Annotated in this window: 94 protein-coding genes and 2 pseudogenes (2 of these 96 cut by a window edge); 61 read left to right on the top strand and 35 right to left on the bottom strand. The window is 58.6% G+C overall.

Going from position 1 to position 115,343, the window contains the following annotated elements; all coding sequences use genetic code 11:
- From RS75_RS14025 to RS75_RS25665, 7 genes are all read left to right on the top strand, one after another.
- Positions 1 to 1,233: the 3' portion of an ABC transporter substrate-binding protein gene (locus tag RS75_RS14025; RefSeq protein WP_045021425.1), read on the top strand. Its footprint begins 855 nt before the window's first position; 1,233 of the gene's 2,088 nt are visible here — the last part of the coding sequence; its start codon lies beyond the left edge, outside the window; its stop codon occupies positions 1,231 to 1,233.
- 87 nt (positions 1,234 to 1,320) lie between these two features.
- Positions 1,321 to 2,328 (top strand): ABC transporter permease, encoded by a 1,008-nt coding sequence (locus RS75_RS14020; RefSeq protein WP_045021422.1) that lies wholly within the window; start codon positions 1,321 to 1,323, stop codon positions 2,326 to 2,328.
- Between the two features lies 1 nt (position 2,329).
- Positions 2,330 to 3,466: an ABC transporter permease gene (locus RS75_RS14015; RefSeq protein WP_045021420.1), complete on the top strand. Its 1,137-nt coding sequence runs from the start codon at positions 2,330 to 2,332 to the stop codon at positions 3,464 to 3,466.
- Between the two features lie 12 nt (positions 3,467 to 3,478).
- Positions 3,479 to 5,146 (top strand): ABC transporter ATP-binding protein, encoded by a 1,668-nt coding sequence (locus RS75_RS14010; RefSeq protein ID WP_045021416.1) that lies wholly within the window; start codon positions 3,479 to 3,481, stop codon positions 5,144 to 5,146.
- A gap of 22 nt (positions 5,147 to 5,168) precedes the next feature.
- Complete coding sequence (gene melA / locus RS75_RS14005; RefSeq protein WP_045021768.1) at positions 5,169 to 6,542, top strand: alpha-glucosidase/alpha-galactosidase; 1,374 nt, start codon at positions 5,169 to 5,171, stop codon at positions 6,540 to 6,542.
- A gap of 212 nt (positions 6,543 to 6,754) precedes the next feature.
- Positions 6,755 to 7,354, top strand: a complete 600-nt coding sequence (locus RS75_RS14000) for a hypothetical protein (RefSeq protein ID WP_045021413.1) — start codon at positions 6,755 to 6,757, stop codon at positions 7,352 to 7,354.
- Positions 7,355 to 7,569: 215 nt separating this feature from the next.
- Positions 7,570 to 7,716, top strand: coding sequence for a DUF1127 domain-containing protein (locus RS75_RS25665; protein ID WP_006312411.1), 147 nt, complete (start codon positions 7,570 to 7,572; stop codon positions 7,714 to 7,716).
- 439 nt (positions 7,717 to 8,155) lie between these two features.
- Here the strand turns inward: RS75_RS25665 and RS75_RS13995 are convergent, their stop codons facing one another.
- On the bottom strand, positions 8,156 to 8,599 hold the full coding sequence (locus RS75_RS13995) for a response regulator (protein WP_045021410.1): 444 nt from the start codon (positions 8,597 to 8,599) through the stop codon (positions 8,156 to 8,158).
- Positions 8,600 to 8,976: 377 nt separating this feature from the next.
- On the opposite strand from RS75_RS13995, the gene ftsZ reads away from it, so the two are divergent.
- The 3 genes from ftsZ (at position 8,977) to RS75_RS13980 (ending at position 11,912) form a co-directional block, all read left to right on the top strand.
- The gene (gene ftsZ, locus RS75_RS13990; protein WP_045021408.1) at positions 8,977 to 9,939 is read left to right on the top strand and encodes a cell division protein FtsZ; all 963 of its coding nucleotides are present in this window, start codon (positions 8,977 to 8,979) and stop codon (positions 9,937 to 9,939) included.
- A 199-nt stretch (positions 9,940 to 10,138) separates the two neighbouring features.
- A complete protein-coding gene (locus RS75_RS13985; protein ID WP_045021405.1) occupies positions 10,139 to 10,837 on the top strand; it encodes a GntR family transcriptional regulator in 699 nt (232 codons plus the stop codon).
- 109 nt (positions 10,838 to 10,946) lie between these two features.
- Positions 10,947 to 11,912, top strand: coding sequence for a dihydrodipicolinate synthase family protein (locus RS75_RS13980; RefSeq protein ID WP_045021402.1), 966 nt, complete (start codon positions 10,947 to 10,949; stop codon positions 11,910 to 11,912).
- Between the two features lie 65 nt (positions 11,913 to 11,977).
- On the opposite strand, the gene RS75_RS13975 is transcribed toward RS75_RS13980, so the two are convergent.
- Positions 11,978 to 13,015: an Ldh family oxidoreductase gene (locus RS75_RS13975; RefSeq protein ID WP_045021400.1), complete on the bottom strand. Its 1,038-nt coding sequence runs from the start codon at positions 13,013 to 13,015 to the stop codon at positions 11,978 to 11,980.
- 419 nt (positions 13,016 to 13,434) lie between these two features.
- On the opposite strand from RS75_RS13975, the gene RS75_RS13970 reads away from it, so the two are divergent.
- The 7 genes from RS75_RS13970 (at position 13,435) to RS75_RS13940 (ending at position 20,422) form a co-directional block, all read left to right on the top strand.
- The gene (locus tag RS75_RS13970) at positions 13,435 to 14,241 is read left to right on the top strand and encodes an ABC transporter substrate-binding protein (protein ID WP_045021398.1); all 807 of its coding nucleotides are present in this window, start codon (positions 13,435 to 13,437) and stop codon (positions 14,239 to 14,241) included.
- Positions 14,242 to 14,311: 70 nt separating this feature from the next.
- Entirely contained in the window at positions 14,312 to 14,977 is a 666-nt protein-coding gene (locus tag RS75_RS13965; RefSeq protein WP_045021397.1) for an amino acid ABC transporter permease, read from the top strand.
- A gap of 12 nt (positions 14,978 to 14,989) precedes the next feature.
- Positions 14,990 to 15,643 carry an amino acid ABC transporter permease gene (locus RS75_RS13960; RefSeq protein ID WP_045021396.1) on the top strand — a complete coding sequence of 218 codons (654 nt, stop codon included), beginning with the start codon at positions 14,990 to 14,992 and terminating at the stop codon, positions 15,641 to 15,643.
- Positions 15,636 to 16,358, top strand: a complete 723-nt coding sequence (locus RS75_RS13955; RefSeq protein ID WP_045021395.1) for an amino acid ABC transporter ATP-binding protein — start codon at positions 15,636 to 15,638, stop codon at positions 16,356 to 16,358. Before RS75_RS13960 ends, RS75_RS13955 begins: the two co-directional genes overlap by 8 nt.
- Positions 16,358 to 17,599 (top strand): NAD(P)/FAD-dependent oxidoreductase, encoded by a 1,242-nt coding sequence (locus RS75_RS13950; RefSeq protein ID WP_045021394.1) that lies wholly within the window; start codon positions 16,358 to 16,360, stop codon positions 17,597 to 17,599. Before RS75_RS13955 ends, RS75_RS13950 begins: the two co-directional genes overlap by 1 nt.
- A gap of 12 nt (positions 17,600 to 17,611) precedes the next feature.
- A complete protein-coding gene (gene lhpI / locus RS75_RS13945) occupies positions 17,612 to 19,321 on the top strand; it encodes a cis-3-hydroxy-L-proline dehydratase (protein WP_045021393.1) in 1,710 nt (569 codons plus the stop codon).
- 72 nt (positions 19,322 to 19,393) lie between these two features.
- Positions 19,394 to 20,422: a trans-3-hydroxy-L-proline dehydratase gene (locus RS75_RS13940; RefSeq protein ID WP_045021392.1), complete on the top strand. Its 1,029-nt coding sequence runs from the start codon at positions 19,394 to 19,396 to the stop codon at positions 20,420 to 20,422.
- 126 nt (positions 20,423 to 20,548) lie between these two features.
- Here RS75_RS13940 and RS75_RS13935 read toward each other — a convergent pair whose 3' ends face one another.
- The gene (locus RS75_RS13935) at positions 20,549 to 21,571 is read right to left on the bottom strand and encodes a LacI family DNA-binding transcriptional regulator (protein ID WP_045021391.1); all 1,023 of its coding nucleotides are present in this window, start codon (positions 21,569 to 21,571) and stop codon (positions 20,549 to 20,551) included.
- A gap of 157 nt (positions 21,572 to 21,728) precedes the next feature.
- Complete coding sequence (locus RS75_RS13930) at positions 21,729 to 22,049, bottom strand: hypothetical protein (RefSeq protein ID WP_045021390.1); 321 nt, start codon at positions 22,047 to 22,049, stop codon at positions 21,729 to 21,731.
- 295 nt (positions 22,050 to 22,344) lie between these two features.
- Here RS75_RS13930 and RS75_RS13925 point away from each other — a divergent pair, with 295 nt between their 5' ends.
- The 15 genes and pseudogenes from RS75_RS13925 to RS75_RS26665 all read left to right on the top strand — a co-directional run.
- Entirely contained in the window at positions 22,345 to 23,148 is an 804-nt protein-coding gene (locus RS75_RS13925; protein ID WP_045021389.1) for a transporter substrate-binding domain-containing protein, read from the top strand.
- A gap of 68 nt (positions 23,149 to 23,216) precedes the next feature.
- Positions 23,217 to 23,921: an amino acid ABC transporter permease gene (locus RS75_RS13920; RefSeq protein WP_045021388.1), complete on the top strand. Its 705-nt coding sequence runs from the start codon at positions 23,217 to 23,219 to the stop codon at positions 23,919 to 23,921.
- Positions 23,918 to 24,577 carry an amino acid ABC transporter permease gene (locus RS75_RS13915; RefSeq protein WP_045021387.1) on the top strand — a complete coding sequence of 220 codons (660 nt, stop codon included), beginning with the start codon at positions 23,918 to 23,920 and terminating at the stop codon, positions 24,575 to 24,577. Before RS75_RS13920 ends, RS75_RS13915 begins: the two co-directional genes overlap by 4 nt.
- Positions 24,558 to 25,289 carry an amino acid ABC transporter ATP-binding protein gene (locus RS75_RS13910; protein WP_045021386.1) on the top strand — a complete coding sequence of 244 codons (732 nt, stop codon included), beginning with the start codon at positions 24,558 to 24,560 and terminating at the stop codon, positions 25,287 to 25,289. The genes RS75_RS13915 and RS75_RS13910 overlap by 20 nt, the downstream gene beginning before the upstream one ends.
- Before the next feature lie 23 nt (positions 25,290 to 25,312).
- Positions 25,313 to 26,248 carry a 2-hydroxyacid dehydrogenase gene (locus RS75_RS13905; RefSeq protein ID WP_045021385.1) on the top strand — a complete coding sequence of 312 codons (936 nt, stop codon included), beginning with the start codon at positions 25,313 to 25,315 and terminating at the stop codon, positions 26,246 to 26,248.
- Positions 26,249 to 26,437: 189 nt separating this feature from the next.
- A complete protein-coding gene (locus RS75_RS13900) occupies positions 26,438 to 28,657 on the top strand; it encodes a putative bifunctional diguanylate cyclase/phosphodiesterase (RefSeq protein ID WP_407691542.1) in 2,220 nt (739 codons plus the stop codon).
- 456 nt (positions 28,658 to 29,113) lie between these two features.
- Positions 29,114 to 30,169, top strand: coding sequence for a porin (locus RS75_RS13895; protein ID WP_045021384.1), 1,056 nt, complete (start codon positions 29,114 to 29,116; stop codon positions 30,167 to 30,169).
- A gap of 372 nt (positions 30,170 to 30,541) precedes the next feature.
- A complete protein-coding gene (locus tag RS75_RS13890) occupies positions 30,542 to 31,477 on the top strand; it encodes a LysR family transcriptional regulator (protein WP_045021382.1) in 936 nt (311 codons plus the stop codon).
- Between the two features lie 112 nt (positions 31,478 to 31,589).
- On the top strand, positions 31,590 to 32,069 hold the full coding sequence (locus tag RS75_RS13885) for a formate dehydrogenase subunit gamma (RefSeq protein ID WP_045021380.1): 480 nt from the start codon (positions 31,590 to 31,592) through the stop codon (positions 32,067 to 32,069).
- Positions 32,066 to 33,622 carry a formate dehydrogenase beta subunit gene (locus RS75_RS13880; protein WP_045021378.1) on the top strand — a complete coding sequence of 519 codons (1,557 nt, stop codon included), beginning with the start codon at positions 32,066 to 32,068 and terminating at the stop codon, positions 33,620 to 33,622. Before RS75_RS13885 ends, RS75_RS13880 begins: the two co-directional genes overlap by 4 nt.
- Positions 33,623 to 33,626: 4 nt before the next feature.
- A complete protein-coding gene (gene fdhF, locus RS75_RS13875) occupies positions 33,627 to 36,509 on the top strand; it encodes a formate dehydrogenase subunit alpha (RefSeq protein ID WP_045021376.1) in 2,883 nt (960 codons plus the stop codon).
- A gap of 72 nt (positions 36,510 to 36,581) precedes the next feature.
- Positions 36,582 to 36,920, top strand: coding sequence for a formate dehydrogenase subunit delta (locus RS75_RS13870; protein ID WP_045021374.1), 339 nt, complete (start codon positions 36,582 to 36,584; stop codon positions 36,918 to 36,920).
- Between the two features lie 132 nt (positions 36,921 to 37,052).
- Complete coding sequence (locus RS75_RS13865) at positions 37,053 to 38,705, top strand: OFA family MFS transporter (protein ID WP_045021372.1); 1,653 nt, start codon at positions 37,053 to 37,055, stop codon at positions 38,703 to 38,705.
- A gap of 127 nt (positions 38,706 to 38,832) precedes the next feature.
- On the top strand, positions 38,833 to 39,252 hold the full coding sequence (locus tag RS75_RS13860) for a transposase (RefSeq protein WP_324607184.1): 420 nt from the start codon (positions 38,833 to 38,835) through the stop codon (positions 39,250 to 39,252).
- Positions 39,231 to 39,644: pseudogene (locus RS75_RS26665) on the top strand (transposase); the annotation flags it as partial. The gene RS75_RS13860 and the pseudogene RS75_RS26665, both read left to right, overlap by 22 nt.
- Here RS75_RS26665 and RS75_RS13850 read toward each other — a convergent pair.
- The 3 genes from RS75_RS13850 to RS75_RS13840 all read right to left on the bottom strand — a co-directional run bounded on the left by RS75_RS13850 (position 39,641) and on the right by RS75_RS13840 (position 42,496).
- Positions 39,641 to 40,087, bottom strand: coding sequence for a GNAT family N-acetyltransferase (locus RS75_RS13850; protein WP_045021365.1), 447 nt, complete (start codon positions 40,085 to 40,087; stop codon positions 39,641 to 39,643). The pseudogene RS75_RS26665 and the gene RS75_RS13850 overlap by 4 nt on opposite strands.
- 169 nt (positions 40,088 to 40,256) lie before the next feature.
- Positions 40,257 to 41,303, bottom strand: coding sequence for a sensor histidine kinase (locus RS75_RS26660; protein ID WP_456153982.1), 1,047 nt, complete (start codon positions 41,301 to 41,303; stop codon positions 40,257 to 40,259).
- 530 nt (positions 41,304 to 41,833) lie between these two features.
- The gene (locus RS75_RS13840; RefSeq protein ID WP_045021361.1) at positions 41,834 to 42,496 is read right to left on the bottom strand and encodes a response regulator transcription factor; all 663 of its coding nucleotides are present in this window, start codon (positions 42,494 to 42,496) and stop codon (positions 41,834 to 41,836) included.
- Positions 42,497 to 42,631: 135 nt separating this feature from the next.
- Between RS75_RS13840 and RS75_RS13835 the strand changes: the two genes are divergently transcribed.
- Positions 42,632 to 43,180, top strand: coding sequence for a hypothetical protein (locus RS75_RS13835; protein ID WP_045021359.1), 549 nt, complete (start codon positions 42,632 to 42,634; stop codon positions 43,178 to 43,180).
- Positions 43,181 to 43,261: 81 nt separating this feature from the next.
- Here RS75_RS13835 and RS75_RS13830 read toward each other — a convergent pair whose 3' ends face one another.
- The 4 genes from RS75_RS13830 to RS75_RS13815 all read right to left on the bottom strand — a co-directional run bounded on the left by RS75_RS13830 (position 43,262) and on the right by RS75_RS13815 (position 45,917).
- Positions 43,262 to 43,768, bottom strand: a complete 507-nt coding sequence (locus RS75_RS13830) for a DUF992 domain-containing protein (protein ID WP_045021357.1) — start codon at positions 43,766 to 43,768, stop codon at positions 43,262 to 43,264.
- Positions 43,765 to 44,112, bottom strand: a complete 348-nt coding sequence (locus RS75_RS13825; protein ID WP_084686900.1) for a BON domain-containing protein — start codon at positions 44,110 to 44,112, stop codon at positions 43,765 to 43,767. The genes RS75_RS13830 and RS75_RS13825 overlap by 4 nt, the downstream gene beginning before the upstream one ends.
- A 7-nt stretch (positions 44,113 to 44,119) precedes the next feature.
- Positions 44,120 to 44,299, bottom strand: coding sequence for a CsbD family protein (locus tag RS75_RS13820; RefSeq protein WP_045021355.1), 180 nt, complete (start codon positions 44,297 to 44,299; stop codon positions 44,120 to 44,122).
- A 139-nt stretch (positions 44,300 to 44,438) separates the two neighbouring features.
- Positions 44,439 to 45,917, bottom strand: coding sequence for a PAS domain S-box protein (locus tag RS75_RS13815; RefSeq protein ID WP_045021354.1), 1,479 nt, complete (start codon positions 45,915 to 45,917; stop codon positions 44,439 to 44,441).
- A 185-nt stretch (positions 45,918 to 46,102) separates the two neighbouring features.
- Between RS75_RS13815 and RS75_RS13810 the strand changes: the two genes are divergently transcribed.
- From RS75_RS13810 to RS75_RS13795, 4 genes are all read left to right on the top strand, one after another.
- Complete coding sequence (locus RS75_RS13810) at positions 46,103 to 47,092, top strand: Bug family tripartite tricarboxylate transporter substrate binding protein (RefSeq protein ID WP_045021352.1); 990 nt, start codon at positions 46,103 to 46,105, stop codon at positions 47,090 to 47,092.
- A gap of 427 nt (positions 47,093 to 47,519) precedes the next feature.
- The gene (locus RS75_RS13805) at positions 47,520 to 49,310 is read left to right on the top strand and encodes an ABC transporter ATP-binding protein (protein ID WP_045021349.1); all 1,791 of its coding nucleotides are present in this window, start codon (positions 47,520 to 47,522) and stop codon (positions 49,308 to 49,310) included.
- Positions 49,311 to 49,735: 425 nt separating this feature from the next.
- Positions 49,736 to 52,501, top strand: coding sequence for an autotransporter family protein (locus tag RS75_RS13800; protein WP_045021346.1), 2,766 nt, complete (start codon positions 49,736 to 49,738; stop codon positions 52,499 to 52,501).
- A 188-nt stretch (positions 52,502 to 52,689) separates the two neighbouring features.
- Positions 52,690 to 53,502 (top strand): DUF2865 domain-containing protein, encoded by an 813-nt coding sequence (locus RS75_RS13795; RefSeq protein ID WP_160297193.1) that lies wholly within the window; start codon positions 52,690 to 52,692, stop codon positions 53,500 to 53,502.
- A 57-nt stretch (positions 53,503 to 53,559) separates the two neighbouring features.
- Here RS75_RS13795 and RS75_RS13790 read toward each other — a convergent pair whose 3' ends face one another.
- Both RS75_RS13790 and RS75_RS25655 read right to left on the bottom strand, forming a co-directional pair.
- Positions 53,560 to 55,155 (bottom strand): EAL domain-containing protein, encoded by a 1,596-nt coding sequence (locus RS75_RS13790; RefSeq protein WP_045021343.1) that lies wholly within the window; start codon positions 55,153 to 55,155, stop codon positions 53,560 to 53,562.
- Positions 55,156 to 55,443: 288 nt separating this feature from the next.
- Positions 55,444 to 55,725, bottom strand: coding sequence for an SH3 domain-containing protein (locus RS75_RS25655; protein ID WP_234704278.1), 282 nt, complete (start codon positions 55,723 to 55,725; stop codon positions 55,444 to 55,446).
- Positions 55,726 to 56,274: 549 nt separating this feature from the next.
- On the opposite strand from RS75_RS25655, the gene RS75_RS13785 reads away from it, so the two are divergent.
- Positions 56,275 to 58,218, top strand: a complete 1,944-nt coding sequence (locus tag RS75_RS13785; RefSeq protein WP_045021340.1) for a methyl-accepting chemotaxis protein — start codon at positions 56,275 to 56,277, stop codon at positions 58,216 to 58,218.
- A 191-nt stretch (positions 58,219 to 58,409) separates the two neighbouring features.
- On the opposite strand, the gene RS75_RS13780 is transcribed toward RS75_RS13785, so the two are convergent.
- Positions 58,410 to 60,425 carry a hypothetical protein gene (locus tag RS75_RS13780; protein WP_045021337.1) on the bottom strand — a complete coding sequence of 672 codons (2,016 nt, stop codon included), beginning with the start codon at positions 60,423 to 60,425 and terminating at the stop codon, positions 58,410 to 58,412.
- Positions 60,426 to 60,615: 190 nt separating this feature from the next.
- Here RS75_RS13780 and RS75_RS13775 point away from each other — a divergent pair, with 190 nt between their 5' ends.
- Positions 60,616 to 61,047 (top strand): GNAT family N-acetyltransferase, encoded by a 432-nt coding sequence (locus tag RS75_RS13775; RefSeq protein ID WP_084686894.1) that lies wholly within the window; start codon positions 60,616 to 60,618, stop codon positions 61,045 to 61,047.
- A 46-nt stretch (positions 61,048 to 61,093) separates the two neighbouring features.
- Here the strand turns inward: RS75_RS13775 and RS75_RS27100 are convergent, their stop codons facing one another.
- Positions 61,094 to 61,474: a hypothetical protein gene (locus RS75_RS27100; RefSeq protein ID WP_045021335.1), complete on the bottom strand. Its 381-nt coding sequence runs from the start codon at positions 61,472 to 61,474 to the stop codon at positions 61,094 to 61,096.
- A gap of 23 nt (positions 61,475 to 61,497) precedes the next feature.
- Here RS75_RS27100 and RS75_RS13765 point away from each other — a divergent pair, with 23 nt between their 5' ends.
- Together RS75_RS13765 and RS75_RS25650 are read left to right on the top strand one after the other, a co-directional pair.
- The gene (locus tag RS75_RS13765; protein WP_052679692.1) at positions 61,498 to 62,562 is read left to right on the top strand and encodes an alpha/beta fold hydrolase; all 1,065 of its coding nucleotides are present in this window, start codon (positions 61,498 to 61,500) and stop codon (positions 62,560 to 62,562) included.
- Positions 62,563 to 62,819 (top strand): annotated as a pseudogene (locus tag RS75_RS25650) (aspartate-semialdehyde dehydrogenase).
- Positions 62,820 to 62,980: 161 nt separating this feature from the next.
- Here the strand turns inward: RS75_RS25650 and RS75_RS13760 are convergent.
- The 15 genes from RS75_RS13760 to RS75_RS13690 form a co-directional block, all read right to left on the bottom strand.
- On the bottom strand, positions 62,981 to 64,138 hold the full coding sequence (locus RS75_RS13760; RefSeq protein ID WP_045021332.1) for an esterase: 1,158 nt from the start codon (positions 64,136 to 64,138) through the stop codon (positions 62,981 to 62,983).
- A gap of 600 nt (positions 64,139 to 64,738) precedes the next feature.
- Complete coding sequence (locus tag RS75_RS13755; RefSeq protein ID WP_045021330.1) at positions 64,739 to 66,280, bottom strand: aldehyde dehydrogenase family protein; 1,542 nt, start codon at positions 66,278 to 66,280, stop codon at positions 64,739 to 64,741.
- A gap of 11 nt (positions 66,281 to 66,291) precedes the next feature.
- Positions 66,292 to 67,179, bottom strand: coding sequence for an NAD(P)-dependent oxidoreductase (locus RS75_RS13750; protein WP_045021329.1), 888 nt, complete (start codon positions 67,177 to 67,179; stop codon positions 66,292 to 66,294).
- A 135-nt stretch (positions 67,180 to 67,314) separates the two neighbouring features.
- Positions 67,315 to 68,226 (bottom strand): LysR family transcriptional regulator, encoded by a 912-nt coding sequence (locus tag RS75_RS13745; protein ID WP_045021328.1) that lies wholly within the window; start codon positions 68,224 to 68,226, stop codon positions 67,315 to 67,317.
- 63 nt (positions 68,227 to 68,289) lie between these two features.
- The gene (locus RS75_RS13740; protein WP_045021327.1) at positions 68,290 to 69,447 is read right to left on the bottom strand and encodes a M20 aminoacylase family protein; all 1,158 of its coding nucleotides are present in this window, start codon (positions 69,445 to 69,447) and stop codon (positions 68,290 to 68,292) included.
- 60 nt (positions 69,448 to 69,507) lie between these two features.
- Positions 69,508 to 70,026, bottom strand: a complete 519-nt coding sequence (locus RS75_RS13735; protein ID WP_045021326.1) for a hypothetical protein — start codon at positions 70,024 to 70,026, stop codon at positions 69,508 to 69,510.
- The gene (locus RS75_RS13730; RefSeq protein ID WP_045021325.1) at positions 70,023 to 70,856 is read right to left on the bottom strand and encodes a DUF3100 domain-containing protein; all 834 of its coding nucleotides are present in this window, start codon (positions 70,854 to 70,856) and stop codon (positions 70,023 to 70,025) included. The genes RS75_RS13735 and RS75_RS13730 overlap by 4 nt, the downstream gene beginning before the upstream one ends.
- A 230-nt stretch (positions 70,857 to 71,086) precedes the next feature.
- A complete protein-coding gene (locus RS75_RS13725) occupies positions 71,087 to 72,286 on the bottom strand; it encodes an amidohydrolase family protein (protein WP_045021324.1) in 1,200 nt (399 codons plus the stop codon).
- 36 nt (positions 72,287 to 72,322) lie between these two features.
- On the bottom strand, positions 72,323 to 73,288 hold the full coding sequence (locus RS75_RS13720; RefSeq protein WP_045021323.1) for an ABC transporter ATP-binding protein: 966 nt from the start codon (positions 73,286 to 73,288) through the stop codon (positions 72,323 to 72,325).
- Positions 73,285 to 74,268, bottom strand: a complete 984-nt coding sequence (locus RS75_RS13715) for an ABC transporter ATP-binding protein (RefSeq protein ID WP_045021322.1) — start codon at positions 74,266 to 74,268, stop codon at positions 73,285 to 73,287. Before RS75_RS13715 ends, RS75_RS13720 begins: the two co-directional genes overlap by 4 nt.
- Entirely contained in the window at positions 74,265 to 75,758 is a 1,494-nt protein-coding gene (locus tag RS75_RS13710) for an amidohydrolase family protein (protein WP_045021757.1), read from the bottom strand. The genes RS75_RS13715 and RS75_RS13710 overlap by 4 nt, the downstream gene beginning before the upstream one ends.
- The gene (locus tag RS75_RS13705; RefSeq protein ID WP_045021321.1) at positions 75,758 to 76,951 is read right to left on the bottom strand and encodes an amidohydrolase family protein; all 1,194 of its coding nucleotides are present in this window, start codon (positions 76,949 to 76,951) and stop codon (positions 75,758 to 75,760) included. Before RS75_RS13705 ends, RS75_RS13710 begins: the two co-directional genes overlap by 1 nt.
- A 9-nt stretch (positions 76,952 to 76,960) precedes the next feature.
- Positions 76,961 to 77,914 carry an ABC transporter permease gene (locus RS75_RS13700; RefSeq protein ID WP_045021320.1) on the bottom strand — a complete coding sequence of 318 codons (954 nt, stop codon included), beginning with the start codon at positions 77,912 to 77,914 and terminating at the stop codon, positions 76,961 to 76,963.
- A gap of 13 nt (positions 77,915 to 77,927) precedes the next feature.
- Positions 77,928 to 78,893 (bottom strand): ABC transporter permease, encoded by a 966-nt coding sequence (locus RS75_RS13695; protein ID WP_045021319.1) that lies wholly within the window; start codon positions 78,891 to 78,893, stop codon positions 77,928 to 77,930.
- Between the two features lie 70 nt (positions 78,894 to 78,963).
- Complete coding sequence (locus RS75_RS13690) at positions 78,964 to 80,520, bottom strand: ABC transporter substrate-binding protein (protein WP_045021317.1); 1,557 nt, start codon at positions 80,518 to 80,520, stop codon at positions 78,964 to 78,966.
- Positions 80,521 to 80,759: 239 nt separating this feature from the next.
- On the opposite strand from RS75_RS13690, the gene RS75_RS13685 reads away from it, so the two are divergent.
- From RS75_RS13685 to RS75_RS13675, 3 genes are read left to right on the top strand one after another with little or no spacing between them, the layout of a single operon-like run.
- On the top strand, positions 80,760 to 81,449 hold the full coding sequence (locus tag RS75_RS13685; protein ID WP_045021314.1) for a GntR family transcriptional regulator: 690 nt from the start codon (positions 80,760 to 80,762) through the stop codon (positions 81,447 to 81,449).
- A gap of 8 nt (positions 81,450 to 81,457) precedes the next feature.
- Positions 81,458 to 83,023, top strand: coding sequence for a gamma-glutamyltransferase family protein (locus RS75_RS13680; protein ID WP_234704275.1), 1,566 nt, complete (start codon positions 81,458 to 81,460; stop codon positions 83,021 to 83,023).
- 8 nt (positions 83,024 to 83,031) lie between these two features.
- The gene (locus RS75_RS13675; protein ID WP_045021312.1) at positions 83,032 to 84,267 is read left to right on the top strand and encodes an amidohydrolase family protein; all 1,236 of its coding nucleotides are present in this window, start codon (positions 83,032 to 83,034) and stop codon (positions 84,265 to 84,267) included.
- Positions 84,268 to 84,342: 75 nt separating this feature from the next.
- Here the strand turns inward: RS75_RS13675 and RS75_RS13670 are convergent, their stop codons facing one another.
- Positions 84,343 to 85,707, bottom strand: a complete 1,365-nt coding sequence (locus RS75_RS13670; protein WP_045021310.1) for an MFS transporter — start codon at positions 85,705 to 85,707, stop codon at positions 84,343 to 84,345.
- Between the two features lie 98 nt (positions 85,708 to 85,805).
- On the opposite strand from RS75_RS13670, the gene RS75_RS13665 reads away from it, so the two are divergent.
- Positions 85,806 to 86,672, top strand: coding sequence for a LysR family transcriptional regulator (locus RS75_RS13665; protein WP_045021308.1), 867 nt, complete (start codon positions 85,806 to 85,808; stop codon positions 86,670 to 86,672).
- 74 nt (positions 86,673 to 86,746) lie between these two features.
- Here RS75_RS13665 and RS75_RS13660 read toward each other — a convergent pair whose 3' ends face one another.
- The gene (locus RS75_RS13660) at positions 86,747 to 87,475 is read right to left on the bottom strand and encodes a DeoR/GlpR family DNA-binding transcription regulator (protein WP_045021307.1); all 729 of its coding nucleotides are present in this window, start codon (positions 87,473 to 87,475) and stop codon (positions 86,747 to 86,749) included.
- Positions 87,476 to 87,814: 339 nt separating this feature from the next.
- Here RS75_RS13660 and RS75_RS13655 point away from each other — a divergent pair, with 339 nt between their 5' ends.
- The 7 genes from RS75_RS13655 (at position 87,815) to RS75_RS13625 (ending at position 96,924) form a co-directional block, all read left to right on the top strand.
- Entirely contained in the window at positions 87,815 to 88,861 is a 1,047-nt protein-coding gene (locus RS75_RS13655) for an autoinducer 2 ABC transporter substrate-binding protein (protein ID WP_045021305.1), read from the top strand.
- A gap of 72 nt (positions 88,862 to 88,933) precedes the next feature.
- Positions 88,934 to 90,433, top strand: coding sequence for a sugar ABC transporter ATP-binding protein (locus RS75_RS13650; RefSeq protein WP_045021303.1), 1,500 nt, complete (start codon positions 88,934 to 88,936; stop codon positions 90,431 to 90,433).
- A gap of 13 nt (positions 90,434 to 90,446) precedes the next feature.
- Complete coding sequence (locus RS75_RS13645; RefSeq protein WP_045021301.1) at positions 90,447 to 91,424, top strand: ABC transporter permease; 978 nt, start codon at positions 90,447 to 90,449, stop codon at positions 91,422 to 91,424.
- 14 nt (positions 91,425 to 91,438) lie between these two features.
- On the top strand, positions 91,439 to 92,437 hold the full coding sequence (locus tag RS75_RS13640; protein WP_045021300.1) for an ABC transporter permease: 999 nt from the start codon (positions 91,439 to 91,441) through the stop codon (positions 92,435 to 92,437).
- A 162-nt stretch (positions 92,438 to 92,599) separates the two neighbouring features.
- A complete protein-coding gene (rbsK, locus tag RS75_RS13635; protein ID WP_045021298.1) occupies positions 92,600 to 93,538 on the top strand; it encodes a ribokinase in 939 nt (312 codons plus the stop codon).
- Positions 93,539 to 93,556: 18 nt separating this feature from the next.
- The gene (deoC, locus tag RS75_RS13630; RefSeq protein ID WP_045021296.1) at positions 93,557 to 94,516 is read left to right on the top strand and encodes a deoxyribose-phosphate aldolase; all 960 of its coding nucleotides are present in this window, start codon (positions 93,557 to 93,559) and stop codon (positions 94,514 to 94,516) included.
- An 11-nt stretch (positions 94,517 to 94,527) separates the two neighbouring features.
- Positions 94,528 to 96,924, top strand: a complete 2,397-nt coding sequence (locus RS75_RS13625; protein ID WP_045021294.1) for an aldehyde dehydrogenase family protein — start codon at positions 94,528 to 94,530, stop codon at positions 96,922 to 96,924.
- A gap of 161 nt (positions 96,925 to 97,085) precedes the next feature.
- Here RS75_RS13625 and RS75_RS13620 read toward each other — a convergent pair whose 3' ends face one another.
- On the bottom strand, positions 97,086 to 97,610 hold the full coding sequence (locus RS75_RS13620; RefSeq protein WP_084686892.1) for a GNAT family N-acetyltransferase: 525 nt from the start codon (positions 97,608 to 97,610) through the stop codon (positions 97,086 to 97,088).
- A 292-nt stretch (positions 97,611 to 97,902) separates the two neighbouring features.
- Between RS75_RS13620 and RS75_RS13615 the strand changes: the two genes are divergently transcribed.
- Positions 97,903 to 98,862, top strand: a complete 960-nt coding sequence (locus RS75_RS13615; protein ID WP_200893638.1) for an NmrA/HSCARG family protein — start codon at positions 97,903 to 97,905, stop codon at positions 98,860 to 98,862.
- On the opposite strand, the gene RS75_RS13610 is transcribed toward RS75_RS13615, so the two are convergent.
- Both RS75_RS13610 and RS75_RS13605 read right to left on the bottom strand, forming a co-directional pair.
- Positions 98,853 to 99,794 (bottom strand): LysR family transcriptional regulator, encoded by a 942-nt coding sequence (locus RS75_RS13610; RefSeq protein ID WP_045021289.1) that lies wholly within the window; start codon positions 99,792 to 99,794, stop codon positions 98,853 to 98,855. The two genes, RS75_RS13615 and RS75_RS13610, sit on opposite strands and share 10 nt — an antisense overlap.
- Before the next feature lie 69 nt (positions 99,795 to 99,863).
- Positions 99,864 to 100,541 carry a methyltransferase family protein gene (locus tag RS75_RS13605; RefSeq protein WP_045021750.1) on the bottom strand — a complete coding sequence of 226 codons (678 nt, stop codon included), beginning with the start codon at positions 100,539 to 100,541 and terminating at the stop codon, positions 99,864 to 99,866.
- Positions 100,542 to 100,938: 397 nt separating this feature from the next.
- On the opposite strand from RS75_RS13605, the gene RS75_RS13600 reads away from it, so the two are divergent.
- From RS75_RS13600 to RS75_RS13565, 8 genes are all read left to right on the top strand, one after another.
- Positions 100,939 to 102,339 (top strand): MBOAT family O-acyltransferase, encoded by a 1,401-nt coding sequence (locus RS75_RS13600; RefSeq protein ID WP_234704274.1) that lies wholly within the window; start codon positions 100,939 to 100,941, stop codon positions 102,337 to 102,339.
- Positions 102,340 to 102,396: 57 nt separating this feature from the next.
- The gene (locus RS75_RS13595) at positions 102,397 to 103,422 is read left to right on the top strand and encodes an alginate O-acetyltransferase AlgX-related protein (protein ID WP_160297192.1); all 1,026 of its coding nucleotides are present in this window, start codon (positions 102,397 to 102,399) and stop codon (positions 103,420 to 103,422) included.
- A 321-nt stretch (positions 103,423 to 103,743) separates the two neighbouring features.
- The gene (locus RS75_RS13590) at positions 103,744 to 105,216 is read left to right on the top strand and encodes a glycosyltransferase (protein WP_234704277.1); all 1,473 of its coding nucleotides are present in this window, start codon (positions 103,744 to 103,746) and stop codon (positions 105,214 to 105,216) included.
- A gap of 18 nt (positions 105,217 to 105,234) precedes the next feature.
- The gene (locus RS75_RS13585; protein ID WP_052679691.1) at positions 105,235 to 106,320 is read left to right on the top strand and encodes a PilZ domain-containing protein; all 1,086 of its coding nucleotides are present in this window, start codon (positions 105,235 to 105,237) and stop codon (positions 106,318 to 106,320) included.
- Between the two features lie 181 nt (positions 106,321 to 106,501).
- Positions 106,502 to 110,338, top strand: coding sequence for a right-handed parallel beta-helix repeat-containing protein (locus RS75_RS25115; protein WP_160297191.1), 3,837 nt, complete (start codon positions 106,502 to 106,504; stop codon positions 110,336 to 110,338).
- Entirely contained in the window at positions 110,338 to 111,492 is a 1,155-nt protein-coding gene (locus RS75_RS13575; protein ID WP_045021281.1) for an alginate lyase family protein, read from the top strand. The genes RS75_RS25115 and RS75_RS13575 overlap by 1 nt, the downstream gene beginning before the upstream one ends.
- Before the next feature lie 65 nt (positions 111,493 to 111,557).
- Complete coding sequence (locus tag RS75_RS13570; protein WP_160297190.1) at positions 111,558 to 114,446, top strand: tetratricopeptide repeat protein; 2,889 nt, start codon at positions 111,558 to 111,560, stop codon at positions 114,444 to 114,446.
- On the top strand, positions 114,427 to 115,343 hold the 5' portion of the coding sequence (locus tag RS75_RS13565) for an alginate O-acetyltransferase (protein ID WP_045021277.1). 472 nt of this gene lie beyond the right edge of the window; 917 of the gene's 1,389 nt are visible here — the first part of the coding sequence; the start codon lies at positions 114,427 to 114,429; its stop codon lies beyond the right edge, outside the window. Before RS75_RS13570 ends, RS75_RS13565 begins: the two co-directional genes overlap by 20 nt.

Genomic DNA, 115,343 nt, shown 5'->3' with positions numbered 1-115,343 from the left:
AACATGCCTGTCATGGGCGCCTGGGTGCCGGTGGAATACCGTCCTGACGACATCATCGTGCTCAGGCGCAATCCCTATTACTGGAAAGTCGACGAGAAGGGCCAGCAGCTGCCCTACCTCAACGAACTTCATTACAAGCTTTCCACCTGGGCCGATCGCGATGTGCAGGCCGTGGCGGGATCGGGCGATTTCTCCAATCTCGAGCAGCCGGAAAACTTCGTCGCATCGCTCAAACGCGCCGCCGATCCGAATGCTCCGGCACGTCTTGCCTTCGGGCCGCGCCTGATCGGTTATAATCTGCAGATGAACTTTTCCGCCAATGGCTGGGGCAACCCGGACGAGCGCGGACAGGCCATTCGTGAACTGAACCGCAACGAGGTGTTCCGCAAGGCCGTGACCTCCGCCATCGACCGCAAGGCGATCGGCGATTCACTCGTCAAAGGTCCGTTCACGGCGATCTATCCCGGTGGGGTTTCCTCCGGCACCAGCTTCTATGACCGCAATTCCACGGTCTATTACCCCTTCGACCTTGAAGTCGCCAAGGCCGCACTTGCGGAAATCGGCCTGAAGGACACCGATGGCGACGGTTTCCTGAACTTCCCGAAGGAGACGCTTGGCGGCCGTAATGTCGAGATCATTCTTCTGGTCAACAATGGCTACACGACGGACAAGAGCCTTGCGGAAGGCCTCGTCGGACAGATGGCGAAACTCGGCCTGCGCCTCGTCATCAACAGCCTCGATTCCAATCAGCGCGATGCGGCGCATTATGGCGGTCAGTTCGACTGGCTGGTGCGGCGCAATTCCACTGAGCTGTCGTCGGTGGTGCAAAACACCGAGCAACTGGCGCCCGTTGGTCCGCGTACCAGCTGGAACCACCGCGCGCCGGAAGGCAAGGAACTGGATTTGATGCCGTTCGAAAAGGAGATGGCCGATCTCGTGCGCAAGTTCATTTCCTCGCAGGATAATGCCGAGCGTGCGGAACTGATGAAGCAATATCAGAAGGTCTATACGCAGAACCTCTACACGATTGGCCTCACCGAATATCCGGGCGCGCTGATCGTCAACAAGCGCTTCTCCAACGTGCCGCAGGGAACGCCGATCTTCATGTTCAACTGGGCCGAAGACGCCATCATCCGCGAACGCCTGTGGGTCGCGGCCGACAAGCAGGGCAAGTACGAACTTTATCCCCAGCAGCTTCCCGGCAAGCCCGGCGAGGGCGGCCCGATCAACTAGAACTCCTCCCGGAGAAAACCCGGTACCGGTCGCGCGTGAAGCGCGGCCGGAGACACACGGCTCGCCCAAACGGAGGAAAACCGCTCGATGCTGAGATTTCTGACGATACGCATAGGCTCCGCCATTCCGGTGCTGTTGATCCTGAGCGTGGTGACATTCGCCATCATCCAGGCACCGCCCGGCGACTATGCCGACTACATCCGTTCGCAACTGATGAACCAGGGCGGCGCGTCGTTCGAGCAGGCGGAAGCGCAGGCGCGGGCCTACCGTATCGAACACGGTCTCGATAAGCCGCTCGTCGTACAATATTTCAACTGGATCGGCGGCATCGTCACACGCGGCGATTTCGGCTACAGCTTCTATTACAACAAGCCGGTCGCCGATGTGGTTGGTGAACGCCTGCCACGCACCATTGCACTGGCGCTGGTCTGCCACATCCTCGCATCGCTTCTCGGCATCGGTTTCGGCATCTGGGCCGCCACCAGACAATATTCCTGGATCGACAACCTCCTTTCGACCGTCGCGTTTCTCGGTATGACCATTCCACGCTTTCTGATGGCGTTGATTCTCGTCTACCTGATGGTGTTTCATTTCGACGTGTCGGAAATCGGCAGTTTTTTCTCACCGCAATATGGCGGCGCGCCTTGGTCATGGGGGAAATTCGTCGATCTCGTCAGTCATGTCTGGCCGGTGGTCGCCATCGCCGTCTTCGGCGGGCTTGCCTATAATATGCGGGTCATGCGCGGCAATCTTCTGGATACGCTGAACGCTCAATATGTTGAGACGGCGCGGGCCAAGGGCCTTTCTGAAGGCGCCGTCATCCTGCGCCATGCCGTGCCGAACGCCGTGCATCCGCTCGTCATGTATCAGGGTGTCGTGCTGCCCTATATGCTGAGCGGCGAGATCGAAACCGCGATCATCTTCGCGCTTCCGACCGTCGGTCCCGCCATTGTCGGGTCCATGGCGGTGGGCGATGTCTATGTCACCGCAACCTTCATGATGGTGCTCGCCGCCACGCTCATCATCGGCAATATCGTCGCCGACATGCTGCTCGCCATGCTCGACCCGCGTGTGCGCGAATTCGGGAGGGCTTGAGATGGTGGCAGTTGACGAACTCAAGAATGAAACGGCCGTCGCACCGAAGCCCGAGCGTGGCGTTCAAGGCAATGAGAGCTATCTCGCACTCGTATGGCGGCGTCTGAGACGCTCGTTCACCGGCATGGTGGGGCTGGTGCTTGTGGTGCTTTTGATTACGATCTCCGTCTTCGCCGATTTTTTCGCGCCGATGAACCCGCTTGAAACCCATGACAGTTTCTCGCCGCCGCAGGTGGTGCATTTCTCCGACAGGGACGGCAATATCAGCCTTTTGCCTCGGGTCTACGCTACGGCGGAAACGGACGAACTCGATCCGGTAACGTTCCAACCCATTGTCGGTCCCGACTATGACAACCCCGTCCATCTCGGCTTTTTCGTAAAAGGCGCAGAATACCGGGTGCTCGGTCTCATTCCGGCAAACCGTCATTTCTTCGGCTCCACCGATGGTCAGCCGGTGCATTTTCTCGGCACCGACAAGTTCGGGCGTGACGTGCTGTCGCGCGCTATTTACGGCTCACGCATCTCGCTTGCCATCGCGCTCAGCGTCGTGACCATCGTTACCGTTATCGGCACCAGCGTCGGGTTGATATCAGGATATTTCGGCGGTCCTCTGGATGCCTGGGTGCAGCGTTTCGTCGAAGTCGTTCTGGCCTTCCCGCAATTGCCGCTCTATCTCGCGCTGACCTCGCTCATCCCGGTCACTGCGCCAACCACGGTCTTTCTCGTGTTCGTCGTCGGTGTCATGTCGGCGCTCGGCTGGGCGCAGATGTCGCGTGAGGTGCGCGGCAAGACGCTGGCGCTGGCGCGGATCGATTATGTCCGCGCGGCAATTGCCGTGGGGGCTACGGACCGGCGCATCATCTTCCAGCATATCCTGCCGAATGTGATGAGCCACGTCATCGTCGCCGTCACCCTGCATATCCCAAGCGTTGTGCTGCTCGAATCCTTCCTCGGTTTCCTCGGTTTCGCGGTCAAACCGCCGCTGATTTCCTGGGGGCTGATGTTGCAGGATACGGCCACCTATTCCGTCATCGGTTCCTATCCGTGGATTCTCGCCCCGGTCGGTTTCGTGCTGGTCACCGTTTTCGCCTTCAACGCGCTGGGCGATGGCCTTCGCGATGCTGTCGATCCCTATTGAGAGGAGCGTAACATGGTTGCTGCACAAAAGAACGCCTACGCGCCCGCCATCCGCTTCGATGCCGATGATCGAAACGACGACGCCATCATCGACGCGCGCAACATCGCCGTGACCTTCAAGGTGGAACACGGCACGGTGGAGGCGGTGAAGGACATCTCCTTCCAGCTTTACCGGGGGGAGACGATCGCCATCGTCGGCGAATCCGGCTCGGGAAAATCCGTCACGGCCCGCACAATCATGGGGCTCTTGACGAAGCGGGCGTCGGTTTCGAAATCCGCGATCGTGCGTTTCAACGGCGACGACATCCTGAAGTTTTCAAGCCGCCAGCGGCGTGCGCTGCGCGGCAACCGCATCTCGATGATCTTTCAGGAGCCAATGAGTTCGCTGAACCCGATCTATACGATCGGCAGCCAGATCGTCGAGGCGATCCGCGTTCACTCGAAACTGAGCAGGAAGCAGGCCGAGGCGAGAGCGCTCGATCTTTTGCGGCAGGTGCAGATACCCGAGCCGGAGGCGCGGCTGAAGCAATATCCGCATCAGCTTTCCGGCGGCCAGCGGCAGCGCGTGATGATCGCCATGGCGCTCTCCAACGATCCGGACGTGCTGATCGCGGATGAACCGACCACCGCACTCGATGTCACGGTGCAGGCGCAGATTCTCAACCTCATTCGCGACCTTCAGAAAAAGCGCGGCATGGCCGTGGTGCTTATCACCCATGACCTGACGATCGTGAAGCAGTTTTCCGATTACGTCTACGTCATGCAGCATGGCGAAATGCGCGAGCACAACACCACGCAACGGCTGTTCGAAGCGCCTAACGATCCCTACACGAAAAAGCTGCTTGCCTCCGAGCCGCATGGCACGGCCAGACCGCTGCCGGAAAATTCCGGCGTCCTTCTGACGGCAAGTGGTGTGCGCGTCTCCTTCATGATGCGGTACGGCGGGTTGTTCAAACCGGAGCTGAAGGAACTCATCGCCGTCGACAGTCTGGGGCTCACCCTCAATCGGCATGAGACGCTGGGGCTCGTCGGCGAATCCGGTTCCGGCAAGACGACGTTCGGGCAATCCCTGCTGCGGCTGAACGAGCCGGTGGCAGGTGACATCATGTTTGATGGCGAGAAGGTCAACGGCCGCTCCCGCGCCGAAATGCGGCCTTTGCGGTCACGCATGCAGGTCGTCTTTCAGGATCCCTTCGCCTCGCTCAATCCCCGCATGACCATCGGCCAGATCATCGAGGAAGGGCTGGTCATCAACAGGCTCGGCACAAACAAAGCCGAAAGGCTGGAGCGGGTGCGCGACGCGCTGGAGGCGGCGGGCATGCCCGGCAACATCCTCTCGCGTTTCCCGCATGAGTTCTCCGGCGGCCAGCGCCAGCGCATCGCCATTGCGCGTGCGGTCGCACTGGAGCCGGAATTCATTCTGCTCGATGAGCCGACTTCGGCGCTCGACCTTTCCGTTCAGGCGCAGATCATCGACCTGTTGCGCAAGCTGCAGGACGAGCGGGGCTTAAGCTACCTGTTCATCTCGCACGACCTGAAGGTCGTCCGCGCGCTCTGCCACCGCGTCATCGTCATGCAGCGCGGCAGGATCGTGGAAGAAGGCCCCGTCGAGGACGTGCTGACCCGTCCGAAAACCGAATACACCCAGCGGCTCGTCCGGGCCGCCTTTGAAATCGCATGAATGCCAAATGCCGGAGGTAGAAATGGCAAGAGATCCCAAGATCACATTTATCGGCGCAGGTTCCACGGTGTTCATGAAGAACATCATCGGTGACGTGCTGCAACGTCCGGCCCTTTCAGGCGCCAACATCGCGCTGATGGACATCAACCGCGAAAGGCTGGAAGAAAGTGCCATCGTCGTCAACAAGCTGATTTCGACGCTGGGGGTGAAGGCGAAAGCCGAGACCTTCACCGACCAGAAAAAGGCGCTTGCCGGTGCCGATTTCGTCGTCGTCGCCTTCCAGATCGGCGGATATGAGCCCTGTACGGTCACCGATTTCGAAGTGCCGCGCAAATACGGCCTGCGCCAGACCATCGCCGATACGCTGGGTGTCGGTGGCATCATGCGGGGCCTGCGCACCGTGCCGCATCTGTGGAAAATCTGCGAGGATATTCTGGCCGTCTGCCCCAACGCGATCATGCTGCAATATGTCAACCCGATGGCGATCAACACCTGGGCGATTGCTGAAAAATACCCGACGATCCGTCAGGTCGGGCTCTGCCATTCGGTGCAGGGCACGGCCATGGAACTCGCTCACGATCTCGATATTCCCTATGAAGAAATCCGCTATCGTTCGGCCGGTATCAACCACATGGCGTTCTTCCTGGAGTTCGAACACCGCCAGCCTGATGGCAGCTACAAGAACCTCTATCCCGATCTGGTGCGCGGCTATCGCGAAGGCCGCGCCCCGAAGCCCGGCTGGAACCCCCGCTGCCCCAACAAGGTGCGGTACGAGATGCTAACGCGGCTCGGTTATTTCGTTACCGAAAGTTCCGAGCATTTCGCCGAATACACGCCCTATTTCATCAAGGAGGGTCGCGAGGACCTGATCGAGAAGTTCGGCATTCCACTCGATGAATATCCCAAGCGCTGCATCGAGCAGATCGAGCGCTGGAAGGGGCAGGCGGCGGCCTATCGTTCGGCCGATAAGATAGAGGTCAAACAATCCAAGGAATATGCCTCCTCCATCATCAATTCGGTCTGGACCGGCGAACCCTCGGTGATCTACGGCAACCAGCGCAACAATGGCTGCATCACCTCGCTGCCGGCCGACTGCGCGGCAGAAGTACCTTGCCTTGTCGACCATAACGGCGTGCAGCCGACCTTCATCGGCGAATTGCCGCCGCAACTGACGGCGTTGATGCGCACCAACATCAATGTGCAGGAACTGACGGTGCGGGCGCTGATGACCGAAAACCGCGAACACATCTTCCACGCCGCGATGATGGATCCGCATACGGCGGCGGAACTCGATCTCGACCAGATCTGGTCTCTCGTGGACGATCTTCTCGTCGCGCATCGCGACTGGCTGCCGGAATGGACGCAGGTGGAGGTGAAGCGGGCGCGGGCGGTGTAAACCTGGTTCTGCCAGACTGCGACAGATAAAGGCCGTGGGTTTCATCCACGGCCTTTTTGGTGTCGCCTATATCGCCCATGTCCGCAGCGGAGGCCAGTTTGGGGTCCATTTCCGAATGTGTTAAATTAATTGTGTTCGGTAAGGGTATGTTCGCCTTACACGAATACCCTTATTAGGACGGATCTAAGCGGCCATGTTCAGGAGTAACAAAAATGAATATCGCACGTCTGTCGTTGGCAGCCACGATCGCCCTGGTCGCGACGCCGTCTTTTTCTTCGGAAGATGTGGCCTCGGAAACGAGCGAGGCGATATTCGGTTTCGGCGGCGCCCTCACCACGCAAGACATGCTGAAAAGCGCGGCCCTCATTCCGGTGGACTATGAGAGAAACGCCATTCTGGGTGGCGGTTATCAGTTTTATCCCTATCGCATCGGCAATGTGAAACTGGGCGGCGAAATCGGGGTTGCTGTCAGGTTTGGCAAAGGCTTCACCGGCGAAGTCTGGGCGGGGCCGGTCGCGCGTTATGATGAGATCAGGCTTGGGGAGCGGCTGTTCGTTACGCCAGGCTTCACGGCAGGCTTGAGCCTTGTGACAGATGCGCAGCCGGGTCGTGAGCGGGCGGAGGAAATCAAGGATGACGGCAATGCCAATGTCCTGTTTTATCTCGGCCCGGAAATCAACGTGTCCTTCAGCGAGGAGTCCTCGACGGAATTCTTCTGGCGGCTGCACCACCGCTCAGGTGGTGGCAAGACGCTGGGCAATATGAAGGGTGCGACGAATGCCAATGTGTTCGGTGCCCGCTACAAGTTCTAGGGTCCGGGGCGCGTGAAGCTCCTGCGATCTGACTGAATTTGCGCCATGCTTTTTGTTTTCCTGGGAACCTCAGACGGCACCCTTGCATCCAGTGCATGGGTGTATTGCCTTATTCTGTCTGTTCATTGGGCACGGCAAGGTGCATATAAGGGGCATCGAAGGACGCCGGAACGAAAACGTTACTGACGTCGCCAACACCTTGAAAGGGTTATGTCATGAACGTTACACGCAGCTTCAACAACTGGCGCAAATATCGTCAGACCATCAACGAACTGGGCCGCATGAGCACCCGCGAACTGCATGATCTCGGCATCGACCGCAGCCAGATCACCAGCGTCGCCCGCGCCGCTGTCGGCAAATAATCAAGGCGATATCGTCGCTTTTGAATGCTTTAACGCCCGCTTTGCGGGCGTTTTTGTTTTTGGCGAACCGCAGACGCTTTCGTGTCTCCTCGGGACGGGCCCGGCATGAGGCGAGTGGACTTCTCGTATCGACGTTTCAGGTCGGAAAATTCGCCATGCGTTTGATGCATATCTGGGCTGCAAGCTTGTGCCTGTGAAATGCGCAGGAAGATGGTATCTTCCAATCATCGAAACGGATGTACCTCCTCCCACATCCTTTCGGTAATGCGGGCGATCCTACTCCTCCTCCCAAGGATTGCCCCGGGGACAGCGGTTTCCTCCTCCCATATCGCTGTTCATTTTTTCAAAAAGCCTGCCGCACCTCCTCCCGCGGCAGGCTTTTTTGTTTTCAGCACCAAGTCCTGCGTTCAGGCGTTTCGCTTTTCATTCAGAAAATGGCTCAGTCAAAAACCACCATGCCAATGGGGATTATGGCGCGCGTACCCGCAAGCCGCGCAAGTGCGTAGGCGAGGCATTGTTCCACGGCATCCTGCGGCACGGGTTTGGCAATCACACCGGCACCGATGCCGAGATTGAGGACGGCTTCCGGGTTTGCCGTCATGAAAATCACCACAACGCCATGATCCTGCGAAAGCCGCCGCCCGATCTCGGGGCCGGTCCGGCCATCGGCAAGATTGACGTCAACGAAGGCGATATCGGCGCGGCTGCCCATCGCCACTGCCTCGTCCAGCCGGTTGGCGATGCCGATGACATTCGCTTCCTCTTCCGCCTGCAGAATGGAATCCTCGATATCCATGGCGATGAGGAATTCGTCTTCCACGATCAGTACGCGCGGTTGTGCCGTGTGGAAACCCTGTTCGATTTGCAAGACGTCTGCGGTCATATACCTGCCTCCATTCCATGCGCTTTAGCGCGGCTGGCAAGCAAACACCTGTCGGCGCAACTCGTTCCAAAGTGAGATAAACATGGTGAATGGAGTGTAAACGACATGGCTTTTCGGCTATCACCTGTGGATAGCGAAGCAGTTGATTCGGTTTGGTTTTCATCCGGGGAAGGGGTCGGAGACAGTCGCCGCAGCGCATCTTTCGCCCTGGAGCACGAGCCTTTTGCCGTAACCGGCGGAAAGGCTCGCAGCAAATTCAAAGCGTTACAGCGTCCTTCATCCGCCAGGAAGGAAGCGCCGGAACGTCGCCGATCATTCGAGTGCCGCGGTCAAAAAAACGGCGCGAGACCCTATGAGTTTAGAAAGAGAATAAAACGATGACCCAGTCTCCGCGCGCTCCGATCGCCCGCAACACGCCCAATATCGCCGTCATCGGCGTTGGCGGCGGTGGCGGCAACGCAATCAACAACATGATCGCCGAAGGCATCAGCGGTGTTGATTTCATCGCGGCCAATACCGATGCGCAGGCGCTGAAGAAAACCAACGCACCGAGGCTCGTACAGCTCAGCTCCGAACTGACCGGTGGGCTGGGAGCGGGGGCGGATCCGGAAGTCGGCCGGCAGGCGGCGATCGATTCGCTCGATGAGATCATGGATCACCTGAACGGTTACGACATGTGCTTCATCACCGCCGGCATGGGTGGCGGTACCGGCACGGGCGCTGCACCCGTCATCGCGGAAGCCTGCCGAGCGAAGAATATCTTGACCGTTGGCGTCGTCACGCTGCCGTTCAGCTTCGAGGGTACACGCCGCATGCGCGCTGCCGAATACGGTTTCGCGAACCTGCTCAACACCGCCGATACCGTCATCGTCATTCCCAACCAGAACCTTTTGCGCATTGCGGATCTAGGCACCACCTTCGAAAACGCCCTGAAGACGGCCGATAAGGTTCTGTCGCTTGGCGTGCGCTGCATCACCGATCTCGTCCTGCGCGAAGGACTGGTCAATCTCGATTTCGCCGATGTGCGTTACGTCATGAAGAATGGCGGGCGCGCGCTTATGGGCACGGCGCAGGCCAAGGGTGCAAAACGCGCCTCGGAGGCGGCAGCGGCGGCCATCGCCAACCCACTGCTCGGCGAACCGTCGCTGAAGGATGCGCGCGGTGCGCTGGTTGCCATCTCGGGCGGTAACGATCTGACGCTGTACGAGATCGACGAGGCGATGACGCTGGTGCGCGAGGCGGTCAGCGAGGAGACCGACGTGGTGATGGGGGCCTCCTTCGATCCGACGCTGGATGGCGCATTCAAGATCTCGGTCGTGGCCACCGGACTGCGCAACTGAGACCCAGTCCTCAGGTCGGCGCTGTTTAAAGCGCCTACGCCACAAATTGAATGATTGAAGCCGTCGCGGGTAATTTTCGCGACGGCTTTTTGTTGTTTTTGAACAATTATTCCGCCATTCGAAGTAGCAGTGCCGCGACGCGGCGTTGATAACAAAAAAATATAATAGTACTCTTTATGTCGACAAGAGGGATTTGGTTATGACGGATATAATTGCTTCTGCCGAGCGTAAGCGTGGCTCCGGCGTGAAGATGGTCTACGATCTGCTGCGCGACGAGATTCTCGATCTGGTCCTGCCGCCCGGCAGTCCCATCGACGAAGTGCAGCTTGCCGAACGGTTCAAGATGTCACGCACGCCCATTCGCGAAGCGCTGGTGCGACTTTCGGGTGAGGGGCTGATCGATACGTTGCCGAACCGTTCGACCATGGTATCGAACATCGATTTCCTCAACATGCATACCTATTTCGATGCATTGGTGCTGATGTACCGGGTCACGACGCAATTGGCTGCCCAATATCACCGCCCGGAAGATCTGGCGGAAATCCGCGCCCATCAGGCGGAATTCGCCGCTGCTGTGGAAGCGCAGGATGCGCTTGCGATGATCTCCACCAATGCCGCACTCCACCTTTCCATCGCGGAAGCCGGACGAAACCCCTATTTCACCACCCTGTTCAAGCGCCTGCTGGATGAGGGGCGGCGCATTTTGCGGCTCTATTACCAGTCCTATGACGACCGCCTGCCGAAACGTTTTGTCGATGATCATGACGAGATGATTGCGGCGATTGCCGCGCGTGACACCGGCCTTTCCGAAAAACTGGCCCGCGAGCACGCCGAACAGATCGTGCAGCAGGTGCAGAAATTGCTGGTGCGCAACGAGCGCCTGGAAATAAATCTGTAGCTTGCCGAATTCTTGTCGACAAATAAAATACAAGATTGTAATGTCTTTGTCGAAAGGGTGGCGCGGACGTGCGTCCATTCCCGAAAAACATGTCCCTTAGGAGCTAGTAATGACGGCCAGCATTTTTTCCGGCGTGATCCCCGCGTTGATGACCCCCTGCAAGGATGATCGCACACCCGATTTCGATGCACTTGTCCGCAAGGGCAAGGAACTGATCGCCGATGGCATGTCGGCTGTTGTTTATTGCGGTTCCATGGGTGACTGGCCGCTCCTGACGGACGAGCAGCGCATGGAAGGCGTGGAGCGCCTGGTGAAGGCTGGTATTCCGGTCATCGTCGGCACCGGTGCGGTCAATACGGCTTCCGCCGTTGCGCATGCCGCCCATGCCCAGAAGGTTGGCGCAAAGGGCTTGATGGTCATTCCCCGCGTTCTCTCGCGCGGTTCGGTCATTGCCGCCCAGAAGGCGCATTTCAAGGCCATCCTCGCGGCTGCTCCCGAAACTCCTGCTGTTATCTACAACAGCCCCTATTACGGTTTCGCCACCCGCGCCGATCTCTTTTTCGCCCTGCGGGCCGAGCACAAGAACCTTGTCGGCTTCAAGGAGTTTGGCGGCCCGGCGGATATGCGTTACGCCGCTGAAAACATCACCAGCCGCGATGACGAAGTTACCTTGATGATCGGCGTCGATACCGCCGTTTTCCACGGCTTCGTCAATTGCGGCGCAACCGGCGCCATCACCGGCATCGGCAATGTTCTGCCGAAGGAAGTTATCCACCTTTGCAAGCTGTCGCAGGCCGCCGCCAAGGGCGATGCGGATGCCAGGCACCGTGCTCTGGAACTGGAGCAGGCGCTGGCCGTGCTTTCCTCCTTCGATGAAGGCCCGGATCTGGTTCTCTATTTCAAGCACATGATGGTGCTGAAGGGCGACAGAGAATACACGCTGCACTTCAACGAGACCGATGTATTGAGTGACAGCCAGCGCGGTTATGTCGAGACGCAGTTCAAGCTGTTCAACAGCTGGTACGCCGATTGGAGCAAGCTCCCGGGCGCGGTGCAGGCCTGCAAGGCTGCGTGATTATCCTCTGAAATGAATTAAGGCCCACATTTGTGGGCCTTTCTTATTTCCACAATCAGACGCGGTCAGGAGATCGCGTCCAGCCCCTTTTCCAGCAGCCGGTCGAGTCCGGTGATTTCGGCGGCGGTCAAGGTGATGCCTTCGTTTTCGGATTTGGCGCGGGCGGTGAAGCGGCGGCCGGAGGGCAGGCGGGCGCCCTGGCCGATGATGGCGTCGAACAGGATTTCAGCCCGCTGGAAGGGATCGCCGGGGCGGCCCTTGGCGAAGGCTTCCGGGGAAAACGCAACTATCAGCTCCCCATGGAACGGTGCAAGCGTCGTGGTGCCGAGATAATCCAGCACCTCGGGGCTGGTGAGGTCGCCGATCATGATACCCGCGAGAAGCTCGATCATCGTGCCGATGGCCGAACCCTTGTGGCCGCCGAAGGGAAGCATGGCACCGGCAAGCGCAGCCTCCGGGTCGGTCGTCGGGTTGCCGTCGGCATCCATTGCCCAGCCTTCGGGCAAGGATTTCCCCGCACGCCGGTGCAGTTCTATCTCGCCGCGCGCCGCAACAGATGTCGCGAAATCAAAAACATATGGGGAAGTGTCCTTGCGAGGCCAGCCGAAGGCGAAGGGGTTGGTGCCGAGCAGCGGCTTGCTGCCGCCCGTTGGGGCGACCGTGGAATAGCTCGGACACATGACGAGCCCGGCAAGGCCGTTTGCGGTCAGCCCTTCGACTTCTGGCCAAAGCGCCGAGAAATGCGTGCAATCATTGATGACGAGCGCGGCGATGCCCGAGCGTTTCGCCCGCTCCACCAGAACCGGCAGGCCTAGCTCGAAGGCGGGGTTGGCAAAACCACCGTTGGCGTTGACTTTCACAATGGCTGTGCCGTCGTCCTCGGCTACTGCCGGTATCGCGTCGGGTTTCACCTTGCCCGCTTTGACGGTGCGCAGGGCGCCTTCAATGCGATAGATGCCGTGCGACTTGCAGGCGTCCCGTTCGCCGGCAACAATAACGCGCGCAAGCGCTCCAGCCTGCACGGCATTCAGCCCCGCCTTGCGGAAAATCGCCTCGACCCGTTCCAGAAGCCCGTCGATTGTCAGGGTGGTGGTGTCGCTCATCATAGTCCTCCGATATCAGGCCTGCACATTTTGAATACATAAAGTATACAAAGGTCAGTCTATTGCAACTCGTCTTTTCGGCATCTTGCCTGAAGTGAGCGTCGGTCCATATCCCGTCATTTCATTCTTGCAGGGTGACGGCAGGGCGGGCGCAAGCGCTACGAAATCAGGCAAAGATCAATCCGCCGGCACCGCTTCCGACAGCTGCCTGGTAACGGCGACGGCAAGAGCGGGTAAAATAGATCGACCCTTAATATCAGGCAGTTGATCTGCAGAGCTTACGTATCGCAACAATCCGGTTCGCAAATGCAAAAAATTCTTTTTGTATACTAGTTGTATTTTTAGGTTGATTTATAGCTCCCATGGGGAAATAGTGACCGCGCCTTCAACGGCAGAGCAATTCTGGGAGCAAATCAACAATGAAAAAATCGATCATCGTCGCCGGCCTGCTGGCCGCCGCTTTTGCTATCACTCCGGCCAAGGCCGACAAGCTTGACGACGTCATTTCGTCCGGCACGCTGCGTTGCGCCGTCGTGCTCGATTTCCCGCCCATGGGCGCGCGTGATGACGCCAACAATCCGATCGGCTTCGATGTCGATTATTGCAACGATCTCGCCAAGGCGCTCGGCGTCACGGCTGAAATCGTCGAGACGCCTTTCCCCGAGCGCATTCCGGCGCTGATGTCCGGCCGCGTCGATGTCGGTGTCGCTTCCACCTCCGATACGCTGGAACGCGCCAAGACGGTCGGCATGACGGTGCCTTACTTCGCCTTCGAAATGGCTGTCACCGCCAACGACAAGTCCGGCGTCAAGTCCTTCGAGGACATGAAGGGCAAGACAGTCGGTGCGACCGCCGGTACGTTCGAAGCCATAGCACTCGAAAAGACGGTCAAGGAGTGGGGTGTGGGCGAATTCCGTCCCTACCAGACGCAGGCCGATGTGTTCCTCGCGCTCAGCCAGGGTCAGATCGACGCCACCGTGTCCACCTCGACCGTTGCGCAGGCCAACGTCAAGACCGGCAAATTCGCCGGCATCTCGGTGGTCGGCAAGGCGCCCTATGACATCGACTATGTCGCGCTCTTCACCAACCGTGACGAATACGGCTTCATCAACTACCTGAACCTCTTCATCAACCAGCAGGTTCGCACCGGTCGTTACGCCGAACTCTATGAGAAATGGGTTGGCGGCGAAGTTCCCTCGCTTACCGTCAACGGCGTTTATCGCTGATCAGGATTTTTCGTAAACGGCGCGGTCGACATGACCGCGCCGTTGATCGTTTCTGAAAGGTGAGAGCGTTATGTTCAACTACACATTCCACTGGAATCAGGCACTGAAGGCTTTGCCGCAGCTGCTGGACGGTGCGGTGGTGACGCTGCAGATCGCCATTCTGTCGATGGTGATCGGTCTTTCCTTCGCTATCGTACTGACGCTGTTCCGGCTCTCCGGCAACCGCATTCTCAGTGCTTTCGCCGCCGTCTGGGTGGAGATCGCGCGCAACACACCGGCGCTGTTCCAGATTTACATGGCCCATTTCGGCCTAGGCAATTTCGGCATCCACCTCAGCCCCTTTACGGCGCTTCTGGCCGGCATCGCCTTCAATAATGCCGGTTATCTGGCGGAGAATTTTCGCGGTGCGCTGAAGGCCATTCCGGACACGCAGACGCGGTCCGGCCGTTCGCTCGGCATGACGTCGATGCAGACCTTCCGTCTCATCATTATGCCGCAGATGCTGCGCGTCGCCTTTCTGCCCGCCACAAACCAGATGGTCTGGGCGATCCTGATGACCTCGCTCGGAGTCACGGTCGGCATGAATACGGATCTTGCCGGCGTCACGCAGGCCTTGAACGCCCGTTCGTTCCGCACCTTCGAATTTTTTGCGCTCGCCGCGGTCATCTATTACGTGATCGCCAAAATCGTCACCCTCGCCGCCAGAATGCTGGCCTGGCGTCTGTTCCGTTACTGAGAGAGGTGCGCCATGTTTGAAACCGCTCTCACCTGGAGTGATCTCGCCTTCCTTGCCAAGGGTGCGGGGATGACGCTTGCCGTCACCGCCGTCGCCGTTACGGCAGGCACCCTCATGGGGATCATCTTCGGCGTCATCCGCTTTCAGTTCGGGGCATACTGGTCCCTGCCGCTGACCTTTGTGCTGGATATTTTCCGCTCCGTGCCGCTGCTCATCCAATTGGTGCTTGGCAACGCCTTCCAGTCGATCGCCAAGCTCGGCTGGCCGCCCTTCACGACTTCCTGCGTGGTGCTGTCGCTCTATACGGCGGCCTATTGCACGGAGATCGTTCGCGGCGGCATTGGCGCCGTTCCGTCCAATACCCGCCGCGCCTGCCGGTCGCTGGGCATGACCTGGTCGCAGGACATGCGCTACATCGTGCTGCCACTCGCCACCCGCGTGTCGTTGCCTTCGTGGATTGGCCTGACGCTCGGCGTCATGAAGGATTCCGCGCTGGTGCTGTGGCTCGGCCTCATCGAGCTTCTGCGCGCCTCGCAGATCCTCGTCACCCGCCTGCAGGAACCGCTGACCATTCTCATGATCTGCGGCGCCATCTACTTCCTTATCAGCTTCCCCATCGCCCGTTTCGGCGGGTATCTCGAAAGACGGTGGTCCCCCAATGATTGAGATCGAAAACGTCCGCAAATCCTTCGGCCCGCTGGAGGTTCTGAAAGGGATCAACCTGACCGTCAATAACGGTGAGGTCGTCACCATCATCGGCGGTTCCGGCTCCGGCAAGTCGACGTTACTCACCTGCATCAATGGCCTTGAGCCGATCGACAGCGGCAGGATCGTCATTGACGGCACCGAGGTGCACGCCAAATCGACCGACCTCAACAAGCTGCGCCGCAAGGTCGGCATCGTCTTCCAGCAATGGAACGCCTTTCCGCATCTGACGGTGCTGGAAAACGTCATGCTGGCGCCACGCAAGGTGCTCGGCATTTCGAAAGAGCAGGCCGAGGAAATCGCGGTAAAGCAACTGACCCATGTGGGGCTTGCCGAAAAGCTGAAGGTCTATCCCAACCGGATGTCCGGCGGCCAGCAGCAGCGCATGGCGATTGCGCGTGCGCTTGCCATGTCGCCGCAATACATGCTGTTCGACGAAGTTACCTCCGCGCTCGACCCGATGCTGGTGGGCGAGGTGCTGGACACGCTGAAGATGCTGGCCGACGAGGGCATGACGATGATCTGCGTCACCCATGAAATGGCCTTCGCCCGTGATGTGTCGAACCGCGTCGCCTTCTTCCATCAGGGCGTGATGGCGGAAATCGGCACGCCGGATCAGCTTTTCGGTGCGCCGCAGCATGCCGAAACGCAGAAATTCCTGTCGAGCGTGCGGTAATGCCAGCAAACGATGTCATCGTCATAGGGGCCGGCGTTGTCGGCCTTTCGGCGGCAATCGCCGCGCAGACGCGCGGTCTTTCGGTCACGGTCATCGATCGCGAAGGTCCGGCGGCAGGTGCGTCCGCAGGTAATGCCGGTGCCTTCGCTTTCACCGATATCCTGCCGCTCGCATCGCCGGGCATTCTCTGGAAGGCGCCGAAGTGGCTTCTCGATCCGCTCGGTCCCCTCAGCGTGCCGCCGGCCTATGCGCTGAAGATCGCGCCGTGGATGTTCCGTTTCTGGCGGGCCTGCGCCGCCTCCAGGGTGGAGCATTCCACCGCTGCCCAGACAGCGCTGATGGATCTTTCGAAATCCGAGCTGGAACCGTTCCTCAAAAAGACCGATACGATCACCATGCTGCGCAAGGAGGGCAACCTTCAGGTCTATGAAAGCGAGGCGGAATTCGAAAGCTCGCTTGCCGGCTGGAAGGTGCGCGAGCGGCACGGCATCGAGTTCCGGCATCTCAACGCCGAGCAGATGGCCGATATACAGCCCGGCATCGCGCCGCGGTTCACCTGCGGCACGTTTACACCCGGCTGGCATTCCATTGCCGATCCGAAGCTTTATACGCTGACCCTTGCCGAGCATTTCCGCACCATCGGTGGTCGTATGGAGCGCCTCGATATCGCCGCGCTCAGACCGCTGGAAGATGGCATCGAGGTGGTGAGTTATGACGGGCGAACCCGCAAGGCCGGCAGGGTCGTGCTGGCGGCGGGTGCTTTTTCGCATCGCATCGCCCGTTCGCTAGGGGAAAAAATTCCTCTGGAAACGGAACGGGGGTATAATACCACGCTGCCGTCCGGCGCCTTCGATCTGCGCACGCAGGTGACCTTCGGTGGTCATGGTTTCGTCGTCACGCGGCTTTCCACCGGCATTCGCGTCGGCGGCGCGGTGGAACTGGGTGGGCTTGAACTGCCGCCAAATTTCGCGCGCTCGGAGGCGCTTCTGGCCAAGGCGGCGAGCTTCCTGCCGGGCTTGAAAACCGAAGGCGGCAAGCAATGGATGGGTTTCCGCCCGTCGCTGCCGGACAGTCTGCCGGCGATTGGCGCGGCACGGCACACGGCGCGGGTGGTCTACGCTTTTGGCCATGGCCATCTGGGGCTGACGCAATCGGTGGGTACGGCCCGCATCGTCGCCGATCTTCTGACGGGGCAAAAACCCGTCATCGATACAAGGGCATTTTCGCCGCAACGTTTCTGACGGGGATTTTCAATGTCTTCTTCCGTTTCGACAACAACAGTTCCTCAGGCGTGCAGCATCCTGCCCGGCGCGGCTGAAGGCGTGGTGATCGCCACCACTGAGGCGCTGAGTTTCTGGGGCGGCGTCGATCCCGCCACCGGCAAGGTGATCGACGTTCATCACCCGCTGCACGGCGTCTGTCTGACCGGCGGCGTGCTGTTCATGCCGTCGAGCCGCGGCTCCTGCACCGGTTCGGGCGTGTTGCTCGATCTTGTCCTGACGGGCCGCGCGCCCTCGGCGCTGGTTTTCTGCGAGGCCGAGGACGTGCTGACGCTCGGCGCGCTGATCGCTGCGGAAATGTTCGGCAGGCCTTTGCCGGTGCTGCGCCTCGACGCGGAGAACTTTGCTCGATTTTCCCAAGCCGCACATGTCCGTCTCAATGAGAAGACCATCGAGGCCGATGGCGTTTCCCTCGTAATCGCGCCGCCGGCGACGGCGCATCTCGATCTCAAGGATGACGATCGGGCAATGCTCGAAGGCCGCGACGGCGTTGCCGTGCAGCAGGCGATGCACATCATCGTCGCCATGGCCGCCCAGCAGGGGGCGTCAGCCCTTGTCGATGTCACGCAGGGCCATATTGACGGCTGCATCTATGCCAGCCCCGCCAATCTCACTTTCGCGGAAAAAATGGCGGAGATGGGCGCAAGCGTGCGTGTGCCGACGACGATGAACGCCATTTCTGTGGACAAGGCAAACTGGCGCGCGCAAGGCGTGCCGGAGGATTTCGGCGATCCGGCCGCAAGGCTGGCGGACGCTTATGTGCGCATGGGCTGTCGGCCCACATTCACCTGTTCGCCTTACCTGCTCGACAGTGCACCGCAGGCCGGCGATATGATTGCCTGGGCGGAATCGAATGCGGTGATCTTCGCCAATACGGTTCTCGGCGCGCGCACCGCGAAGCATCCGGATTTTCTCGATCTTTGCATTGCCTTGACGGGCAGGGCGCCGCTTTCCGGCGTCTATCTGGAGGAAAACCGCCGCCCGCAGCGCATCGTTGATGTCGCTTTGCCTGAGGGTATAGATGATGCCTTCTGGCCGCTCGTCGGTTATCTGGCTGGCAAGGCTGCACCCGAGTGCATTCCGCTCCTGCGCGGTCTAGGCGCTGCCAGTCCTTCGCGGGATGATCTGAAAGCACTATGCGCCGCTTTCGGCACCACCTCCGCAGTACCCATGCTGCATATCGAGGGTGTGACCCCGGAAGCCGGGCTTGCGCCTGTGAAAACAGCCGAGACCGTCACCATTTCGCTTGCCGATATGGCCGCCGGCTGGTCGCTTCTGAATGAGGGGCCGGAGGATGTGCAACTCGTCGCCATCGGCAGCCCGCATGCCTCGCTGGAGGAGTGCCGCGCGCTCGCGATTACCTTCGCCGGCCGCAGGCGTCATGCGGATGTCGCCGTCATCGTCACTGCGGGACAGCAGGTCATCGACGCTGCGGACCGGGATGGCACCCTGCAAGGCCTGTATGATAGCGGCGTGCAGGTGCTGCCGGATCTCTGCTGGTGTTCGATTTCCGAGCCGGCCTTTCCGACAAAGACCCACACCCTGATGACCAATTCCGGCAAATACGCCCATTACGGCCCGGGCCTCAGCGGCCGCGCGGTGCGCTTCGGCAGCCTTGCCGACTGCGTTGAAAGCGCGCTGACCGGCCGTGCCATCTCCCGTCTTCCCTCCTGGCTCTGTTAGAGCGCGTCCAGGCGCTTTCTATCCCTGGTTTTTCGACGCATGTTTACTGGAAATTCTCTAGAGGAGCTTTGAATGCGCAGTATCAAGACCATTCACGTCATTTCCGCCCACGCGGAGGGTGAGGTGGGGGATGTGATCGTCGGTGGCGTCAGGCCTCCGCCAGGCGAGACGATCTGGGAGCAGAGCCGTTTCATCGCCCGCGATGAGACCCTGCGCAATTTCATGCTGAATGAGCCGCGCGGCGGCGTGTTCCGTCACGTCAACCTTCTGGTGCCGCCGAAACATCCGGACGCGGACGCCGCCTTCATCATCATGGAGCCGGAAGACACGCCACCCATGTCCGGCTCCAACTCCATCTGCGTGTCCACCGTGCTACTGGATGGTGGCATCGTTCCGATGCGGGAGCCGGAAACGCATATGCTGCTGGAAGCGCCGGGCGGGTTGGTGAAGGTGCGTGCCGAATGCAGCAATGGCAAGGCCGAGCGGATTTTCGTGCAGAATCTGCCGAGCTTTGCCGCACGGCTGGATGCCGAACTCGAGGTCGAAGGTCTTGGCGTTCTCAAGATCGATACGGCCTATGGCGGAGACAGCTTCGTCATTGTCGATGCCGAAGCGATGGGCTTTAGCCTGAAGCCGGAAGAAGCGCATGACATCGCCCGCCTCGGCGTGCGTATCACCAATGCCGCCAACAAGGCTTTGGGTTTCGAGCATCCCGAAAACCCGGACTGGCGGCATTTTTCCTTCTGCCTGTTCGCTGGCAAGGTGGAGCGCACCACCGAAGGTTTACGGGCAGGGGCGGCCGTGGCCATCCAGCCGGGCAAAGTGGACCGTTCGCCGACCGGCACCGCACTTTCAGCCCGCATGGCGGTGCTGCATGCGCGTGGTGAGATGAAGGAAGGCGAGTCGCTGACCGCCGTATCGCTCATCGGTTCAACCTTCACCGGCCGCATTCTAGGAACAACAACGGTCGGCGATCGCCCGGCCATCCTGCCGGAAATTTCCGGCCGCGGCTGGATCACGGGCATTCACCAGCACATGCTCGATCCTTCCGATCCATGGCCGGAAGGGTATCGCCTGACGGATACATGGGGTGCGCGATAAAGCGCAAGAAATCTCGTATGAGCTGGGCAGTTTGATATGCCCATACGTTGCCACTCGTTTCTTCTCCCTGCCGGGGAGAAGGCGAAAGGTGCACCCGCTCGCCAATAGCGTATGCCGTACCTGCCGCTAATCACCCGCCCGCTTCGTCGTCTCCCTGACGATCAACTCAAATCCCACATCCACGCGCGCACCTTCGGGAACGGCAGCGCCTTTTTCCGCTTCCAATATGGAAAGCAGCAATTCGCCCGCTTTGCGGCCAATCATCTGGGCGTCGACCCGGATCGTCGAAATCGCCGGATAACATTGCCTGCCTATGTCGAAGTCACCAAAACCGAGGATGGAAATGCGTTCGGGAACATTGATGCCTCGTCGATGGCACTCCATCAGCGCACCGACGGCGGAAATATCGGAGACTGCGAAAATCGCCTCGACATCCGGTTCCCTCGCCAGCAGCGAGCCGAGCGTTTTTGCCCCGTGATCGTAAGATACGGGGGCGCTGCCTTCGCGGATGATGAGGTTGTCGGCAATGCCGGCTTCGCGTAGCGCGGCACCAAAACCGAGGAGGCGGCTTTCGCCGCGCCAGTCCTTCACATCGCCATCAGCGCGGGAACCGAGCGCACCGATTCTGCTATATCCAAGTGATATCAAATATTTGGCGGCGTTTCTTCCCACTTCGTAGTTGGAAAAGCCAACGGCGTGGTCGATGGGATGCTCGGGAACGTCCCAGATTTCCACGATCGGGATGCCGGCGCGCATCAAAACTTCGCTCGCCATCTTGGTATGTACGGTTCCAGCTACCACTATGGCGTCAGGGCGGCGCTCCATCATGGTGCGGATGACGCGTTCCTCTTCCTGCAGATCATACATCGTATAGCCGATCAGCAATTGGTAGTCGGCGGCCCGGAGCGCATTGGCGAGCCCTTGCGCGCTGTCGGCGAAGTTGGAGTTGGTGAGCGTCGGCAGGATGGCGGTGATGAAATTGGTACGACGGGAGGAAAGCGAACCGGCGATCCGGTCCGGCACATATCCCAGTTGCTCGATGGCTTTCATCACCTTCCGGCGCGTGTCTTCAGACACCAGCGCCGGATCGGCCAGCACCCGCGAGACGGTCATCTTGGAGACGCCCGCGAGTTTGGAGACGTCGCTCATGGTTGCTTTTTTTGACGTGACTAACGCTGCGGCCAAGGGCGTGCGCTCCACCAAAGCATGTCTCCCTGAATTCGAACCAGTTCAGGACAAGACATACACGAAGATATCAAGGGAAAGCACGCCGCATGATCACCGATCAGTGCGGCGTGCACCGGATTTATGCGATGCGGCTATAGACGAGGTGATAAAAGCGCCCGTCGCACATGCTCATCATCTCGTCCGTCAGCGCCCGGCCTTCCAGCCTGACCGGCGAAACCAGCGCTTCTTCGACGGCTTCCATGGAGGGATAGTCGATTTCCTGTACCATGATGATCGCTGCTGCGTCCGGGTCTGTGCGCTCGGTGCGCATCACCCGCACGGCCTGCGCGTTGGGCATACGCCTCCAGACCGGCAGAAGTTTCTCCTCCACGATCCGGAAAAACTCCTCCTCCCGGCCGGGATGGATCTTGCCTTCAAAAATTGCCGAGCGCGTATACATGGTTTCCTCCCGAATGAATGCCTGATGCAACAGATCTGTAGATCGGACTTGCAATGATACCGATAACATGCATTATTGATCATGCCAAGAACGTGAACTGGTATCGACAAGAGGAAAATCGATAACCGGCGAAAATTGTTGAATTTCATCGGAAATTCCAACGATTTTTGACTTTTGCGTCTCCTTGGGAGGAGTTTTTTATAAACCGCGTCAAAATGTTATCGAGAACATTTTTCGGTTTTGGCAAGGCCGCTGTTCCCGTTCGGGCAGCCACTAAAAGGTTGGAGGAGAGACCATGAGCATTTCCAGATTTTTGAAGAACATGACCGTTGCGGTCGGTGTTGCCGCCGCTACACTTGCTGCGTCAACTTCGGCCTATGCCGTTTCACTCAGCGAGATCACCGCACGCGGCAAGGTCAAGATCGGTGTCCTTACCGGTGCGCCGCCAATGGGCATGGTGGATGAGAAGGGCAATCCTTCCGGATACGACGTGGATGTTGCAAATCTGATCGGCTCTTACCTGTCGCTGCCGGTCGAACTTGTGCCGCTGACGCCGCCTGCGCGTATTCCGGCCCTTCAGACCGGCAAGGTCGATTTCCTCGTTGCGACGCTTGCGCCAACCGGCGAGCGCGCCAAGACGGTCATGTTCACGCAGCCCTACAGCGCGTTCAACATGGACATCATTTCCGGCAAGGACCAGAAGTTCGAAAATCTGGAGAGCCTGAAAGGCAAGCGCGTTTCGGTCAATCGCGGTTCATCGCAGGAAACCGCGCTGCGCAAGGCCAATATCGAAGGTCTCGAAATCGTCGTCTACGAGGATGATTCTACCAGCGCGCAGGCTCTGCTTGCCGGTCAGGTGGATGCCGTAGCGCTGCCGTCCACGGTTGGCGAGGCGATCATCAAGCAGCGCCCGGAAGCCGGTCTGCAGGTTGGTTTCACCTTCTTCCAGCAGGGCAACTCCATGGCGACGAAGCTTGAGGATCTCGAGCTGCGTCAATGGCTGAACACCTCCATCTATCTCATGAAGATGTCGGGCGATCTCGACCGTATCTCGGTGAAGTGGACCGGTCGTCCGCTGCCGCAATTGCCTAGCTTCTGATTGAGCCTTTCAACGCGTCCGCCGGAACAAAAGCTCCGGCGGGCCGGGAAATGTCAACGGAGTGACGCATGTCCTATACATTCCAATTCGGCGCGCTCGCCCAATATCAGAACGAGATTCTGAACGGCATATGGCTGACGATCAAACTGTCGGTCCTCTCCATCGTGCTCGGCTGCGCTTTCGGTATTCTTCTCGCCTCGCTGCGCTCCATCAATGGCGGCATCGTCCGCATCATGGTGGATGCCTATGTGGAGGTGATCCGCAACACGCCGTTCCTGGTGCAGCTTTTCATCGTCTATTTCGGTCTGCCGGGTCTCGGCTTTCGGGTGGGGGCGGAGACTGCAGCGCTGATCGGCATGACGATCAATCTTGCCGCCTATTCCACGGAAATCATCCGCGCCGGCATCGAGGCGGTGCACAAGTCGCAGATCGAGGCGGGTGAAGCTTTGGGTTTCACCAAGTACCAGATCTACCGTCACGTCATCATCGTGCCGGCCATTGCCAAGGTTTACCCCTCGCTTTGCAGCCAGTTCGTGCTGATGATGCTGGCATCGAGCATATGCTCGGCCATTTCCACGCATGAGCTTGCGGCCGCCGCAGCCTTCGTGGAATCGCAGACCTATCGCTCCTTCGAGGTCTATATCGTCGTCACGCTTATCTACCTTGCGCTGGCGCTCAGCCTGCGGCTCATTCTTGCCCTCGTCGGCATGTGGCTGTTCGGCCGCCGTGTGGCCCGCAAGACGATGACCGCTTTGCCGGAGGTGCAGTCATGACTCTTCGAACATTTGGCTGGAACGAGTTCGGTTTCCTGTTGAGCGCCCTGCAATGGACCGTACTTCTGACGATCATCGCGCTCATCGGCGGCGGTATTGTTGGTTTCCTTATCGCGCTTGGCCGCACCTCCAATCTGAAGGCGCTGCGCATCGCGGCCGGCACCTATATTCAGGTCATCCAGGGCATTCCGGTGCTGATGATCCTGTTCCTGTCCTATTACGGCCTCAGCCTTGCCGGACTGGAACTGCCACCGCTGATCGCTGCCGGTGCGTCCATGACGATCTATACATCAGGTTACCTCGCCGAAATCTGGCGTGGCTGCATCCAGGCGGTGCCGAAGCAGCAATGGGAAGCGTCGGAATCGCTGGCTCTGACCCGTGCGCAGCAATATCGCTACGTCATCCTGCCGCAGGCGATCCGCATTTCCCTGCCGCCGACCGTCGGCTTTGCCGTTCAGGTCGTCAAGAATACGTCCATCGCATCGATCATCGGTTTCGTCGAACTGGCGAGAGCGGGGCAGCTTATCAACAATGCCACGTTCCAGCCGTTCCGCGTCTTCGTCGCGGTGGCCGTGCTTTATTTCATCGTCTGCTACCCGTTGTCCCAGCTGTCGCGTTGGCTGGAAAGGAGGCTTCATGCCGGAAGTAATCGTTGAAAACGTTCACAAGAGCTTTGGCGCTCTGGAAGTCCTGAAAGGCGTGTCGCTGTCGGTCGGTCGCGGAGAAGTCTTCGCGCTCATCGGCCGGTCGGGTTCGGGCAAGAGCACGCTGCTGCGCTGCATGAACGGACTGGAAAAGATCAATTCTGGCCGTATCGAGATCGCCGGTCATACGCTTGGCGAAGATGCCAGGGCGTTGCGCAAGCTGCGCACCGATGTCGGCATCGTTTTCCAGAGCTACAATCTTTTCCCGCATCTGACGGTCGGTGAAAACATCATGCTCGCCCCGCGTATCGTCAAGGACGTGGCGAAATCGGAAACGAAGGACATTGCCCGCGAGGTTCTGCAACTTGTCGGCCTGTCGGAGAAGTACGATTCCTATCCCGACCAGCTTTCCGGTGGTCAGCAGCAGCGCGTTGCAATCGCCCGTTCGCTCGCCATGCGGCCGAAGGTGATGCTGTTTGACGAGGTGACCTCTGCGCTCGATCCCGAACTGACGGAAGAGGTGCTGACGGTTATGGAAAACCTCGCCAAAGGCGGCATGACCATGATCCTCGTCACCCATGAAATGGCCTTTGCGCGACGCGTGGCAACTGAAACCATCTTCATGCACAAGGGTAAGATCTGGGAGCAGGGCCGCTCAGCGGAACTTTTCGCCAATCCGCAAACGCCGGAACTCCGGCAATTCGTCAAGGCCGATGTGAGATAAGCCACCGGCGCAAAGGAAATCCCATGACAACCGAAATTTTGCAACTGTGCCCGCTGATCCCGGCACTGGAAGAAGAACTCGCGCAGCGCTTTACCGTGCATCGCCTGTTCGAGGCTACAGATAAAGTCGCGCTCCTTGCCGAGAAGGGAGCGCCAATCCGTGGCGTCGTCACCGGAGGCCATATCGGCCTGCCGGCAGATATCGGTGCGGCGCTGCCCAAGCTTGAAATCGTCGCCATCAATGGCGTCGGTTTCGACAAGGTCGATCTGGCCGAAGCCAAACGGCGCGGTTTCCGCGTCTCCAACACGCCGGATGTGCTGACAGCCGATGTCGCCGATCTGGCGCTCGGCCTTGTTCTGGCGCAGGCACGCAAGCTGCCGCAGGCGGACCAGCATGTGCGCACGGGCCAATGGCTGAAGGGCGATATGGGGCTTTCCACCCGGGTTGCCGGCCGCCGTTACGGCATTTTCGGCCTTGGCCGCATCGGTCAGGCGATCGCCAAACGACTTGAAGGTTTCGATGCGCGCATTTCCTACACCGCCAGAAATCGCCGTGATGTTCCCTACGACTATTTCGACAGCATCGAGGCGCTGGCTGCCAATTGCGACGTGCTGATCATCGCTGCCGCCGCCACTGCCGAAACACGCCATATCGTCAATGCGGATGTTCTGAGCGCCCTCGGGCCGCAGGGCGTGCTCGTCAATGTGGCGCGCGGTTCGCTGGTGGACGAAAAGGCACTGGTCGAGGCTCTTGCCAGCGGCAGGATCGGCGGCGCAGCACTTGATGTCTTCGAAGATGAACCGCGTGTGCCGGAAGCGCTTTTCGCTTTCGACAATGTCACGCTCGCCCCACATGTCGGCAGCGGCACGCACCAGACACGGCGGGCCATGGCCGATCTCGTTCTCGCCAATCTCGATGCGCATTTCGCTGGCAAGAACTTGCCGACGCCGGTGGCATGACAAACCCTATATGATGCAATAGAGGCGGACGGCGTCCGTGTTTTCCGGTGCCGTCCCCTTCGCACTATCCGGCCGCTTGTCGACGCGGCGGTAAAAGGCTGTATACTCAGCAATCTTCCCGTTGTTCACATTTATATAATACGTATAGTCCTACTATTCTGCCTTCTTATGCAGTAATGAGGCGGATAGGTGCGTTCCAAAGGCCCGAAGACATCCTTGCAGAACCGGTCGCCGAGAACGAAACCCGGCGAGGCTGTCGTGTCATCCGTCATTCCCATAACGGGCGAAAACGCTCACCCGTCCTACCGGCATACGCTTCTGGAAGCGATGATCGACCATGTGCCGGATTTCATCTATGCCAAGGATCTGGAAGGCCGTTTCCTCTTCGCCAACCGCGCCATCGTCGCCGAAAACGGTTTCGACACCGTCGAGGAACTGATCGGCCTTACCGACTCCGATATTCACGGCGATGCGGCGCACCTTGCCGGCATTCCGGAGACAGAGGCACGCGTGATGCGCACCGGAGAGCCGGATCTCGGTTATGAAGAGCGCGCCATGCGCGGTGATATCGACCGCTGGCTGATGATGTCGCGTGTGCCGCTGAAGGACAAGGCCGGCAACATTATCGGTGTGGTCGGCGCCTCGCGGGATATAACTCAGAAAAAGGCCTCGGAGAGACTGCTTCAGGCGCAGGCGCGCATTCTTGAAATGATTGTGGCAGCGGCGCGTATCGAGGATTTTCTCGTGGAGTTTGTCAAGGCCATCGAAAATCTCGCCACCGGGCTTGCCTGCGCTGTTCGTGTGTTCGATGCGGCGGCGGGCGAACCCTCGGTCTATACCTCGCCGGCGCTCGCGCAGCATGCGGAGCTGGCAGCACTAGTTTCCAGCGTCAGCGATCCCGAGGACCTCACCCCTCCGAGAGATCATATTGCCTTCAGTTTCGACATTCCGGCCAGCGAAGGCAAGGCGCACGGCTTTGTCTGGTGCATGCTGGCGGGCCGTGAGCCGGATGCGGCGCTTTTTGAGTTTATCGGCGCTGCGGCGCGTATGGCGGGTCTCGCGATCGACCGCAAACGGGCAACGGAACATATCGCCTTTCTCGCCGATCACGACATGCTGACCCGGCTGCCCAACCGCCGTTTTCTGGATACGAGGCTGCCGGAAATACTGGCGGCGGCGGGCAAACACAGGCGGAAGGTTGGCATCGGCTTTCTCGATCTCGATAATTTCAAGCAGATCAACGACACGCTGGGCCACAGCATCGGCGATGCGTTGCTGTCGCAAACGGCCGAGCGCATCGCGCGCAGCCTCGGGCGAAACGATCTTGTGCTGCGGGTGGGCGGCGATGAATTCGTCATCATTCTGGAGAACCAGAAGGATGATTTCGAAAACCGCCTGCAGCGCATCCGGGCGGCGGTCTCGCAGCCGTTGCGTCTCGGCAATTACGACATCAAGGTCACATGCAGCATCGGCATGGCCTTTTTCCCGGAGCACGGGGAAACGACGGCGGAAATCGTCGCCGCTGCCGATCTTGCCATGTATGAGGCCAAACATAATGGGCGCAATGGCATCGCCACCTTCACGCCGCGCATGGCGGATGACCTGAGGAAAAAGTTCACCCGTATCGAGGAACTGCGCAAGGCGGTGGCGAAGGACGAGCTGGTGCTGCATTTCCAGCCGCAGGTGGATCTTCTCACCGGGCGCATCAGCGGCGTCGAGGCGCTGGTGCGCTGGCAGCATCCGGCGGAGGGCCTGCTGGGTCCTGCGGAATTCATCGGGCTTGCCGAAGAGACCGGCCTCATCGTGGAACTGGGGGAAAACATTCTGAAAAAAGCCTGCCGTCAGGCGCAGGCGTGGGTTGCCGCTGGCCTGTCCCCCGTCAAAATGGCGGTCAATATTTCGCCGAGGCAGTTCCAGAGCGGGCTTGTGGAGCAGATCAAGTCGGTGCTGAAGGAAACCGGTCTTGCGCCATCCCTGCTGGAAATCGAAATCACCGAGACCCTTATCATCCAGGATGTGGAAACATCCGTGCGGATCATGCAGGCCATCAAGGAGATGGGCGTCAGCCTGGCGCTGGACGATTTCGGCATTGGTTATTCCTGTCTCGGCATGCTCAAGACCTTCCCCTTGTCGTGCCTGAAGATAGACCGGTCGTTCCTCACCCACCTGCCGGAAAAAACCAAGGACAGCGCCATTGTCTCCATCATGATCCAGCTTGCGGGATCTCTGGGTATCGATGTCGTCGCCGAGGGTGTGGAAACCCGTGAGCAGGCGGCATTTTTGCGCGCCGCCGGTTGTCCCTATGGACAGGGTTATTATTTCAGCCGTCCGGTGCAGGCGGAACTGATCGAGGGCATGCTGGCGAACATGACGGCATTCCCCACCGGTTTGTCCAGCGATATGCAATAGGCCCCGCCCTGGCGGGCCCGCTATGCGTCGGACCGGCCGGGCTGAACTGGCGGTGCCATCGCTCTCCTTCGCATCCATTCTTGCAATGAAGGCCCGACTGGCTTGATTGCCCCAAACGAAAGCTGACGCATTCTCGATCCTTTGCCGGGTCGAGCATGAGTAATATCGTGTTTTCAAATTTAATGTATTTGTTATTTATGTAATTATAAATAAGTAATAAATTTGGTAATTTCGAAATAAAATACAGAAGTACTGTATATTAAACTGTTAATTTATTGCATTTATACCACAAGATTTTATTGTGTACTTTTGTTGTATTTGTATTTGTTCGATTTGAATTGCGAGACTCCATTACTTTCTGTCATTTGCTGAATCAGCGCAGAGAGGCGGGCGGCAGGGAAAAGACCACCCTCAGTTTTGCGCATTCGTTGAAAAATTTTTGACTGGAGATTAAAAATGAACATCAAGAGCCTTCTCGTCGGCTCCGCTGCCGCTCTCGCAGCAGTATCCGGCGCCAACGCTGCCGACGCTATCGTCGCTGCCGAGCCGGAAGCCATGGAATATGTTCGCGTCTGCGACGCCTTCGGCACCGGCTTCTTCTACATCCCCGGCACCGAAACCTGCCTGAAGTTTCAGGGCTACGTCCGTTTCCAGACCGAGTTCGGCCGTGACAAGGCTGGCAAGTCTGACTGGGATTCGTTCACACGCGCCCAGTTCGAAGTTGACACCCGCACCGACACCGAGCTCGGCGCTCTGCGTGGCTTCATCGGCTTTCGTGGTAACGCTGACACGGGCTCTGCCGCTGCATCGACCACTTCTGGTTCGAGCGACAAGGGTTCAGCAGTTTTTGTTGATCAGGCCTTCATCGAAATCGCTGGCCTTAAGGTCGGTAAGTTCCTGAGCTGGTGGGACGATGGTCTCTCTGGCGAAACGGACGATGTTGCCACCAACGCTCTGTTTAACTCCATTCGTTACACCTATGACGCGGGTTCTTTCTGGGCAGGCGTTTCGGTTGACGAACTCGAAGGCATCGCGGTCAGCACCTTCAACAAGAACAACAACACCAGCAACAATGTTGGCGTCGTTGTTGGCGCTGGCGCGAAGCTCGATAGCGTCTCTCTGCAGCTCATCGGTGGTTACGACACTGATCGCGAAAACGGCTCTGTTCGCCTGATCGCAACGGCTGGTGTTGGTCCTGGCACGCTTGGCCTGTCCGGTGTTTGGGCTTCCGGCGCAAACGCTTACTACAATGCTTCCGAGTGGGCAGTTGCCGCTGAATACGCCATCAAGGCAACCGACAAGCTGAAGATCACCCCCGGCTTCCAGTACTACGGCAGCTACGGTCTCGTTTCGTTCGACGAATTCTCGAACAACGATGCCTGGAAGGCTGGTCTGACCGTTGATTACAAGATCACGGACGGCCTCACTGCCAAAGTTGCTGCAAACTACCTCGACGTAGACACCAAGCCTGAAGCTTGGACCGGTTTCGTCCGCCTGCAGCGTTCGTTCTGATAGCCGACATAAAAAGCATAAACCGGGTTAGACAACTCAGATCCACCCCGTTCTCGAACGGGTGAGTAACTAGCTCCAGTCAAAGTTCCTGACATACGTCAGGTTTGCTCCCCGGACCCTCCAGACCGGGGAGTTTTTGTTTCGGACGAAAGATCGAGCATGTTTTTGTCAACAATGTCATTGCGGGCATCTACAAGCGTGTGATGCGTCTACCGTCTTCGAGGTCATGGTTGCCATGTCGAGCGCGAAGCGCCGGAACCGGCGGCAAGCTTCCTGTGCGTTCACTTCGCAGGGTTTGCGACAAAGCCCGCCTCGCTCTAGTGTCCGCTTTCGCACCGGTCCGCAGAATGGTCGTGTGCCATGGGAGGCAGGATGATCGATAAGCTGGAGTTTTTCATAGCGCTCGCGCGTGCGGAGCATTTCGGGCGCGCCGCGGAGGAGTGCGGAATTTCGCAGCCGACGCTGTCCGCAGCTATCCGGCAGTTGGAAGATCAGCTGGGCGTCGTGCTTGTCGTCCGCGCGGCACGATATCAGGGACTGACGCCGGAGGGACAGCGGGTTCTCGAATGGGCAAGGCGCATCGTTGCCGATACACGCACTATGCGGGAGGAAATGCGGGCTGCGCGCAAGGGTCTTGCCGGACACATCCGGCTTGCTGTCATTCCCACTGCTCTCGCCATGGTGCCACGACTGACCGAACCGTTTCAGGCGCGTCACCCAGCCGTCACCTTCTCCGTCACCTCCCGGACTTCATTGCAGGTCCTCAGCCAGATCGAAAATCTCGAAATCGACGCGGGAATCACCTATCTCGACAACGAACCTCTGGGACGGGTAACGACGGTTCCGCTTTATTCGGAGCGATATCACCTCATTGCGGCAGCCGGCACGCCGCTTGCCGATCAAGAGAGCGTGACCTGGAAGCAGGTTTCCGGTCTTCGGCTTTGTCTATTGACTTCCGACATGCAAAACCGCCGAATTATCAACAAGCACATGGCGGAAGCCGGTGTCGAGGCGAAGCCCACGCTTGAATCCAATTCGATGATCGTGCTGTTTTCGCATATCCGCACGGGGCAGTGGGCCTCGATCATGCCGCGTAACATCGCGGAATCGTTTGGCTTTCCAAAACAGATCCGAATGATCCCCATTGTCGAGCCGGATGCCGAGCATCTTGTCGGCCTGATTGCCACCTATCGTGAGCCCCATACGCCGCTCGTATCCGCGCTGTTGCATGAGGCGCGATTGCGTGCAGCAGCCTCTGCTTTTGATAGAAATTTCCTATCGACTGACGGAAAGACGATATTGACCTGATCCTGGTCCGCTAGCCATTCTTTCACCATCAGGCAGCGTGGTGCACCGGGACAGGATGTGGAGGTCCCCCGGTCCAGATACCCGCCACCTGTCGGTTTGGGAGGACTGGCTCATGAATATTCGTGCTGTCGCCGTGGACGAGGCGACGCGTTTGCAGGCTATCATCGATGACTGTCTGCATCTGGAAGGGCCAATGCTGCCTATCCTGCATAGGGTGCAGGAAGAATTCGGCTATGTGCCGGAAAGCGCAAAGCAGGTCATCGCCCTGGCGCTGAACGTATCCCGTGCGGAAGTGCATGGTGTCGTCAGCTTTTATCCCGATTTCCGCGATCATCCTGCTGGGCGTCATGTGTTGAAGCTCTGTCGGGCCGAGGCTTGCCAGTCGATGGGCTGCGAGCCTCTTGCCGAAACCATCAAGGAAAAACTCGGCGTCGATTGGCACCAGACGGCAGCCGATGGTTCGGTGACGCTTGAGCCGGTCTTCTGTCTCGGGCTCTGCGCCCAGGCACCCGCTCTGATGCTGGATGGTGAAGTTCACGCCAGAGTGGATGAACACTGTCTTGGCGACATTCTGGCGGAGGTGCGCCGATGAGCGTGACCGTTTTCGTCCCTTGCGATTCCGCAGCCCTTGCCGTTGGCGCAGATCGCGTCGCGGATGCTATCCAACGCGAGGCCACATCCCGGAATCTCGATATTCGCCTTGTCCGCAACGGTTCGCGTGGGATGCTTTGGCTAGAAGTACTCATCGAGGTCAGTACCGGTCATGGCCGGATTGCCTATGGCCCAGTCAAAGCCGCAGATGTGTCCGGCCTGTTCGACGCGGATTTTTTGGATGGTGGCGATCATCCGCTCTGTCTCGGGCTGACCGAGGAAATCCCGTTCCTGAAAAACCAGACGCGTCTGACCTTCGCGCGCTGCGGCGTGACCGATCCGCTTTCTCTGGAAGACTACCGCGCCTATCAGGGCATGAAGGGGCTGGAAAAGGCGGTTTCGATGCCACCTGCCGAGATCGTCAAACAGGTCACCGATAGCGGGCTTCGCGGACGCGGTGGCGCCGGTTTCCCGACTGGTATCAAGTGGAAAACCGTGGCGGATGCCGCCGCTGATCAGAAATACATCGTCTGTAATGCGGATGAGGGCGACAGCGGCACCTTTGCCGATCGCATGATCATGGAAGGCGATCCCTTCGTGCTGATCGAGGGCATGGCCATTGCCGGTCTTGCGGTTGGGGCAACGAAGGGCTTCATCTACACCCGCTCCGAATATCCCCATGCGATCAGAACGATGGAAAAAGCCATAGACGTCGCCCGGCGAGAAGGGGTGATCGGCGCGTCTGTGCTCGGCTCGGGCCATGCGTTCGATCTCGAGGTGCGCATGGGTGCCGGAGCCTATGTGTGTGGCGAAGAAACCTCGCTGCTCAACAGCCTTGAAGGCAAGCGCGGCACGGTGCGCGCCAAGCCACCGCTTCCCGCCCTGCAAGGCTTGTTTGGAAAGCCGACGGTGGTCAACAATGTCATATCGCTGGCTTCGATCCCGGTGATCATGGATCGCGGCGCGGCCTTTTACCGGGATTTCGGCATTGGCCGCTCGCACGGCACGATCCCGATCCAGCTTGCCGGAAACATAAGGCATGGTGGGCTTTACGAGACCGCTTTCGGGCTGCCGCTCGGGCAATTGGTCAACGAGATCGGCGGCGGCACCATTACGGGCCGCCCTGTCAAGGCGGTTCAGGTCGGCGGCCCACTGGGCGCTTATTTTCCCGTGTCGCTGTTCGATACGCTGTTCGACTATGAGGCATTTACCGCCGCAGGCGGCCTGATCGGTCATGCGGGGATCGTCGCCTTTGACGACACTGCCGATATGCTGCGTCAGGCACGTTTTGCCCTTGAGTTCTGTGCGGTGGAAAGTTGCGGAAAGTGCACGCCATGCCGGATCGGCTCGACACGCGGCGTTGAAACGGTCGACAAGATTTCCCGTGGAATAGAGACCGAGCGAAACACGGCGCTGCTGGAGGATCTCTGCGAAACGATGAAGTTCGGTTCGCTCTGCGCGCTTGGCGGTTTTACGCCCTATCCCGTCATGAGCGCACTCCGGCATTTCCCTGAGGATTTTGCACCCATCCCACGTGTCGAAGCAGCGGAGTAAGACCATGGCCCTTGTATCTGAATTCGACTACGGAACGCCGAAGTCCACCTCGACCGAGATGGTCACGCTGACGATCGACGGCCGCGAGATCACCGTGCCGGCGGGAACCTCCATCATGCGTGCTTCGAGGGAAGCGGGCATCGATGTTCCCAAACTCTGCGCCACCGACATGGTCGATGCCTTCGGTTCCTGTCGCCTCTGTCTTATCGAGGTGGAGGGCCGCAACGGCACCCCTGCCTCCTGCACCACGCCGGTCGCTTCCGGCCTTGTCGTCCACACCCAGACGGAGCGCCTGAAGCAGATCCGCAAGGGCGTGATGGAACTTTATATCTCCGACCACCCGCTCGACTGTCTCACCTGCGCCGCGAATGGCGATTGCGAGTTGCAGGATATGGCGGGCGCGGTCGGCCTGCGCGATGTGCGTTACGGTTACGACGGCGACAACCATGTGAAGGCCCGTGCCGGCGATGGCGGCCTTAACGCCAACTGGATGCCCAAGGACGAGAGCAACCCGTATTTCACCTATGATCCGTCGAAATGCATTGTCTGTTCCCGCTGCGTGCGCGCCTGCGAAGAAGTGCAGGGAACGTTTGCGCTGACCATTGAAGGGCGCGGCTTCGAAAGTCGTGTTTCGCCGGGTGCGCATGAGGCGTTTCTGGATTCTGAGTGCGTTTCCTGTGGTGCCTGTGTGCAGGCCTGTCCGACGGCGACGCTGACTGAAAAATCGGTGATCGAAATCGGCCAGCCTGAACATTCGCTGGTTACCACCTGTGCCTATTGCGGTGTCGGCTGCTCGTTCAAGGCGGAGATGCGCGGCGAAGAACTGGTCCGTATGGTGCCGTGGAAAGACGGTCAGGCAAACCGCGGGCATTCCTGCGTCAAGGGCCGCTTCGCTTATGGTTATGCCAGCCACCGCGACCGCATTCTCAATCCGATGGTCCGCGAAAAGATCAGCGATCCATGGCGCGAAGTGACGTGGGACGAGGCATTTTCCCATGTCGCCTCCGAATTCCAGCGCATTCAGGGCCAGTATGGCCGCGAATCCATCGGCGGCATCACCTCGTCCCGCTGCACCAATGAAGAGACGTTTCTGGTCCAGAAGCTCATTCGCGCCGGTTTCGGCAACAACAACGTCGATACCTGCGCCCGCGTCTGTCATTCGCCGACGGGTTACGGGTTGGGGCAGGCGTTCGGCACCTCTGCCGGAACGCAGAATTTCGACTCCGTCGAACATTCGGATGTTGTCCTCGTCATCGGCGCCAACCCGACGGACGGGCACCCGGTGTTCGGCTCACGCCTGAAGAAGCGCCTGCGTCAGGGTGCCAAGCTGATCGTCATCGATCCGCGCCGCATCGATCTCGTTCGCACGCCGCATGTGGAGGCGTCGTTCCATTTGCCGCTGAAGCCTGGAACGAATGTTGCGGTGCTGACAGCCCTTGCCCATGTCATCGTCACCGAAGGATTGTTCGACGAAGCCTTTATCCGCGAGCGTTGCGACTGGTCGGAATTTGAGGACTGGGCAGCCTTCGTGGCGGAACCGCAGCATGGCCCGGAGGAAACCGAAATCTTTACCGGCGTTCCCGCCGAGGAGCTGCGTGGTGCCGCCAGACTCTTTGCCAAGGGCGGCAATGGCGCGATCTATTACGGGCTTGGTGTCACCGAACATAGCCAGGGTTCCACCACGGTCATGGCGATTGCAAATCTGGCCATGGCGACCGGCAACATCGGCCGGCCGGGTGTGGGCGTCAATCCACTGCGCGGCCAGAACAATGTGCAGGGTTCCTGCGACATGGGGTCTTTCCCGCACGAGCTTCCCGGCTATCGCCATATTTCTGACGATGCCACCCGGGAAATATTCGAAAAGCTCTGGGGCGTTACCCTCAACAACGAGCCCGGACTGCGCATCCCCAACATGCTGGATGCAGCCGTCGATGGCAGTTTCAAGGGCATCTACATTCAGGGCGAAGACATTCTCCAATCGGACCCTGACACCAAGCATGTTTCAGCCGGCCTTGCCGCGATGGAATGTGTTGTCGTGCACGACCTGTTCCTGAACGAGACGGCGAATTACGCGCATGTCTTCCTGCCTGGTTCCACCTTCCTCGAAAAGGACGGAACCTTCACCAACGCTGAACGCCGCATCAATCGCGTGCGCAAGGTCATGTCGCCGAAGAACGGCTATTCGGATTGGGAGGTCACCCAGAAGCTGGCGCAGGCCATGGGGCTGAGCTGGAACTATACGCATCCGTCGCAGATCATGGACGAAATTGCCGCCACGACGCCGAGCTTTGCCGGCGTTTCCTATGACTATCTGGAGAGCAGAGGCTCGGTGCAGTGGCCCTGCAACGAAAAATTCCCCGAAGGCTCGCCGATCATGCATGTGGACGGGTTCGTGCGCGGCAAGGGCAAGTTCATCCGTACCGAATATGTGGCGACGGACGAGCGCACCGGTCCGCGCTTTCCGCTTCTGCTCACTACCGGCCGCATTCTGTCGCAGTACAATGTCGGCGCGCAGACACGACGCACCGAAAACGTCGTCTGGCATGAGGAGGATCGTCTTGAAATCCATCCACACGATGCCGAGCAGCGCGGCGTCAAGAATGGCGACTGGATCAAGCTCGCCAGCCGTTCCGGCGACACGACGCTGCGGGCGCTGATCACCGATCGCGTTGCGCCGGGGGTGGTCTACACCACCTTCCACCATCCGGGTACGCAGGCAAACGTCATTACCACCGACTACTCCGACTGGGCGACCAACTGTCCGGAATACAAGGTTACTGCGGTTCAGGTATCGCCCTCGAACGGGCCGACCGAATGGCAGGAGGAATATGATGCGCTGGGCCGCCGTTCGCGGCGGATCGCAGGCAAGCTCGAGGCGGCCGAATAATCGGGGCCGGGGCGATCCCGGCCTTTTTGAAAACGTGAACGTCGTCCGTCAGGCGGCGCGGGGAAAACAGCCATGTTGCTTAATCACACCGACGAAAAACTGGTGAGAATGGCGAACCAGATCGCGACTTTTTTCCTCTCCCAGCCGGAGGATATCCGCGTAGAGGGTGTCGCCACCCACATTAACAAATTCTGGGAACCCCGTATGCGCAAACGGTTTTTCGAGATAGTGAATGCCGGTGCCGGAGACTTTCTGCCGCTGGTGCTTGCAGCAGCGCTCAAGATCAAGAGACCCGGGGTGCCCGCCGCCGATGCGGTCGGGCTTGGCGAGGATGCCAAGGGAACGCCGGAGGGCAAGGGTGCCGCTGCCGGCGAGTCCCTTTCCGAACCGAGCATTCCCGAAACCACGTAAAAGCAGGCGGTAAAACGCCGCGAACAGGTATCGCCGGGTGGGGGACATCCGGCGGTCTAGGTGACGCCCGGTCAATGCGGCCAATGGGGGCGTATCATGGTTGTCCAGACATTCACGAGGGAGGTAGTGTCGATGGCAGTAGCAGAGGTATCGGCGGGACGAACGGCGCAGGCCGGGCTTCTGGACCGCGAACGCATCATAGCAAAACCGGGCTTCAACCGCTGGCTGGTGCCGCCTGCGGCATTGGCCATTCACCTGTGCATTGGCATGGCCTATGGCTTCAGCGTCTTCTGGCTGCCGCTGTCCAAGGCGCTGCCGGCGACGGATCCCAGTTGCGCCAGCCTCACCCTTGTCGGGGCGCTGTTCACCACTGAGTGTAACTGGCGTGTGGCCGATCTCGGCTGGATCTATACCCTGTTCTTCGTATTGCTCGGATGCTCGGCGGCGATCTGGGGCGGCTGGCTGGAAAGGGTGGGGCCGCGCAAGGCCGGCTTCGTTTCCGCCTGCTGCTGGTGCGGCGGCATTCTGGTTGCAGCCCTTGGCGTGATGACGCACCAGCTCTGGCTGATGTGGGTCGGAGCAGGTGTCATCGGCGGCGTTGGTCTTGGCCTCGGTTACATCTCGCCGGTCTCGACATTGATCAAATGGTTTCCTGACCGTCGCGGCATGGCGACCGGTATGGCCATCATGGGTTTTGGCGGCGGTGCGATGATCGGCGCGCCACTTGCCAATCTCCTGATGAATACCTTCAAGACGGAGATTTCCGTCGGCGTCTGGCAGACATTCGTCGTCATGGCGCTGATCTATTTCGTCTTCATGATGGCGGGCGCCTTCGGTTATCGCATTCCACCGGCGGGCTGGCGTCCGGAAGGCTGGACGGCCCCGGCGGCCAAAAGTGCCATGATCACCAACCGCCATGTTCATCTGCGCGATGCGCACAAGACGAAGCAGTTCTGGCTCATCTGGGCGGTCCTGTGCCTCAACGTGTCAGCGGGTATTGGCGTGATCGGCATGGCATCGCCAATGCTGCAGGAAATTTTCGCCGGTTCGCTGATCGGGCTGCCCGGTGTGGGCTTTGCCGAGCTGGATGTCGGCCAGAAAGGCCAGATCGCCGCCATTGCGGCGGGTTTTACCGGTCTGCTTTCGCTGTTCAACATCGGTGGCCGCTTCTTCTGGGCGTCGATGTCCGACAAAATCGGCCGCAAGAATACCTATTTCTGTTTCTTCGTTCTCGGCATCATTCTCTATGCGCTGGCCCCCACGCTGGCGACGATGGGTTCCAAGGCGTTCTTCGTTCTGGCACTAGGTATCATCCTGTCAATGTATGGCGGTGGTTTCGCAACCATTCCCGCCTATCTTGCCGATATCTTCGGCACGCAGTTCGTCGGCGCAATCCATGGTCGTCTGCTGACGGCCTGGGCAACGGCGGGCATTGCCGGGCCGGTGGTTGTCAACTACATCCGCGAAGCACAGATCGCGGCCGGTGTCGCGCCGGGGCCGGCGCTCTATACCAGCACGATGTATATATTGGCGGGCATGCTGGCGATTGGCCTTATCGCCAACGCGCTGGTGCGGCCGCTGCCTGAGAAATGGTTCATGCCGGATGCGGAAGTGGCTGCACTGCAGGCCAAGACCGCCGCCGCCAATGCCGGGCCCACCGGTTCCTTCGGCATTGGCAGGGGCGGCCTCGATGCCAAGGCCGTGCTGGCCTGGGCCGCAGTTGGCATACCGCTTCTCTGGGGCGTGTGGGTGACGGTTAAAAGCAGCCTCGTGTTGTTTGGCTGAGTGCGACAGCCATCAGATCGTCCGGGCAGCCCTGTGGCTGCCCGGATTTGTTTTCAGGCCTAGGCGGTGTGGACGGATTGCCGCATGTTTAATTTCTGCGATTCCCAAATCAGTATTTGAATGATTCATGGGTTGCCGGTTTCAGAGGAGATCGGCGATGCTGACGGAGATGACAGAAGCGGACTGGGCGGTCGCACTTGAGGTTTTCCGCGCCTCGCTTCCGCGGCGGGGCGACAAGGGTCGAGATGACCGGCTGTTTTTGGAAGCCCTGCACTATTTCTCCGTCAACAATATCACCTGGCGCGGTCTGCCGGAGCGCTATGGACATTGGAACAGTGTCTGGAAGCGCTTTTCCCGATTGAGCAAGGCGGGTGTTTTTGAGATTTTCTTCGAGCACCTTGCCAGCCTGAGCACGTCGGCCGATCTGGTTCAGATGTTCGACAGCACCGTGGTGCGCGCGCATGTTTCGGCAGCAGGAGCAAAAGGGGGCAATATGGCCAAGCGCTTGGCCGCTCGCGAGGCGGCTTCTCGACCAAAATCCACCTGAAGACCGATTTCGACGGACATCCCATCGCCTTTGATCTGACCGGGGGCGAGAAAGGTGACGCTCCGCACTTTCCAATCCTGCTCGGCCTTGGCCCCGATGTAGATCCCCGCGCCGCCATGGGCGACAAGGGCTATGACAGCAAGGCTAACCGGCAGGCCGCAAGAAGGCGGGGTGCGGTTCCCGTCATTCCTTATCGTTCAACGGCAGAATCAAAGCCGACGTTCTTTCCCAAAGCGCTCTACAAAGGTCGCGCCCGCATCGAGCAAGCAGTCGGAAAACTCAAGCGCTTCAAGCGCGTCGCGCTACGATGCGAGAAGACCAAACAAAATTTCTCCTCCATCGTCGCAATCGCCGCAGGCTTCATCTTGATCAAATCCGTCCACACTGCCTAGAGTGACAGGCAGGCATTCTCGAAGGGCAAGCCGCCATCGTCAGTCGACCTACGCGAGACTTCGAGGAAACCGAGCGAACGGTAAAACCGCATCGCCTGTTCATTGGCGGTATAGACTTCAAGCGACAATTCACCCTTGAGATCAAGCGCGTGGGCGATAAGCCTGCGCCCGATACCCTTGCCCTGTTGTGCGGGTGCGACGAACAGGCCTCCGATGAAACTGTCCAGCAGACTGATGAAGCCTACAGCGTCACCGGCAAGCTCCGCGACGAAAGTCTCCGAGAGAGGCAGATAGGTATCTTCGATCAGTCTTTGCTGCTCGCGCAAACGCTGCGTGCCGATAAAGGGATGTGCCAGCAGCGAGGCATCGAGCCAGATGTGTGACAGGTTTTGCGTATCCGCTGCCGCGTCAAACGGCCGGATGTTGATAGATCTGATATTCATGGAAATTCCGCAGAATTAGATATGCCAAAAGGTCAGCTCCTTTTCAGAGCCGGCTGAAACCGTGATGGGCGGTCAGATTTTTAACCTCTGCGCATAAATCTCCCTGCTTCGAAGCCTTTATTTATAGCGGCTGCGCAGCAGCGTCAACAAATGGAAAGGTGGGCTTTCCTCAAGTTCCCGCCGGCAGGGTCAGCGAACACACCAGTCCGCCATTTCCGCCGCGCTCCAGCCTGATGCTGCCGCCATGAAGCTCGACAAGCTCCTTGACGATGGTAAGACCGAAGCCGTCACCCGGAACGGTCTCGTCCATGCGTCTGCCCGGCTGGAAAGCCTCCGAAATACGATCGTCCTCAATGCCGGGTCCATCGTCCGAGATCACGATCGACACATCCCGCCCGGTCTTTCTGGCGGAAATACGAACCGTGCTTTTTGCCCATTTGAATGCATTGTCGATGATATTGCCAACGATCTCGTCCATATCCTCGGGCGTGACCTGCGATAGCAACTCGGGGTCTGCATCGACTGTTGCGGCAATCTCCCGGTCGGCGTGAATGCGGGACATGATCTCCACGATATCGTCGATCCTCGGTTTGACTGCGGTCACCGTGGCTGTGCCGCCTGCGGCGGTCTTGCGGGCTCTTGCAAGATGGTGGCGGATACGTTGGTCGATCCTGTCCACCAGCGCACGCATTTCGCGATCCGGATCGTTGGTTTCGTTGAGCGCAAGGTGGAGGCTTGTCACAGGGGTTTTCAGACCATGGGCGAGATTTGCGAAATGCAGACGTGTTTCCGCAAGCCTCTCGCTATTCTGCTCCACCAGACGGTTGATCTCGCCCGAGGCGGGGCGCAGTTCATCGACATCAGCCTCCGGCAACCTGTCGAGTGTCCCCGCCGAAATCGAGGAAATATCGGCGGGGAGTTGCCGCAGTGGTCGCAGACCATATCTGACCTGCAGGAAAATGCCGCCGACGAGGCTCGCGCCCAGCAGGGTCATGGCGGGNAGACGTGTTTCCGCAAGCCTCTCGCTATTCTGCTCCACCAGACGGTTGATCTCGCCCGAGGCGGGGCGCAGTTCATCGACATCAGCCCCCGGCACCCTGTCGAGTGCCCCCGCCGAAATCGAGGAAATATCGGCGGTGAGTTGCCGCAGTGGTCGCAGACCATATCTGACCTGCAGGAAAATGCCGCCGACGAGGCTCGCGCCCAGCAGGGTCATGGCGGGTATCAACCACAACAGCGCGCTACGGGCGGGCGCAACCAGCGCGAGTTGCGGCGCAGTGGCGGTGATTTCGACGAGGCGCTGTCCGACCATGGTTTGAATGGATCGGAGATAGAGCTCCTCACCGTGAAAATCGGCATTGGCGCCGGGGCGAGGTCCGTGGCCCATCATTTTGCGCCATTCGAACGGGAAGGGCGGGTTGGCTATGGTTTGTCCCGCGAGCGACCGAGAGGCGATTGCCAGACCCTCGCCGGTAATCTGCCAGTACCAGCCGGAGCCGCGCCTGTCGAATGGCGGGCCGTCCAGCGCGGCGTTGAGTGTCACACCGCCGCTTTCGTTGCTGGAGAGCGCGCTCCGCAATCCCTCAATCTGTGTATCGAGCCGTTGGTCGATCTGTTCACGTACCACGCCGGCAACGATGAGGTAGAGTATGATCGAGGCGACGATCACGGTCGCGGTGACGAAAACCACGGAAAAAACCGTGAGGCGGCGCGAGATTGAGGAACCCGGAATGGCCAAAAACTCCCTCATGGCTCTGCCTTCAGCATGTAACCGCGCCCGCGAACGGTCTCTATATGCCCGGCGCCGATCTTGCGCCGCAGGCGGGCAATGATCACTTCGATGGAATTGGAATCCACTTCCGCATCGCCCTCATAGACGCGTTCGGTGAGTTCGCGGCGGTCGACCACCACTTCCTTGCGCAGGATGAGGCACGAGAGGACCCGCCACTCCAGCGCGGTCAGCTTCAACGGCAAGCCGTCCTGTTCGAAGGTACCGAGCTGTGCATCGAAGATGAGCGAACCGCAGGTGATGGCGGAGGCGGCATGGCCGGTGGCGCGGCGAACGAGCGCACGCAGCCGCAGCACCAGTTCTTCTACCTTGAACGGCTTGGTGAGAAAATCGTCTGCCCCCGCTTTGAAGCTCGCCACCTTGTCCGGCCATCCATCACGCGCGGTCAAAACGAGCACGGGCAGGTTCCGCTGCGCCGCCCGCCATGATTTCAGAACCGATACGCCATCGATTTTCGGTAATCCAAGATCGAGAATGGCCACGTCGTAAAGTTCGGTAAGCCCGGCATGTTCGGCATCCTCGCCATTCTGCGCGATATCGACGACAAAATTTTCCGCCCGCAGGCTGGCTGCGATGCGCCGGGAAAGATCGGTATCGTCTTCGACGAGAAGTATGCGCATGGTCCTGCCGTTTCGGTTTGGTGGGCGATGTTTTAAGTAGGCCCGGAAGGCTTAACTCAACCTGAACCACGAGGTTCAGGCTGCTGGTGGTTCCTGCCGGGTAAAACGGCCCTGTCAATCAAACAGGAGACCAACATGTCCCACTCTGAAGAGAATAACGAAATCGCAGCACCGAAGGCCACTTCTGAAACTCCCGTGCCGCCGCATCGTAAACATCGCCGTAAAACCGCCGCGTTCGCCTTTGCAGCCGTTGCCATGCTGGCCGTTGGGGCCGCTGCCGGAGCTGGCGCAGTGAAGCTGACACGGCCGACGCCTGAGATGGCGCCGATGACGCCCGTTGCCATTTCCACCGTCAAGGAAGGAAATCTTGTGACCCTGAAGGGCAAGGTCGCCGAGATTTTCGGCAACAAGTTCATCGTTCAGGATGATAGCGGCCGCGCACTCATCGATACCGGCCCCGAGGGCGATAATGGGAAGGTCGTGACTGTCGATGAGGCGGTCAGCGTTCAGGGACGTTTCGACAGGGGTGTCCTTCGGGCAAGTTATGTCGTCCGTCAGGATGGCAGTATCGAGGCTATTGGACCGGCAGGCCGCCCGCCGCATAATGGGCCTAAAGAAGATATGATGCGCGGGCCCAAGGGTGACGGCCCTATGGACGAGATGATGCCTCACCCCAAACCCTGATATCTGGGCTTGATCTGCGCCAGACGGCGCGGTCTCGAAGACGATAACCGTCCCGAGCCCGCGCCGCCGGTTTTTACTGGTTTAGCCTGCACGCTTCAGCTGCAGATGCGAGACACCTGCGGCGATGTTGACGCCGGTGCCGACTTCCGCACTGATCGGCTGAAGCGCGAAGTTCTTGGCATTGCCGCCGATCAGTGCATTGGCGCCGACGCCCACGCCGACCGAGGCGCCTGCGGAGGCACCGACATAGTTGCCGCTCAACGCACCGTCACCCACGCGGCTGGCCGCGGTGTTCAGCACGATCCAGCTCATATAGGTCTTGCCGGTTACGCCGACGTCGATACCGAGCTTGCCGATCGTGCCGGTATAACGCTCGGTCTTGCCGGAGCGCTGGCGAAACTCGCAGGCCACGCTCTTGTTGGAACCGACCACAAGGCCGATGCCCCCGGCAATTTCGCACGACAGGGTGCCGACGCGTTCCTTCTGCGCGGTTTCCATGGGGCGCTTTGCATTGTGCTTCGTTTCGGCTGAAGCAATCGGGGCAAGGGCCAGGGTTGCAATCGCGGTTGCGAGAATGAATGTCTTCATTGTTTGTCACTCCTGTTGTTATTCGCAAGATGGATGTGCCGGGAGGGCGCATCCAGATAGATGCAGGGACGCTGCCGTATCGCCAGATCGGCGATGATGGGCCGCGACGCGAAACATTCTGCGATGATGACTGCACGTTCGAAGGCAGAGAGTGTTTCCACCTCGCCGGAGAGCACGATGCGGCCTTCCACGGAGGTGACGGAGATCGAGCTTTTTTCCTGCCCGTCCGCATAAGCGATCACGGCTTGCAACGCGGCGCACAGGCTGACCTCCTGGGGATTGCAGCTTGCCACCGGGTTTGCATCGCACGAGAGCATCATCGTGAAACCTCCTGCCTTGAACATTGGTGGTTCACTTGAGAACTTTGTTGACGGCGTCCTTTGCCTGTCCGAGCTTCTCCTGCGCCTGGCCAGCCAGTTTCTCGGCCTTGCCTTCTGCCTGAAGCTTGTCGTTGCCGGTGATCTTGCCGGCTGCTTCCTTGATTGTGCCCTTGGCTTGACGGGTGATACCTTCGATACGGTTATTGTCCATGACGAACTTCCTTCCATCGTTAGAGGGTGCCGCTGTTGGTAACGGCATGATGGAAAGGTAGTTCGGGAAAATCGCAGTTTGCAGAGCATTAGCTACTAGTTGAACTGGTACAAACTGACCTATTTCGCATGGGCTGCGGTTATTTTTCCTTACGGCCGGTAAAACCGCGCTCGCGTGCCCAGATCACGGCGGCGGTGCGGCGGTTGACGCCGATCTTGCCGTAGAGCGAGGCGATGTGGTTGCGGATCGTATGCTTGGACAGGTTTAGCCTGTCGCTCATTTCCTTGTCGCTGCAGCCATCGCAGATCAGTGACAGGATTTGCTCCTCGCGCTCTGTCAGATCCTTGAGGGAGGCGGAAGACGTTGTGCCACGCGAGTTCTGCCGCAGCCCCGCCAGCCGCTCGACCACCGTCCGACTGAACCAGGATGTATCGGTCATGACGCTTTCGATCGCTTCAATCAGTTCGTTTTCGGTTCTGCGCCGCTCCGTAACATCCTGTATCGCCCAGATGACACAGAGCTGATCGTTGATCTCGGCGCGTTCGGCGGAAACGATGCATTCGGCCAAACCGCCACCGGCAAGATTCATGCGCATGTTCTCATCGCGGATGGGGATGTTGTCCTTCAGTCGCTTTTCGAGATCGCGGCGCGCGCCCGTGTCCTCCCACAGCCGCAATTCGCTGGCGGTCTTGCCCACGACTTCGGCCTCATTACGTCCGCACAGGACCAGAAACGCGTCATTGATTTCCATCAGCACGAAGTCATCCAGCCTCGAAATCGCTGCCGGGACAGGCGACAGGCGGAAGGACTTGAAGAAGCGCTCCTCACTCTGTCGCAGAGCGTTCTGGGCTTTGCGACGGCCATCGAGATCGGCGAAGGTGAACAGCATGCAGGGTTCTTCGGCAACGGCGATCGTTTCGCCCGCCACGATAACCAACCTGTCGCCTCCGGGGATGGGTATGAGCGCCTCGCGCTGACGGATGAGCCGGCCCTCCTCCAGCTTCTTCAGGGCGTCCTCGCCTGTGTCGCACTCGGAAAACAGGCCGAGTTCCTCGACGCTGATGCCGATGATCTCTTCACGGCTGAACCCGGTCATTTCAAGGAAACCCTGATTGACGCGGATGAAACGCTTGTCCTCCAGCCGGCATATCAGTCCCGGCGCCGGATTGGCATTGAAGGCGCTTTCGAAGCGCGCCTCTGCCTCGAAACGCGGCGTTTCGTCCCGGATGATCAGGACCAGGACATCCGGTTTTGCGCCGGCATCTTCTAGAACGAAGCCGCGCACCGTGTGAACCCAGCATTCCGCTTCATCGCCGCTTGGCGATATCTCTATTGTCACGTCTTCGAAGGTCTCGCCCGCCAGAAGCCGTTCAAGCGGATATTGCCCCTCATCGAGCAGGTGGTTGTTGCGGTATCGAAGCGTGAAATTTCGCCGGTAGGCAGCGGCATCCTCTCCAAGCTCCGGCATCGCCTCTATACGGTGCATCTGAAGGGCGGCCTTGTTGGCCCAGGCTATCGTTCCGTCATTTTCGAGCAGGATCAACCCGTCGCTGAGACCCGCAATGAGGTTTTGCAACACGAGCCGGTTGATCTTGGGAATGTTCACGCTCTCGTCCATATCGCCCCCGGGTATTTCGATGCTTTGTGCCCGCTATAACGCGCGGTTCCGCCAAGCGTTGCAGAGCCGGCGTGTCGTGTGGCCTTCCCCGCCTGGTTTACCGGCAGCGACGCCAATTGCTTGCTCTCAAGGCCATTTGAGCTACTATGCGCCGATGGCGGGGAGGCCATTCCACAGGAGGGTTCATGAATTACCGGTCTTTGAGACGGCGCATGGTGTTGAAACTTGGCGCCACGGCAGCTTCTTTATGCATGTTGGGAATGACGGCGAGCGCGCAGGGTTTTCCCGAGCGAACGATTACGCTGGTCGTTCCCTTCGCGGCAGGTGGCTCCACCGATGTGGTTGCCCGGGTTATCGCACAGAAAATGGGTGACGAGCTTGGCCATCCGATCGTCGTCGAAAATGTCGCCGGAGCCGGCGGCAATCTCGGTGCCGACCGTGTCGCCCGTGCCGAACCCGATGGTTACACGATACTGATGGGCACCGTTGCCACCCATGCGCTCAATCCGCTCATTCTCAAGACAAAACCCTATGATCCGGAAAAGGATTTCGCCCCGGTCTCTTTGCTGGTGGTGGTCCCCAATGTGCTGGTGGTCAATCCGAAGCTGAACGTTAACAGCGTCGCGGAATTGATCGCGCTTCTGAAAGCTGAGCCGGACAAGTATTCTTATGCGTCTTCCGGCAACGGCACGCCGCTGCATCTTTCAGGCGAATTGTTCAAGAGCATGACGGGCGTCAGCATGCAGCACGTTCCCTATAAAGGTGCCGGCCCCGCGCTCAACGATCTTCTCGGCAACCAGATATCGATCATGTTCGACAATCTGCCGTCGTCATCAGGTCATATCAAATCCGGCACATTGCGGGCACTTGGCGTAACGACCGCTGAACGCGCCTCGTCATTCCCGGATCTGCCGACCATTGCCGAGACCGTGCCGGGCTATGAAACCTACACCTGGAATGCGCTGTTTGCGCCTGCCGGCACGCCGGCCGAGGTGGTGGACACGCTGAATGCTGCCGCCAAGAAAGCGCTTGCTGATCCTGCCGTTGCCGCGCGCATGGCGGAGTTCAGTGCCAGGATCGTCGCTTCCTCACCCGATGAGCTGAAAAGCCACGTTGCGGCGGAAATCGCAAAGTGGGAACCCGTCGTCAAGAACGCAAACGTGCAGATGGATTGAGCAAGACCCCGAGACCTCAAGAGGGGGTCTCCGGATTTCGCTGCGCACCCGTTCTTCGGGTGCGCAGCATAAGTGTCTATAAACCTGCCAGTCCACAATTGTGATATTTTTGCACCGCTTTCCGTAAGGTTGCATTTTTCCGGTTGGCAATGGCGATCTGGTCGGGTACAAAATAATTATCGCGTCAAATCGAACCTAAGGGAGGCGTAGTATGACATCACCATTCATCAAGTTCCTCCCGTGTGGAATGAACCGACACTAGGTCATTTCCATTCGTGGCCCGCCCTGAGTGCGCCCGACATGCGGTTTTGTTTTCCTTCATAGCCCGATTGATCTGACGCTATCATTTCGTCTTCTCCACGGGCTGTGCCATCCAACTTCCTATTTTGAGGACCGGTTTGCCGACAGATGGCGCCGGGGCTGTAAAATGACTCGCAAGAAGCTCGATTTCCGCGCCGATGCCTATCGCCATGTGCTCGGCTTTGTTTTTCATCACTGGCGCCATCGGCCACTTCTGGTTGGAACTCTTATTGTGCTGGTGATTGCCAGCACATTGGCCGAAGTCATGGTGCCGGTTTTTTCCGGCCAGATCGTCGATGCCATTGCCGGCGGCAACGGGGCCGATCGGGCTCTGCACGCCTTCGTCATCGTGGTGACGCTGGGGCTGACCAGTGTGGTGCTGCGCTGGTTCATCTTCACCGGCATCATCCGGCTGACGCTGCGGACCATGGCGGATGTCACGAATAACGGTTTCCACCGGGTGCAGCGGTTCTCGACCGACTGGCACGCCAACAGCTTTGCCGGCTCGACGGTTCGCAAGATCACGCGTGGCATGTGGGCGCTTGATTCACTCAACGACCTGCTGCTCATTGCGCTCCTGCCGTCCATCGTGATGCTGGTGGGCGCCACTATCGTGCTCGGCAGCTACTGGCCGGTCATGGGCCTGATCGTTGGTGCCGGATCGCTGATCTATATCGGCGTCACCGTGGCGCTTTCCATGGGTTTCGTGTCGCCGGCGGCAAGGCTTGCCAATGCCTGGGACACCAAGCTCGGCGGTGCGCTAGCGGACGCCATCAGCTGCAATTCGGTCGTCAAAGCCTTCGGCGCTGAAAACCGCGAAGAATCCCGGCTGGGCCACGTGCTGGCCAAGTGGGATAAGCGCACGCGCAGGACATGGAAACGCGGCACGCTGAGTGGCACGATCCAGGGCTTCATGATGGTGTCCATGCAGGCCGGTATCCTTGGGACGGGCCTTCTTATGTGGCAAAAGGGGCTGGCGACGCCGGGCGACATCACCTTCGTGCTGGCGATGTTCTTCGTCTTGCAGGGCTATCTGCGCAATGTTGGCCAGGATATCCGCAACCTGCAACGTGCCGTCAACGATATGGAAGAGCTGGTGCTGCTCGAAAAGATGCCTTTGGGTGTCGAAGACAGGCCGGATGCCACGTCGATCAGGATAGAGAAGGGCGAGATCGTCTTTGATCACGTCACCTTTCAATATGGTGCGCATCCCAGCCCGCTTTATGACGACTTTTCGGTCACCATCAAGCCGGGCGAGCGTGTGGGGCTGGTCGGGCATTCGGGTTCGGGCAAGACGACCTTCGTCAAGCTTATCCAGCGGCTTTACGATGTGAATTCGGGTTCGATCCGTATTGACGGGCAGAATATCGCCAAGGTTGGTCAGGCAAACCTGCGCAGCCAGATCGCCATCGTGCAGCAGGAGCCCATCCTGTTTCACCGCACGCTGGCGGAAAACATCGCCTATGGCCGGCCGAACGCTTCGCGGCGGCAAATCGAGCAGGCGGCGAAACAGGCGAGCGCCCACGATTTCATCATGTCCCTTCCCAAGGGGTATGAGACCATGGTGGGGGAACGCGGTGTCAAGCTGTCGGGCGGAGAACGGCAGCGTGTCGCCATTGCCCGCGCATTCCTTGCGGATGCGCCGTTGCTTATCCTGGACGAGGCGACGTCGAGCCTCGACAGCGAGAGCGAAGTGCAGATCCAGCAGGCCATGGAACGCCTGATGGACGGCCGCACCACGCTGGTCGTTGCACATCGGCTCTCCACGGTGCGGGCGCTGGACCGGCTGCTGGTGTTCGACAAAGGCAGGATTGTCGAAGAGGGCGACCACCAGGCGCTGATCCGGCTCAATGACGGCATCTATCGCCGGCTGTTCGAGCGGCAGGCGCTGGAACTGACCAAGGGTCTGGTCGCTTGATAACAAAACGCCGGGGCAATGCTCCGGCGTTTTGCTTTTGCATGTTCGGTGTGAATGCGTTCGCCCCTTGAAGCGGCTCTGCTTCGTACTGCACGGCGTTATGCCATGGCCATGAGCCCCTTGAGTCGGACACCAAAGAGATGGGCCTTGTTAATCCACGCGCCTTCGGTACGCAGACCGGGAGGATGGACGTTTTGTCGCGGTTACTAATTTTCAACCATAAGAAGTAACTTCTTGTTTGCGAAGTCCGCGTCAATTTGTCGCATTCCTGCCACATCATCACAAAAATGGTAACGCTTCGACCGATCTTTGGTTGTGCCTATGAAAATTAGCAGTCTTTAATATTCACGGGAAGAAACTCGGGGGAGTTGTACTTCGCCAGCGCGAAGGCCTGGGGGCTGTGGGATACCGAAAGGCGGAGGACGATGCGTTGCCGTATCATTATCAACCGGACCGTAACATTGTTGTCCGGCACGACACTCATGTCGGGATTGTTTTTCTTTTCCAGCGCGCCCGCGGACGCGGCCTGCAGTTTTCTTCCAACTCCCGGAAATGACATTTATATCTGTGACAGCGGGACCTCCATTGGCGGTTTGAGCGATCTCAGCGGTGACAATACGCTGCTTCTTCCAACTGCCGGCACGGGAACCATCGCGGGCAACGTCACATTTGGCGCCGGTGCCGACAGGATCGAAATTTATTCCGGCAGCATTAACGGCGCCATCGTCCAGGGAGACGGCAACGACAGCTTTGTTATTTCCGGCGGAACCGTTACCGGCAATGTGCAGCAAGGCAGTGGCATTGACGATTTCCGGATGACGGGCGGCACCATCCAGTCACTCAACCAGGGCGACAATCTCGACACTTTCTTCATGTCTGATGGACGTATCATCGATGCGTTTGATGATGGCGATATCGCTACCATGACGGGTGGCCGTATCGGCCGTGTCAACATGAAGCTCGATGATAACGTCTTCGACATGTCGGGCGGCATTATCGACAAGAACCTGGTGACGGGTTTCGGCAATGACACCATCATTCTCTCGGGCGGAACGATCGGCGGCAATATCAGCGTCAGCGGCGGAACCGACAGCGTGACCGTTACCGGTGGCGTGATTGGCGGCAACGTGCTGCTGAGCTTCGGCAACGACAGGTTCGACTGGAACGGCGGCGGCATCATCTATGGTGCGATCGACCTTGGCGGCGATGACGACACCGCCACGCTCACCAATCTTGCCAATGCCCACATAGGCGCGACCACGCAGATAAGCGGCGGTCTGGGAACCGACAGCCTGATGATGAGCAACGTCAAGACACAGGGCGTCGCCCGCTTCGACAGCTGGGAAACGATAAATCTCACCAATGATAGCGAACTTGTTTTCGACGGAACGCTGACGCTGGGTGACAGCGGTACCGGCACGGGCACGTTGACGGTGGATTCCGCCAGCACGGTCTATGGCGGTGGGCAGAACGGAAGAGTTTCCGCTTTCACGGCCGGTGCTTTCGCCAATCTGGTAAATTCAGGTCGCATCGATCTCACCAATGGCGGCGCCAGTGCCTCGGATACGTTCACGGTCTCCGGCAATTACGTGGGCAATGGCGGCCAGATCTTTCTCGACACCGTTCTTGGCAGCGACGGCTCCGCTTCCGACAGACTGGTCATCGACGGAGGCACTGCATCCGGCAGCACGGGGATGAACGTGGTCAATGCCGGAGGTTCCGGCGCGATGACCACCGCGAGTGGGATCATGGTTGTCGAGGCCGTGAACGGTGCAGTCACTGCCGGCGGCGCATTTGCGCTCAACAGCCGCGTTGCCGCCGGTGCCTACGAATATTATCTGTTCAAAGGTGGCGTTTCGGCCGGCACTCAGGACAATTGGTATCTCCGCTCGACGATCGTGTCAGGCGGCGGGGCGATTGCAGGCGCGCCGGACCCGCTTCAGCCGGTCGTTGTACCGGAGGCCGAGGCGCCTGATATCACCGGCGCGCCTCCGGCTTCGCAACTGCCGCCGACGCCCATCCCGACCGAAGGAGACCCGACGACGGACCCGACGGATCCGACGCCTCCCATCAATGCGGGCGATCCGCAGCCGGAAGCTCCACCCACGCCACAGGCGGCAGGGGCTGCAGATCCTCCTCCCGCGCCACCCGTGCCGCCGACCACACTCGCACTGATCCCGTCCGCCACGGCTGTGCCGCCAACACCGGGCGCCACGCCGGTGATTGCCGATATCGTGCCGCTCTATCGCGTCGAGGTTCCGACCTATTCGGCTGCGCAGCCCCTGGCGCAATATCTGGCTCTGTCGACACTCGGCACATTCCATGAGCGGCGCGGCGAACAGGCGCTGCTTCAGGACGACGGATGGATGCCCAATACTTGGGGCAGAACCTTCGGCCAGAACACCGAGATGAAGTGGGACGGCACCGTTTCGCCGAGCTTCGATGGCAATCTCTACGGCCTTCAGGCCGGGCAGGATCTGCTCGGCCGTGAAACAGGCGACGGGCATTTCGACCGGTTCGGTCTTTTCGTCGCCTATGCGAAAATGGATGGCGATGTGAAGGGGCAGGCGCTCGGCTGGAACGACCTTGCCGTGGGTAACGTCAAAATCAGCGGTACAAGCATTGGTGGTTACTGGAGCCACATCGCGCCGCAGGGCTGGTACGTGGATGCCGTCCTTATGGGGACCTGGTTCGACGGCCACGTCTCGTCAAATGCCGGCCAGTCGATCGACATCGACGGTTCCGGCGTGACCGCCTCGCTGGAAGGTGGCTATCCGATCGCTCTCAACGACCGCTGGAACCTCGAACCCCAGGCCCAGATCGTCTGGCAGCACCTCTCGCTGGACGATACCGCCGATCGTTTTTCCTCGGTCTCCTTCGACAGTGATGACACCGTCACCGGCCGGCTGGGCTTGAGGCTGCAAGGCAAATACGAGACGAGCGCCGGGCTCATCCAGCCCTATCTCAAGGCAAATCTCTGGCACAGCTTCTCGTCCGGCCAGACGGTGCGCTTTGCGGGCGATCCGATCGTTACCGAGATCGGCGGCACCTCGCTCGAGCTTGGTGGTGGCGTCACCGCCGCTCTGACGGAGACGGTGAGCCTGTTTGCGACGGTGGACTACACGACCAATCTCGGAGGCGAGAAAACGCGCAGCTGGGAGGGCAATATCGGCCTTAGCGTCAAATGGTGATCCGCAGGCGGTCGGCACACCAGGAGAATTGGCCGCCCCAGGAAATCAGACCCGAAATGCTACTCTCTAACGTTAGGTGAGCCTGCCTCATGATGCTCCGTTGGATTTTACTCTCGACATGCGGTCTGATCCTCCTTGCGGGCTCCGACCCGGCTTTGGCCCAAAGCTGCTCGACGATAAGAAGCCAGATGGGGGCGAGCGCCAGCGCATCCAGCGCGGAAACGGCGCAGAAGCAGCGCCAGATAGCCGCCATCCGGGCGCTCGAAAGACAACGGTCCTGCACGCCTGAGAAGGCCGCATCGGGTGGGTTGTTCAATGCCTGCCGGGGGCTTGCCCGCCAACGCGCGGATGCCGAGAACGATCTTGCGGCCGCGCGCGGGAGCGAGCGTTCCGCCTCGTTGCAGGCACGTTATCAATCGCTTGGTTGCGAAAGCCCCAGACAGCAGCGCACGCCGGGACCGGAACGGCGTGCGGGATCCGATGTCTATGCCCGCAACGCCCTGTATTATTGCGTTCGCCCCTCGGACGGATATCACTTTCCCGCGCCGAACTCACAGTTTGGCGGATCGAATTATGCCAAATTCGCGATCGACCAATGCCGCTTCATTTGCGAAAATCCGGCTATGACAGTCTATGTTCTTGAAGATCCGCAGCTGGAAACATCTGAGATGCTGTCGGTTGAGACAAGAACACCGTATAAGAGCCTTGCGACCGCATTTCGATATCAGACGGATCCGGGCCAGAATTCATGCAACTGGTCCCGCTATTTCGCGCGGATCAACGAACTCAGCGCCCGCACCGTTTCGACCACCGATCTCACCAGCTCCATCATTCCCGTGCCGTCTCTGAGGCCGGAAAACGTCACATCCCCTGTGGCGGCTTTCGTGGAACCCGTTTCACCGCAGAGCGGCGATCGGATAGTCCGGATTGTGGGGCCTGTCTTCCTTCAAGATAGCGAGGGCGAGTTCAGAGCCAAGGCCCAGTTGGACAAGGAGCGGTAGGTCCAATGGATGGATAGTCAGCGATAGCCGGTCGCCCGCATACCGGGCGTTGCCGTGTTATTTGGCCGCCGCCTGAATGATTTCAGGGGACGCCCCGTATTTCTGTTTCGTGAGGCGATGGTAGGCAACGAATTCGCTGACGGGCAGCGCTTTGGAAAACAGCCAGCCTTGCCCGAAGTCGACGCCTTGCGCTTTGAGATATTCCGCCTGATCTTCGGTCTCGATACCTTCCGCCACGGTAAACAGACCGAGCGCTTTGGCCATACCGATTATGTGCGATGTAACCGAGCTTGTCGCAGTGTCCTTGCCCACCGTGTCGACAAAGGATTTATCGATCTTCAACGCATCCATCGGAAGCCCCTGCAGATATTGCAGGCTTGAATAACCGGTGCCGAAATCGTCGATCGCCACCGAGTGGCCCCGCCGCCGCGCCTCGGCAAGCGTGATCTTTGCCGCTTCGATATCGATGAAGCCGCGCTCCGTCGCTTCCAGCCAGATTTGTTCGGGCCTGATGCCCGTATGCTTCAGCTTCTCCGCGATGACTGTGAGGATGCGACCGGATGCGACATCCGCCGCGCATAGGTTGACGGCGATATGCAATGTCCGGTCCTCGACGAGCACCTTGCGCAGATCGGTGACGATGGCATCGACGACCTGATCGGTAATCGCCAGAATCAACCCGCTTTCCTCCGCCAGCGGTATGAAGAGGTCAGGTCGCACCAAAAGACCGTCCGGCCGTCGCCATCGGACAAGCGCCTCCGCTCCGATGCAGATACCCGTCTTTAGTTCCACGATCGGCTGGTAGTGAACGATGAATTCGCGCTTCCGGACGGCAATGCCGAGTTCGGCAAGGGGCGACAGACGGTTCCTCGATAACCAGATCACGGTCCCGACAAGGAATGCCGCGATGATCGCCCCGGCGGGCAGGTAAAATATCTGCTCGCCCCGAACCTTCGCGGTAATGTTTGCACGCGGCTCCATTGCAATGGCAACCAGCCCGTCACCGCGGCTGACGGCGTAGATCACCTCGTCCGTCATGCCTCTTTTGGGTTCGTCCGCCAGTGCTTTCACAAGCTGCGGGTCGGGCGCGTTCAGCTGGTTTATCAGAACGCCTTGTTCGTTTGTAAGGGCAAGGGACATGCTGTCATCGATAAGAATATCGACGAAACGCGAGGGGGCGACGAGAACATTGTGAGCGCCGAAGTGAAGCGCCGTCATTCGCGTGCCCTGGCTGACAGTCGGCTCGATCCGGACGGCGACTTCCATGCCGTCGGGCGTCGTATATTCGGTGCGGGATTTAGGAAAGGACCCCTCGGTAACGCCCCAGGACGTGCATTTCAGGTGGCCGTCTTCGAAGTACCCGACCTCCTCCACCGTCGGTGCACCCATCGTCAGCTTGCGCATCAATTCGATGTGTTCGGCGGAGCACGGCGGCAGATGGGCGGCCTCGACAGTGTCCAGAACATCCTTGGCGGCCTTGAACGTATAGGATGCGCGTTGAATTGCCTGGCTAGCAAGCCCTTTCAGGGTATCCTGATCCTTCCTGACGGCAATCACCCATGATGTGTAGGCCATTGTCGCAATAGGGATGACGGCGCCGAGGACTCCCAGAAGAACGCCAAGCGCGATGATACGGGAACGTCTTGCTTCCATCTACCGGTACTCTCGCGGATGCAATTGAGCGTTACTGTCCATGCGCCTGCCAGATATTTTTTCCAAGATTATTCCGATTGTTCGATCCACAAACGGCTCCAGTCCGCTTGAATTTCAGATGAACTACCGTTCGAAGCCACAAAACAGACCAAGCCCGATAGCCCTCCCGAAATGGCGGCATCAGACTTGGCCAGAATTCAGTCCGGAGTAATTGCTGGCCGCTGCGCAAAACTCAAAGACTTGCCCGTGAAGGTCACAACCAGAAAGCCATTTCGAAGCAGCCCGTTTTCACCGGGGGCAGGGATAACCCGGAGCGATCCTGCATGTGGGACGGCCGGGCCTGTTCCAGTGCGGAGGTCTCGGCCGGTGCGGCGGACGAACGATGATCGTCGGCGCAATCACGACGGGTCTTTGCCACCCTGCGTGACTCACATAATTGGCTGAAACCCACCCCGAAACACCAAACGCCCGCACGCTGCACCAGTTCGATACACAGCGACCGACATTCACCCGTGCACCCGCAGGCAGCGTGGCGATCTTTTGATAGCCCGCTCCCGGGCCGCTGCGCATGTTGACATTCGCAGTCGTGTGTCCTGGCGCCGCTGCCGCTATCGCCTGCATGAACAAAAGGCAGAAACCGGCAAATATCACCGTTTTGAACCCGTTTCGAAACATCATCGTCCTCCCGGCTGTTTCAGAGTTGGTTCAACTCCGGCGGGAATAATGTCGCGCTGCCCTCGTAAATACAACGTGATGTGCCAAACATAGTGAATCGTCCAGGTGGCTGATCTGTTGTTTTGGTTGCTGGTTTGATGGCGCAATATCGCTCTGCCCAAAATCCATGCCCGCGCAATTTGGCGGCGCCGCAAAATGTCATCATTTGCATGGCTGAGGTAACACTTCATTCAGTGGTTTCGTGAAATCTAAAATAAGCAGGTTCCAATATTTCATCGGCGGAGCCGGTAGAACAAGCGGCTCACTCGGTCTGCCTCGTGGCGGTTCGAACAAGGACATCCGCTTGTCGCCCCATGAGGGGCAACAGCTACCCGCAATGTTTCATCATATGTTCCCTGACGTCCCAAGCGGGCGGCTGGCGGAGCGCTTGCCTTGAGGCCAATCATGTCTTTCCTGAAGAACACCAAGATAAAAACGAAGGTCGTTTTTGTCATCTCGCTGATGAGTTTGATGTCGCTTTCCGGTATAAGCTACGTCAGCCTGCAATACAAAAATACCGATAACGTTTATAGCGATTTCATCGCCAATGAGGCCCTTGCTGCGGTGCTGAATGCCAGAACCAGCGGAAACCTCAATGCACTCGGCATGCAGATGCTTCGCGCCAGCCTCAATGACCCGACCAGCAGTGATTTCGAAGCCGCCGTTAAAACCTTCAGGGCTGACCGCAAGCAACTTGAAGAACGGCAGAACAAGATCATGGAACTGGTGCCGGCACGCACGGATGCCGCCCGTGACATCCTCAAAGGTGTTGTCGAAGTCGAGGATATCGGCAATCAGGTCATTGCCCTGATGCAGGCAGGACAGCGTGCCGAAGCGCAGCAGATGGCGCTCAATGTCCTGCGCAAGATTACCGAGGTCTCGCCGAAAATCAGCGCGGGCAACGAGCAGCTTATCCAGGTCATGAACGAGGGGAGAGCGCGCCTCACAGCCAGTACCAACACGACGATCTGGACAAGTCTGGTCGCTATTGCACTTGTTTCTCTGGCGCTGATTGCACTCGGCCTGTTTGTTTCCTCCCGTGGTATCACCACTCCGATTGCGCGGCTTCGGGCGCGGATGGGATCGCTGGCGGCCGGTAATACGGAGAGCGAAATTGACGGAATGGACCGCAGGGATGAAGTAGGGCAGATGGCCGCTGCGGTTCAGGCGTTTCGCGAGAATGCAATCGAGCGCGTTCGGCTTGAGAACGAGACTGAAGCCAACCGGTCAACCTCGGAGAAGGATCGGATCGAGCGCGAAAAACAGAAGGCTAAGGAATCCGCCGACGTGCAATTTGCCGTCGACAACCTTGCGACGGCCCTTTCGAAGATTTCTCAGGGCGATGTGACTTACCGCATCGTTCAACCCTTCGTGTCGAGCCTCGATGGTATTCGCGGCGACTTCAACAGGGCAGCGGAGCAACTGCAATCGACCCTGAGTCAGGTGGCACAGAATGCGCGCGGCATAGACTCCGGCGCCAATGAGATCAGGGCTGCGGCAGACGATCTGGCGAGACGCACGGAGCAGCAGGCGGCAGCCGTTGAAGAAACCGCAGCTGCGCTGGAAGAGATCACCATAACGGTGAAGGACTCGACCAGACGTGCGCAGGAAGCGGGCCAACTCGTCGGCCGTGCAAAAGTCGGCGCGGAAAAGTCCGGGGCAGTGGTTCAGAACGCGGTCGCTGCCATGGAGCAGATCGCCACATCCGCAAACGAAATTTCCAACATTATCGGCGTGATCGACGAGATTGCCTTCCAGACGAACCTTCTGGCACTAAATGCTGGCGTGGAAGCAGCCCGTGCCGGTGACGCAGGCAAGGGGTTTGCCGTTGTCGCACAGGAGGTTCGCGAACTGGCGCAGCGTTCCGCCGGTGCCGCCAAGGAGATCAAGAATCTGATCACGACATCGAACAGTCAGGTTCAGCAAGGTGTGCAGCTGGTTGGCGAAACCGGCAGGGCGTTGGAGTTGATCGTCACGGAAGTGCAGGAAATCAACCGGCACGTCCTGGCAATCGCAGAATCGGCGCATGAGCAATCTTCCGGTCTCCAGCAGATCAATACGGCTGTGAACCAGATGGATCAGGATACGCAGAAGAACGCCGCCATGGTGGAGGAAAGCACTGCCGCAAGCCACGGTCTCGCACGTGAGGCGTCCTCGCTCAACGGGTTGATTGCCCAGTTTAAATTGTCCGAACGCGGTTACGGCGAAGCCTCTGCACCGGTTCGAACTGCCTCTTCAGCAGACAGGCCCACAGCTTCTCCCGCCCGCAACCTCGGTGGAAAAATCAGGGCCGCGTTCTCCGGCAATGCCGCGCTGAATACCTCTGCGGACAACTGGGAAGAGTTTTGACAATCGCCGCGTCGTTCACGCCCGACGCCAAGTAAGGCACTGAAAGCATCGCCTTAAAGGCTGACACCGGAGATTGGAGGTTCAGCCTCTGGTCTCCGGTGTCTTGTTTTTGAGCAATAAAAACCCTGCTCGCCCCGGACTGACCCAAGCTCATAAAACTGGAACTTGAGCCGTTCGGGAGCGCGGACTGCTTATTCCGCCGTCGCCTGAATATCGAGCTTGTCGAGAAGAAGCATCGGATTGTCGGACGCCGCAACCAGATCAAAAAGACCGAGGCCATTTGCACCTGTGGATTTGACCGTTACCGTCAGGGTGCCAGGAGTGCTGAGAAAGCGAACCAGCGCTTCCACCGCACTCTGCAGTTTCGGCTGTTCAGCCGCGACCTGCTGCAACATCACGCTGGCCACCAACGTCAGAGTGCCGCGCACCTGATCCTCGGTCATCTCGTTTTGCAGAGCATAAAGCTTGATCGCCTTGGCCATCATGCCTTCGTCCCTGATCGTGAGTTTCACCTCGCGACCTGCGAGCCCGAAAAGGGCGGCCTGAGTGCGGTTAACGTCGAAGGAGAAAAACTCCTCCGTGAACCCGCTCACCAGACCGGAAAAATTGACGCTGCCAATGTCCTTGCCGCTGATGGCGATATCCCGGATCACCAGGTTCTTGTTCGGTTCGTCCCAGCCTGCGGCGAGGGCGTAAGAAAAGGCGAGGGTCTCGAGGCCAAGCTTGCGCGCTTCAACAAAGACTTCCTCCGATGAATCTGCCGGGATGGGAAGAGCCAGGTCATCCTGCCTGATCTGGATATCGGTCGGGATGCCATTGAAGGGCTTTGTCAGCCCCATCTCGAAATTCCTGAGCGTGAACTTGATGCGTTCAGGTGTGCCCGCTGTCTCTTCCCCTTCCTTTTTCGGTGCGGCGACATCGAAGTTGATACCCCCGACGCGGACCGTTCCCAGTTCCGGTATCAGGTGATTAAACGGAAAAGTTTCAATCTGTGTCTCATCGAGCCCGACGATCTTGGAAAGACCCTCGATCGTGGAACCCCAGTCAAAGCCCTTGAGGCTTGCCTCGGCGACTTCGATCTTGTCCTCGCCACTTCCGACCGACATGCCATTCAGGCCGAAATCAAGCTTTAGGCTGTCCATCTGCATTTCGATACGATCAATGGCGACGTTGACCCTTTTGCCGGCCGACCCTTCGTTTTCATCTGGTGCGTCGGCCTTAAACCCGAGCAACTGCATGTTGCTCTTGCCGATCATGTCGAGAATGGACACGCCCTTGGCGAAAAATGCCTGGCGTTCCTGAGGCGAAAGCTCCTCAGTCTTTGCGGCCGCCGTCAGTGCTTCCAGCGTTTCCACAAGCGGCTCGGCCGGCATGCGGGCACTGAAGCCGTCGCTACGCACTTCGTCGTAGCTGAAATGACTGTCCCCATCCGAGAACGAAATCTTGCTAACGGATAGCGGGCCATAAAGAGGCTTTGCTTCCTTGTCTTCTGGGCCTGCTTTTTCCGTGTAGAGCCTTGCGAGGTAAGCAGCATCGAAGTCCTGACCAGCTGTGGCGCCGGTTGACACGATCAGATGCTTTTTCTGCACCACACCATTGCCATCCGGCAGGCCCATCTGGATGTCGTAGCTGGCGTTGTCGGCTGAATACCTGACGATACGGCCGTTGGCGATGTCAGAAAAAGCAACATTGCTGTAAACGGTCTTCTGCTCGGTGTTGGCAACGGACTGCGTGAACGTCACCTCAGGCGCGGAGATACGCGTTGCGGCAAAGCGCTCTATGCGTTTGGCGAGAGATTTGTCACTCCCATCGCCGGAGGCCTCTGCGGGGATCGGTTTTTTGAAAGCGGCGTTCTCGACGCGCGCATGCGCCATCGAAATCTTCCCGGTTGGCACCTCAATATCGATGCCATTCATTTCCAGGGCGCCATCCAGGAAAGGAAGTTTTGGACGTCCATCGATAGCCGCAATTTGAATGTTTTTGCCATCTGCAAGCGGCAAAGTCAGATCACGAACATGAATTTGTCCGAGAAAATCGACCTCTACGGAACGGGCGGTTGCGCCACTGCGAGCAACGAGTTCGCTGACCTTTGCTTCGTAGAAGGCTTTGCCCCCGATGACACCCGCCGCAGCCACAGCAATAATCGCAACCGTCGCCCATAGAGCTTTGCTCCGGCCCTTGCCGGTCTGGGTATTTACCTGATCCACGAAGTTGGTCCTCTGCGATGCGATTTGAGACTATGCGCCTTTTAAGCACGCAAAAGTTGCTCGGCAAGTAGCAGGCACCGGGACAGTTGGACATTATTTGTAACAGGATTTCCCGGTCGCGTGGTACAGAGCGGCACGGCGACACAGGCGGGTGACTGTTTGCAAAGACGTCACTGTTAGAAAGCATGTAATGGAGGATATCATATTGACCCGGGATGGCTATCGCATCGAGTGTAGAATCCCGAACGTCGATGACTATCTGCGTCTGCGGCATCAGTCCGGTCTCAGTCCCTTTACGAGAGAGGCCGCCGAAAAAGGCTTGCCCAACTCGATTTTTGGCGTCAGCGTGATGAGCGGTGACGCAGTAGTCGGTATGGGTCGCATCATCGGCGACGGAGGCTGCTTCTTTCAGGTCACCGACATCGCGATAACACCCGAACATCAGGGCAGGGGGCTTGGTAAGATGATTATGGCAGCACTGTCGGACTATATTGAGAACCAGTTGCCGGAGAGCGCTTACGTCAGTCTGATCGCGGACGGCCAGGCAAACCGCCTCTACCGGCAGTTCGGTTTTACTGAAACCGCCCCGCGCTCGGTAGGGATGGCAAGGAAAGTTTGCTGACCAGGCGGACATCAGGTTTGACCCATCTTATGGCAGGTTGTTGAGTTCAATGCAGACGCCGCCGCGAGTCGCCCGCAAACCAAGCTTTCTGCTGCGCTGGCGTTTCCTTTGCGAATGCTTGAAACTGTTCAGTCATGTCTTCGCCTCCAGCGACGTCAACGGCGTTTGCCGCGCAGTGACTCTTAGGGGAGTTGTGCCAGATTAACGGCGCGTCGATTCGCCAGCTTGCTTCGCTGGTTTGGTAATGTGTTCGCTCGCTGAGCGATTCCCGACCGCGAGCAATTGGGCGTTCGCGAAACTGCGGCGATGCCGGCGCGATCACGCGCGAGCCGATAGGCAGCGATGCCACAACTCGCAAGGTGCCCAACGGCTCCGTGCGTGCCGTTTTCTCCACCTGCCCGATGTTTTCGGCATTGTGCAACACCACGTGTTTTCTCACGGAGCCGTAACATGGCATCGAAGCTCGCTCGACCATTCCGCCGGCTCACGTTGATGGCATCTTTCATGCGCTTTTCTCTCGGTCTGGTGGTTCTGTTGGTTCTGTTGGTTGCGGCTGGCAGTGCCTATGAGGCGCTGTCGCGGCGTTGGGCTGAGGTAAAATTTCCGCCTGCAGGCAGGCTTGTGGACATTGGGGGACGCAAGATCCATCTCGACTGTCGCGGCCAGGGATCGCCGACAGTAATTTTCGAGGCAGGACTGGACAGTTACGGCGCGCTTTCGTGGACAAAGGTGCATGACTCCGTGGCGGCTGTCACCCGCGCTTGTGCCTATGATCGCGCGGGGATTATGTGGAGCGAGCCAAAGTCTACGCCACAGCACGCCGACGCGGTGGCGGACGATCTTCATGCTGTTCTGACAACGGCCGGAGAAAAAGGGCCCTTCGTTCTGGTTGCTCATTCACTCGGCGGGCCTTACAGCATGGCCTACACTCGAAAATTCGGCGATCAGGTCGTGGGGCTGGTGTTCGTTGATGCCTCGCATCCGGACCAGGTCGCTCGATTTGCCGAAGTGGCAGATGCGCCGTCCGATTCCACCAGCGAAGTCTTGAAGACCGCGTCGAGCCTCGCCTGGACCGGCATCATCCGCCTCATGGCGTCGAGTGACGGAGAGCCCGGCGTTCCGGCATACGTCACAGAACAGGTCAAGGCCTTTGTCAGTCCGTCACTGACGGCTGTGGTCTCTGAGAATACGAACATCGATCGGACACTGGCGGAGGCGGGTAACCTCCGCACGTTGGGTAATCGCCCTTTGGTCGTGCTCACGGCGATGGAGCCGCTCAGCGATGCTTCGTTAAAGGCGGAGTCCCGACGGGAGGACACACGTCGTCTCGATGTCTGGAGAAAGCTGCAAGAGGACGAGGCCTCCTGGTCGACGCGTAGCCGGCACCAGCTTCTGCCCGATTCTGGACATTATATCCAGTTCACTCGGCCCGACGCGGTGATTGCAGCCATCATTGAAGTCGTGAACAAACTGCGGCTGGAGAATGTCGAGGTGGGGAACATACTCTCACGGTAATTGCCCCGTCGCCAGTTCAGTGGGGATGCTCTCACTATCACGCGTATCCTGTACCACGTCCCGGAATTCGAATCCGTTCTTCATACCCATGTCTGGCAGGACTATGATCCAGCACCCGATCTTCCACAGATGCAGAATTCCGCGATTTCCGGCAGGCCAATCTCGACGGACCGCTGCACTCCGTCCGTTATATGCATCAGCGTCTGATCGACCCGAATGAATGGCGGCGCGTTGATGGCAAATCCAGGTTGCAATGACTCTCCAACCCGGACTGCGCATCCTCCCGGCCGACGCTCCCTGATAGCTGAAGTCACCGCAGGCAGAACCGGCATATGCATCTGATTCAAGACACCATCGGCTCTGCGCAGCATTTTTGGTCTCGCCTAAGGTCCTCGCCGCCATCGACCCCGATTTGGCATTACTTCTTAAACACCCTTTCCAGGAACGCTGCGAGCGAAGGACGCCACACGTCCATTTCATGCGCGAGGTCTTTGTATTCTACGTAGTCATGGGCGATCTTTTTTTCGTCCAATATGGCCTTGAGGCCGGCGATATCTTTGCCTGTTATCTCGTCCTTGGTGCCGACGGTGACGGTGAAGTTGCGCAACGTGGCATTGATCTTTTCAGGATCGTTCAACGTCGCTTCTACAGCCTTGTTCGGGACGGTAGTGGTGGAAACGCCGCTGAACGTGGCGACCCAGCCGAATGTGCCGAGATGGGTCAGGCCGGAGACCAGCGCCTGATAGCCACCTTGCGAAAGGCCAACAACAGCGCGTCCTTCTGCGTCGTCACGCACACGGTAGTTCTGCCTCATGTAGGGAATGAGATCCTCCATCAATTCTTGGTCAACCGCGATAGCGTTCAGCGGATAAAAATTCTTGCGACGGTCGGCTCCGGGAAAGTTTTCTGGGATCGCTTCGGGGATATCGGCCTCAGTATCGGGAATGACGACAATCATCGGCTCGATTTTCTTTTCGGCTAGCAGGTTGTCGAGAATTTGTGGTGCACGGCCTTGGCTGACCCAGGAGGCAACCGTGTCCCCAAAGCCGTGATAGAGGTAAAGCACGGGTAACGGCGCGGAGGAATCACTATAGCCCGGCGGCGTGTAGATATAGGTCTGGCGTTGAGATTTCAGCGCCTTGGACGGGATCGTCACGAGGCGAAGTTCACCATGGGGAACGTCGCGGATATCCAGAATGCTGCCGGGCACCAGAATGAGGCTCGTATTTACCTGACGCTGCGGTTTGGGTGAATTGGTGCCGGTGTCAATGCTGCGGAAGCCGTCTACATTAAAGTAATATTCGTATAGATTGGGCTTCAGCGTTTCGCTCCTTACGCTCCACAAACCGTTCTCAGCCTTCTTCATCTCCAATGGGAGGCGTTGGCCGAGGACGATCGAAACGGCCTTCGCAGCGGGGGCAAAGAGACGGAAGCTGATCCCACCGTCCTTTTCGACGGAAGTGACGAATTCGTTCAGAGGGCGGTCGGCGGGCGGTACCGCGGGCAAATCCAAAGCCATGGCCGGTGAGCTCACAATGCAGCTGGCGATAACGATGCAAGGCAGTAACAAACGCATGAAAACCTCCTCCAGATCAAACGGTCTCGTGTCGAGACTGGCAGAGGTATCTGGCCTTATCAACCGCTTTACACTTTAACTCGCGAATGCGCTCGAAATCGAAAGCAAAGATGCGCCGCCCGCACGCTTATCGTGGCTAACGAAATTTGCTGGCAGTGCTCATCAATCAATTGATGTGGGACCGTCCACCGGCATTCCTGTGCTTCTGCCTCTTGTATGGGCGTCATTCCGTGAACTTTGCTGCCAGCCGGTTGTTAGAGCTATTCCAGCAAAAGGAGTTTAAGGATGAGACTGATCCTGGGCATTCTCATGACTGCCGTCCTTATTGCAATGGTTACCTATATGGTATCAGGCGATCGTACTGTGGAGCAGCAACCATCACCCCACGCCATCGATCAGGGCGGTTAACGGGCGGCTGATTCAGCTAACGAGGGCGGAGTGGCCGCAAGGCACAGGATATGGCCGTGCTTTGGCGCGTTGAATGACAGGCAACGAAGATCGAAAGAAACAAAGTGCCTCACAGGATCGAAGTCACCGGGGGCAAGCGGCGGCAAGGCCTTCGGAAAGATAAGGACCGGGTCATGCCCGGTCCTGTCTTCATCAGCCCGAGAAATAACCGAAGGTAACGACCGGTTCGGCGGCGGTTTCGACCCAGATGCTTTTCGTCTGGGTGTAGGCGAGAAGCGCGTCCCTGCCGCTGGAGCGACCGTAACCGCTTTTGCCAAAACCGCCGAAAGGTGACATCACGCTGATGGTCTTGTAGCCGTTGATCCAGAACGTTCCCGCCCGGACCTGCGAGGCGACCCGGTGTGCCCTTGCGACGTTCTGCGTCCAGACGGCCCCGGCAAGCCCGTAGGGATTGTCATTGGCGAGCGAGATTGCTTCCTCCTCGGTATCGAATGGCGTAACACCGACGACCGGACCGAAAACCTCTTCTTTCGAGATCGTTGCATTCGGAGAGACGTTGTCGAGGATAGTGGGCGCGAAATAGAAGCCGCCTGTTTCCTCGAGGTGCTCTGGCCTGCGTCCACCGGCGGCCAGATGCGCGCCTTCGCTGATGCCTTGCTGAACCATCTCGCTGATCTTGTTCCATTGGCGCAGATTGTTGATCGGGCCGACCTGGGTTGTGTCGAGATAGGGGTCGCCAACGGGAATCTTCGCCGTTGCCGCTGCATAGCGCTCGACGAATTGGTGGTGAACGGAACGGTGGACCAGCAGCCGCGAACCGGCAACGCAACTTTGTCCCGCACCGCCAAAAATCGCCGATTGGGCGCCGAGGATTGCCCGGTCGATATCGGCGTCGTCGAAAACGACATTGGCCGATTTACCGCCCAGTTCGAGAATGCAGGGAACCACATTCTTGGCCGCCGCCGCCGCAATCAGCGATCCCGCATGCGCCGATCCGACGAACACGACGAGCCCCGTCCTGGCGTGGGCCACGGCTGCCTGTCCTGCGGTCAAGCCCTGTCCTGCGATGACGTTCACCAGGCCGCGGGGCGCTCCACCCTGCTCGCAGAGAAGACCCAGAATGATCGTGCTGAGCGGCGTCAGCTCGGAGGGCTTGATGACGACCGCGTTGCCAGCGCAGATGGCTGGAGCGATCTGCCATCCGCCGGTGTTCAGCGGCGCGTTCCATGGCGTGATCTGTACAACCACACCGATCGGTTCCTGGCGTGTGTAGTTGAGGTGGGAGGTGGGAACGGGAATGACGTCGCCATGCAGCTTGTCGCACCATCCGGCGTAATATTCGAACATCTCTGCGACTTTGACGACTTCGCCACGGATATCGCGGATCGGACGACCGGCTGAGCGGCTTTCGATTTCAGCGATGTCGGCCGAATGTTCGCGGATCTTGCGGGCGATCTCGTTCATGACCCGTCCGCGGCCGGAGGCGGTAAGCTGCATCCACGCGAGTTGCGCCTTGGCTGCAGCATCCATTGCGCTGTCGACCACCGATCTATCGGCGTCTTTGTATGTGGCGAAGGGTTTGCCGCTGGAGGGATCGGTGAGGGCGAGTTCTTCGCCCGAACCGAAGACGATCTCACCATTGACGAAACTGCCGATTTCTTCCGTGCCGATGAAAGCCTTGAGGATTTCGCGGATGCGCGGACCCGGATCGCGGATGATATCTACGTTGCCCATAATGCTCGTCCTTAGTTTGAAGAGGGTTGGAAAGCACCCATGCGGGTGAAGTCGTCGGTATCTTTCAGGTCGCTGGAGCCGGACCAAAGTTTTGCAACGACCTCTGCCATCGGCAGGTCTGCGCCGGTCCTTGCTGCAAGCTCATGCGCAAGCCGGACGTCCTTTCGCATCAGTCCCATAGAGAAACCGCTGTCGAACCTGTCCGACATGATCCACGTTGGGAAATGCACTTCGCTGATCATCGATCGCCCCGACGCCGCGTTGAGGACGCGTAGCGCCGCTTCGGGATCGATCCCTGCAGCCAGAGCAAGCTTCAGACCTTCGCTGGTCGTTACCATGTGTGCTGCGGCGAGAAGGTTGTTCACCAGCTTGGCGACATTGCCCGCACCGCTTGGCCCCACATGCAGGGCTTTGGCCGCCATGGCTTCGATGGCTGGCCGTGCAAGGGCGACGTCTTCGTCGGTGCCACCAATCATCATCGTCAGCTTGCCAGAGGCAGCACCAGACGGTCCGCCGCTGACCGGCGCATCCAGAAAACCGTGACCAAGCAAGGCAAGCTTTGCGGCAAGCTCGCGGCTCACATCGGGTTCCGACGTAGAGGTGTCGATGATGATTACCCGCTGATTGCTCCGGCTTTTCAGGACTTCGATCTGGTCGTTCACCACGCTGGCGACGTCCTTGGCCGTTGGTAGCGAGAAGACCAGGAAGCTGCTCTCCTCAAAGGCGCCGCCGATGGTATCTATGGCAATGACACCCGACTGTTGCGCCAGTGCTCTCCTGTCGTCCGACAGATCGAAACCCAGCGTCCGGAAACCCCTGCCAGCCAGCGTTTGAGCCATGCCGAGACCCATGCTTCCAAGGCCAATTATTCCAATAGTTGTCTGCTTCGCATCCGACATTTGATCGAACTCCCTTTATCTGCCATGCCACGTGGTATCGGCTGACGATCATTCAGGCGGTGACGTTCTCATCAAACGGGGATGCTCGGTAGTGAGGTGTCCGGGTACAAAGCGTTGCGGGTTCAGCAACGCCGATCAGGCCTTGAAGGCCGTCATTTCGGCAGCGAGATATCCCGCAAGGCGGTCCACCGAAGTGGGCAGTCGGCGCCGTGCTTTGACCATCAGGTGGGCGCTGGCCTCGGACAGAAGCGGATCGCTCAGTTCGACGACACCCAAGGCCGACCTCAGGAGTTCGGTGGACACGGCGAATCTGGGGAGGAATGTAACACCAAGTCCGGCGACCACGAATCGGCGCAGAGCGTCGATGGACGGCGTTTCGATCAATGGTGTGACCGCTGCACCGCAATTGGCCGCCACGCGGCTGACCAGCTGGGTGACGCCATGTCCTTTGCTGAGTAAAGCATATTGAGTGCCGGCCAGACAGTCTTCGAGCGCCACCTGCGGGTTGCTCAGCAGCGGGTGGCCGAGGGGGGCGACAAGGCAAAGCGGTTGCCGCGAAATGGCGAGAGACCGAACACGCACATCGATGGCCGGATTGTAGGCAATGCCGATATCGGTATCGCCATTGGCGACACTGTCGAGAAGGCTTTCGGTGCTTCCCAGCCGGACGTCGTAACGGATCGCCGGATAGACGGTGACGAAGGGCTTCAGCCCGTGTTCGATGAGGTCCCCGAGAAAACCTTCACCGCAACAAAGCCGTATGCGCCTCTGTTGCACACCTCTCAACTGGTCGAGTTGTTCCGACAGCAGGCCGTTGTCTTCGAGGATGCGTTTGCCATGTTCAAACACCAGTTCTCCGGCGTCGGTCAGTCCAACGCCCCGACTTGTCCTGTCGAACAGCGGCAGGCCGATATTCTTTTCGGTATCGGCGATCTGGCGGCTGACGACGGAAGGGGCGACATTGAGATGTTCTGCCGCACTGCGGATCGAGCCGAAGCGGACGACGGCCATAAACATCCGCAATGCTTTGGCATCCATGGTCTCCATCAACGCCATCCTGTGCCGGAGCGATTATCGGGTCAATGCGCGTTGCTGCTGCAGCAACGCGCCTTACGCTACCTTGAGCTGGTCGTTGACGAGGGATACCCACATCTGCGCCCCCAGGGGAAGAAGCGCGTCGTTGAAGTCGAAATAGGCTGAATGGAGCCCCGGATTCCTGCCGGCCTTCTGCGCGCCAAGCCAGAAATAACATCCGGCCTTTTCGCGGAGCATGAAGGAGAAGTCTTCCGCAGCCATGCTCGGCATGGCGTCGACGACCTCGATCCCCGGCATGGTGGAGGCAATGTTCCTGACGATCGCGGCGCATCCCGGATCGTTTATCGTCGCCGGATATCGGAAGTGATGATCGACCGTCGCGGTGCAGTCGAACCCGGTTGCAATGGAGGTCGCCAAAGCGCGGATGCGTGTCTCTATCTTCGCGCCGACATCTTCCTCGAACCAGCGCGTCGTGCCGCGGATGACGACATCCTCCGGGATGACGTTCCAGGCGTCGCCTCCGTGAATCTGGGTCGCCGAAATGACCGCGGATTGCAGAGGGGAGACGTTGCGGCTGGCAATGGTTTGAAGCCCGGAGACGATTTGAGATGCGGCCACGATCGGGTCTGCCCCTTCATGGGGCATGGCTCCGTGAGCGCCACGGCCGGTTATCTTGATCTCGAATGTCCCGAAAGCCGCCATCATCTGGTCGTCCCTGGCTACGCATTGGCCAAGCTCCAGTGCCGGCCAGTTGTGCAGACCGTAGATAGCGTCCATCGGGAAGTCGCGGAACAGGCCGTCCTCGACCATCGCCCGGCCTCCGCCTTCGTTTTCTTCGGCAGGCTGGAAAATGAAATGAACCGTGCCATCGAAGTTCAACCGGCTGCAGGCGCGGGCGGCGGCAAGCGCCATCGACACATGACCGTCATGGCCGCAGGCATGCATCTTGCCGGGCGTGCGGGAGGCATAGGCAAGTCCCGTTTGCTCCAGGATCGGCAATGCGTCGATGTCGGCGCGGATGCCAATCGCCTTTGAAGACGTACCGCGACTGAGCGTTCCGACCACTCCGGTCTTGCCGTAACCCGTGCGAACTGAATATCCCCATTCGGAAAGACGGGCAGCGATGAAAGCTGACGTTTCCTGCTCCTCGAAACCCAGTTCGGGGTTCTGGTGCAGATGGTGCCGCCATTGAACGGCTTCATCGATTTCGGTGCCTGGGAAGAATTGCTGCATCGAGGTCCTGCTCCTGAAGAATGCGGCCGTCTTGAAGGACGGCCGCTTCTGGTTCTGGTATTATTGGCCGCCGATCCGAAGCGCAATGTCTGCGATAAAGACCGAGCCAATATATGTGCCGAACATCACGCAGATTGCGACGATGACGATCTTCCATCCCGATTTTCGTGCGATGTCGAACTCGCCCTTGGTGAGAGCGAGGCCGCCATAGGCCAATGCAGGCGTCGCAAGAGCGAGGAAGTTAAGAGCCTCCACCTGCGAAATCACCCAGGCCGAACCCGGAATGCCCGGAACTGTCACGAGGATCGCAAGCAGCGACGTCCATGCCACACCCGGCAGGTAGAACGGCATGAAACGGGCAAACAGAAGTCCGCCAACCGAAACGAGGTACAATATGCTCATGCCCGGCAAGGCGGTGAGCGGGTCTGTGCCCGTGCCGACCCAGTTAGAGACGAGGCCGATGACGGATGCGACCAATAGAAGTCCGGAGTATCGGACCACATTGATTTTGCGCTCGTCTTCACCCTCGGATGGCAATGTGTGTTCAGCGGACGCGGTCTGGGTTGAATTCATGCTCATATCTTCGCTCCTGTCTGAGCCACGTTGGCGGGGTCGTGAGGCCGTGATTTTTTATAAAGCCACTCCGTCAACGGAAGTGCCACGAACAGACCGACATAAAGACCGGTCGCATAGGTGAGGATGTTGCTGGCCGCTGCCAGAGCCAGAATGACGTCCTTGTTTTCCGGCATGACCGTGACGAGGCTGCCCGTACAGGCTGCCAGCATGCTGCCCGAGCCGACGCCACAGGACATTGCCAGGGCGCGATAATCGAACCATCCAAGTGCATGGATCAGAGGCGGCATGATTGCGAAGACGAATGTACCAATCAGCGTCCCGGTGGCATAGACGCCCATCGCGCCGGCTCCCTCAGGGCTGTTCAGGCCGTAACGATCGGCAATCAATGCGATGTTCGGTTCCCGGTCAATGGAATAGGTGGCTCCGATCGCCTCACGGCCCATGCGCAGGAGAAACACGGCGACCGGGAAAGCGATCAGGATCGTCCCGAGATTGCCTATTTCCTGCAAGACAAGCGCTGGGCCGGCCTCGATGATTTTCTCGATCTGAGGTCCGACCGTTGTTCCGAACTTCGCGATAAACGGCATGATCGCAATGGTGATCATGGTTCCGGAAAGTTTGACGGCGCTCGGCGGGATAAGCTTTGCCGTCTTCTTCAGAATATGCGGGTTAAGCGCTATGCCCATGGCAAACGCGTACAGGATCGGCAGAAACACGACCGTTCCTATTCCGATTGGAACTTTTCGGATGCCAATTATTTCCGCAACGACGACGATGGCCAGGACGATACCGTGCAGCCACCAGCTTCCTGCTGATGTTAGGGCTTTGCTCATGTCTTTCTTCCTCTGGTCGGTCACGCACCGATTGTTGTTCTTTATGTGCGTCGTCGACGAATATGAAGTGAGCTATGACACTTTGTAGTCCCGGAAGTGGGAACAATGCGTTGCTCGTTCAGCAACGGAGGGGCAGCTCCCTTTGACTGCCCGACCACGCACCGCTCTTCCGTTCGAGCATCGGCTTCGACCGGATACTGATATGTTTAAAAAGCCAGTGTCCATTCTCGTCAGCGTAAGACCCTGTTTGCCTCAGCCACGAGTTTTCCTCCCGTGAACACCTTTCGGTTCTTTGGAAAGGAGACAACGGCTTGGGGGATATTGGGAGCAGCGAGCGTAACGAAGTCGGCTTTGGCGCCGACCTGGATGCCGTAATTTTCTATACGCAGAGCTTTTGCACTCTCACTCGTGACGATATCGAATGCGGCTTTCAATTCGTCATCCGTGTAGAAGCCCGAGCGGTAACCGATGATCTCGGCGCGATGCAGCATGTCGCCGTCGCCATAGGGCCACCAGGAATCGCGAATATTGTCGCTACCACTGAAAACCGTCACGCCCTCCCGGCGCAACAAGGCAACGGGCGGGAAAGTGTGATTGCCGGGCGCGTTTGTCATGATCGATACGCCGCTTCTGGCGATAGTGGCGGCAATCTTGCGGGCTGCGTCCAGCGGAAGGTCACCAAGCCCATAGGCGTGGCTGATTGCGACATGGCCCTGCATGCCGAGCGCGACCGTTCGTGCGCAAATCTCCTCGATGGTGAAAGCACCCATGCTTCCCGCATCGTGGAGATGGATGTCGATGTCCACTCCGTGTTTTTCGGCAACGCCGAAAACAACATCGAGATGGCCGTTCACGTCGCGGTCGAAACTCGCCGGATCAAGGCCACCGACGAGGTCCGCACCGAGTTTGATGGCCTCGTCCAGCAGTTCCGGTGTGCCGGAACTTTTCAAGATGCCGCTCTGGGGAAAGGCGACGAGCTGGATGTCGATCAGATCCTTGTAGTCCTCACGAACGGCCAGAATGGTTTCCAGCGATTTCAGCCCGACTGAACCATCCACCATGACGTGGCTGCGCATATGGAGCGTTCCATTGCCGATGCAGAGATCGAGCTGATCACGCGCGCGTTTATCCATCGGTGCAGCGATGGCCATGTTTTCCGCCTGGAATGCGACCCGTTCGTGCACGTCAAAACCATTGGTGCAGGGGCGATGCGGCATCCATTTGTCGCCGTAAAAGCTCGTATCCAGATGGATATGCCCTTCGACAAATCCCGGGACAAGCAAATCTTCGGCGATGTCGATGATGGAAGCGGATGCCGTATCCGATCCGGCGGGCTCAATCGATATGATCCGCCCGGCCTCCACAAGGACGTCGCGCAACAGGCCGCCGGCGATTTTGGCGTTGGTGAAGACAGTCTTGGTCGTGTTCATGAAAACTCCTGATATGCATTACCACACGCTGCCGCTTTAAAGCGGGGCCATATGGCAGGCGACAACACCGCCGCCTTGGCGCCTGCGTGATTTAGGGGCATCCCTGCTGCAAATATCTGCGGCAAGTGGACAGCGTGGGTGGAAGGCGCAGCCTTTCGGTGGATCGAGCGGGCTGGGCGGCTCGCCGCCCATCAGTGCCCGGTTGCGATTAGGGGAAGCCACGTCCGGGATCGTCTGGAGCAGCAATTTTGTGTAGGGGTGCTGCGGATCGGCAAAAAGGGCTTCTGTATCCGCCTCTTCCACAATCCGGCCGAGATACATCACGGCAATCCGGTCTGCCATATGCCGTACGACGGCCAGATTGTGGCTGATAAAAAGATAGGTCAGGCCAAGTTCGTCCTGAAGCTGGCGCATCAGATTGAGGATTTGCGCTTGCACGGAGACATCGAGGGCCGATGTGGGTTCATCGCAGACAAGGAACTCCGGCTCGCTGGCCAGTGCCCGGGCTATGGAAATGCGCTGTCTCTGGCCGCCGGAAAACTCATGTGGATAGCGCCGACTGTCATCAGGTGAAAGACCAACGATCTTCAGCAGGTCGGCCACACGCTCGGTGACCGCGTCCGCACTGTCGCGAAGGCCGAATTCGCGGATAGGTTCGGCAATGATGTCACCAACGCGCCAGCGCGGGTTGAGGCTCGCATGCGGGTCCTGGAAGATCATCTGCGCTTCCATTGGCTTCCCGTCACTGGCCGGTGCAAAGACGATGGCGCCCTCGGTCGGGGCATATAGCCGCGTCACCAACCGCGCTACCGTCGATTTCCCGCATCCGGACTCGCCGACCAGCGCCAGGCATTTGCCTTTCTTGACGATGAAGGTGACGTCCTGCACGGCATGCAAATAGCGTTTCGGTTTGCGCTCGATCATCCTGTTCAGCCACGGCGTCGAGACATCGAAGACCCGCGTCAACTGGTCGACCTCAAGGGCATTCTGGGAGCTTCTCATGCAACACCTCCGTTATGAAGCAGGCAGGCGACGGCACCACGTGCTTCGGGTATCAGCGCCGGGCGGATTTCGAGACAGCGTGGGCCGACCGCGCCACACCGTGGATTAAAGGCGCAGCCGGGCGGAACAGCATTCAGCCGTGGCATGGCGCCGTCGATCTGTGTCAGACGATCGACGCGTGCACCGAGCGCTGGAATGGAGCCCATCAGGCCGCGCGTATAAGGATGTTTCGGGCGGGCGATGACGTCTTCGACGGCGCCGATCTCGATGATGCGGCCCGCATACATGACGGCCACGCGGTCGGCGGTCTCGGCAATCACGCCCATGTCATGCGTGACCAGCATGACGCCAGCGCCCTGTTCCCGGCACAGCTTGCGCAGCAGGCTGGTAATCTGCGCCTGTATGGAAACGTCAAGCGCTGTCGTCGGCTCATCGGCAATGATCAATTGCGGGTTTCCTGCAAGCGCCAAGGCGATCACAACCCGTTGCCGCATACCGCCGGAAAACTGGTGCGGATAATGGTCGATGCGCTCATCCGCGCCGGGAATACCCACCTGTTGCAGCAGGTGAACGCCGTGAAGACGCGCCTGCGCCCGATTACGGTCCGAATGCAGTCGGATGGTTTCGATCAGTTGCTGACCAACGGAAAACAGGGGATTGAGCGACGTCAGCGGATCCTGAAATATGGCACCCACCATGCGGCCCCGCACGTTTTCCATTTCGTTATCGTTGAGATTATCCGTCCGTTTTCCACCGATATGGATTTCGCCGGAGGCGATGCGACCGGGTGGTTCGAGAAGGCCGAGAACGGCCAGGCCGGTCATCGACTTTCCCGCACCTGACTCGCCCACGACACCGAGAATCTCTCCCCGCGCAATCGTCAGGGATACATCGGACAACGCAGTCAGAACGCCACCGCGTGTTGGGAATTCGACAGAAAGGCCTTTGACCTCGAGAGCGGGAGAGGGGCTGGTGTTCATGACGACGCCTCACTTTGGGGGAAAGGGTAGCTTGGCGGGAAAATCTCCTCCACCCGCGGGTGGCCATAGGTGCGCACGGGATAGCGAGCGATCAGGCCGTCAAACTGTTGCTGCGCCTGGCTTCGTGCAGCGACCAGATCGATCCCGGCCACATTCCCGTCACGCATTGAAATCCGTCCATCAACGATCGTTGCGCGGGTGACGCGACCAGTTGCGCCATAGACAAGTGTCTGGATCGGATCGATGCGCGGCGCAATCATCCGGTCCGCCATGTCGAACACGGCGATGTCGGCCTTTGCGCCGGGAGCAAGACGTCCCAGATCAGGGCGCTTCAAGGCATCGGCACCGGCAAGGGTTGCTGCGTCATAGAACTCGGCTGCCGATCCAGCGTCACCGCGCCCTTCCGCAATCCTGTTTGCCATCATGCCAATGGCCATGTTCAACACCATGTCCGGCGGTGCCGTATCGGTACCCATGCCGATGCGAATGCCCATCGCTTTCAGTCGGGAAAAGGATTTGAGCGACGAGCCGTGCCGTGCCGAAACAAGCGGACAATGGGCGACGGTGACGCCGTTTGCCGCATAACGCAGCAGATCGTCGTCGGTCGCCACTGTCGCATGCGGTGCTATCAGTCGAGGTGAGAGGAGGCCAAGACCATCGAGCCATTGCGGAGCGGTGGCGCCATGCAGCCGCTGAACGGTCTGCAACTCCATCTCGCCCTGCGCCATGTGTAAACGCACGGGCATATCCAGTTCATCGGCGTGGGCAAATGTCTGGCGCAGTAGTTCCTCCGTGCAGGTCTCGACGCGGTCTGGAGAGAACATGCCGGAAATCAGGCCATCGCCGGTGCCGTGTACCCTTTTGGCAAAGGCGGCGGCTTCGGAAAGCTCCCGAAGTCCGCGTGCCTCGTCGAAGACCGGTTGCATTGCACCGGCTTCGTTGAGAATGACGCCACCCGTACGGTAGGCAGGGCCAAGCCAAACACGGATGCCAAGGTCCCTGGCGGCAACGGAGGCAGCCTCGAATTCACCTATCGTTTCACCCCATTCGCGATAAAACAGGGATGCTATCGGAAGGGCTGAAGTGATGCCGTTAAGGAGCAGCTGAGCAAATGCGTAACGCTTCTGGAAGGCCAGTTCTTCCGGCGTGTACATCTCATAGGCCCGTGCGGCGTAATCGGAAGGCCAAACGCGCCCCTTTTTCCAGCCCGGCTGGTTGTCCATGGCAAGCACGGTCGTGTCGAGATCGGACAGGGCATCGAGATCGACAAAGCCTGGGCCGATAAGGGCTTCACCCATGTCGTAACGTGCGGCCAATTCACCTTCGAAGCGGGACCCGACCCAGATGATGCGGTCGTTCTCGATCACCACTTCGCCACCGTTGATCAGGCGTCTGCCTTCTGGCAGATCGGCAATCACGTAACGCGCTGTAAGCGCCCAGCGACCGGGCGGACGTTCGCCGAGAGTAAGTGTGGACCAGTCTGCGGCCATCATGGTCGTGCTCTCAGGCTTGCGCCATCGCGCGCAACGATGTTGCCGGCTGTGACAACCAGCTTGCGTGGCTGGTGTGTCACGATGGCTTCGCCGACGCTTTCTCCTTCGACAAGCACGATATCGCCGCGACCGCCCACCTTGAGAGCGTGCGCGTGACGATCCATCGCCAGAGCACCGCCGGTCGTGCAGACATCGAGAGCCATTGCAAGCTCGTCATCGCGGCGCAGATTGTTTTTCATACCTAGCAGCATGGCCCGCTCGAGCATATCGCCATTGCCATAGGGTCCCCATGTGTCGCGGAAGCCGTCGACACCGGCACCGAAGCGCACCCCGGCAGCATGCAGGCGTTTCAGCGACGGAACTTCGCGCGATGGAGGGGCCGTCGTGAAAATAGGGACGTCCAGCTCTGCGCAGGTGTCGATGAGTGCTTGCGAGACGTTCCAGTCAGGAAGGCCCAGGCAGAATGCATGGCTGACCGCAACCTTGCCCTGCATGCCTGTGGCGCGAATGCGCTCGAAGATCATCTCCATCGAGAATGCGCCAAGCTCTCCGCCTTCATGGAGATGGATATCGATGCCTTTTCCGTGTTTTTCGGCAATCGCGAAGATCGTATCGAGATGCCCTTTCGGATCGCGATCCATGCCACAGGGATCAAGCCCGCCAACCAGATCGGCGCCCATCGCCATGGCCTTGTCCAGCAGTTCGGCGGTGCCGGGTCTGCGCATCAGTCCCGATTGTGGAAAAGCGACAATTTCAATTTCGACGACGCCCACAAGCTGTCGCCGCGTTTCCATAACGCCTTCCAGTGCGACCAAAGCCTGGTCGGTATCGATGTCAACATGGGTACGAATCAGCGTCGTGCCATAACCGACAGACTGCAACGACTGGCGCATGGATTGCACATGGGCGTCGAGACCGTATTCACGCTTTACATTGCGCTCATTGTCGATCTTGTCGATCAGGAGCGGGCCAACCGTGTTGACGTACCACGGATATCCCAGCAGCGACTTGTCGAGATGGGTGTGGGCGTCGACCAGACCGGGAATGGCAATGCGGCCAGCGGCATCCTCGACTGGTACGCCGTCGGCGGCCAGCTTCTCGCCGATTGCAGTAATACGGCCATCCTTGATCAGGATGTCGGCCTTCATGCCACCCATGGGTCTTGCATTGGTAATCAGAAGATCGGTCATCAATAAGCCTCAGCGTAATTTGGGGTTAAGGGCGTCGCGCAGCCAGTCGCCGAGCACGTTGATGGACACCACGAGCAGGCAGAGCTGGAGGCCCGGAAAAAGCACGATCCACCACAGACCTGAAAACAGATATTGATTGCCGATGCGGATGAGCGTTCCGAGAGACGGCTGTTCCGGTGGCATGCCGACGCCGAGGAAAGACAGCGTCGCCTCGATCAGGATGCCAAGGCCAAAGTTCAGTGTGGCGGTGACCAGCAGGGGCGTCGTGGTGTTCGGAAGGATGTGTTTTAGCATGATGCGCCGCGTCGGCACCCGTATCAGCCTGGCCGCCTGCACATATTCTTTGTTGCGTTCGACCATGGTCTGCGCCCGCACGGTTCGCGCATATTGTACCCATGCAGACAGTGAAATCGCAAAAACGATAACGCCTGATGCGCCTGCCTCGCGCAGATAGGGCGGCAGGAGCTGCCGGGCGAGCGCGGAGACGAGAATGGCGATAAGCATTGTCGGCATGGACAACAGCACATCGCCCGCCCGCATCAGTAGACCGTCAGCCCATTTGCCATGGTAGCCGGCGATCAATCCGAGTGTAGAGCCAACGACCAGCGATACAGCCACGGAAGCAGCACCGATGATGATGGACGCCCGCGATCCGTAGAGGATTGCCGACAACAGATCGCGCCCCTGAACGTCGGTGCCGAGAATATACGGCCACTGGCCCTCCGTCATCCAGATTGGCGGGATTTCGGCGTTCAGCAGATCGAGAGAGGCGAGATCATATGGGTTCTGTACTGTAAACAACGGGGCCAGAAAAGCCGATGCGATCAACATCAAAAGCATGATTGCGGCAATGATCGCGGAAGGGTGATGGGTGAAGCTCCATCCCAGATCGGATTGCAGCAACCGTGCAAATCGCGATGGTGTCGGTCTGGTCGCGGCGGGTGTGGGCTCGATGGTGGTCATGGTGATGCTCCTGTCACGCGGCGCGCAGACGCGGGTCGATGACCGCATAGGCGATATCGACGAAGGTATTCAGCGTTACGAAGATGAAGGATACGATGCACAGATAGGCCGCCATCACGGGGATATCGACGAAGGTGACGGCCTGCATGAACAGCATTCCCATGCCTGGCCACTGGAAAACTGTTTCAGTGACGAGGGCAAAGGCAATCAGGTTGCCGACCTGCATCGCGGTCAAGGTAACGACAGGCATCAGACAGTTCTTGAGTGCATGACGAAACCACAAGGCGCGTCGTCTTACGCCGCGTGCGCGGGCAAACTTGATGAAATCCGTCCGCAGCGTCTCCAGCATTTCTGCCCGCACCAGCCTCATGACAAGTGTGATCTGGAAAAGCGACAATGACAGAGACGGCAGGATGACGGCAGCGCGGCCCGAAGGCGTCAGCAGCCCCGTGGACCACCAGCCGATGCGCACCACGTCGCCGCGCCCGTAACCTGGCAACCAGCCGAGCGTGACGGAAAATATCAGGATCAGGAGGATGCCGACGAGAAAACTCGGCAGGGATACACCGATGATCGAGCTGAACTGTAGGCTTTCCGCCCACCATTTTTCCCGACCAATGGCAGTGAAGACGCCCAGCGGTATGCCGATGGCGAGCGACAGGATGGTGGCGATGATGACCAGTTCGAAGGTGGCTGGAAATCGTTCGGCGATAAGGCCCAACACCGACTGCTGATTGCGCCACGACAGGCCGAATTCACCCTGCGCCGCATTGGCGACAAAGCGCACATATTGCACGAAGAAACCGTCGTTCAAGCCGAGGCGTCCCCGCAGCTCGTCGCGATCAACCTGGGTCGCGCTTTCGTTCACCATCATCTCGACGGGATCTCCCAGAAAACGGAAGATAAGAAAGGCAAAGAAAGCGACCGTCAGCATCACGAGAACGGCATTGCCGATCCGCTTGATGAGGAAAGCGAGCATGGTGAAGTGTCCTTGATCTGGCCAACATGAAGGAGCGGTCCCCCGCCAGGAATATCGGCGGGGCCCCGGATTACATCTTCACCAGCCATAAACGGGGAAGATTGTCCGAAAACAGCGGGAAATCGGCAATCTTGGCGCTTGTGGCCCAGGCCAGTGGTTGCTGGTGGAGCGGGATCATGAGCGCATGGTCCTTTGCGATCTTCAGCGATTGTGCCTCCAGTGCAAGGCGCTTGGTCGTATCGAGTTCAACTGCCGACGCCTCCGTTACCGCGTCGAATTCCTTGTCCGACCAGCCGCCCCAATTGAAAATCCCGAATGAGCCTTCTTTGGTGTGGAGAACCTGTGATGTGAGGCTGTAAGCATCCAGCATGGGCAAAGTGGCCCAGCCGAGGGTATAGACATCAACCTTGCCGGCAGAACGTTTCGGTGTCTGTACCGCGCGCGGGCCCTGATCCAGTTTGGGCTTGAGACCGATACGCGACCACATCGAAGCAACGGCCTGGCACACTTGCTCTTCGTTGACCAAAGTGTCTGCGCAGTTGAATTCGAATTCGAAACCTTCAGCACCGGCCTCTTTGAGAAGTGCCTTTGCCTTCTCCGGATCGGCTTTGACCGGCTGGTCGAGGGCCGCATCGTATCCCGGTATTTCCGGTGCGACGAGGGCGCCGGCATTGCGGGACTTACCGCGCATTACGCGTTTCTGAATGAGGTCGAGATCGATGGCGAGCTGCATTGCCTGTCGGACACGCAGATCCTTCATCGGGTTTGGTGCTCCCGATAGCAGCTGGTCACGCTGGCTGAAGCCGATCATGACAGTGCGAAGATCGGTTCCCTCGAGAAGCTTGACCTGCGATGAGGCGGCTTCAAGTCGCGGCAGATCCTGCACCGGTGCCTGATCTGTAAAGTCGATATCGCCGGATAGAAGTGCGGCCACGCGGGTAGCGCTGGAGGCAATCGGCGTAAGCTCGATGCGGTCAATATTGTGCCGGGGCTTGTCCCACCAACCATCGTACTTCACGAAGACGGTTTTTGCATCCGGCTGACGGCTCTCGACTTTGAAGGGGCCGGTGCCGTTTTCATTGTAGGTAGCGTAGCCCTCAACGCCAGAACCGACATCGGTCGGTGCTTCGGCATTGTTGTCCTTGAGCCAGCCCGCATCGAAAATGTAGATCGTTGTCAGGTCGTTTAGCAGTAGCGGGTAGTTGGCCGATACGTCGATTTCGATGGTGTGGGCGTCGATGACGCGTGAGCCCTTATAGGCAGGAATGTTTCCACGAAGCGGTGATTTGGGGTTGGTCGCCCGTAGAAGCGACGCCTGAACATCGTCTGCTGTGAAATCCGCTCCATTGTGGAATTTCACGCCCTCGCGAAGTTTGAAGCGCCATGTGGTAGGCGAGATGATCTCCCATGACGTTGCAAGTGCGGGCTCGATCTTCAGGTTTCGGTCATACCGCATCAATCCTTCATACGAGTGATTGAGCACACCAAGAGCAAAGCTGTCGCCGTAGGAGTAGGGGTCGAGCGAACTGATGTCGCGAGAAGCGCCCCATTTTAGTGTTGTAGCGGAGGCTGGGAGGGCTAGCGCTATCAGTGCCGCACTCGCAACGAAAATTCTGGATAATTGCATTTATAGATCCCCTCGGATTGCATTCAATCTTATCGACACACTGTCGCTAACCGGAATGAGTGCTATTGAAACCCGTCGTCGCAAATGGCTTTTTGGCTCTTCCTTGCGAACTATTGCAAAAGCTAGATGAGTGTGAATGCAAACGCAATAGAAGATTGCATGCAATTTATGGGTATGGATTTTGTACGATACTCGTGCGATATAGGGATGAAATTGCATCCAGATAACGAGCGCAGGTTATGTCTACAAATCTCAGCAGAAGCGATGCGATCTACGCTTCTCTTCGCCGTGCCATCCTTGAACAGGCGTTGAAGCCCGGAACGAAATTGCCGGAGGATTCCATCGGTGACACATTCGGTGTCAGCCGGACGAGCGCCCGAAACGCCCTGTTGCGCCTTGCTTCCGACGGCCTGGTGGAGATCAAGCCCAATCGCGGCGCGGCTGTTGCCATGCCGACGCTGGAAGAAGCGGAGGAGGTTTTTGCGCTGAGGCGTTGCCTTGAGCGCGAGGTGATAGGCCGCCTGTGCAGGCGTATGCCCAGAGACGGTATCGATGCCCTCATTAGTCATGTGCGGGAGGAAGAGCGAGCGCTACACGCATCGTCTCCCCGTTCGATTAGGCTTGCAGGAGAATTCCACATTCTTCTTGCTGAACTGACGGGTTCCAAACTGCTGATTGATTTCATCAGCCAGATCGTCTCGCGTTCATCGCTCATTCTCGCCCGTTTCGGGCGACCTCATTCTGCGGAATGCGGTATCGATGAGCATATCCAGTTGATCGAGGCGTTGAAAAACCTCGATGCCGAAACCGCAACCCGCATCATGGATCACCACCTGCACGCCGTCGAAGACAGGGCCAAGGTGGACGAGAAGGATGATGGTCCAGATATTACGGAGATTCTCAGCCGATATATTTCGATGTCCGATTAGGAGTATCCATGCGTCAATCGGAAAACAGTGCGGCACGCTCGATGCAGGGCATGATCGCCACACCGCACCACACGGCGAGTGAAGCTGGTGCGAAGGTACTACGGCGTGGTGGCACGGCGATCGAGGCTGTCATTGCCGCCGGTGCAGCGCTCACCGTTCTCTATCCTCATTTTTGCGGGCTGGGAGGAGACGCGATATGGATCGTGGCAGACAGCTCCGGCCGTCGGCGAACGATCATGGGGATCGGTCAGGCTGCTGAACATCTACCCGTGCTGGATGCCATCCCGCAACGGGGGCCGCTATCGGCTCTGACAACGGCCGGGCTGGTCGATAGCTGGGGCGAGGCGTTGCGATATTCGTCTGAGAACTGGCGGGGAACAGAGAGCCTGGCAACGCTGCTGGCGGACGCGATTGAGTTAGCTGCAGAGGGTTTTCCGGCCAGCCAGTCACAAAAGCACTGGCATGCATTTCGTGCGAATGAGATCGCCACCTGGCCGGGCTTTGAGGCCCACTTCGTTACCGAAGGTATTCAGCGTCAACCGCAACTGGCCTCCGTTCTCGAGCGGATCGCCCTATATGGTCACCGCGAATTTTACGAGGGCGAGCTTGCCCGGCGCATTGCAAACGGTCTGGAGGCTGCAGGCAGCCCAATCCGTGTTGCAGACATGCAAAAGACTGCCGCGCAGATCGTCGATCCTATTTCCATGGTCTATCGAGGCATAGAACTTCTGGCGCCGCCGCCGCCATCCCAGGGCGTAACGACGCTTGGGATCATGGGCGTCCTGTCGAATTTCGACATGAATAAGGTGGATCCGTCATCAGCCGAATTCTACCATCTTTGCGTGGAGGGGGTGAAGCAGGCTTTTCTCGACCGGGGTGCCATCGCCGATCCGGATTTTGTTGCGCAGGCATGTGGTGACTGGCTGAGCGACGTGGTTCTGTCGCGCAAGGCAGCCGCGATTGACCGGCAGGTCGCCCGCCCCTGGCCCGCTATCCATCAAACCGGCGATACGGTTTACCTTGCCGCAGTCGATCACGACGGGCGTTGCGCCAGCGTTCTGCAAAGCACCTATTATGACTGGGGAAGCGGTGTCTTGCTCGGCGACACTGGCATTCTCTGGCAAAATCGCGGAGCGGCTTTCAGCGTCGATCCGCTAAGCCCGAATGTTCTGGCGCCGGGGAAGAGACCATTCTACACGCTCAACCCCGGCATCGGCTTGAGAGACGGTAAACCGCATCTTCTTTACGGTACGCAAGGTGCCGATGGGCAGCCGCAGACGCTTGCACTGCTGTTGAGCCGTCTGATCGACCACGGCTTCGATACGCTTTCGGCGCTGTCTGCGCCGCGGTTTCTGCTCGGCCGAACTTTTTCCGATACCCGCGATAATCTGAAGATCGAGGCTCCGGCTGGAGACAGCGTTATCGAGAAATTGCATGCGATGGGCCATGAGACGATTGCCATCCCGGCACTCAGCGCGCTGGCGGGGCAGGCGGGGGTGATCCGATTGAACAGTGACGGCTGGATCGACGGCGCACATGATCCCCGCAGCGATGGTTGCGCCATTGGTATTTGAGGCCTGACATGCTCGTTGATCTCGTTTTTCGAAATGCGCAACTGGCAGGTCTGCCGGGGCCGGTGGATATTGCGGTCAAACATGGGCGCATCGTTGCGATTGGCGCGAACATCCGCTGCGATGCCATTACCGAAGAAGATGTGGAGGGTAACTTCGCATTTCCCGGCTTCGTCGATAGCCATGTTCATCTCGACAAAGCCAGCATTCTGGAGCGCTGCACGATCTGTGCGGGTACGCTGGAAGAAGCCGTGCGCGAGACGGCAAAAGCCAAGGCCGGATTTTCTGAAGAGGATGTTTTTGAGCGGGCTTCTGCCGTCGTCCGGCAAGCCATCTTTCACGGCACCACCCGCATGCGCACCTTTGTGGAGATTGATCCGCGCGCAGGCATGCGCTCATTTCAAGCCATCAAACGCGTTCGCGAGCAATTTGCCTTCGCGATAGACCTCCAGATTTGCGCCTTCGTGCAGGAAGGGCTGACGCAGGAGCCGGAAACGGAAGAGATGTTGGACGAGGCGCTACGCACCGGTGCCGATCTCATAGGCGGTTGCCCCTATACCGATCCGCGACCGGAGGAGCATATCAGGCGGATTTTTGCGCTGGCCAGAAAACATGATGTCGACGTGGATTTCCATCTGGATTTCAGTCTCGATCCGGCAAAAACCGACTTGCCAGCCGTTATTGAGGCAACGCGTGAGAATGACTATGGCGGTCGGGTGACAGTCGGACATGTGACCAACCTGTCTGTGCTCGATCCAACGGAACGTTCGGCTCTCGCGCGCAAGATTGCGCAAGCAGGAATTGCCGTGACGGTTCTGCCTGCAACAGACCTTTTTTTGATGGGACGGGATCATCAGTCAAACATCCCGCGGGGTGTTACACCGGCGCATCTCCTGTTGGCCGACGGGGTGCAGGCAGCAATCGCCACGAACAACATCCTCAACCCCTTCACGCCGTTTGGTGATGCTTCGCTTTCGCGTATGGCAAATCTATACGCCAACGTCACTCAGCTTTGTCGAGACGAGGACCTGGAGGAGGTCTTCGCCATGGTGAGCGCACGCGCTGCGGCAATCATGCGCGCAGACTACGGTTTAACGGTCGGCGCCCCCGCCGACATTGTCATCCTCGACGCACCCGACCAGCAAACCGCGATCCGCTCCATCGCGCCCCCGCTGGCTGGTTGGAAGGCGGGTAAAAAGACCTTCGTCCGTTCACGTTCACACATGTTCGGAAATCCCGGCGTTTAATCAGGCCGCCTGTGGATCGGAAAACCCTCGAAATGCTTCCCGGTAACGCGCTGCAGGCGATGCCTATGGTGGCTATCACCGTTCCTGCTTCAGGCAGAAGAACGAGAGCGTAGCGCCGAGAGACAACAGCACGACCGCGACGGTCAGCGAGAGATGCATACCGCGCATGAACACGGCAGGGGCCGTGTCCCGCACGAAATAGCCGCACACCGCAACGCCGAGCATGCCGCCCACCTGTCTCGCCGTGTTGAGAACACCCGACGCGATGCCCGCCCGTGACGGATCGACTGAGGAAAGGGTCACGTTCGTGATCGTCGGCACGATCAACGCGATACCGCTCGCCGCCATCAGCATAGGCACGACCAGTTGCCAATAGGAACCACTGAGACTGACCGGGATCAGCAGAAGATATCCGGTCGCTGCCAGAATGAGGCCAAGCACCATCAGTCTGCGTGCGCCAAGGCGTGAGATCAACCGGCTTGCGACGATATTCGTGACCATAAGAATGATGGTCATCGGCAGGAAGGCGATGCCGGTCTCCTGGGGCGAAAGATGTTGCTCCAGTTGAAAGAACAGGCTGAAGACGAAGATCATGCCATAATAGGCGAAGTTGACGATGATGCCGGTGATCGAGGCAATCGAGAAAGCCGGGCTTGAGAAAAATGAAAGCGGCAGCATGGGTGCGCGACTTCGTGTCTCGATCAAGATGAAGGTGATCGCGCAAAGTACCGCCAAAATAACGGCCACGATCGTCCTTGGATGCGTCCATCCCAGATGCGACGCGTCCGTCAACGCCGTCGCAAGCGATGCAAGCGCAATGATGGCGGTGGCCTGCCCAGGCAGATCGAGCGAGCGCCCCTCGTTTCTGGGGCTCTGTTCCGTGTAGCGCAGGATCAGGGAGAGACCGAGCACCCCGATGGGAATATTGATCAGGAAAACGCTGCGCCAGCCGAAATGGGTCACGAGGAAACCGCCGACCACGGGGCCGGCCGCCAGTGCAATACCGCCCGCGGCACCCCACCAGCCGACTGCGCGGTTGCGCTGTTCCTTGTCTGGAAAAGTCTGTTGGAGTAGCGACAGGGAGTTCGGAACCAGCAGCGCGGCGCCGACGCCTTGCGCGAACCGCGCCGCAACCAGTGTCGCCAGCGTCGGCGCCAAGCCGCAGCAAAGCGAAGCGAACGTGAATACAACGAAGCCGGTGATGAAGATGGCGCGCGCGCCAAAACGGTCGCCCAGGGCTCCTGCCATGAGCAGCAGGGCGGCGAAGATCAGCGTGTAGGCATTGACCACCCATTGCAGGCCGGCGACGTTGGTTGAGAAGCTCGTGCGCAGCGCGTCGAGCGCGACATTGACGACGCTGACATCGAGAAGAACGACCACGAAGCCAAGTGAAGAGGCGATAAGCGTGATGCGTGGGTATGCGGTACGTGAGGCGGACATCGAAACGATCCCTGAAAAGACATTTTCCTGAGATTACGCCGACGATTTCTCCGCGAAAATTCTATATATATGCCAGTGAACCTGGAGAATTCGCACAGATGGCCGATTGGGAAAATCTTCGTCATTTTCTGGCAGTGGCGCGTTGCGGCACCCTGTCCGGTGCGGCGCGTGCCCTGAAAGTTGACCACGCAACCGTCAGCCGTCGGCTGGCCGTACTCGAAGCCGAACTGGATGTCATGCTGGTCGAGCGCCTGCCGCGATCCTGCCGCTTGACGACGATCGGTCAGCAGGTCTTCGATCAGGCCGTCACGATGGAAGGTGCCGCTGATGGCGTTGCCCGGGTCGCCCGGGCTGCGCATACGCCGCTGATCGGCAAGGTCACGCTTAGTGCTCCGCCGGTGCTGGCGGCACATCTACTGGCGCAGCATCTCGCGCAGTTTCGGACCCTCTATCCGGATATCCGTCTTTCTCTTGCGGCGCAGGCGCAGCAGGTTTCGCTCAGCCGAAGAGAGGCGGACGTGGCGCTCCGGCTGGTACGTCCCAAGGAGGCCGGCAACGTCGCGCGGAAACTCGGGACGATGGCGTTCGGTCTCTACGCGCGCCGGGACTATGCTCACCGCGACCGTCCGGATCAGTGGCAATTCATTGCTTTCGACGAAAACTTCGTGGACATGCCGCAGCAGAAATGGCTGCTCGGCATTGCTGGCAGGCGGCCGGTTGCATGCGAGTTGAACGACATCGGCGGGCATCTTATCGCGGTGCGGACCGGTGCTGGCGTTGCCGGGCTGCCTTGCTTCATGGGAGATGCCGACCCTGACCTCGTGCGGATCGGGGAGGGCCTTCCGTCCTTCTCCCGGGATATCTGGCTTCTCGTTCATCGTGACTTGCGCAAGACACCTTCCGTCCGCGCCGTCATGGACTTCGTCGTCGCGCTCATCAATGAGCGTGGCGACTTCGCTGCTTGACCTTCTGTGCACTCGCCGCAATGCAGAATTGGCGATTGGCGCGAATTGAAAACCGGGTGCTTAAAGTTGTGTGTTCAGCCCCATGGTGCAGGCTGATCTGCAACAATTGAATTGAAGTCGCCAATGGAAGCGTAGCGCGCGGCTCGCACCTTGCTGAACTTGCTGGCATCCACCACCAGATGCTTTTGCACTGAGCGTTGCATAACCATCTGTTTGATCGGCACTTCATGGAAATGTGAACAGGTGACGCCGTGCTGTTCGTCCACGCCACCGGCAGACAGAAATGCCTTGTTGATGTTGATGCGCTTCAACACCTCAATACCCTCATCCCCCGAAAACGAGGCCGCTTCCGGGTGATAGAGCCCCCCGAGCATGATCAGGCGGACATCGCTTCTGCTTGCCAGCTCCTCTGCAACGTTGAGGGAGTAGCAGATGACGGTTACATGTGCGCTGGCCGGAATTTGCCGCGCCAGATGCGGCGTCGTCGTCCCGCAGTCGATGAATACGGTATCATAGGGTTCGATCAGAGCCGCCGCCTGCGCACAGGCGCGCGCTTTGGCCGTCGCATGGCTGTCCTTTTCCTGGTCCAGCACATAGTCGCTGCTCACAGTGCCGTCCTGGATCGGAATAATGTAACCGCCAAGACAGCTTAATTGCTTGCCGTCGGCGGCGATATCGCGGCGAATGGTGATCTCGGATACGCCAAGCCGGGAAGCCGCGTCCCGCAACCGCAATACGCCCGTTTCCTGAACAAGAAGAGCCAGCGCATTCAGCCTGGCGTTGTGTGCACTTATTCTGCTCACCGTATCTCCGCTTTCGGTTCGTACCCTGCGCTTCTTATTTGGATGTTAGTTTCCTAGCAATTGCCCTTGGCTGCGCTTGACAAAGGAATATCAATCATGAAACGATCGAAACATAATGTTCGGATTGTAACATCATAATTCGCATTATCGGGAGAGGAAAACAACAGGTTTCTGGGTCACCCGGTGATCCATCGGTACGGGGCGCAGGAAGCCTTTTCCGGGAGAATGAGGAGGCGTCGGGCGCGCGAGAAGCGATTGCCGACGTTAGCAATCGAACATTGTCGGGTGCTGCGACCGGGATAGGTGTGGCACATGCAGTTTCAAAGGGAGGAGTTATCCGTGAATAAAATCTTCGCAACCATCGCGCTTGCTGCGACGCTTTCGGCGTCGGCTGTCTTTGCGCAGAGCGCCGTCGATACGTCGAAGGTCAACAAGGAATTGATCACTTCGGCGAGTGGCAAGAAATACACGATTGCAACCGTCGTGAAGGTGGATGGTATTGCATGGTTTGACCGCATGCGCGACGGCGTCGAGCAGTTCAAGGGCGACACTGGAAACGATGTCTGGATGGTTGGCCCGAGCCAGGCCGATGCCGCGGCTCAGGTGCAGATCGTCGAAAACCTCATCGCGCAGGGCGTTGATGCCATCGCTATCGTGCCGTTCTCGGTCGAAGCGGTTGAGCCGGTGCTCAAGAAAGCTCGCGATCGTGGCATTGTCGTCATCAGCCATGAGGCCTCCAATATCCAGAACGTCGACTTTGACATCGAAGCCTTCGACAACAAGGCCTATGGCGCGAACCTGATGAAGGAACTCGGCAAGTCCATGGGCGGCAAGGGCAAGTACGTTGCCACCGTCGGCGGCCTGACGTCCAAGTCGCAGATGGAATGGGTTGATGGTGCTATCGAGTACCAGAAGGCCAACTTCCCGGACATGTCGCTGGCGACCGAGCGGCTTGAAACCTATGACGATGCCAATACCGATTACACCAAGCTCAAGGAAGCGATGACCGCCTATCCAGGCATTACCGGTATTCTGGGCGCTCCGATGCCAACGTCCGCAGGCGCTGGCCGTCTGATCGCCGAGGGCGGTCTGTCGGGCAAGGTCTTCTTCGCGGGCACGGGCCTGGTTTCCGTCGCCGGCGAATATATCAAGAACGATAACATCCAGTACATCCAGTTCTGGGATCCGGCCGTTGCCGGTTATGCCATGAACATGCTGGCTGTCGCGGTTCTCGAGAAGAAGAACGATCAGATCAAGGCCGGTCTGAACATGGGCCTGCCAGGCTACGAAAGCCTGCTGGTTCCTGACGCCTCCAAGCCACATCTGCTCTATGGCGCAGGTTGGGTCGGCGTGACCAAAGAAAACATGGATAAGTACGACTTCTGATCCGAACCACGGAGGGAGGGGCAACCCTCTCTCCATTTACATCTGCATTTTCCAGCCTTGCATGAGGCCATTATGACTGAAAATCTGATCGAGCTGCGCCATATCGGCAAGCGGTTTGGCGGCGTGAAGGCGCTCGACGACGTGTCGCTGAGCATTCGGCCGGGAGAAATCCATTGCCTTGCCGGTGAAAACGGTTCCGGTAAATCCACCGTCATCAAAATCATGTCCGGGGTTTATACACCTGAGGACGGCGAGATTCTGATCGACGGGAAACCCGTTGGCAAACTTGATCCGGTAAAATCCGTTCATCACGGTATTCAGGTGATCTACCAGGACTTTTCGCTGTTCGGAAACCTGACGGTGGCCGAGAACCTGGCGATCAATACCTTTCTGATTGAGGGCCGCAAGACGGTCGACTGGCGACGTGTCCGTGATATGGCCAGGAAAGCGCTGGACCGCCTCGGCGTGACCATCGACCTTGATGCCGATGTCGAAAGCCTGCCGACTTCGGGTAAGCAGATCGTGGCCATCGCCCGTGCTCTTATGGCCGATGCACGTCTGATCATTATGGATGAGCCGACCACGGCGTTGACGCGCCATGAGGTCGATGCCCTGTTCAAGATCGTGCGTGATATTCAGGCACAGGGCATCGCCGTGCTCTTCGTCAGCCACAAGATGCGCGAGATGCTTGAAATTAGCGAGCGCCTGACGGTTTTCCGTAACGGCAAGAAGGTTGCCGAAGGACCGATTGCCGAATTCGACGAACCGGCGATCACCCGCGCGATGACGGGGCAGGAGCTGAGCGCCCACAGCTACCAGTGGCTAGCGCAGGAGGGCGCCGATACACCGGTGCTGGAAGTGCGCAATCTCTCGGTTTCGGGTTCCGTGGAAAACGCCGATCTGACGCTCAAGCCGGGCGAAATCGTTGGCATTTCGGGCCTGATTGGTTCGGGCCGCACCGAACTTGCGCTGGCGCTGTTTGGCATGCGCCCCGGCTTCACCGGTTCCATGCGTGTGGGAGGCCGGGAAGTTCACCCAAGGACCGTTCAGGACGGTATTGCCTGCGGTATCGCCTATGTGCCGGAGGACCGCCTGACCGAGGGCCTGTTCCTGACACAATCGATCGAGCGCAATATCATCGTGACGTCGATAGATAAATTTGTCCGTGGTCTTTTCATCAATCGCAAAAAGGCGGACGAGACGACCCGCGATATGTTCTCGGCCATGCAGATCGTGGCGCCGGGACCGCATACTCCGGTCAATCATCTCTCCGGCGGCAATGCACAACGCGTGGTTCTGGCCCGCTGGCTGCTGACCGGCGCCAAAGTGCTGATCCTGAATGGCCCGACCGTGGGCGTGGACGTCGGCTCCAAGGCGCAGATCCATAACATCATCCGCAAGCTTGCTGAAAAAGAAGGCCTGGCCGTGCTGATGATTTCCGACGATGTGCCGGAACTGGTGCAGAACTGCAACCGCGTGCTGGTTATGCACCGCGGCCGTTTCGTTGACGAATTGTCGGGAGAAAGCATGACCGAGGACGCCGTTAATGACCGGCTCAAGACGCTGAATTGAGGGGCCGCAAAACATGAAATTCTTCAGAAGCACAGAATTTATTATCGCCTGCGTCCTGCTTGCGGCCATGGTCATCATTGGCCTCATCAACCCGGCATTCTGGTCACTCGACAACATCTTCGGCCTGTTACGGTCCAATGTCGTGATCGGCATAATGGCGCTCGGCGTCCTGCTGGTGATGATTTCAGGCGGTATCGACGTATCGTTCACCGCCTTTGCCATTGCAGCGATGTATCTGACCGTGCGGACCATGGTCTATCTCGACTATGATGGCGTGCTCATTCCCTTCGTTGCGGCAACGCTGATCGGCCTGGCTCTCGGTGCATTCAACGGTTTCATCATCCACCGTTTCAAGATGATACCGCTGATTGTGACGCTCGGAACCGGCTCAATGGTGCGCGGTCTGGTTCTCGGCCTCGTCGGCACCAGCATCGTCAACATCAACAAGATGCCAAAGGAGCTGATCGGGTTCGGCAAGACCGATGTGATCTCGCTTACCTCGGCCACGGGTTCGACTTTCGGCCTGACCGCGATGTTCCTGGTCTATCTGGGTCTGGCATTGGTCATTCATCTCATCCTCACCTACACCATGATCGGGCGCAGCGTTTATGCCTATGGCGGCTCGCCGGAAGCAGCCAAGCGTGTTGGCTTCAATACGGGTGCGACGATTTTCTTTGTCTATTGCGTTGCCGGTGCGCTGGCGGGCTTCTCGGGCCTGCTGCATTCGTCGATGATCTGGCTTGCCAACCCGCGTGATTTTGTCGGCCTTGAACTTGATGTCATCGCGGCTGTGGTTCTTGGCGGCGCATCGATCTTTGGCGGGCGCGGCACGGTTCTCGGCACATTGATGGGCGTGTTCATGCTGGTGATGGTCAAAAACTCACTGATCATCATGAAGGTGGATACCACCTGGCAACGGGTCGTTGTCGGCCTGATCATCATCATCGCCACCGCCATCACCGCATGGCGCGATCGTAAAAGCGTAGCGTAACGGGAGAGCGCATCATGAAAAATTCGTTCGACATGCGCCGGCTTCTCGGCAACGACAACAACATCCTTCAGCTTCTTGTAATCACCGTCATCGTCTTCGCGCTGATGACCTGGATGAACCCTGCCAAGTTCCTGAATTATTACAACTTCGAATCCATCAGCTACATCATGCCCGAACTGGGGATACTCTCCATCGCCATGATGATCGCCATGCTGACCGGCGGTATCGATCTTTCCGTGGTGGGCATTGCCAATCTGGCGGGCATCATCGCCGGTGTCTATTTCCATTCCACCATGGTTCAGGCAGGACAATCCTCCACCTCGGGCATGGTGTTATACACCGGGCTTGGCATCCTGCTGGCCATGGCAGTCGGCCTGCTGGCCGGTTTGGTCAACGGCCTGCTGGTAGCGAAGCTGCGCATCACGCCGATCCTGGCGACACTCGGCACAGGCCAGATACTGATGGGGCTGGCGCTGGTGATGACCGGCGGTCCGGCAATCGTCGGTTTTCCCGATGCATGGAACTGGATCGGTAACGGCAAAATCTTCGGTATCGCGACGCCGTTCCTGCTGTTCATCGCCGTCTGTGTGATCGTGGCGATCCTGCTCACGCGTTCGACGCTCGGCATCAACCTGATGCTGATCGGGACCAATCCGCGGGCCGCAGTGTTTGCAGGCATCCGCAAGGACCGCATGATGCTGTATTCCTACATGCTGACCGGCGTTCTGGCGTCGCTGGCAGGGATCATCCTGTCCGGGCGCACCAATGCCGCGAAATCCGACTACGGCGCGTCCTATCTGTTGCAGGCGGTGCTGATTGCGGTTCTCGGCGGCACCAATCCGGCGGGCGGGAAGGGGCGGGTTCTGGGCATCGCCATCGCCCTGGTCGCCCTCATGCTGCTCTCCTCCGGCTTCCAGATGATGCGGTTCTCCAATCACCTGATCGACTTCATCTGGGGTGCATTCCTCATTCTCGTCATCGCCATCAATGCGTGGCGCAACCCCGGCAGGTGATCCCATGCAGGCGATGAAATTCCATCTTCGCAGGCAGGACTTTACGGACGTCCGGCATTTTCTGGCGGCAACCTGCGGAGGGCTATCTCGACCGCGCTGCCGCCGATCAGTTCGGCGCCAGGATCGGCGCCCTTTGAAACAGGATATCCAGGGAATGTCAGCATGAGCAAGAAAATCGGGGTTGTAGGCTCCAACATGGTCGACCTCATCACCTATGTGGACCGTATGCCCGGACCGGGCGAGACGCTCGAGGCTCCCGCCTTCGAAATGGGTTGCGGCGGCAAGGGCGCCAATCAGGCGGTCGCTGCGGCGCGCCTCGGCGCAGAGGTCATGATGGTCACCCGGGTCGGTGACGATGTCTTCGCCGACAATACCATTCGCAATCTCGAGAGCTTCGGCGTGGATACGCGTCACGTGGTGAAGGTTGCCGGCAAGTCGAGTGGCGTCGCGCCGATTTTCGTCGAGCAGTCCGGCGAGAATTCGATCCTCATCGTCAAGGGCGCCAATGCCGATCTTTTACCAGCAGAAGTCGATAAGGCGGCGGCCGATCTGAAGCAGTGCGGTCTGATCCTCATGCAGATGGAAGTGCCGGTTGAGACCGTCTATCACACCATTGAACTTGCGGCCAAAAACGGTATCGAGACGATCCTCAATCCTGCGCCCGCCGCTGCCAATCTCGATCCGGAGCGTATCCGCCAGGTAACGTTCCTCGTTCCGAACGAGAGCGAGCTGGCATTGCTGTCCGGATTGCCGACCGAGACCGACGAAGCAATCGTAACTGCGGCCCGTTCGCTGATCGCACGCGGTATCCGTACCGTCATCGTGACGCTGGGCGGACGTGGCGCGCGGATGATTACTTCAAATGAAATCGTCAATATCGAGCCCGTCAAGGTAACGCCCAAAGACACCACCGGCGCTGGCGACGCCTTTATCGGCTCCTTCGCCCGCTTTTATGCCGAAACGGGTGACGTCGTATCCTCACTGAAGAAGGCATCGCTTTACGCGGCGCATTCCATCACCCGTCCCGGAACACAGAAGGCCTATGCCAGCATCGAAGAGTTCGAGGCATTTTGCCGCGAACATGCCAATGCCGCAGCCTGACCCAAGAATGGACAGAAAATGAGCGAAGCATTCCCCAGAAACAACGGCACCGCTCTCAAGCCGGAATGGTTTGAAGATGTATCGGTCAATCGCAGTGCCTCCGAACGGCGTGCAGCAACAATCACCGCCCGGCGTTCGGTCAAGAAGGAATATCAGGTTGCCTGGCAGATCAAGGCTATTACCTGCATCGATCTGACAACGCTGTCCGGCGACGATACGGCCGGTCGTGTGCGCCGCCTGTGTGCAAAAGCGCGACGTCCGGTTCGGGACGACATTCTTGAGGCACTCGGCCTTGCTGACGCCGGCATCACAACCGGTGCGGTCTGCGTCTATCCGACCATGGTGTCCCATGCCGTCAAGGCGCTGGAAGGCACAACCATTCCGGTCGCATCCGTGGCAACGGGCTTTCCTTCCGGCCTGACGCCGCTGCCGCAGCGACTGGCCGAAATCCGCTACGCCGTCGAGCAGGGCGCCAAAGAGATCGATATCGTCATAACCCGGGAGTTCGTTCTGACGCAGAACTGGACGGCACTTTATGATGAGATCGCTGCGATGCGTGAAGCCTGCGGCGACGCCCATATGAAGGCTATCCTTGCGACGGGTGATCTCAACACGCTTACCAATGTCTATCGCGCCTCAATGGTGGCGATGCAGGCGGGCTCGGACTTCATCAAGACCTCGACCGGCAAAGAGGAGGTCAACGCCACCCTGCCGGTCAGCCTGACAATGGTGCGTGCGCTGCGCGATTACGGCGAACTGACCGGCCAGATGGTCGGCTTCAAGCCCGCAGGCGGGTTGAAGACAGCGAAGGATGCGCTGTCCTGGCTGACGCTGATGAAGGAAGAGCTGGGCAATCGCTGGCTGGAGCCGGACCTTTTCCGCATCGGCGCCAGCTCGATGCTCGGCGATATCGAGCGGCAGCTCGAACATTTCGTAACCGGCCGCTATTCCAGCGCCCATCATCACGCTGCCGCGTAAGGACCGAAAAAATGCGATCCATCAAGGACATTTTGGAAACCATGGAATATGGACCTTCTCCCGAGGCCAATGGCGATGTGAAGCAGTGGCTCGACACGCACGATCGCTCGTTCGGCCATTATATCAACGGCCGGTTCGTTTCTCCGGAAGGCCGCAAAACGATTGCCGTATCAAACCCCGCCAACGGGGTTAACCTGGCCAAGATCATCTGCGGCAATGAGGAAGACGTCGATCAGGCGGTCAAGGCCGCCCGCGCGGCCTTCGGAAAATGGTCGAAGCTGTCGGGTCACGAACGCGCCCGCTACCTCTATGCCATTGCCCGCCATATACAGAAGCGCGAGCGCTTCCTGTCTGTTCTGGAAACGATGGACAACGGCAAGCCGGTTCGGGAAACCCGCGATATCGACATTCCACTCGTCGCCCGCCATTTTTACCATCACGCCGGATGGGCCGAAATGGTGGAAGACGAGTTCCGCGGTTTCTCGCCTGTCGGCGTTTGCGGTCAGGTGATCCCCTGGAATTTCCCTCTGCTGATGCTGGCCTGGAAGATTGCACCAGCACTTGCTGCCGGCAATACCGTGGTGCTGAAGCCCGCCGACCTGACGCCGCTTACGGCTGTTGCCTTCGCGGAAATCTGCCACGAGGTCGGCCTTCCTGCCGGTGTCGTCAACATCGTGCAGGGCGATGGTTCGACAGGCGCTGCGATCTGCGGCCATGACGGCGTCGACAAGGTCGCCTTCACCGGCTCGACCAAGGTCGGCCGCGTTATTCGGGAGCAGATTGCCGGTTCGGGCAAGAAGCTGTCGCTGGAACTGGGCGGTAAGTCGCCATTCATCGTTTTTGAGGATGCCGATCTTGATGCGGCGGTCGAAGGTGTTGTTGACGCGATCTGGTTCAACCAGGGTGAAGTCTGCTGCGCCGGTTCCCGCCTGCTGGTGCAGGAAGGCATTGCCGAGAAGTTCTATGCACGGCTGAAAAAGCGGCTGGAAACCCTGCGGGTCGGCGATCCGCTTGACAAGTCGACCGATGTTGGCGCCATTGTTTCCGCCACCCAGGTGAAACGCATCACCGATCTGGTCCGCAAGGGTGTGGAAGAGGGGGGTGAACTCTGGCAGAGTTCCAACCCGTTACCGACCACCGGCAACTACGTCGCTCCCGGCTTCTTCACCGATGTCGATCAGGCGTCGACGGTTTGCCAGGTGGAAATTTTTGGCCCGATCGCTGCGGCGACCACTTTCCGCACTCCGGATGAAGCCGTGTCGCTGGCCAACAACACCCGCTACGGCCTCGCGGCCTCGATCTGGTCGGAAAACATCAATGTCGCGCTTGATCTGGCTGCCCGCGTCAAGGCAGGCGTGGTCTGGATCAACTGCACCAACATGCTCGATGCCGGTGCAGGTTTTGGTGGCTACCGTGAAAGCGGTTTCGGCCGTGAAGGTGCGCGTGAAGGGCTTTACGAATATCTGGCGGCAGACTGGGAAAAGACCCTGCCGATCACCAAGCCCGCTGAAGCCTTTATTCCGTCTGCACTGCCGAACGCTGACAGCAAGATCGTGATCGATGGCCTTGATCGCACGATGAAGAACTATATCGGCGGCAAGCAAGCCCGCCCCGACGGTGGCTATAGTTATTCGGTGACCGGCAAGGGCAACGCCGTAATTGGCATGGCCGGAATAGGCAGCCGCAAGGACATCCGCAATGCTGTGGAAGCGGCGTCCAAGGCAGGCAGCTGGAGTTCCGCAACCGCCCATAACCGTGCGCAGGTGCTCTATTATCTCGCAGAGAACCTCGATGCCCGGCGGGACGAATTCGTCGCTCGCATCATCGCTAGCACGGGTGTCAGCGAAAAGAAGGCGAAGGACGAATTCGACGCATCCCTGCGCCGTATTTCCTATTACGCCGCGCAGGCCGACAAGTTCGACGGCGCTGTACATTCTACCAAGTCGCGTCACGTCACGCTTGCCATGAACGAGCCATGGGGCATCGTCGGGATCGTTTGCCCGGATGAGATGCCGCTCCTGTCGCTGGTGTCACTGGTACTGCCAGCAATCGCCATGGGCAATCGCGTTGTGGTGATCCCGTCGTCTCGCCATCCATTGATTGCCGGTGATTTCTACCAGGTATTGGACACGTCGGATGTGCCCGGCGGCGTCATCAATATTGTGACAGGCGAAAGCGATCTGCTTGCAAAGACGCTGGCCGAGCATGATGACGTTGCAGCTGTCTGGTACTTCGGCGCGACCAAGGGAAGCGCAATGGTCGAGAAGGCTTCTGCGGGCAACCTGAAGGCCACCTGGGTTAATAATGGCCGTCAGCCAGATTGGCTTAACCGTGCTGAAGCGCAGGGCCGTGACTATTTGCGCAGGGCCATCCAGGTGAAGAACATCTGGGTGCCATACGGAGCCTGACCCGCATCGTGCCGGGGTGATAACTGACAGGATTGCTTAAGGGGGCCAGCGGCCCCCTTAAGATTTCGAGTGTTATCAACTACTGCAACGGCACCTATGCGCTGTAGCCGCGTGGTCGTGCGGGATTGAACCGGTTTGTGCTCGCAACTGGTCCGGAGCGATCAACGGTTTTCACTGATATAGAGGAAGCGGTCCACCAGGACGTCGCTGCTTCCGAGGCGCTTTTGATAGACCTCTTTTCTGTCGTGAACCCTTTGTGCGACCTTCTGGGAAGGTATGTTTTCGGGGCTGGTGATGCTGACGACCCGGCGCATACCTAACGTCGTGAAGGCATAGTTGCGACAGGCTTTCGCAGCCTCCGTCGCCAATCCTTTTCCCCAGAAGTCGCGCCACAGATGGTAGCCGATTTCGGGTTCTGTACCGGCCGGGGTGGGTTGCTGCGTAATTCCGCAATCACCGATAACATGCCCTGACAGATTGTCGATTACCGCCCAGAGGCCATAGCCATGTAGACGGTAACTTTCAAAAGCCAGCTTCTGAAACCAGGCCATTGTTTCAGTCACGGATCTGGTGCCGGGATAAAACTGCATGCACTGCTCGTCGGCGTAGATTCTGCTCAGCGAAACCAGGTCATCATCCTGGATTTCTCGCAGATGTATGCGATCAGTTCTCAGAATTATCGACATGGATACATGACCTCCCGCGTCAAACCGTTCCAGAGCCGCGACGGTTCTGGATCATAATGCTGTGGGCAAAGACAGCAAGGCGATGATGGCTTTCAGCGTGGAGTGGCAACGGCTTCTTGTGGCCGACATCGTCATTCGACAACGCCGTGACCGGGTATCCCGATGCTGAAGAGATCCATCCATAAAACGGCATAATGTAATCCGGTTGCGGCGGATAGTGTCGCCGGACGCGATCGGTTACCTCTTCTGGCATAGACGGGACGCAGGACCAGAAACCAGGATCGGAGACCGTGTGATGCAGCATGACAAACCAATGATCGCAACCGTCGGAGCGACCAGCAAGCAGGGCCGGAGCATTGCGACAGCCCTGCTTCAAAGCCAGCGTTTCCGGGTTCGTGCATTGACTCGGAATGACCAGTCCCCTGCGGCCCGTGCGCTCCGGGATCTGGGGGCGGAGATCGTCACGGTTCCTCTCGAGCCCGGTCGGACGAAGGAGCTTGTCGCTGCCTTCGAAGGTGCGGCCGGTGCTTTCCTGATGACGCCGCCTATTGCGCCGCCGGATACAAGCGAGGCGCCGCTTGGCCGGCAGCTTGCAGACGCTGCGGTTGCGGCCGGCGTGCTGCATATCGTGTTCAGCACACTTGAGCATGTCGAAAGAATCTCAGCCGGTGCGAAATTTGCGCCGCACTTCACGGACAAGGCGGAGGTTGCCGACTACATCCGCGGGCTGCCCGTTTCTCATTCCTTCATCATGCTTGCCTTCTTCTATACGAACCTGCTGGAATATTACGTTCCCCGCTATGATGGCGATACGCTCCTTTTGCCCATCTACCTTCCAGAAGATTTCCGCGCGCCTTTCGTGGATCCGCTGACGGCGACCGGTCCGGTCGTGCTGGAGATATTCTCCAACCCTGCGCTCTATGATGGCAAGACGCTTCCGATTGTCGGCGACCTGATCTCTCCGCGGGAGATGGTGGAAACGTTTCAGCGGGTGACGGGTATCAGGGCCGAGTACCGCAATGCCTTCACGCGAGATGGCCTGTTGCAGAGTTTTCCCGATTTCGCCGGCAACGAACTCCTGGTCAGGGAGTTGCTTGGCATGGTAGAATATGCCGTCGAATACGGTTATTTTACAAATGAACGCGATCTCGACTGGAGCCGCCGCCTCGATCCCCAGACGTTGAACTGGGAACAGTTCCTGCAAAAGACGGGATGGCGAGGGGATCGGCGATCTTTCGGCATTCAGGCTTGATCGCCCGGCGTTCGGTGCGGCGTGATCCCCGGGAGTTTCCTGATCTCGTCAACCAGAAAATCGGCCAGCAACCGCACGCGGGCGACGCCGGCCCTTTCGGGAACAACGAGAAGGCTGAGGGGAACAGGATCGAGATCGTAAGCGTCGAGCGCGATCTCGAGTTCGCCGGCATCCAGCAGATCCTGCACGAGCCAGAGGTGCGTCGGGCCGATGCCGCGACCGGCGGCAAGGGCGGTTCGCGCGGCGAGCCCGTGGTCGACAAGCAGGGATCCGCTCATCGGCACCATCAGCCGCACCCCATCCGAAGCAGTTAAAAAAAGCTGGTTGCTTCCGGCGACGTTGGACATCACAACGCAATTGTGTTGCGCGAACTCTGCGGGGCGTGCCGGCCGCCCGTGTCGAGAAAAATAGTCAGGGGACCCCACGACTTTTCGATGGCTTTCTCCGATCGAGAAAAGCTTCATCGCGCCATCGACGATCGGCCCCAGCCGTAGCGCGATGTCGACGCCTTCACGGGCAAGGTCAATTCGTTCGTCCGTCAGATTGAGATCTATGCGGATGTCCGGATGTCTGTCCTGAAAATCGAAGATGATCCGCGTGACGTGCATGACGCCGAGTGCTGCGGTGCAGGAGAGACGAACGGCACCGGCGGGCACCTGCCGGGCATCTCTTGCCTCTTCGGCTGCCTGTTCCACCAGCCGCAGAATCTGGAGGCAGTTCGTATAATAACGGCTACCCTCCTCGGTGAGTGTGACGCGACGCGTCGTTCGCCCAAGAAGGGGAACGCCGACGGCCTCTTCGAGCTCATTGATATGACGCGTTACCGTCGACTGCCCGATACCCAGATCTCTGGCTGTTGCTGACAGACTGCCACGCTCAGCCACACGGACGAAGGTCCGCATTCGATCCAGAGAAAAGCCTCTGTCATCCATTTTTGGCAAAACCCCGCTTATGACCTTTGTAATCCGCGCGTCGCCGCTTTGCCATAGCCGTACACCGTCTCACCAGATGAACGGAATCAAACGCCGGCGCACACGACGCGCATAGTCATCATAGCCATCGAGACCCTTGCGCAGCGCCTGCTCCTCAATGCCGATCCGGATGCCAAGCAGGACGGCCAGGATGGGGACCGCCGCAAGTCCCCACCACGAACCGAGCACGAGCGATGTCCCGGCGATGTAGAAGAGGGCGCCGAAATACATGGGATGGCGGACGATGGCATAAGGGCCGGTTGTGATGACCGCCTGGCCGCGGTCCTTTTGTATTTTCACAACCGGCGCTGCAAAGCTGTTCGTCCGCATGACCCAGTAAATAAACAAAAGCGCCGCGAGAAGGAGCCCGCAGCCCGCCAACTGCACGGAAGATGGCATTGCTGACCAGTGCCAGCGCGCCGCATCTGCCGCCATGAAGCCCATTCCTCCCAATATCACGAGCAGGATTGCGACGAGAAGCAGCTTGTCGGCGAGCGGCTGATCTTTCTGCACGGGCGGTTTAAGGCGCTCTCTGAGCAGGCCAGGATCAACATGCGCCATGATTGTCCCGAATACGACCGAGAGCGTGACCATCACAGCAAGATAAAGCCATCCGCCGGGGTAGTCCGTCGTGCCTGCAGCAACAAAGATGATCGCGCCCATGAAGCCGAACCAGACGATCGTCTGAATGATGAGATTTAGAACCAGACCCATTATTCCGCCTTTCCGCACAATTACCGCCGCTAGGGGGACATTGCTGTCGTCGGTCAGGTTTCCAGCGGCTGATGGCGCCACGCATTATACGATAGAAATTGGCAGATCGTGGTCCAACTCTATCCTGCATAATCTATAGGTCGTTGTCTCTGCATGCGCTTCTTTCGCATGTGGGTCATGAGGGGAATTGCTTGTCGTCGTCGCCACGCTTCTCAGATCTCGATTTCACAATTGCGATTCGAAAGCTAATTGGGCGCATCAACTAGTTTAATTTTCTATTAACAGGTTATTGACTCCTGCATTAATTCATATTCTTATATGAGCATATTCAGTTCGACCTTCATGAAGAAAGTCGATAAAAATGGTTTTTTCATCAAGTTTATTCATATTTATGTTTTTACCGATTGCGCTCGGTGTCTATTTTTCCGTTCCTTTTCGGTACAAATCACTCGTTATACTTCTGTTTTCCTACCTGTTCTACGGGTGGTGGAGGATAGATTACCTCGCCCTGCTTTTTCTCGTGACGCTCTGGAGTTATATCTTCGGAAAGCTGATCTATGTGGAACGCACGGTGCAAGCACGCAAAAGATTGCTGATTGTTGCGATTTCCGGGCCTCTACTTGTGCTCGGTTATTTCAAATACTGCAATTTCTTCATGGACAGCCTCGCCGACCTCTTCAATGGCGGTGACCCGTTCACATCGTGGCATGCGCGAATCCTGCTACCGATCGGCATCTCGTTTTATATATTTCAGGCGATCTCATACCTTATCGATATTTATAGGGAAGACGCGCCGCCGGCGCAGAACTTCTTCGATTTTGCAGCATTCAAGGCTCTGTTTCCGCAATTGGTTGCCGGTCCGGTCCTGCGTTACAAGGACCTTGCCCATCAGTTCACGTATCGCCAGCATTCGCTCGAGCTTTTTGCCGAAGGTGGCATTCGGTTTTTTGCCGGGTTGGCCAAGAAAGTACTGATTGCGGATTCCGTGGCGCCTATAGCGGATGCGATATTCGCCAAAGCCGACCCGACATTTGCCGAGGCCTGGCTTGGAACCATCGCTTATTCGATACAGCTGTATTTCGATTTTTCGGGCTATTCCAGCATGGCTATCGGATTGGGAATGATGATGGGATTCCGCTTTATCGAAAACTTCGACTGTCCCTATGTTTCCCGTTCCATCACGGAATTCTGGCGTCGCTGGCATCTCAGCCTGTCGGCCTGGCTGCGGGACTATCTCTATATTCCGCTCGGCGGAAACCGGCTGGGAACCGCAAGGACGTATTTCAATCTGTTCATTACCATGGTGCTGGGCGGACTTTGGCATGGCGCGAACTGGACCTTCATACTGTGGGGTGTCTGGCACGGCGGTCTCCTGGCATTGGAGCGCCTGCTCGGGGTCAAGCCGTCCGATAAACGCTCTTTCGTGGCGTTGGGTGGCACCCTTTTGCTGGTCATGCTCGGTTGGGTCATGTTCCGATCGCTCGACGTGCATAGCGCAGTCGACATGTATCGCGGAATGTCAGGTCTCAACGGATTTGATATCCAGCCGGATATTGCGTGGCAGATCAAGAACTTCGCTCTTGCTTCCCTGGCCGTTGGCGTGGCGGTGGTGTTTATTGAGCCGTGGTTCAACCGGACTTTCCCGGCCGAGCGATTGATCCATATGCCGCTTCACCCGTCGACTGCGGGCGTGGCTTTGGCGGCAACGGGCATCGTCTGCTTTTTTGGCATGATTTCGATATTGAAGCTGACGGCCGACAATGACTCACCCTTCCTCTATTTTCAGTTCTAGGGAGTACGGCGCATGATCTCACCACGTTTGCTTTCAACCGCGTCGGTTCTCTTTCTTTTGCTGGCTGGTGCCGGGATTACCGCCAATTATGTGGTCGATATACCGGATGAGGACCTGAAAGTGGATGATCTTGCCGATATCTGGACCGGGAAGGTCGCCAGTCGGCTTGAAGAGGGTTACGAGCGGGAATTGCCGTTCAGCAATTTCGCCGTCGAGTTTTTTAATGCAGTTTCTCTCGGTGTTTTCGGGGAAGCGAGGAAAGGTGCGATCGTTGGCCGGAGCGGCTGGCTTTTCACGGCGGAGGAGTTTGCGTGGAGCCGGACATCGGAGGCCAATCTTGCAACGTCTTTCCAGACGATTGCGGATGTTCGCTCCAGATTGGCAGAAAAAGGCGCTACTCTGGTAATCGTACCGATCCCGCCCAAAGCGCAAGTCGTGGCCGGGCAGTTGGGCAGCAACGTTTTGCCGGAAACCAATGCCGATCTCTATGAGAGATTTATGACCTTCCTCAACAAGAAGGGGATTGCGACTGCAGACGTGGCCGCGACGTTCGGTTCCGCAAAGCCCGAAGAACTTTTTCTGCGATCGGATACGCATTGGACGGTCAAAGGCAGCGGTCTGGCGGCCAAGGCGGCGTGTGCCGCCATTCCCCGTCGCGATCAGTTGATGAAAACTGTTTTTGACAGCGTATCCCAGCACGACGTCAACCATGTCGGCGACCTCGCAAAGTTTGTCGATGCCGGCTGGATGTTGTCCGGAGCCAGCGCGGGCTTAGACATTATTCAGCCGATATCGGCTGCGGCCAGGGCGGATCATGCCGATGCGCTATTTGCAGATGGCGAGGCCGGAGCTGGACCGGCGGATCAGGTCGTGCTGGTCGGGACGAGCTATAGCGCGAACCCGCTCTGGTCGTTTGAAGATCAGTTGAAAACGACATGCGAGGTGGATGTCCTCAACTACGCCAGGGAAGGAAAGGGGCCTTTTGCGCCCATGCAGGATTTTCTGGAGAAACTTCGCTCGCAAGCTGCACCGAAAGTCGTGCTGTGGGAGATACCGGTACGTTATCTGGATGATGTCGTATAAATATATGAATTTTACGCCGTACATCATAATTTATAGTTTGATTAATTCCATTAATAACATATAATATACAGATACATAGCGCATTGCATATAATTTACTTCGAATTTTGATCGTAAGTTTTGTAAATTTATTTCATTGATGGATTATGCTATGGGACACTATCTCGAAAAGAGAGTGCTCGGTCTTCCTGATGAAGTATTGCCTGTTGACAGATTGTCGACAGTGCCGGTTTCTCAGGCGGGGGAGCAATCCGCTATCGTCATTTGGAGTGAAAGCCTTCCAGCACATTTGCTGTTTGTGCTTGGCCTCGCCAGCTTGATCGTGATCGTCCCGGAAGGCGTGCTTTTTGGCGCAAACACGGGTCTTTTGTTCGGTCTGGGCGCACTGGCCGTGTGGCGGTATTTCTGGGGTATCCTGCATTTCGTGCGGTCCAACGTCTACCGTAGCGTTGTTTTCCCGAAAATGCGCATTCGCGCGGATCGTCATCTCCAGCTGAGTGCGAAAAACGGGCAAGCGCCTCATGCCTATCTCATCGTAACCAGTTTTCGCATCGACGGCGACACAACAGCCGAGGTCTATCGCGCCGCGTTCCGGGCAGCACTTGCGTCTCGCGGCGGGGCGACGGTCATCGCATCCATCGTCGAAATGTCCGACCAGCGCCTGATCCGTTCGATGCATCGGCTTATCTGCGGCGAGAACACGGATATCCGCCTGGTGATCGTGCGCATCAATGGCAGCGGCAAGCGGGATGCGCTGGCCTACGCGTTTCGGGCCGTCTCCAAGCTGGAGCCGCGAAGCGATGACGTCGTGGCAGTTATCGATGGCGATTCCATTGTGCCCGAAAACCTCGTCGATCGGTGCGCCGGTTTCTTCGCGGATGGTCGCGTTGGCGCGTTGACCACGGATGAAACCTCGCGGGTGCGGGGAAAATCGTCATTTCACGTCTGGTATTCCTTGCGGTTTGCGCAACGCCATATTCTCATGTCGTCGAACGGACTTTCCAAGCGCGTTTTGACGCTGACCGGCAGAATGTCGATGTTCCGCGCCTCTGTCGTCACCAATTCCGATTTCATTCGGCAGGTGGAACAGGACTATATCGAGCACTGGCGTCTTGGCAGGCTGAAGTTCCTCACCGGCGACGACAAGTCGAGCTGGTATTGGCTGCTGCGCAACAATTATCACATGCTGTATGTGCCCGACGTCACCGTCGCGACAGTTGAAGACCCACCGACATCAGGCTTTTTCCAGGCAGCGGCGCAATTGATGACGCGCTGGTTCGGCAACATGCTGCGGACGAACAGCCGCGCACTGGCACTTGGTCCCTGGCATATCGGTTATTTTACCTGGTGGACGATTTTCGATCAGCGCATCTCGATGTGGACGTCGCTTGCCGGCCTCGTCATGGTCATCCTGATCGGGCTTTTCGACAACCCGTTCATTTTCCCGGCCTATTTCGCTTGGGTTCTGCTGACCCGCTACATCATGACGCTGATGCTGTTCAATTCCCGGCCTCGGGTTTCGATTTTCTATCCCTTCTTCATCTATTTCAATCAGGTTTTCGGCTCGATCATAAAAACATACATTTTCTTCCACCTCGATCGCCAGAAGTGGACGCGGCAGAAAACAACACTGTCCGCCAATGGCACGGGTCGAGCCGCCGCGCTGAAAAACGCCTCCTCCACCTACATGCATGTTTTATCGATTACCCTGTTTGTAACCCTCATATCGTTGCTCGTCGGTCAATTGTCGGTCCCAGGCTTTGGGGCGACGACTGCGATTTTCGGTATGCGCTGACCCGCGAAGGAGCCCAAAATGAATATGAGCATCGTGAGTTTCGAAGCGGATGAGCAACGCCAGCATGCGCGCTACAAGTTGCCGCTGAAATGCGTGATCGATCAGCACAGATATTCCTCGATCGACTGGTCTTTGGGTGGGGTGGGTGTCGCAACAGGCGATGTCACCTTCGAAGAAGGACAAGTGCTGCCCTTGCAGCTGCAGATCCCACTCGATGGTTTCGATATGCTGCTGCCTGTGAAAGCGGAAGTGCGTCATTCCAGCGCGGAAGCCAGCCGTACGGGTTTCAGGTTCGTCGATACGTCTCCGGCCGCGCAGCGTATGCTGCGTTACATTCACGATTCATATCTCAGTGGCGAGATCGTCGAGGGTAACGATATTCTCGATTTCGCCAGGCGCGCTTCCGGCGAGGTGAAACTGCGGCCACGAAAATCGGACGAGGCGGTGCCGGGCGCTGGCAAATTCCGAAAAGCCGTGGGTATTGTCGCCACGCTGGCCATCTCGCTCGCGCTTGCGGCGTTTCTGGCAAGCAGCCTCTATCAGCGTCTCTGGGTCTTCGCGGCCGATAGTGCGGTGGTCACGGTCGATACGGTTCCGGTTCTTGCACCTGCCAACGGCATCATCACCAATCTGGTGACTGGACCGGTAAAAAGTGGTGAGCGGATTTTGACCGTTCTGACCGAAAGCGGACAAAGCACGTCGGTCGTCGCATCATGCGATTGCGCCGCCGAGCCTACCGGTCCGGCTGTCGATACGCAGATCAAGGTCGGAGCCCAGGTGTTGGGGCTGCGTCATGCGGATGCCAAACCGCACGTGGTCGCCATGGTGGATCGCTCACATCTGATGGCGCTTTATAAGGCGCCGCATGTCAGCGTGGACCTGCCGCAAGGCACGGTTCTGCATGATGTGGTGGTGTCTCAACTGCCAAAGGTCAGCGAACAGTCCGCCGCGACGAGTGATCGGGTAGCAGTCAGGATCGATCTTGGCGGACATGCCCTGTCGGCTGAAATTGGTACACCCGCTGCCGTTCGCTTCGACAACGGACCATGGTTCGGTCTGAACCAATGGTTTGCGGATATGACGAGCAGACTCCTGCCGAAATAAGTGGTCGCGGGAGGTTTCTCCTCCCTCCGCCCGCCCGTCGGCAGCCATATTGCATGCCAGTTGCAGGAAATTCATGTGCAGGGGACGTCTTGGTCTCTGACGGGACATCCGTTGTCTGCATTCCGGTTCTCTGCACGCAATGATCGAGCAGCTTTTACGATACAGACCTGACGAAGGAAGCATGATGACACGCGACATCATCCACCTATCAAGTTCCAACTGCCGGTGGCCGCCGAAAACGGCGAGCACCCTAGTATCGCTGCGCATGGCGGCGTTGTCGATCTGCCTCGTGTTTTCCGCCGGACACTGGCCGGTTGCCTCCTCGGTTGCCTTCGCCCAACAGGCCTCGGCAACACAGTCATCGGCGTCTGGCAAAGCCGATGCCGCGATGTCGGACATTACCGCGAATGTTCTGAAGGCCGATGGTGCGACAGATGCCCGGCAGCGCCTCGCGTTTCTCGATGCGGCGCTTGCTGGCATGAAACAACTGAAATCGTGGATGGCAGCGGATTCCGTCGAGGCAAAGACTGCATTGAGCAGCCTGGCCTCCGGTGGCATCGATGCCGACAGTCTGGTTTCCGCCAGTATCTCCGCATTGCAGGAACAGATGAAGGGCCGTATCACGGACCCGGAGCAGAGAACCGAGATGCGTGTGCGGATAATGGAGCTGATCGAAGCTCTTTCTCTGCCGGAGTTGCAGGTCGCTGCCCTGGGAGGTTATGCCGCTCTCGTTGCCAAGGGCGACAAGCCGAATGCCATAAGCCTGATGGAGAAGGCAGCCGGCCGTGTCGATCTCATCAAGGATGAGACTGCGAAGAACGCAGCGCTGAACACCCTGGCGCAGACGGCGACGATCATCGATCCTCAAATATCCTCCGCCCTTGCCGACAAGGCGATTTCGCGCATGTGGCCGACACGCATGCGTGGCTATGCCCGCTACGATCTGGCCCTGCGAATTCTTGCGGGCAAGCAGATCGATGGTAAACAAATCAGCGCCGCTCCCACGGACAGCATTGTGGCGCAAAGCGTCGGTGCCCTCGAGAAAGACGATCTGGAGTCGGCATTGTTGTGGGCGCTGGCGATCAATCCGGAAGATTCCGAAGCGCGCAAGAAGGCAGTCGGCAACGTAGCGGATCTGGCCCTCAGGGAAGGCAAGCTGGAATGGATGCCCGTGCTGGCCACCAGCCTTGCGGATAACAGCGATCAGGAAGATCTGATCGAGAAGATCGTCAAGCAGCGCATCGAGGCCGGACGTGGGCTGGATGCAGCAAAGCTGGCAGAATACCTGCCGGAAAGCGCGTTGCGCGCGGAGCTTGATTTCACGCTGGCAACGGTGTTCGCCAAAAACGATCTGACGAAGATGGCGGATGCTTCCTACGCCAACGGAAACGCCGTTCTTGCCGGTCTGTCCGGCCCTGAGCGGGGAGTTGCGGTGGTGGCGGCGGCCGAGAGCGCCATCAGCCTGGAGCGACTGGATGACGCGTTGGCGCTCGTGCAGGAATTGCGCACGGCGAAGGATGGCGGCAACACGATTGCCAATCTCGCCAAAAGCCTGGCGGATGCCGACAGGCTGAAGGACGCGGAAAAGCTGCTGTCCTTTCTCCAGGGCGGCAATGACCGCGACAAGGCTGTTGCCGGTATCGCCCGCGTGAAGGTGCGGGAAGGTGATATCGCCGCAGGCAAAACCGCGCTCGAAATCATCGCCAATAGCCGTGACAAGGGACGGGTACAGTCCGAACTGGCGCGCACGCTCGCCAAAAAGGGCGAGACGGATGATGCGAAGTCGGTTGCCCTTTCCATTGAGGACACGGAGTTCCGGATAGAGGCGCTGCTGCGGCTAGCCTCGGTTGCCAATGACAGCAAGGGCAACGGCGATTTCGATGCGCTGGTCGGCGAAGCGGTGAAAGTTGCAGCGGGTGAGGACAAAAAAGATAACCGCGACAAGGGGTATCTGAAGATCGTCGAAGTGCTGACCGATGCGCGCAAAACCGACGCAGCCAGGCAACTGATCGATCGTATTGCCGACGAAAAGATCAAGGCGCGGGCTGCCAGCATGATTGGCAAACGTGCTGCGCTGGATGGCTTCGGTGGTGAGGCATTGACGTATCTCGCGTCATTCGCCGGTGCAGGGGAGGATGAGGCGCTCAAGGCCGAAGTTCTGGTTGCGGCTGCGGCAAATCCGGCAATGCTCAAATTCGCATCGGTTCAGGCGACCACGCTGAAGGACCACATGTTGCGTGTCCGCACGGCGCGTTCCATCGCGGAAGCCAATTTTCGGTCTCTCGATGTGCGCAATCTCGGTTGGGGCAAAGGGAGCCCGGTCGACTACCGCGCCATGCAACAGGCACCGAAGCTTGAGGCCGTGGCAGAAGTAACACCCGCTGCTGCCTTCAGCGATGGCAGGCTGACACTTGCCCGGCAGGAAGGCAGGATAAGCCTTCCCGAGACCTACACCTATCCTGACATTTCCGTGCGTGCCGGCACGGTGCGTGAGGACGTGCCCTTGCCGCAGGCCGGTCATGCTGCCGTTACGCTTGCCAATCTGAGCCCCTATAGCGACAAGTTCATGGAAGATCTGGCTGCGGGCAATACGGGGCTGTCTTTCGCGGCGGAAGCGCAGGGCATTCCTTATCCGCGCATCATCGTTATCCAGAGCGGCGTCTACACTCTTGGCAGTCTGGCAAGCGAACTGGATGCTGGCGACGGTTTTCCGTTGGTCACGCGCGAAAACGATGTCGTGACACTGCGCGCCCCTGTTCTGGTGGCGGAAGGGGCGACGCTGATCCTGTCCGGACAGGAAGCGGCCACCTATCGTCTTTCCGCGACGGCCGGCAGTTTCATTTCCGTGGCTGGAACGCTTTACGTCCAGGATACGACCGTTACATCCTGGGATGAGGCGACCGGAACGCCACGTTACTCGGACAAGGAAAAGCGTCATGTTTTCCGGCCCTATATCATCGGCTGGAGCAACTCACGGCTGATGATCGGTGGCTCCGTGCTGGATTCGCTGGGTTATGCGGCGCCCAAGTCCTTCGGCCTTGCCTTTTCTGCCGGTCCCAAGACCGTGGCGCAGCAGATAACCGAAGCGCGTGCGCCGACGGGGATCGTCGTCGACAATTTCTTCCACAATTTCGAATATGGTTTCTATTCTTATGAGGCAGACGAGGTCAGCCTCGTGGGCAATGAATATCGCGACAACGTGCTCTACGCGATCGATCCGCATGACCGCTCTCATCGGCTTCTGATTGCCCTCAATACCACCTATGACACCAAGGCCAAACACGGCATCATCGTCTCGCGTGAGGTTAATTTTTCCTGGGTCGTCGGTAATGTGTCACACACCAATACCGGGTCTGGCTTTATGATCGACCGCAACAGCGTCGACAATTTCATTTATGCCAATGTCGCCTTCGACAACAAACAGGATGGCCTGACACTCTTCGAAAGCAGCTGCAATCTGGCTGTGGGCAACCGGTTCTTCGACAACAAGCGTGCGGGCATCAAGATCCGCAACAGTTGGGATGTCGGCGTTCACGAGAATGTTCTGGAAAACAACGCTCAGGATGCGATCCACGGTTATATCAGTAACTTGCGGACATCTCCTGCAAACGCATTGCGCGATTTCGAGTTCGATCCCTATCTGCCGCTGACGACATTTGCGGCCAGCGGCAACCGCATCCATGGAAATGGCGCCGGCATCAAGGTTGACGGTACGTCGGGGTTCAGCCTTTCCGGCAACGATTATCTCAATCAGGTCGGCCGACTGATCGATGGCGATGGCCGGGCGATGGAAGGCCATATGCTGCGCTTCAACGAGCGCGAAAGCGTGTTGATAACCTCGACGGTGTGCCGCCCGAAACGCCCGGAAGCCTATACCTGCCGTTTCCGCGATGCAGGGTTTTTCAATGGCGACGGTCAATCCGCAATCTTTGCGGAAGATGCGCTGACCGACACCTGCACCAATGTTTCAAACTCCGTTCAATACGAGAACTTCAATGGAACGGGAGGCCGAAGCTGATGGCAATATTTTCCGGGATTCCTGGCACAAAAATCCCTCAGAGACGCGGTATCGTTGTTGCCCTCGGTGTCTGGTTCTGCGTCACCTCGGCCGCAACCGCTGCGCCTGCCTATGACGGTCTTTTCGATGTCGCAGCCCGCAAGGCGGCGATCGCGGCCGATACCTCGGGACGCCTTCGCAAACAATGCCTTGCGATCAAGGCTGACAGCAAATGGCTCGATCTCGAGGTCGTCGATGGATTTCGCCCGACCGCCGGTTACGGCAGCGATCGTGCCGGTTCCCAGTTCGCCTGGGCGGTGATGGTGCTTTCCGGGCGCTCGCTTGGCGGTGACGCCGCGTCGACCAGGATGCTGCGTACCCTTCTGAACAGCTGGGCGGATCGTGGCGCCTTCGAAAAAACGGAGGTCGGGCACGACGCCTATTATGCGCTGAAGCGTGCACTCTTGCCGGCCATCACGGCTTTTTCGATCATTCGCGATGACCTGCCGGACGCGGAACGGTCGAAAATCCAGACGTGGCTCGATCCGCTGGTTCGCCGCGTCGACCAGACATTCAACGGTGACGTCGACGTCAACAATCACCGGTATCTGGCGGATAGCGTGCTGATGACATGGGGCGGGATCGTCGGGGATGACGGCCTTTATGAAAAAGGCAGATCGCGCTTTCTCTCCATTCTAGATGAGGCGCGCGCCAATGGCGGACTGCCGCTTGAAACGCGCCGGGGTGCGCGGGCGCTCTGGTATATGCGGCAGTCGCTGACCAGCATGGTGGTGATGGCAGAGGTTGCCCGCGGACACGGCGAGAACCTCTATGTGAAGACATCCGGCGATGCCAATCCCGTCAAACGGTCGATCTGGACGATTTTCGGTTATTGGCTGAATGGCATCAACGATCCGGTTCTCGTCAATGCCTATGCGGCCGAGAATTATATTCCCGGTCCAAGCCGTGATTATCTTCACCAGGATACGGGCTTTCTCGAGAACCGTGGCAATGGTCGCCACTATCTCGCATTCCTCGAAGCTTTGGCTGCTGTTCCTGCCGGGAATATCTCCACGCAGCGCGCGCTTGCGCTGTTGCAGAAGGATGCCGCGATCGAACGGCCATTGATCGACGAGTTTGTCGGTGGCAATGCCACCTGTTTCTGGGGGAAGTGATGATGAAGCGTCACCTTTTAACCCTCGCTCTTACGGTCGGATCGGCGTTTTTAAACGGCTTTCCAGTGTCTGCTGCTGATGCGCAAGTGCCGGGCAGGCTTATCGAAGCCGCGACCGCGCTTTCCCAGCGGAGCGATGGTCAGGGCATGCTGGATTATGCGAGGTTGCTGCGGGCAGGTGTGCCGGTCGATGCGCAAAATCCGTTGCTCGTGTCCGACTTCGGCAAGGCACGGACCGTCCTCGAAGCCGCGCTGACCATCCCCGGCCCACACCAGTCCGATGCCAGATTGACGCTGGCGAAGATGCTGCTTGCGGGCGAGGGCGGTTCGTTTGATATCAATCGGGCCTTGTCGCTTCTGGAAGAGGCTGGCCGTGCGGGGGTCGCCGAGGCAGCCTATATTGCCGGGCGGACGATGGTGGAGCGGCAGCTGGATGCCACCAATGCTAAGGCCCGGTTGCAACTGGCGCTGAGGCTCGGTTATGGCGCGGCCGCTTTCGAGTTGGCCGGTCTGGCTGGAACGCCTGAGGCCGAAGCACAATCGATGACCCGCTTCGGCATCGGGCTGCTTGAGCGGCGTGCGGCGGCCGGCGATGAGCGCGCGGCTTATGACCTTGCGACCTACTACCGGGAAAATGCGAATTCCGATGAAGCGTTACAAGCCGCACTCGGCTGGTATCGGAAAGCGGGCGAGCTTGGGCATAAGCGATCGATCTTCTGGATCGCGCGTCTGCAAATGGATTCCGCGACCAGCCTGTTCAATCCCGCTGAGGCGGCGGATTATCTCGACCGGGCGGCCGAGACCGGCGATGTCGAGGCGGCGCAGGAGCTGGTCAAGGACTTTACCGAGAGCGGCGACATCAATGTCGATCAAGCGATCTTCGATAAATGGATGCGGCGTCTTGCTGGCATCAAAGATGCCAAGGCCGTCCTTTATTTCTCGGTTCAACTTCAGAACACGTTGGAAAACCGCAAGAAGCTTTCCGACGATCTGTTCGCCGAGGTCATGAATGGTGAGACGCGCGATGTGGATGCGCTTCTGCGCATCGGCACGATGTTCCGTGATGGGGACGGCGTTATCGCCGATGCGCGAAAAGCCCTGGATATTTATGGGTTGACGCTGGTGCGCCAGTCCAAGGATGGCACGGTCCTTTTAGCGCAATTGCTTCTCGAAAAGCCTGAATTGCGGACGGAAGAAAGTCTGACAGCGGCCCGCAACGGGCTTGTCGCCACCGCCGCCGTCGGCAGCATCAACGCAATCGTTCTGAGGGGCGATTTCAGTCTTCATGGGATAGGCCAGACGGTCGATATCGACGATGCCATGGCGTGGTATTCGAAAGCGCTGGCGGTGCGTCCGTCAGTTCGTGTGCTGAACAGGCTTGCAGAGGCCGCTCTTCTTTCTCCAGACCCGGAGCGAAAAATTCTCGCGATGGGATGGCTGGAGAAGGCCGATACCCTTGGCAGTAATGCAGCGATGCTGAAGCTCGGCAAGCTCTACGCGGAAGGGCAGATCGTTCCGGTCGATGTCGGCAAGGCGACGGAATATCTGGAAAGAGCGGCTGCAAAGGGCAGGACGGATGGTCTCATAGAGCTTGCAAATCTGCATATGCGTATCGGCGGTCCAGATGCGTTTGAAAAGGCACATGCGATTTTCCAGAGGGCGGTCGACAGGGGCGATGTCGAGGCATCGGTCGAGATGGCACGTTTTCTGACAGCGAATGGCCGTTTGGAGGAAGCCGTTCCGCTTCTGGAAACAGCGGCGCGAGCCGGGAGTTTCTCTGCGGCGATCGATCTCTTCGATATTCTTTCGCTGGAAGGTGGAGAGAGCGGCAAGGCAAGAGAGTTTCTGGAACTTGCTGCAAACATTCCCGATCTCTCGTCTGCCGATCGTTTCCTGCTCGCCGGTGCTCTGCTGAAATCAACGGATTCGCTGTTGAGCCTGCGGGGCGCCAACCTCGCCAGGGAGATGGCAGGTGCGGGGTATCCGGGTGCGGCCGCCATGCTGGCTTCAACATATCTCGGCGGAGAGAAAAGCGAACAGAATTTTGGAGAGGCGCAGCGTGTTCTCGAAGAAGGGATCGCCAATGGCGACGTCGAAGCCACGATCATGATGGCCGATCTTCTGCTGGATGGCGTTCATACACCTGCCGACCCGTCCAAGGCCTTGTCCTATTACGATCGAGCACTTGCCGTGCAACCGAAAAACCCGTCGCTCAACCTGAAGCTTGCCCGCATGTATGCCGATGGTGTTGGCGTCGACATCGACAGGACGCGCGCCGCCGACTACCTGCGAACCGCAAGCGACGCCGGCAGCCGCTCGGCGCGGCGCGAGCTCGGTCTCGCATATCTCTGGGGTGCGGGAGTGCCGCAGAACAGGGAGCTTGCAAAACAGAATTTGCAGGCGGCGGCAGATGCCGGTTTTGATCGCGCCTGGCACGATCTCGCGGCGCTGGAGAGTTCCGGTTTCGCCGCGCCTATCGATCCGGAAGCGGCATTTGCCTTTAATTACAAGGGTGCAAAGCGCGGCGACGCGGCAGCGATGATCGATGTCGGGCTGTCTCTGCTCTCCGGCTTCGGTGTTCCGCATGATGGCGAGGCGGGCATTGGCTGGCTTGAGAAAGCCGCAGCGACGCGCACGGAAGAAGGTCCACTCGCCATGTACCGGCTCTATGAGGCGTACAGGTCGGGGCAGGGCGTCGAACGAGATGCCGACAAGGCGAATGAATGGCTGGCCCGAGCGGCAGCCGCCAACAATCCATCGGCCATGTTTCAGACGGCGCTCGTCCTTCGCGCAGACAGTTCGGATGCCCTGCAGGCAGAGGGGCTCCTCTGGCTGAGGCGCGCGCAGGCGCTCAAGCACAATCAGGCCAACAAAATTCTGATGAAGATGGCGGCGGCTGATCCCCGTTTCGAGATACCCAAGATGGAGGTGGTCGATGAAAACGAAGAGCCTTGAGGTTTACCATCCTTATGGTGCAGGTGAGGCGAGCCGGTTTGCCCTCCGCTTCATGAGTGCGTTGTTCGTTTTCGCCGCAACGCCTGCCTTTGCAGGCAAGGCCTGCCCGGATATCGGCAACAAAAAAACGGAATTCAATCTGGCCGAGGGGCTCGATGGCGTGTTTTTCCGTACAAATACGGATTTTGAAGAGTTCTTCGTCAGAACGTCGGAAACGATGGTCTCCCTGCGCGCCATTTCCGATGCGTTGCGCGTCAAGGGAACGGAACTCGTTTTCATGCCGCTGCCGTCCCGCGGTATCGTGCAGCAAGCGAAACTCGATGACAGCGACGAAATCCAGGCACGCTACAATGCACCCGCCGCGGAACAGGAGTTCCGTCACTATGTCGCGCAGTTGCAAAAGAACGGCATCACGACGGTAGATGTTCTCAAGGCGATTGACAATCATCAGGCAAGGGACAATTTCTTCTTTGCGCGGGACCATCACTGGACGTCATCCGGCGCCCGTCTGGTTGCTTCCGCAGCTGCCGAAACGATAAAGAAGCTCGCAGAATACCCATCCCTGTCTACTTACAATTTCGAGACCAAGGCCGTCGGCAGTCTCGATTACATCGCGCCGATGGGCCACGAAATTCAGGCCCTGTGCGGCAGCGCGGTGGAGCCTGAGAAAGAAACGGTCTGGCAGACAACGCGATCGGCAGATGATGCCAGCGATCTTCTGGGGAATGTCGCCGAAACCTCCCCACCCGTTGCTCTCGTCGGCTCCTCTTTCAGTGCAACGCCTGAATTCAACTTTGCGGGCTTTCTGGCGCAGGAAACCGGTCTGGATATCACGAACTATGCCGAAAACGGCGCGCAGTTCATCTCATCTCTTGCGACTCTCGTGTTCTCCAAAGG

Source organism: Rhizobium nepotum 39/7, assembly GCF_000949865.1.
Taxonomy (GTDB): Bacteria; Pseudomonadota; Alphaproteobacteria; order Rhizobiales; family Rhizobiaceae; genus Agrobacterium; species Agrobacterium nepotum.
This window is presented reverse-complemented; position numbering and strand designations above follow the sequence as displayed.

What these genes read in the sequence shown, in the direction of transcription:
- RS75_RS13665 (WP_045021308.1), top strand. Translation starts at nt 85,806, where the DNA reads ATGGCCGATTGGGAAAATCTTCGTCATTTTCTGGCAGTGGCGCGTTGC.
- RS75_RS13800 (WP_045021346.1), top strand. Translation starts at nt 49,736, where the DNA reads ATGCGTTGCCGTATCATTATCAACCGGACCGTAACATTGTTGTCCGGC.
- RS75_RS13715 (WP_045021322.1), bottom strand. Translation starts at nt 74,268, where the DNA reads ATGAACACCAGCCCCTCTCCCGCTCTCGAGGTCAAAGGCCTTTCTGTC.
- RS75_RS13885 (WP_045021380.1), top strand. Translation starts at nt 31,590, where the DNA reads ATGAATATTCGTGCTGTCGCCGTGGACGAGGCGACGCGTTTGCAGGCT.
- RS75_RS25115 (WP_160297191.1), top strand. Translation starts at nt 106,502, where the DNA reads ATGATGACACGCGACATCATCCACCTATCAAGTTCCAACTGCCGGTGG.
- RS75_RS13705 (WP_045021321.1), bottom strand. Translation starts at nt 76,951, where the DNA reads ATGACCGATCTTCTGATTACCAATGCAAGACCCATGGGTGGCATGAAG.
- RS75_RS13930 (WP_045021390.1), bottom strand. Translation starts at nt 22,049, where the DNA reads ATGTATACGCGCTCGGCAATTTTTGAAGGCAAGATCCATCCCGGCCGG.
- RS75_RS13915 (WP_045021387.1), top strand. Translation starts at nt 23,918, where the DNA reads ATGACTCTTCGAACATTTGGCTGGAACGAGTTCGGTTTCCTGTTGAGC.
- RS75_RS13760 (WP_045021332.1), bottom strand. Translation starts at nt 64,138, where the DNA reads ATGCGTTTGTTACTGCCTTGCATCGTTATCGCCAGCTGCATTGTGAGC.
- RS75_RS13880 (WP_045021378.1), top strand. Translation starts at nt 32,066, where the DNA reads ATGAGCGTGACCGTTTTCGTCCCTTGCGATTCCGCAGCCCTTGCCGTT.
- RS75_RS13940 (WP_045021392.1), top strand. Translation starts at nt 19,394, where the DNA reads ATGCGCAGTATCAAGACCATTCACGTCATTTCCGCCCACGCGGAGGGT.
- RS75_RS13575 (WP_045021281.1), top strand. Translation starts at nt 110,338, where the DNA reads ATGGCAATATTTTCCGGGATTCCTGGCACAAAAATCCCTCAGAGACGC.
- RS75_RS13585 (WP_052679691.1), top strand. Translation starts at nt 105,235, where the DNA reads ATGAATATGAGCATCGTGAGTTTCGAAGCGGATGAGCAACGCCAGCAT.
- RS75_RS13735 (WP_045021326.1), bottom strand. Translation starts at nt 70,026, where the DNA reads ATGAGCATGAATTCAACCCAGACCGCGTCCGCTGAACACACATTGCCA.
- RS75_RS13650 (WP_045021303.1), top strand. Translation starts at nt 88,934, where the DNA reads ATGACTGAAAATCTGATCGAGCTGCGCCATATCGGCAAGCGGTTTGGC.
- RS75_RS25655 (WP_234704278.1), bottom strand. Translation starts at nt 55,725, where the DNA reads ATGCGCAGCGGCCCGGGAGCGGGCTATCAAAAGATCGCCACGCTGCCT.
- lhpI (WP_045021393.1), top strand. Translation starts at nt 17,612, where the DNA reads ATGTCTTCTTCCGTTTCGACAACAACAGTTCCTCAGGCGTGCAGCATC.
- RS75_RS13790 (WP_045021343.1), bottom strand. Translation starts at nt 55,155, where the DNA reads ATGGAAGCAAGACGTTCCCGTATCATCGCGCTTGGCGTTCTTCTGGGA.
- RS75_RS13670 (WP_045021310.1), bottom strand. Translation starts at nt 85,707, where the DNA reads ATGTCCGCCTCACGTACCGCATACCCACGCATCACGCTTATCGCCTCT.
- RS75_RS13675 (WP_045021312.1), top strand. Translation starts at nt 83,032, where the DNA reads ATGCTCGTTGATCTCGTTTTTCGAAATGCGCAACTGGCAGGTCTGCCG.
- RS75_RS13685 (WP_045021314.1), top strand. Translation starts at nt 80,760, where the DNA reads ATGTCTACAAATCTCAGCAGAAGCGATGCGATCTACGCTTCTCTTCGC.
- RS75_RS13725 (WP_045021324.1), bottom strand. Translation starts at nt 72,286, where the DNA reads ATGAACACGACCAAGACTGTCTTCACCAACGCCAAAATCGCCGGCGGC.
- RS75_RS13975 (WP_045021400.1), bottom strand. Translation starts at nt 13,015, where the DNA reads ATGAGCGACACCACCACCCTGACAATCGACGGGCTTCTGGAACGGGTC.
- RS75_RS13810 (WP_045021352.1), top strand. Translation starts at nt 46,103, where the DNA reads ATGAATTACCGGTCTTTGAGACGGCGCATGGTGTTGAAACTTGGCGCC.
- RS75_RS25665 (WP_006312411.1), top strand. Translation starts at nt 7,570, where the DNA reads ATGAACGTTACACGCAGCTTCAACAACTGGCGCAAATATCGTCAGACC.
- fdhF (WP_045021376.1), top strand. Translation starts at nt 33,627, where the DNA reads ATGGCCCTTGTATCTGAATTCGACTACGGAACGCCGAAGTCCACCTCG.
- RS75_RS13720 (WP_045021323.1), bottom strand. Translation starts at nt 73,288, where the DNA reads ATGAGAAGCTCCCAGAATGCCCTTGAGGTCGACCAGTTGACGCGGGTC.
- RS75_RS13700 (WP_045021320.1), bottom strand. Translation starts at nt 77,914, where the DNA reads ATGACCACCATCGAGCCCACACCCGCCGCGACCAGACCGACACCATCG.
- RS75_RS13970 (WP_045021398.1), top strand. Translation starts at nt 13,435, where the DNA reads ATGAAAAAATCGATCATCGTCGCCGGCCTGCTGGCCGCCGCTTTTGCT.
- RS75_RS13640 (WP_045021300.1), top strand. Translation starts at nt 91,439, where the DNA reads ATGAAAAATTCGTTCGACATGCGCCGGCTTCTCGGCAACGACAACAAC.
- RS75_RS13870 (WP_045021374.1), top strand. Translation starts at nt 36,582, where the DNA reads ATGTTGCTTAATCACACCGACGAAAAACTGGTGAGAATGGCGAACCAG.
- RS75_RS13815 (WP_045021354.1), bottom strand. Translation starts at nt 45,917, where the DNA reads ATGGACGAGAGCGTGAACATTCCCAAGATCAACCGGCTCGTGTTGCAA.
- rbsK (WP_045021298.1), top strand. Translation starts at nt 92,600, where the DNA reads ATGAGCAAGAAAATCGGGGTTGTAGGCTCCAACATGGTCGACCTCATC.
- RS75_RS13955 (WP_045021395.1), top strand. Translation starts at nt 15,636, where the DNA reads ATGATTGAGATCGAAAACGTCCGCAAATCCTTCGGCCCGCTGGAGGTT.
- RS75_RS14015 (WP_045021420.1), top strand. Translation starts at nt 2,330, where the DNA reads ATGGTGGCAGTTGACGAACTCAAGAATGAAACGGCCGTCGCACCGAAG.
- RS75_RS13625 (WP_045021294.1), top strand. Translation starts at nt 94,528, where the DNA reads ATGCGATCCATCAAGGACATTTTGGAAACCATGGAATATGGACCTTCT.
- RS75_RS13950 (WP_045021394.1), top strand. Translation starts at nt 16,358, where the DNA reads ATGCCAGCAAACGATGTCATCGTCATAGGGGCCGGCGTTGTCGGCCTT.
- RS75_RS13865 (WP_045021372.1), top strand. Translation starts at nt 37,053, where the DNA reads ATGGCAGTAGCAGAGGTATCGGCGGGACGAACGGCGCAGGCCGGGCTT.
- RS75_RS13695 (WP_045021319.1), bottom strand. Translation starts at nt 78,893, where the DNA reads ATGCTCGCTTTCCTCATCAAGCGGATCGGCAATGCCGTTCTCGTGATG.
- RS75_RS13820 (WP_045021355.1), bottom strand. Translation starts at nt 44,299, where the DNA reads ATGGACAATAACCGTATCGAAGGTATCACCCGTCAAGCCAAGGGCACA.
- RS75_RS13860 (WP_324607184.1), top strand. Translation starts at nt 38,833, where the DNA reads ATGGGTTGCCGGTTTCAGAGGAGATCGGCGATGCTGACGGAGATGACA.
- RS75_RS13995 (WP_045021410.1), bottom strand. Translation starts at nt 8,599, where the DNA reads ATGACCGCAGACGTCTTGCAAATCGAACAGGGTTTCCACACGGCACAA.
- RS75_RS14010 (WP_045021416.1), top strand. Translation starts at nt 3,479, where the DNA reads ATGGTTGCTGCACAAAAGAACGCCTACGCGCCCGCCATCCGCTTCGAT.
- RS75_RS13905 (WP_045021385.1), top strand. Translation starts at nt 25,313, where the DNA reads ATGACAACCGAAATTTTGCAACTGTGCCCGCTGATCCCGGCACTGGAA.
- deoC (WP_045021296.1), top strand. Translation starts at nt 93,557, where the DNA reads ATGAGCGAAGCATTCCCCAGAAACAACGGCACCGCTCTCAAGCCGGAA.
- RS75_RS13775 (WP_084686894.1), top strand. Translation starts at nt 60,616, where the DNA reads ATGGAGGATATCATATTGACCCGGGATGGCTATCGCATCGAGTGTAGA.
- RS75_RS13925 (WP_045021389.1), top strand. Translation starts at nt 22,345, where the DNA reads ATGAGCATTTCCAGATTTTTGAAGAACATGACCGTTGCGGTCGGTGTT.
- RS75_RS13890 (WP_045021382.1), top strand. Translation starts at nt 30,542, where the DNA reads ATGATCGATAAGCTGGAGTTTTTCATAGCGCTCGCGCGTGCGGAGCAT.
- RS75_RS13600 (WP_234704274.1), top strand. Translation starts at nt 100,939, where the DNA reads ATGTTTTTACCGATTGCGCTCGGTGTCTATTTTTCCGTTCCTTTTCGG.
- RS75_RS13960 (WP_045021396.1), top strand. Translation starts at nt 14,990, where the DNA reads ATGTTTGAAACCGCTCTCACCTGGAGTGATCTCGCCTTCCTTGCCAAG.
- RS75_RS13825 (WP_084686900.1), bottom strand. Translation starts at nt 44,112, where the DNA reads ATGTTCAAGGCAGGAGGTTTCACGATGATGCTCTCGTGCGATGCAAAC.
- RS75_RS13785 (WP_045021340.1), top strand. Translation starts at nt 56,275, where the DNA reads ATGTCTTTCCTGAAGAACACCAAGATAAAAACGAAGGTCGTTTTTGTC.
- melA (WP_045021768.1), top strand. Translation starts at nt 5,169, where the DNA reads ATGGCAAGAGATCCCAAGATCACATTTATCGGCGCAGGTTCCACGGTG.
- RS75_RS13835 (WP_045021359.1), top strand. Translation starts at nt 42,632, where the DNA reads ATGTCCCACTCTGAAGAGAATAACGAAATCGCAGCACCGAAGGCCACT.
- RS75_RS13750 (WP_045021329.1), bottom strand. Translation starts at nt 67,179, where the DNA reads ATGTCGGATGCGAAGCAGACAACTATTGGAATAATTGGCCTTGGAAGC.
- RS75_RS13680 (WP_234704275.1), top strand. Translation starts at nt 81,458, where the DNA reads ATGCGTCAATCGGAAAACAGTGCGGCACGCTCGATGCAGGGCATGATC.
- RS75_RS13755 (WP_045021330.1), bottom strand. Translation starts at nt 66,280, where the DNA reads ATGGGCAACGTAGATATCATCCGCGATCCGGGTCCGCGCATCCGCGAA.
- RS75_RS13920 (WP_045021388.1), top strand. Translation starts at nt 23,217, where the DNA reads ATGTCCTATACATTCCAATTCGGCGCGCTCGCCCAATATCAGAACGAG.
- RS75_RS13850 (WP_045021365.1), bottom strand. Translation starts at nt 40,087, where the DNA reads ATGAATATCAGATCTATCAACATCCGGCCGTTTGACGCGGCAGCGGAT.
- RS75_RS13730 (WP_045021325.1), bottom strand. Translation starts at nt 70,856, where the DNA reads ATGAGCAAAGCCCTAACATCAGCAGGAAGCTGGTGGCTGCACGGTATC.
- RS75_RS13980 (WP_045021402.1), top strand. Translation starts at nt 10,947, where the DNA reads ATGACGGCCAGCATTTTTTCCGGCGTGATCCCCGCGTTGATGACCCCC.
- RS75_RS14000 (WP_045021413.1), top strand. Translation starts at nt 6,755, where the DNA reads ATGAATATCGCACGTCTGTCGTTGGCAGCCACGATCGCCCTGGTCGCG.
- RS75_RS13610 (WP_045021289.1), bottom strand. Translation starts at nt 99,794, where the DNA reads ATGGATGACAGAGGCTTTTCTCTGGATCGAATGCGGACCTTCGTCCGT.
- RS75_RS13690 (WP_045021317.1), bottom strand. Translation starts at nt 80,520, where the DNA reads ATGCAATTATCCAGAATTTTCGTTGCGAGTGCGGCACTGATAGCGCTA.
- RS75_RS13840 (WP_045021361.1), bottom strand. Translation starts at nt 42,496, where the DNA reads ATGCGCATACTTCTCGTCGAAGACGATACCGATCTTTCCCGGCGCATC.
- RS75_RS13805 (WP_045021349.1), top strand. Translation starts at nt 47,520, where the DNA reads ATGACTCGCAAGAAGCTCGATTTCCGCGCCGATGCCTATCGCCATGTG.
- RS75_RS13935 (WP_045021391.1), bottom strand. Translation starts at nt 21,571, where the DNA reads ATGAGCGACGTCTCCAAACTCGCGGGCGTCTCCAAGATGACCGTCTCG.
- RS75_RS13795 (WP_160297193.1), top strand. Translation starts at nt 52,690, where the DNA reads ATGGGGGCGAGCGCCAGCGCATCCAGCGCGGAAACGGCGCAGAAGCAG.
- RS75_RS13745 (WP_045021328.1), bottom strand. Translation starts at nt 68,226, where the DNA reads ATGGAGACCATGGATGCCAAAGCATTGCGGATGTTTATGGCCGTCGTC.
- RS75_RS13620 (WP_084686892.1), bottom strand. Translation starts at nt 97,610, where the DNA reads ATGTCGATAATTCTGAGAACTGATCGCATACATCTGCGAGAAATCCAG.
- ftsZ (WP_045021408.1), top strand. Translation starts at nt 8,977, where the DNA reads ATGACCCAGTCTCCGCGCGCTCCGATCGCCCGCAACACGCCCAATATC.
- RS75_RS13710 (WP_045021757.1), bottom strand. Translation starts at nt 75,758, where the DNA reads ATGGCCGCAGACTGGTCCACACTTACTCTCGGCGAACGTCCGCCCGGT.
- RS75_RS13645 (WP_045021301.1), top strand. Translation starts at nt 90,447, where the DNA reads ATGAAATTCTTCAGAAGCACAGAATTTATTATCGCCTGCGTCCTGCTT.
- RS75_RS14020 (WP_045021422.1), top strand. Translation starts at nt 1,321, where the DNA reads ATGCTGAGATTTCTGACGATACGCATAGGCTCCGCCATTCCGGTGCTG.
- RS75_RS13830 (WP_045021357.1), bottom strand. Translation starts at nt 43,768, where the DNA reads ATGAAGACATTCATTCTCGCAACCGCGATTGCAACCCTGGCCCTTGCC.
- RS75_RS13895 (WP_045021384.1), top strand. Translation starts at nt 29,114, where the DNA reads ATGAACATCAAGAGCCTTCTCGTCGGCTCCGCTGCCGCTCTCGCAGCA.
- RS75_RS13910 (WP_045021386.1), top strand. Translation starts at nt 24,558, where the DNA reads ATGCCGGAAGTAATCGTTGAAAACGTTCACAAGAGCTTTGGCGCTCTG.
- RS75_RS13765 (WP_052679692.1), top strand. Translation starts at nt 61,498, where the DNA reads ATGGCATCGAAGCTCGCTCGACCATTCCGCCGGCTCACGTTGATGGCA.
- RS75_RS13740 (WP_045021327.1), bottom strand. Translation starts at nt 69,447, where the DNA reads ATGCAGCAATTCTTCCCAGGCACCGAAATCGATGAAGCCGTTCAATGG.
- RS75_RS13965 (WP_045021397.1), top strand. Translation starts at nt 14,312, where the DNA reads ATGTTCAACTACACATTCCACTGGAATCAGGCACTGAAGGCTTTGCCG.
- RS75_RS13985 (WP_045021405.1), top strand. Translation starts at nt 10,139, where the DNA reads ATGACGGATATAATTGCTTCTGCCGAGCGTAAGCGTGGCTCCGGCGTG.